This window comes from Kosakonia sp. H02 (genome assembly GCA_030704225.1).
Lineage (GTDB): Bacteria > Pseudomonadota > Gammaproteobacteria > Enterobacterales > Enterobacteriaceae > Kosakonia.
Window position 1 is genome coordinate 918337 of the sequence record CP131915.1, and the last position, 115343, is coordinate 1033679.

General features: G+C 55.5%; 102 protein-coding genes and 1 pseudogene (2 of these 103 only partly in view). 28 read left to right on the plus strand and 75 right to left on the minus strand.

Translation table 11 applies throughout. The annotated features are described in order from the left end of the window. The 4 genes from alkB to Q5705_04430 all read right to left on the minus strand — a co-directional run. Positions 1 to 432: the 5' portion of a DNA oxidative demethylase AlkB gene (gene alkB, locus Q5705_04415; GenBank protein ID WLI77808.1), read on the minus strand. It extends 225 nt beyond the left edge of the window; 432 of the gene's 657 nt are visible here — the first part of the coding sequence; the start codon lies at positions 430 to 432; its stop codon lies off the left edge, out of view. After that, on the minus strand, positions 432 to 1496 hold the full coding sequence (gene ada / locus Q5705_04420) for a bifunctional DNA-binding transcriptional regulator/O6-methylguanine-DNA methyltransferase Ada (protein ID WLI77809.1): 1065 nt from the start codon (positions 1494 to 1496) through the stop codon (positions 432 to 434). Before ada ends, alkB begins: the two co-directional genes overlap by 1 nt. Before the next feature lie 72 nt (positions 1497 to 1568). Beyond that, a complete protein-coding gene (gene apbE / locus Q5705_04425) occupies positions 1569 to 2606 on the minus strand; it encodes an FAD:protein FMN transferase ApbE (GenBank protein ID WLI77810.1) in 1038 nt (345 codons plus the stop codon). Between the two features lie 92 nt (positions 2607 to 2698). After that, complete coding sequence (locus Q5705_04430) at positions 2699 to 3835, minus strand: porin OmpC (GenBank protein ID WLI77811.1); 1137 nt, start codon at positions 3833 to 3835, stop codon at positions 2699 to 2701. Between the two features lie 842 nt (positions 3836 to 4677). Here Q5705_04430 and rcsD point away from each other — a divergent pair. Continuing rightward, positions 4678 to 7347 carry a phosphotransferase RcsD gene (gene rcsD, locus Q5705_04435; GenBank protein ID WLI77812.1) on the plus strand — a complete coding sequence of 890 codons (2670 nt, stop codon included), beginning with the start codon at positions 4678 to 4680 and terminating at the stop codon, positions 7345 to 7347. Between the two features lie 16 nt (positions 7348 to 7363). After that, positions 7364 to 8014, plus strand: coding sequence for a response regulator transcription factor RcsB (rcsB, locus tag Q5705_04440; GenBank protein ID WLI77813.1), 651 nt, complete (start codon positions 7364 to 7366; stop codon positions 8012 to 8014). Positions 8015 to 8056: 42 nt separating this feature from the next. Here rcsB and rcsC read toward each other — a convergent pair whose 3' ends face one another. Both rcsC and gyrA read right to left on the minus strand, forming a co-directional pair. Next, positions 8057 to 10903, minus strand: a complete 2847-nt coding sequence (rcsC, locus tag Q5705_04445) for a two-component system sensor histidine kinase RcsC (GenBank protein WLI77814.1) — start codon at positions 10901 to 10903, stop codon at positions 8057 to 8059. A 114-nt stretch (positions 10904 to 11017) separates the two neighbouring features. Beyond that, complete coding sequence (gene gyrA, locus Q5705_04450) at positions 11018 to 13654, minus strand: DNA topoisomerase (ATP-hydrolyzing) subunit A (GenBank protein WLI77815.1); 2637 nt, start codon at positions 13652 to 13654, stop codon at positions 11018 to 11020. Between the two features lie 158 nt (positions 13655 to 13812). Between gyrA and ubiG the strand changes: the two genes are divergently transcribed. From ubiG to yfaE, 4 genes are all read left to right on the plus strand, one after another. Then, a complete protein-coding gene (gene ubiG / locus Q5705_04455; GenBank protein ID WLI77816.1) occupies positions 13813 to 14541 on the plus strand; it encodes a bifunctional 2-polyprenyl-6-hydroxyphenol methylase/3-demethylubiquinol 3-O-methyltransferase UbiG in 729 nt (242 codons plus the stop codon). Positions 14542 to 14883: 342 nt separating this feature from the next. Further along, positions 14884 to 17169 (plus strand): class 1a ribonucleoside-diphosphate reductase subunit alpha, encoded by a 2286-nt coding sequence (gene nrdA, locus Q5705_04460; protein ID WLI77817.1) that lies wholly within the window; start codon positions 14884 to 14886, stop codon positions 17167 to 17169. A gap of 51 nt (positions 17170 to 17220) precedes the next feature. Further along, entirely contained in the window at positions 17221 to 18351 is a 1131-nt protein-coding gene (gene nrdB, locus Q5705_04465; protein ID WLI77818.1) for a class Ia ribonucleoside-diphosphate reductase subunit beta, read from the plus strand. After that, complete coding sequence (gene yfaE / locus Q5705_04470) at positions 18351 to 18605, plus strand: class I ribonucleotide reductase maintenance protein YfaE (GenBank protein WLI77819.1); 255 nt, start codon at positions 18351 to 18353, stop codon at positions 18603 to 18605. Before nrdB ends, yfaE begins: the two co-directional genes overlap by 1 nt. Before the next feature lie 67 nt (positions 18606 to 18672). On the opposite strand, the gene glpT is transcribed toward yfaE, so the two are convergent. Then, positions 18673 to 20025: a glycerol-3-phosphate transporter gene (gene glpT / locus Q5705_04475; protein WLI77820.1), complete on the minus strand. Its 1353-nt coding sequence runs from the start codon at positions 20023 to 20025 to the stop codon at positions 18673 to 18675. A gap of 275 nt (positions 20026 to 20300) precedes the next feature. Here glpT and glpA point away from each other — a divergent pair, with 275 nt between their 5' ends. Genes glpA through glpC form a run of 3 tightly spaced genes read left to right on the plus strand, consistent with a single transcriptional unit; the run spans position 20301 to position 24356 of the window. Beyond that, positions 20301 to 21923, plus strand: coding sequence for an anaerobic glycerol-3-phosphate dehydrogenase subunit A (gene glpA / locus Q5705_04480; protein WLI78968.1), 1623 nt, complete (start codon positions 20301 to 20303; stop codon positions 21921 to 21923). Continuing rightward, positions 21913 to 23169, plus strand: a complete 1257-nt coding sequence (glpB, locus tag Q5705_04485) for a glycerol-3-phosphate dehydrogenase subunit GlpB (protein ID WLI77821.1) — start codon at positions 21913 to 21915, stop codon at positions 23167 to 23169. The genes glpA and glpB overlap by 11 nt, the downstream gene beginning before the upstream one ends. Next, positions 23166 to 24356, plus strand: coding sequence for an anaerobic glycerol-3-phosphate dehydrogenase subunit GlpC (glpC, locus tag Q5705_04490; protein ID WLI77822.1), 1191 nt, complete (start codon positions 23166 to 23168; stop codon positions 24354 to 24356). Before glpB ends, glpC begins: the two co-directional genes overlap by 4 nt. A gap of 7 nt (positions 24357 to 24363) precedes the next feature. Here glpC and Q5705_04495 read toward each other — a convergent pair whose 3' ends face one another. Together Q5705_04495 and Q5705_04500 are read right to left on the minus strand one after the other, a co-directional pair. Beyond that, a complete protein-coding gene (locus Q5705_04495) occupies positions 24364 to 25563 on the minus strand; it encodes a nicotinamide mononucleotide deamidase-related protein YfaY (protein ID WLI77823.1) in 1200 nt (399 codons plus the stop codon). A gap of 80 nt (positions 25564 to 25643) precedes the next feature. Further along, positions 25644 to 26186 carry a YfaZ family outer membrane protein gene (locus tag Q5705_04500; GenBank protein ID WLI77824.1) on the minus strand — a complete coding sequence of 181 codons (543 nt, stop codon included), beginning with the start codon at positions 26184 to 26186 and terminating at the stop codon, positions 25644 to 25646. 172 nt (positions 26187 to 26358) lie between these two features. Here Q5705_04500 and nudI point away from each other — a divergent pair, with 172 nt between their 5' ends. Further along, entirely contained in the window at positions 26359 to 26784 is a 426-nt protein-coding gene (gene nudI, locus Q5705_04505; protein ID WLI77825.1) for a nucleoside triphosphatase NudI, read from the plus strand. Positions 26785 to 26814: 30 nt separating this feature from the next. On the opposite strand, the gene menE is transcribed toward nudI, so the two are convergent. The 8 genes from menE to Q5705_04545 form a co-directional block, all read right to left on the minus strand. Continuing rightward, on the minus strand, positions 26815 to 28179 hold the full coding sequence (gene menE, locus Q5705_04510; protein WLI77826.1) for an o-succinylbenzoate--CoA ligase: 1365 nt from the start codon (positions 28177 to 28179) through the stop codon (positions 26815 to 26817). After that, positions 28176 to 29141, minus strand: coding sequence for an o-succinylbenzoate synthase (gene menC, locus Q5705_04515; protein WLI77827.1), 966 nt, complete (start codon positions 29139 to 29141; stop codon positions 28176 to 28178). Before menC ends, menE begins: the two co-directional genes overlap by 4 nt. Next, positions 29141 to 29998 carry a 1,4-dihydroxy-2-naphthoyl-CoA synthase gene (menB, locus tag Q5705_04520; GenBank protein WLI77828.1) on the minus strand — a complete coding sequence of 286 codons (858 nt, stop codon included), beginning with the start codon at positions 29996 to 29998 and terminating at the stop codon, positions 29141 to 29143. Before menB ends, menC begins: the two co-directional genes overlap by 1 nt. Continuing rightward, the gene (gene menH / locus Q5705_04525) at positions 29995 to 30771 is read right to left on the minus strand and encodes a 2-succinyl-6-hydroxy-2,4-cyclohexadiene-1-carboxylate synthase (protein ID WLI77829.1); all 777 of its coding nucleotides are present in this window, start codon (positions 30769 to 30771) and stop codon (positions 29995 to 29997) included. Before menH ends, menB begins: the two co-directional genes overlap by 4 nt. Continuing rightward, complete coding sequence (gene menD / locus Q5705_04530) at positions 30768 to 32438, minus strand: 2-succinyl-5-enolpyruvyl-6-hydroxy-3-cyclohexene-1-carboxylic-acid synthase (protein WLI77830.1); 1671 nt, start codon at positions 32436 to 32438, stop codon at positions 30768 to 30770. The genes menH and menD overlap by 4 nt, the downstream gene beginning before the upstream one ends. A gap of 71 nt (positions 32439 to 32509) precedes the next feature. After that, positions 32510 to 33805 (minus strand): isochorismate synthase MenF, encoded by a 1296-nt coding sequence (gene menF / locus Q5705_04535; GenBank protein WLI77831.1) that lies wholly within the window; start codon positions 33803 to 33805, stop codon positions 32510 to 32512. A 103-nt stretch (positions 33806 to 33908) separates the two neighbouring features. Further along, positions 33909 to 34211 (minus strand): stress response protein ElaB, encoded by a 303-nt coding sequence (gene elaB / locus Q5705_04540; GenBank protein ID WLI77832.1) that lies wholly within the window; start codon positions 34209 to 34211, stop codon positions 33909 to 33911. A gap of 53 nt (positions 34212 to 34264) precedes the next feature. After that, entirely contained in the window at positions 34265 to 34726 is a 462-nt protein-coding gene (locus tag Q5705_04545) for a GNAT family N-acetyltransferase (protein ID WLI77833.1), read from the minus strand. A gap of 62 nt (positions 34727 to 34788) precedes the next feature. Here Q5705_04545 and rnz point away from each other — a divergent pair, with 62 nt between their 5' ends. Both rnz and Q5705_04555 read left to right on the plus strand, forming a co-directional pair. Continuing rightward, a complete protein-coding gene (gene rnz, locus Q5705_04550) occupies positions 34789 to 35706 on the plus strand; it encodes a ribonuclease Z (protein WLI77834.1) in 918 nt (305 codons plus the stop codon). 78 nt (positions 35707 to 35784) lie between these two features. Next, on the plus strand, positions 35785 to 36810 hold the full coding sequence (locus tag Q5705_04555; GenBank protein ID WLI78969.1) for a chemotaxis protein: 1026 nt from the start codon (positions 35785 to 35787) through the stop codon (positions 36808 to 36810). 627 nt (positions 36811 to 37437) lie between these two features. Here Q5705_04555 and nuoN read toward each other — a convergent pair. From nuoN to lrhA, 14 genes are all read right to left on the minus strand, one after another. Then, positions 37438 to 38895 (minus strand): NADH-quinone oxidoreductase subunit NuoN, encoded by a 1458-nt coding sequence (gene nuoN, locus Q5705_04560; protein WLI77835.1) that lies wholly within the window; start codon positions 38893 to 38895, stop codon positions 37438 to 37440. A 6-nt stretch (positions 38896 to 38901) separates the two neighbouring features. After that, on the minus strand, positions 38902 to 40431 hold the full coding sequence (gene nuoM, locus Q5705_04565) for an NADH-quinone oxidoreductase subunit M (GenBank protein ID WLI77836.1): 1530 nt from the start codon (positions 40429 to 40431) through the stop codon (positions 38902 to 38904). A gap of 127 nt (positions 40432 to 40558) precedes the next feature. Next, positions 40559 to 42400, minus strand: a complete 1842-nt coding sequence (gene nuoL, locus Q5705_04570) for an NADH-quinone oxidoreductase subunit L (protein ID WLI77837.1) — start codon at positions 42398 to 42400, stop codon at positions 40559 to 40561. Next, positions 42397 to 42699: an NADH-quinone oxidoreductase subunit NuoK gene (nuoK, locus tag Q5705_04575; GenBank protein ID WLI77838.1), complete on the minus strand. Its 303-nt coding sequence runs from the start codon at positions 42697 to 42699 to the stop codon at positions 42397 to 42399. Before nuoK ends, nuoL begins: the two co-directional genes overlap by 4 nt. Next, positions 42696 to 43250 (minus strand): NADH-quinone oxidoreductase subunit J, encoded by a 555-nt coding sequence (gene nuoJ, locus Q5705_04580; protein WLI77839.1) that lies wholly within the window; start codon positions 43248 to 43250, stop codon positions 42696 to 42698. Before nuoJ ends, nuoK begins: the two co-directional genes overlap by 4 nt. Before the next feature lie 11 nt (positions 43251 to 43261). Beyond that, on the minus strand, positions 43262 to 43804 hold the full coding sequence (nuoI, locus tag Q5705_04585; GenBank protein ID WLI77840.1) for an NADH-quinone oxidoreductase subunit NuoI: 543 nt from the start codon (positions 43802 to 43804) through the stop codon (positions 43262 to 43264). A 14-nt stretch (positions 43805 to 43818) separates the two neighbouring features. Then, positions 43819 to 44796 (minus strand): NADH-quinone oxidoreductase subunit NuoH, encoded by a 978-nt coding sequence (nuoH, locus tag Q5705_04590; protein ID WLI77841.1) that lies wholly within the window; start codon positions 44794 to 44796, stop codon positions 43819 to 43821. Continuing rightward, the gene (nuoG, locus tag Q5705_04595) at positions 44793 to 47519 is read right to left on the minus strand and encodes an NADH-quinone oxidoreductase subunit NuoG (protein ID WLI77842.1); all 2727 of its coding nucleotides are present in this window, start codon (positions 47517 to 47519) and stop codon (positions 44793 to 44795) included. Before nuoG ends, nuoH begins: the two co-directional genes overlap by 4 nt. A gap of 31 nt (positions 47520 to 47550) precedes the next feature. After that, entirely contained in the window at positions 47551 to 48888 is a 1338-nt protein-coding gene (gene nuoF, locus Q5705_04600) for an NADH-quinone oxidoreductase subunit NuoF (GenBank protein ID WLI77843.1), read from the minus strand. Further along, positions 48885 to 49385 (minus strand): NADH-quinone oxidoreductase subunit NuoE, encoded by a 501-nt coding sequence (nuoE, locus tag Q5705_04605; protein ID WLI77844.1) that lies wholly within the window; start codon positions 49383 to 49385, stop codon positions 48885 to 48887. The genes nuoF and nuoE overlap by 4 nt, the downstream gene beginning before the upstream one ends. A 2-nt stretch (positions 49386 to 49387) precedes the next feature. After that, a complete protein-coding gene (nuoC, locus tag Q5705_04610) occupies positions 49388 to 51190 on the minus strand; it encodes an NADH-quinone oxidoreductase subunit C/D (protein WLI77845.1) in 1803 nt (600 codons plus the stop codon). An 89-nt stretch (positions 51191 to 51279) separates the two neighbouring features. Then, positions 51280 to 51954 (minus strand): NADH-quinone oxidoreductase subunit NuoB, encoded by a 675-nt coding sequence (nuoB, locus tag Q5705_04615; protein ID WLI77846.1) that lies wholly within the window; start codon positions 51952 to 51954, stop codon positions 51280 to 51282. A 15-nt stretch (positions 51955 to 51969) separates the two neighbouring features. Then, positions 51970 to 52413 (minus strand): NADH-quinone oxidoreductase subunit NuoA, encoded by a 444-nt coding sequence (gene nuoA, locus Q5705_04620; GenBank protein WLI77847.1) that lies wholly within the window; start codon positions 52411 to 52413, stop codon positions 51970 to 51972. Between the two features lie 625 nt (positions 52414 to 53038). Next, the gene (gene lrhA, locus Q5705_04625; GenBank protein ID WLI77848.1) at positions 53039 to 53977 is read right to left on the minus strand and encodes a transcriptional regulator LrhA; all 939 of its coding nucleotides are present in this window, start codon (positions 53975 to 53977) and stop codon (positions 53039 to 53041) included. 949 nt (positions 53978 to 54926) lie between these two features. Here lrhA and Q5705_04630 point away from each other — a divergent pair. Together Q5705_04630 and yfbR are read left to right on the plus strand one after the other, a co-directional pair. Then, positions 54927 to 56141: a pyridoxal phosphate-dependent aminotransferase gene (locus Q5705_04630; GenBank protein ID WLI77849.1), complete on the plus strand. Its 1215-nt coding sequence runs from the start codon at positions 54927 to 54929 to the stop codon at positions 56139 to 56141. Between the two features lie 80 nt (positions 56142 to 56221). Beyond that, on the plus strand, positions 56222 to 56821 hold the full coding sequence (gene yfbR, locus Q5705_04635; protein WLI77850.1) for a 5'-deoxynucleotidase: 600 nt from the start codon (positions 56222 to 56224) through the stop codon (positions 56819 to 56821). A gap of 29 nt (positions 56822 to 56850) precedes the next feature. On the opposite strand, the gene Q5705_04640 is transcribed toward yfbR, so the two are convergent. The 4 genes from Q5705_04640 to yfbV all read right to left on the minus strand — a co-directional run bounded on the left by Q5705_04640 (position 56851) and on the right by yfbV (position 60537). Next, on the minus strand, positions 56851 to 58683 hold the full coding sequence (locus Q5705_04640; protein WLI77851.1) for an SLC13 family permease: 1833 nt from the start codon (positions 58681 to 58683) through the stop codon (positions 56851 to 56853). A 75-nt stretch (positions 58684 to 58758) separates the two neighbouring features. Next, positions 58759 to 59436, minus strand: coding sequence for a sugar phosphatase (locus Q5705_04645; GenBank protein ID WLI77852.1), 678 nt, complete (start codon positions 59434 to 59436; stop codon positions 58759 to 58761). After that, the gene (locus Q5705_04650) at positions 59429 to 59923 is read right to left on the minus strand and encodes a YfbU family protein (protein WLI77853.1); all 495 of its coding nucleotides are present in this window, start codon (positions 59921 to 59923) and stop codon (positions 59429 to 59431) included. The genes Q5705_04645 and Q5705_04650 overlap by 8 nt, the downstream gene beginning before the upstream one ends. Positions 59924 to 60081: 158 nt before the next feature. Beyond that, entirely contained in the window at positions 60082 to 60537 is a 456-nt protein-coding gene (gene yfbV, locus Q5705_04655) for a terminus macrodomain insulation protein YfbV (GenBank protein ID WLI77854.1), read from the minus strand. Positions 60538 to 60876: 339 nt separating this feature from the next. Between yfbV and ackA the strand changes: the two genes are divergently transcribed. Next, positions 60877 to 62079, plus strand: a complete 1203-nt coding sequence (gene ackA / locus Q5705_04660; GenBank protein ID WLI77855.1) for an acetate kinase — start codon at positions 60877 to 60879, stop codon at positions 62077 to 62079. Positions 62080 to 62157: 78 nt separating this feature from the next. Next, complete coding sequence (gene pta / locus Q5705_04665) at positions 62158 to 64299, plus strand: phosphate acetyltransferase (GenBank protein ID WLI77856.1); 2142 nt, start codon at positions 62158 to 62160, stop codon at positions 64297 to 64299. Positions 64300 to 64350: 51 nt separating this feature from the next. Here the strand turns inward: pta and Q5705_04670 are convergent, their stop codons facing one another. The 5 genes from Q5705_04670 to Q5705_04690 all read right to left on the minus strand — a co-directional run bounded on the left by Q5705_04670 (position 64351) and on the right by Q5705_04690 (position 68362). After that, entirely contained in the window at positions 64351 to 65304 is a 954-nt protein-coding gene (locus Q5705_04670) for a transketolase family protein (GenBank protein WLI77857.1), read from the minus strand. Beyond that, the gene (locus tag Q5705_04675) at positions 65297 to 66130 is read right to left on the minus strand and encodes a transketolase (GenBank protein ID WLI77858.1); all 834 of its coding nucleotides are present in this window, start codon (positions 66128 to 66130) and stop codon (positions 65297 to 65299) included. The genes Q5705_04670 and Q5705_04675 overlap by 8 nt, the downstream gene beginning before the upstream one ends. Further along, the gene (locus Q5705_04680; GenBank protein WLI77859.1) at positions 66130 to 67518 is read right to left on the minus strand and encodes a PTS ascorbate transporter subunit IIC; all 1389 of its coding nucleotides are present in this window, start codon (positions 67516 to 67518) and stop codon (positions 66130 to 66132) included. The genes Q5705_04675 and Q5705_04680 overlap by 1 nt, the downstream gene beginning before the upstream one ends. Before the next feature lie 47 nt (positions 67519 to 67565). Beyond that, entirely contained in the window at positions 67566 to 67838 is a 273-nt protein-coding gene (locus Q5705_04685; GenBank protein WLI77860.1) for a PTS sugar transporter subunit IIB, read from the minus strand. 80 nt (positions 67839 to 67918) lie between these two features. Next, positions 67919 to 68362: a PTS sugar transporter subunit IIA gene (locus Q5705_04690; GenBank protein WLI77861.1), complete on the minus strand. Its 444-nt coding sequence runs from the start codon at positions 68360 to 68362 to the stop codon at positions 67919 to 67921. A gap of 236 nt (positions 68363 to 68598) precedes the next feature. Between Q5705_04690 and Q5705_04695 the strand changes: the two genes are divergently transcribed. Beyond that, the gene (locus tag Q5705_04695) at positions 68599 to 69618 is read left to right on the plus strand and encodes a LacI family DNA-binding transcriptional regulator (protein WLI77862.1); all 1020 of its coding nucleotides are present in this window, start codon (positions 68599 to 68601) and stop codon (positions 69616 to 69618) included. Here Q5705_04695 and yfcD read toward each other — a convergent pair whose 3' ends face one another. From yfcD to yfcF, 3 genes are read right to left on the minus strand one after another with little or no spacing between them, the layout of a single operon-like run. Further along, positions 69619 to 70164 (minus strand): NUDIX hydrolase YfcD, encoded by a 546-nt coding sequence (gene yfcD / locus Q5705_04700; protein WLI77863.1) that lies wholly within the window; start codon positions 70162 to 70164, stop codon positions 69619 to 69621. Positions 70165 to 70218: 54 nt separating this feature from the next. Beyond that, entirely contained in the window at positions 70219 to 70770 is a 552-nt protein-coding gene (yfcE, locus tag Q5705_04705) for a phosphodiesterase (GenBank protein WLI77864.1), read from the minus strand. Positions 70771 to 70823: 53 nt separating this feature from the next. Then, a complete protein-coding gene (gene yfcF, locus Q5705_04710) occupies positions 70824 to 71468 on the minus strand; it encodes a glutathione transferase (protein WLI77865.1) in 645 nt (214 codons plus the stop codon). 135 nt (positions 71469 to 71603) lie between these two features. Between yfcF and yfcG the strand changes: the two genes are divergently transcribed. From yfcG to Q5705_04725, 3 genes are all read left to right on the plus strand, one after another. After that, complete coding sequence (yfcG, locus tag Q5705_04715; GenBank protein WLI77866.1) at positions 71604 to 72233, plus strand: GSH-dependent disulfide bond oxidoreductase; 630 nt, start codon at positions 71604 to 71606, stop codon at positions 72231 to 72233. A gap of 37 nt (positions 72234 to 72270) precedes the next feature. Then, the gene (locus tag Q5705_04720) at positions 72271 to 73167 is read left to right on the plus strand and encodes a TIGR01777 family oxidoreductase (protein WLI77867.1); all 897 of its coding nucleotides are present in this window, start codon (positions 72271 to 72273) and stop codon (positions 73165 to 73167) included. 90 nt (positions 73168 to 73257) lie between these two features. After that, positions 73258 to 73755: a GNAT family N-acetyltransferase gene (locus Q5705_04725; protein WLI77868.1), complete on the plus strand. Its 498-nt coding sequence runs from the start codon at positions 73258 to 73260 to the stop codon at positions 73753 to 73755. A gap of 50 nt (positions 73756 to 73805) precedes the next feature. Here the strand turns inward: Q5705_04725 and Q5705_04730 are convergent, their stop codons facing one another. The 3 genes from Q5705_04730 to Q5705_04740 all read right to left on the minus strand — a co-directional run bounded on the left by Q5705_04730 (position 73806) and on the right by Q5705_04740 (position 78023). Beyond that, the gene (locus Q5705_04730; protein WLI77869.1) at positions 73806 to 75086 is read right to left on the minus strand and encodes an MFS transporter; all 1281 of its coding nucleotides are present in this window, start codon (positions 75084 to 75086) and stop codon (positions 73806 to 73808) included. 68 nt (positions 75087 to 75154) lie between these two features. Continuing rightward, positions 75155 to 76615 carry a xylulokinase gene (xylB, locus tag Q5705_04735; protein ID WLI77870.1) on the minus strand — a complete coding sequence of 487 codons (1461 nt, stop codon included), beginning with the start codon at positions 76613 to 76615 and terminating at the stop codon, positions 75155 to 75157. A 10-nt stretch (positions 76616 to 76625) separates the two neighbouring features. Continuing rightward, positions 76626 to 78023 carry a mannitol dehydrogenase family protein gene (locus Q5705_04740; protein ID WLI77871.1) on the minus strand — a complete coding sequence of 466 codons (1398 nt, stop codon included), beginning with the start codon at positions 78021 to 78023 and terminating at the stop codon, positions 76626 to 76628. A gap of 200 nt (positions 78024 to 78223) precedes the next feature. On the opposite strand from Q5705_04740, the gene Q5705_04745 reads away from it, so the two are divergent. Continuing rightward, positions 78224 to 79174, plus strand: coding sequence for a sugar-binding transcriptional regulator (locus Q5705_04745; protein ID WLI77872.1), 951 nt, complete (start codon positions 78224 to 78226; stop codon positions 79172 to 79174). A 50-nt stretch (positions 79175 to 79224) separates the two neighbouring features. Here the strand turns inward: Q5705_04745 and hisP are convergent, their stop codons facing one another. From hisP to pdxB, 15 genes are all read right to left on the minus strand, one after another. Then, on the minus strand, positions 79225 to 79998 hold the full coding sequence (gene hisP, locus Q5705_04750; GenBank protein WLI77873.1) for a histidine ABC transporter ATP-binding protein HisP: 774 nt from the start codon (positions 79996 to 79998) through the stop codon (positions 79225 to 79227). 7 nt (positions 79999 to 80005) lie between these two features. Continuing rightward, positions 80006 to 80722, minus strand: a complete 717-nt coding sequence (locus Q5705_04755; protein WLI77874.1) for an ABC transporter permease — start codon at positions 80720 to 80722, stop codon at positions 80006 to 80008. Then, positions 80719 to 81405, minus strand: coding sequence for a histidine ABC transporter permease HisQ (locus Q5705_04760; protein ID WLI77875.1), 687 nt, complete (start codon positions 81403 to 81405; stop codon positions 80719 to 80721). The genes Q5705_04755 and Q5705_04760 overlap by 4 nt, the downstream gene beginning before the upstream one ends. A gap of 84 nt (positions 81406 to 81489) precedes the next feature. After that, the gene (gene hisJ / locus Q5705_04765; GenBank protein ID WLI77876.1) at positions 81490 to 82272 is read right to left on the minus strand and encodes a histidine ABC transporter substrate-binding protein HisJ; all 783 of its coding nucleotides are present in this window, start codon (positions 82270 to 82272) and stop codon (positions 81490 to 81492) included. A gap of 258 nt (positions 82273 to 82530) precedes the next feature. Beyond that, positions 82531 to 83313, minus strand: coding sequence for a lysine/arginine/ornithine ABC transporter substrate-binding protein ArgT (gene argT, locus Q5705_04770; GenBank protein ID WLI77877.1), 783 nt, complete (start codon positions 83311 to 83313; stop codon positions 82531 to 82533). A 273-nt stretch (positions 83314 to 83586) separates the two neighbouring features. Beyond that, on the minus strand, positions 83587 to 84168 hold the full coding sequence (locus tag Q5705_04775; protein ID WLI77878.1) for a UbiX family flavin prenyltransferase: 582 nt from the start codon (positions 84166 to 84168) through the stop codon (positions 83587 to 83589). 95 nt (positions 84169 to 84263) lie between these two features. Further along, a complete protein-coding gene (gene purF / locus Q5705_04780; GenBank protein WLI77879.1) occupies positions 84264 to 85781 on the minus strand; it encodes an amidophosphoribosyltransferase in 1518 nt (505 codons plus the stop codon). A 181-nt stretch (positions 85782 to 85962) separates the two neighbouring features. After that, positions 85963 to 86451 (minus strand): colicin V production protein, encoded by a 489-nt coding sequence (gene cvpA / locus Q5705_04785; protein WLI77880.1) that lies wholly within the window; start codon positions 86449 to 86451, stop codon positions 85963 to 85965. A 221-nt stretch (positions 86452 to 86672) separates the two neighbouring features. Next, on the minus strand, positions 86673 to 87350 hold the full coding sequence (dedD, locus tag Q5705_04790; GenBank protein ID WLI77881.1) for a cell division protein DedD: 678 nt from the start codon (positions 87348 to 87350) through the stop codon (positions 86673 to 86675). Next, complete coding sequence (gene folC, locus Q5705_04795) at positions 87340 to 88608, minus strand: bifunctional tetrahydrofolate synthase/dihydrofolate synthase (protein WLI77882.1); 1269 nt, start codon at positions 88606 to 88608, stop codon at positions 87340 to 87342. Before folC ends, dedD begins: the two co-directional genes overlap by 11 nt. A 194-nt stretch (positions 88609 to 88802) precedes the next feature. Further along, entirely contained in the window at positions 88803 to 89717 is a 915-nt protein-coding gene (accD, locus tag Q5705_04800) for an acetyl-CoA carboxylase, carboxyltransferase subunit beta (protein ID WLI77883.1), read from the minus strand. A 103-nt stretch (positions 89718 to 89820) separates the two neighbouring features. Further along, positions 89821 to 90480, minus strand: coding sequence for a DedA family protein (locus Q5705_04805; protein WLI77884.1), 660 nt, complete (start codon positions 90478 to 90480; stop codon positions 89821 to 89823). A gap of 25 nt (positions 90481 to 90505) precedes the next feature. After that, on the minus strand, positions 90506 to 91318 hold the full coding sequence (truA, locus tag Q5705_04810; protein ID WLI77885.1) for a tRNA pseudouridine(38-40) synthase TruA: 813 nt from the start codon (positions 91316 to 91318) through the stop codon (positions 90506 to 90508). After that, positions 91318 to 92331 (minus strand): aspartate-semialdehyde dehydrogenase, encoded by a 1014-nt coding sequence (locus Q5705_04815; GenBank protein ID WLI77886.1) that lies wholly within the window; start codon positions 92329 to 92331, stop codon positions 91318 to 91320. Before Q5705_04815 ends, truA begins: the two co-directional genes overlap by 1 nt. 58 nt (positions 92332 to 92389) lie before the next feature. Beyond that, positions 92390 to 93526, minus strand: a complete 1137-nt coding sequence (gene pdxB, locus Q5705_04820) for a 4-phosphoerythronate dehydrogenase PdxB (GenBank protein ID WLI77887.1) — start codon at positions 93524 to 93526, stop codon at positions 92390 to 92392. Positions 93527 to 93639: 113 nt separating this feature from the next. Between pdxB and flk the strand changes: the two genes are divergently transcribed. Continuing rightward, positions 93640 to 94647 carry a flagella biosynthesis regulator Flk gene (flk, locus tag Q5705_04825; GenBank protein ID WLI78970.1) on the plus strand — a complete coding sequence of 336 codons (1008 nt, stop codon included), beginning with the start codon at positions 93640 to 93642 and terminating at the stop codon, positions 94645 to 94647. 60 nt (positions 94648 to 94707) lie between these two features. On the opposite strand, the gene Q5705_04830 is transcribed toward flk, so the two are convergent. From Q5705_04830 to fabB, 3 genes are all read right to left on the minus strand, one after another. Continuing rightward, on the minus strand, positions 94708 to 96141 hold the full coding sequence (locus Q5705_04830) for a 6-phospho-beta-glucosidase (GenBank protein ID WLI77888.1): 1434 nt from the start codon (positions 96139 to 96141) through the stop codon (positions 94708 to 94710). A gap of 111 nt (positions 96142 to 96252) precedes the next feature. Beyond that, positions 96253 to 97422: an MFS transporter gene (locus Q5705_04835; GenBank protein WLI77889.1), complete on the minus strand. Its 1170-nt coding sequence runs from the start codon at positions 97420 to 97422 to the stop codon at positions 96253 to 96255. Positions 97423 to 97630: 208 nt separating this feature from the next. Next, positions 97631 to 98845: a beta-ketoacyl-ACP synthase I gene (fabB, locus tag Q5705_04840; GenBank protein ID WLI77890.1), complete on the minus strand. Its 1215-nt coding sequence runs from the start codon at positions 98843 to 98845 to the stop codon at positions 97631 to 97633. Positions 98846 to 99000: 155 nt separating this feature from the next. Here fabB and mnmC point away from each other — a divergent pair, with 155 nt between their 5' ends. Continuing rightward, a complete protein-coding gene (gene mnmC, locus Q5705_04845) occupies positions 99001 to 101001 on the plus strand; it encodes a bifunctional tRNA (5-methylaminomethyl-2-thiouridine)(34)-methyltransferase MnmD/FAD-dependent 5-carboxymethylaminomethyl-2-thiouridine(34) oxidoreductase MnmC (protein WLI77891.1) in 2001 nt (666 codons plus the stop codon). Positions 101002 to 101063: 62 nt separating this feature from the next. Here mnmC and Q5705_04850 read toward each other — a convergent pair whose 3' ends face one another. Genes Q5705_04850 through prmB form a run of 6 tightly spaced genes read right to left on the minus strand, consistent with a single transcriptional unit; the run spans position 101064 to position 105603 of the window. Continuing rightward, positions 101064 to 101342: a YfcL family protein gene (locus Q5705_04850; protein ID WLI77892.1), complete on the minus strand. Its 279-nt coding sequence runs from the start codon at positions 101340 to 101342 to the stop codon at positions 101064 to 101066. Positions 101343 to 101369: 27 nt separating this feature from the next. Next, a complete protein-coding gene (locus Q5705_04855; GenBank protein WLI77893.1) occupies positions 101370 to 101909 on the minus strand; it encodes an elongation factor P hydroxylase in 540 nt (179 codons plus the stop codon). Further along, positions 101906 to 102718 (minus strand): sulfite exporter TauE/SafE family protein, encoded by an 813-nt coding sequence (locus Q5705_04860; GenBank protein ID WLI77894.1) that lies wholly within the window; start codon positions 102716 to 102718, stop codon positions 101906 to 101908. The genes Q5705_04855 and Q5705_04860 overlap by 4 nt, the downstream gene beginning before the upstream one ends. Continuing rightward, a complete protein-coding gene (gene mepA / locus Q5705_04865; protein ID WLI77895.1) occupies positions 102718 to 103542 on the minus strand; it encodes a penicillin-insensitive murein endopeptidase in 825 nt (274 codons plus the stop codon). Before mepA ends, Q5705_04860 begins: the two co-directional genes overlap by 1 nt. A 3-nt stretch (positions 103543 to 103545) precedes the next feature. Further along, positions 103546 to 104631 carry a chorismate synthase gene (gene aroC, locus Q5705_04870; GenBank protein ID WLI77896.1) on the minus strand — a complete coding sequence of 362 codons (1086 nt, stop codon included), beginning with the start codon at positions 104629 to 104631 and terminating at the stop codon, positions 103546 to 103548. Between the two features lie 39 nt (positions 104632 to 104670). Continuing rightward, positions 104671 to 105603, minus strand: coding sequence for a 50S ribosomal protein L3 N(5)-glutamine methyltransferase (gene prmB, locus Q5705_04875; protein WLI77897.1), 933 nt, complete (start codon positions 105601 to 105603; stop codon positions 104671 to 104673). A 165-nt stretch (positions 105604 to 105768) separates the two neighbouring features. Here prmB and smrB point away from each other — a divergent pair, with 165 nt between their 5' ends. Further along, positions 105769 to 106320, plus strand: coding sequence for an endonuclease SmrB (gene smrB, locus Q5705_04880; protein WLI77898.1), 552 nt, complete (start codon positions 105769 to 105771; stop codon positions 106318 to 106320). Between the two features lie 55 nt (positions 106321 to 106375). Here the strand turns inward: smrB and sixA are convergent, their stop codons facing one another. The 4 genes from sixA to Q5705_04900 form a co-directional block, all read right to left on the minus strand. After that, complete coding sequence (gene sixA, locus Q5705_04885; protein WLI77899.1) at positions 106376 to 106861, minus strand: phosphohistidine phosphatase SixA; 486 nt, start codon at positions 106859 to 106861, stop codon at positions 106376 to 106378. Positions 106862 to 107070: 209 nt separating this feature from the next. Beyond that, positions 107071 to 109215: a fatty acid oxidation complex subunit alpha FadJ gene (gene fadJ, locus Q5705_04890; protein WLI78971.1), complete on the minus strand. Its 2145-nt coding sequence runs from the start codon at positions 109213 to 109215 to the stop codon at positions 107071 to 107073. Then, on the minus strand, positions 109212 to 110522 hold the full coding sequence (gene fadI / locus Q5705_04895; protein ID WLI77900.1) for an acetyl-CoA C-acyltransferase FadI: 1311 nt from the start codon (positions 110520 to 110522) through the stop codon (positions 109212 to 109214). Before fadI ends, fadJ begins: the two co-directional genes overlap by 4 nt. Positions 110523 to 110686: 164 nt before the next feature. Continuing rightward, positions 110687 to 110971, minus strand: coding sequence for a YfcZ/YiiS family protein (locus Q5705_04900; GenBank protein ID WLI77901.1), 285 nt, complete (start codon positions 110969 to 110971; stop codon positions 110687 to 110689). 377 nt (positions 110972 to 111348) lie between these two features. Between Q5705_04900 and fadL the strand changes: the two genes are divergently transcribed. Beyond that, on the plus strand, positions 111349 to 112710 hold the full coding sequence (gene fadL, locus Q5705_04905) for a long-chain fatty acid transporter FadL (protein WLI77902.1): 1362 nt from the start codon (positions 111349 to 111351) through the stop codon (positions 112708 to 112710). Positions 112711 to 112765: 55 nt separating this feature from the next. On the opposite strand, the gene mlaA is transcribed toward fadL, so the two are convergent. After that, the gene (gene mlaA, locus Q5705_04910; GenBank protein ID WLI77903.1) at positions 112766 to 113518 is read right to left on the minus strand and encodes a phospholipid-binding lipoprotein MlaA; all 753 of its coding nucleotides are present in this window, start codon (positions 113516 to 113518) and stop codon (positions 112766 to 112768) included. Positions 113519 to 113836: 318 nt separating this feature from the next. Between mlaA and Q5705_04915 the strand changes: the two genes are divergently transcribed. The 3 genes and pseudogenes from Q5705_04915 to Q5705_04925 form a co-directional block, all read left to right on the plus strand. Beyond that, positions 113837 to 114769, plus strand: a complete 933-nt coding sequence (locus tag Q5705_04915; GenBank protein WLI78972.1) for a formate/nitrite transporter family protein — start codon at positions 113837 to 113839, stop codon at positions 114767 to 114769. Positions 114770 to 114877: 108 nt separating this feature from the next. Beyond that, the gene (locus Q5705_04920) at positions 114878 to 115240 is read left to right on the plus strand and encodes a GtrA family protein (GenBank protein WLI77904.1); all 363 of its coding nucleotides are present in this window, start codon (positions 114878 to 114880) and stop codon (positions 115238 to 115240) included. Next, positions 115237 to 115343, plus strand: a pseudogene (locus Q5705_04925) (glycosyltransferase family 2 protein); it runs 454 nt beyond the window's last position. Before Q5705_04920 ends, Q5705_04925 begins: the two are co-directional and overlap by 4 nt.

Here is a 115343-nt window from a genome sequence, read left to right on the forward strand (position 1 = left end):
GACAATGGGCGCGCGCAGATCCGGCTCGTCTTTATCCTGATGCAAAGAGAGCTTCGCGCCCGGCGCATAGCGGTTGATAAGGCAGGCATCCGGGCGAAAATCAGGATACCCGGCCGCCGTACTCGCCGCGCGACATAGCGCCACAAACGCTTGCGGCATGGCAGGCCACGGGCGCTGGGTTTGCGGATCCTGCGGGGCATACAGGTAACCACGCTGATCGGTGGTCCAGCCAAGCTGGCCGCAATTGGTCATAGCGACCGACATGGTATAACCGCCGGGCGTGACCATATGGCGCAGCGGTGATTCGCTGACCACCTGCGCGATGCCGCGCAGCAGCGCATCCACATGCGGGAGCGCAAAACGGCGCAATACAACAGCGCCGGGCGCCAGCGGCTCCTGCCAGGGTTGTTCTTCAGCAAACAGATCGAGCATCAGGTCTCCTCTTTATTATGGGCTTCGCGCGAAAGCAACTGCGCTTTGCGCGCGGTTCCCCAGCGATAACCGGACAGCGCACCGTCCTGGCGCACCACGCGGTGGCAAGGGATAATAATTGCCAGCTTATTGGCAGCGCAGGCACCGGCCACAGCTCTGACCGCGCCGGGCTTGCCCATTTTCTGTGCCAGCGTCTGGTAACTGACGGTTTCTCCCACCGGGATCTCACGCAGCGCCTGCCACACCTGCAACTGAAACGCGGTGCCGCGTAAATCTAACGGCAAGGTAAAGGGTGAATCGGCACCATCAAGACGCTGGATCACCTGCGCAACGCGTTCGCTGAACGCCGCGCTGCCCTCCGCCCGCCGGGCATGGGGAAATAAGGTATGCAACTCTGCAAGCAATTGTTCGTCATTATCTGCCAGTAAAATCGCGCAAATGCCGCGATCGCTTTCCGCCACCAGGCAACGTCCCAGCGCGCACTGGCCGCAGGTAAACCAGACATCGGACGCCTCGCCGCCACGGCGAAACTGGCGGGCGGTCATGCCCAGCGCGGCATCTGCCTGGCGATAATAGCTGCTGCTATCAGGAAACCCCGCCGCCAGCACCGCATCGGTAATGGTGCTGTTTTCGCCGAGCGCGGCGCGCAAACGCCGGGCGCGAAATGCCAGTTGCCAGGCTTTCGGCGTCATACCGGTAACGGATTTGAAGAGACGGTGAAAATGATACGGGCTCATCGCTACTGTGGCGGCCAGTTGTTCCAGCGTCACCGGCGAGTCCTGCTCCAGCAGGCGACACGCTTTGGCGACTTTATCCAGCCGCTGCTGCTGCGGGTGCGCTTTATCCGGCTGGCAGCGTTTGCACGGGCGAAAGCCAGCAGCGATGGCGCTCTGCACATCCGGGTAGAAGCGGACATTCTGACGCAGGGCGTGGCGCGCCGTGCAGGAGGGGCGGCAAAAAATACCGGTGGTCAGCACGGCAAACACGAACTGGCCGTCGGCTTGCGGATTGCGCGCCAGCACCGACTGCCAGCGTTGGTCATCTAATATAGTGGCATCGTTCATGTCAGGCTCCTCAGTTAAGCTTAGCCCCACTGTGCCGGGAAGCACGCTTTCAGACACCCGCAATCTTGCGGTTTAATTTTTTTCGCTCAGCAAAAACGCAGCAAACTGCGGTGACATCCAGGTGGTAAAGCCCTCGCCCTGTTTGATTATCATAAATACCGCCAGCCCTTCCCTTTTCACCACGTCTTTCGCGTGATCGGCACCCAGCACCATCAAGCCAGTATCCCAGGCATCGGCTTCCAGCGCCGTCGGCGCGATAACGGTGACCGACACCAGCGCGTGTTCAATCGGGCGTCCCGTGCGCGGATCGATAACGTGGGAGATGCGTTTGCCGTCCAGCTCGTAATAGTTGCGATAACTGCCGGAGGTGCTGATGCCGTGGCCGTTAATGTCCACCACCGCTTGCGCCGCGTTTTCCTGGTCGGTTGGTTTCTGGATTGCCACGCGCCACGGTTGCCCCTGCGCATTCATGCCCCGGCTGGCGAGCGCACCGCCAACGGAGACCAGATAACGGCCGATGCCTTCACGCTCCATCAATTGCGCCAGATGATCCGCTGCATAACCTTCGCCCACGGTGGAGAGATCGACAAACAGATCGGGCAGATCTTTTTGCAGGAACTGCTCCCCGGCGCGGTTAATCACCGTTAAATGTTGCAGACCCGTGCGGGCTTTTGCCGCGTCGATTTGCGCCTGATCCGGCGTTTTTACCGGCTGCTTATCCGGCCCGAATCCCCATAAGTTCACCAGTGGGCCGACGGTGATATCCATTGCGCCAGCGGTTTTCTCCCCCACGCGCAGCGAGGTCGTGACAATATCCGCCATTGCGGCGCTGACCGGCCACGGCGCGGTACTGGCGGCGTGGTTAAAACGCATCAACGCAGAGTCATTTTTCCACGTCGACAGTAAGCGGTCGTCGGCATCAAGCTGTGTTTGAATTTTTTGCTGTAGCGCCTGCGCTTGCTGCGGCGCGATATTGACCAGGCTGACGCGCCAGAAGGTGCCCATGGTTTTGCCTTCCAGTACGGTCGGCTTTGCCTGATTACCGGAATCGCACCCGGTTAAAACGAATAACGCCGCTAACACGCCGGCGCGAAGAAAAGTCATCGCCATGTTTGTTATCTCCTTGCTGGCGGCAAGCGTACACCAGGAATCGGGCAATAAAAAAGGGGCCTTTCGGCCCCTGTATACGTTTCGTTGTGAATTTAGAACTGGTAAACCAGACCCAGTGCAACGATGTCGTCGGTGCTGATGCCAGCCTGACGAGTGAAGGTATTGTCGTCCAGCAGGTTGATTTTGTAATCAACATAGGTGGACATGTTTTTGTTGAAGTAGTAAGTCGCGCCAACATCAACATATTTCAGGATATCCTGATCACCGAAGTTAGCCGTGCCGGTGTTGTTGGTGATGTCCTTACCTTTAGATTGCAGGTAAGCGATGGACGGACGCAGACCGAAATCGAACTGGTACTGCGCAACCACTTCGAAGTTCTGTGCTTTGTTAGCAAAACCGTAGATGTCGCTGGTGCTCTGGGAGTTACCAAAACGGGTGGCGTTATAGGTCTGAGAGTACTGCGCCGCCAGGTAGATATTGTTGGCGTCGTATTTCAGGCCGCCGCTGTAAACTTCAGCGCGATCGCCCTCACCATACAGTGCGTCATTGCCAAGCGCGTTCTGATCAGCAGTACGTTTAGACGAGGAAAGCGCACCACCGATGCTGAAGCCTTCGCCCAGATCGTAAGTCAGAGACGCGCCGTAACCGTCGCCATTCTGACGCAGCGTGCTGCGGCCCGTGTCGTTTTCGCCGCTGGCGCTGCCGTTTTTGCCCTGGTATTGCAGCGCAAAGTTCAGGCCATCAACCAGACCGAAGAAGTCAGTGTTGCGGTAGGTAGCAACGCCGTTAGCACGGGATTGCATGAAGTTGTCTGCGCCGTAGGTGTCGCCGCCGAATTCCGGCAGAACGTCGGTCCAGGAGGTAACGTCGTAAATAACGCCGTAGTTACGACCGTAGTCGAAAGAGCCAGCGTCGGCAACGCGGATACCGGCGAATGCCAGACGGGTCCATGCCTGGTCGCTGGCAGCTTCAGAGTCGTTCGCCTGAACGTTGTATTCCCACTGACCGTAACCTGTTACCTGGTCGTTAACCTGAGTTTCGCCTTTGAAGCCGAAACGAACGTAAGTCTGATCGCCATCGGAGCCGTCGTCGTCAGAAAAATAGTGCAGACCATCAACTTTGCCGTACAGATCTAATTTGTTGCCATCTTTGTTATAAACTTCAGCCGCATTTGCTGCGCCCGCTACCAGCAGAGCCGGTACCAGGAGGGACAGTGCTTTAACTTTCATTTTATTAACCCTCTGTTATATGCATTTTTTATTGCCACTGCTTGCTGATTAACCCTCAAATCAGCTGGCGAATTCATTGTGCTTAAAAAAATAAAATAATCCAACAGGAATATGATACGAAAACTTTGAAGATGTTTCATATTTAATGATAGATGTTTCATTTTGTAATTATAAGGGAACTTTTTTTAGCACGTATCGCTAAAAAATAACGCACGAATAATCAAATAAATATATAATCACCAATAAATACAACTAGTTAACTATAAGAATATTCACAGCACTGATTGCAAAGCCCAATGAGAATTTCCCCACTAAAATACCCAACGCTATCATCATTAACTTTATTTATTACCGTCATTCGAATCTGAATGTCTGTTTACCCCTCTTAGGACCGGATGCTTCGCATTCGGTTTTTTTTTACCTTTCTTTACCTAAGCTGAATCTCAATAAACATATAATCACTATTTGTAATGATTATTAATTAATCAACTTCCGTGCCAGCTTTTTTCTCATTGCATAATAACGTGATTAATATCTTGTTATTGCCTGCGTTCTTTCTTAATCGAAACGGTAAATATTTGTACAAATTTATTTGATATGTACATTTTTAACGTACACAGAGGCATAAATGCATACTCATGCACTTTCCAGGCATTTACTGAAAAGAGAGTCTGGAAATTCACTCATTTACCGATATACTGCCTGCTGTACATTCTTCTGAGGCACACAACATCTTGAAGCTCGCCGCGCAGTTAACGCGGTGCTTACGGCATGGCAGCAATATTGTCTTAGCGCATGCTGAGGTTTATCAGCAGTGTTGTCATAACGGGTTACACACACGAATGAGTCAATCTGACACAATGATCCCTGGCAAATTTTCCCTTATACCGGGCAACATAACCCGTTACTTTCTGTTGTTGATTATTGTCCTGCTGGTAACCATGGGGGTGATGATCCAAAGTGCGGTCAATGCCTGGTTGAAGGACAAAAGCTATCAAATCGTCGATACCACCCACGCCATTCATAAGCGTATCGATATCTGGCGTTATGCCACCTGGCAAATCTATGACAATATCGCCGCCGCATCTTCCTCTACGCCTGGCGAGGGGTTGCAGGAGACACGTTTAAAGCAGGATGTTTACTACCTGGAGAAACCGCGGCGTAAAACCGAAGCGCTAATTTTCGGCTCCCATGACAGCTCCACGCTGGAGATGACCCAACGCATTTCGGCCTACCTGGATACGCTGTGGGGCGCGGAAACCGTGCCGTGGTCGATGTATTACCTTAACGGCCAGGATAACAGCATGATTCTGGTATCGACGCTGCCGCTCAAAGATCTTACCTCCGGGTTTAAAGATTCAATGATTGGCAATATTGTTGATTCCCGCCGCGCAGAGATGCTCCAGCAGGCTAACGCCCTTGATGAGCGCGAAAGTTTCTCTTCCTTGCGCCGCCTTGCCTGGCAAAACGGTCGCTACTTTACGCTGCGCACCACGTTCAACCAGCCGGGTCATCTGGCGACCGTCGTCGCGTTTGACCTGCCGATTAACGATCTGATCCCGCCGGGTATGTCGCTGGACAGCTTCCGCCTCGATCCCGATACCATGCAAACCAGTGCGCGGGGGCAAGATAAAGAGACCACAGACAGCGCGTCCGTTAACTTCAACAGTTCACGCATTGAGATCTCGTCTTCTCTGAGCGGCACCGGTCTGCGTCTGGTGTGGCAAGTGCCCTTTGGCACGCTGCTGCTTGATACGCTGCAAAACATTCTGTTGCCGCTATTGTTGAATATCGGCCTGCTGGCGCTGGCGCTGTTTGGTTACACCACGTTTCGCCAGCAGCCTGGACGTAAAACTGATAGCCTGGCTGCGCCCGGCGCGAATAATGAGCTACGCGTGCTGCGCGCGTTTAATGAAGAGATTGTCTCACTGCTGCCACTGGGGCTGCTGGTGCACGATCAGGAAGCCAACCGCACGGTATTGAGTAATAAGATTGCCGACCATTTACTGCCGCATCTTAATTTGCAAAACATCACTGCGATGGCCGATCAGCACCAGGGCGTGATTCAGGCAACCATCAATAATGAGTTGTATGAAATCCGCCAGTTCCGCAGCCAGGTTGCTTCACGTACGCAGATTTTTATTATTCGCGATCAGGATCGCGAAGTGCTGGTCAATAAAAAGCTCAAACAAGCCCAGCGTTTGTATGAGAAAAACCAGCAGGGCCGCGCCACCTTTATGAGCAACCTCGCAGACTCGCTGAAACAACCGGTGAAAGCGCTGGCCAGCGAAGCAGCGGCATTGCAAAGTGAAGAAGCGAATCGCCTGGCTGACCATGCTGACAGGCTGGTGCAGCTGGTGGATGAGATCCAACTGGCGAATATGCTGGAGAGCGACAGCTGGAAAGGTTCGCCTTCGCTGTTCTCCATTCAGGATTTGATTGATGAAGTGGTGCCGGAAGTGCTGCCGGTTATCAAGCGTAAGGGCTTGCAGTTACTGATTAATAACCATCTGCCAGCGAATGAAGAGCGGCATGGCGATCGCGATGCGCTATGTCGCATCCTGTTGCTGCTGATTCAATACGCAGTCACCACCACGCAAATGGGCAAAATCACCCTTGAGGTGAATATGGACGAGTCGGCGGAAGACCGCCTGACATTCCGTATTCTGGATACCGGCGTGGGCGTCAATGCCAGCGAGATCGATAACCTGCACTTCCCGTTCCTTAATGAAACGCAGGGCGATCAGTACGGAAAAGCGAACGCCCTCACCTTTTGGCTGTGCGATCAGCTGGCACGCAAACTGGGCGGCCATCTGAATATCAAAGCGCGTGAAGATCTGGGTACCCGTTATTCCCTGCATGTGAAAATGGCAGCGCGTTCACAGCAGGCAGAGAGTGAAGAAAAATTACTCGATGACGTGGTAGCGATGATCGATATTACCTCGAATGAGATCCGTAATATCGTGGTTCGCCAGTTGGAAAACTGGGGAGCGAGCTGCATTTCGCCGGATGAAAGATTATCGAGTCAAGAATATGATCTGTTTTTGACAGATAATCCGTCTAATCTTACTGCCTCAGGCTTGCTTTTAAGCGATGATGAGGTCGGCGTGCGGAAAATTGGCCCAGGACAATTCCGCGTTAACTTTAATATGAGCAATGCAATGCAAGGAGCAATATTGCAGCTTATCGAAGAGCAACTGGCGCAGGGGGAAGTACCGGAGTCGCCTTTGGGAGGCGATGAAAACGCCGAGCTCCACGCCAGCGGCTATTACGCGCTGTTTGTTGACACAGTACCCGATGATGTTAAGAGGTTGTATACTGAATCGGCATCGCGCGATTTCGCTGCGCTGGCACAGACGGCACACCGCCTGAAAGGGGTGTTCGCCATGCTTAATCTGGTACCTGGTAAGCAGTTGTGTGAAACGCTGGAGCAATTAATTCGTGAGAGTGATGCTCCAGGCATAGAAAATTACATCAGCGACATTGACGCTTACGTCAAGAGCTTGCTGTAGCAAGGTAGCCTAATACATGAACAATATGAACGTAATTATTGCCGATGACCATCCGATTGTACTGTTCGGTATTCGCAAGTCACTCGAACAAATCGAATGGGTAAATGTAGTCGGTGAATTTGAAGACTCTACAGCGCTCATTAACAACCTGCCGAAACTTGAGGCCAATGTATTGATAACCGACCTGTCAATGCCGGGCGACAAATACGGCGATGGCATTACGCTTATCAAATACATTAAGCGCCACTTCCCGGCGCTGTCGATTATTGTGCTTACCATGAACAATAACCCGGCTATCCTGAGTGCCGTGCTGGATCTCGATATTGAAGGGATTGTGCTTAAACAAGGCGCACCGACGGATCTGCCGAAAGCGCTGGCGGCACTGCAAAAAGGGAAGAAATTTACCCCGGAAAGCGTTTCCCGTCTGCTGGAGAAAATCAGCGCCGGTGGTTACGGCGACAAGCGTTTGTCGCCAAAAGAGAGCGAAGTATTGCGCCTGTTCGCAGAAGGTTTCCTGGTCACCGAAATTGCCAAGAAGCTGAACCGCAGTATTAAGACCATCAGCAGCCAGAAGAAATCAGCCATGATGAAACTGGGTGTGGATAACGATATTGCCCTGCTGAACTACCTCTCTTCCGTTACGCTAACCCAGACGGAAAAAGAGTAATCCTCGCAACCCCGGCCGCCGCCGGGGTTCTTTTTTTCACCGTTATTTCCTGCTGTATCTTACCCGCGCGGCATACACAGCCAGCGTTTGCTTAAGCACGTCCAGCGTCACCGGTTTCGACAGGCAGCTATCCATGCCCGACTCCAGACAGCGCTGCTTCTCTTCCGCCAGCGCGTTGGCCGTCACGCCGATCACCGGCAACGTCAGCCCTAACTGGCGAATGCGTTGTGTCAGGCGATAACCGTCCATATTCGGCATGTTAACGTCGCTGAGCACAATATCGATCGGGTTCTTGCTCAACACGTTCAGCGCATCAACGCCGTCGTTGGCGGTTTTACATTGATACCCCAGCGACCCCAGCTGATCGGCCAGCAAACGCCGGTTGATAGGATGATCGTCCACCACCAGAATCATCATATCGTCGTTGTGCGAGACATCATTCGACTCTGCCGGTAATGCACTGGCCGCCTGCGGTTCAGCCACCTGCACCCGATAAATCCGCCCCAGCAACGCCAGCAGATCGTGAGGAGAAGCCACGCTGTGCAGCCATTCGCCTGGCGCGCGCTCCAGCGGGATACCAATATGGCGACGGCAGAAAATAATCACTGCACGGCCGGTCCATGGCTGCACAACTTCATCATCAGTAATCAGCGTGTCCTGATTGCCCAGTTCGCGCCCGTCATACTGTTTCACCTGGATACCGTTCCAGCTCAGGAATGTTTGCAGATACTGCGACAGCGACGCGTTACGCACCGCCAGCCAGCAACAGGTGTCCGCCAGGCCATCCACGTCTGCACGCACCGACGGCACAACGTTGTAAAGCGGAATACGGATGGTGAACTGGCTGCCCATACCCGGTTCGGTATCGACCGAGATATCGCCGTCCATCATATTGACAAGCTTCTCGCAAATCGCCAGCCCCAGCCCGGTGCCCTGGAAGTTACGCTGCACGCCCGTCCCTACCTGGAAGAAGGGATCGAACAAGCGCACCACTTCTTTGCCTGGGATCCCGACACCGGTATCGCGCACGCGAATGCTGAGGTAATCCTCGTCACGCTGAACATGCAGGACAATGCAGCCAATATCGGTAAATTTGATCGCGTTGCTTAACAGGTTGGAGATCACCTGTTGCAAACGCATCGGGTCGCCATTCAGCGACACCGGCACATCTGGCTCAATAAAGCAGTACAGTCCAAGTTGCTTGCGCACCACCAGCGGTAAATAGTTGGCGGTGATATGGCTCATGACTTCACGCGGCGAAAACTCGCGTGGCTCAATTTTCAACTGCTCGGACTCAATTTTCGAGAAGTCGAGAATATCGCTGATGATTTTCAGCAACAGACTGGAGGAGTTATTCATCGCCGTTACCAGCCTGTCGACCCCTTTCGGCAACTCTTTGGTTTGCAATAAATCAAGGTTACCGATAATGCCGTACAGCGGCGTACGCAGTTCATGGCTGACGGTCGCCAGGAACATCGATTTCGACTGGCTCGCCTGCTCCGCCGCCTGCGCCATCTCCTGCAATGACTCTTCCATTTTGACGCGGGCAGAAACATCCACCAGCACGCAAATGGCGACGTTTTCATTGCGATAGCGCGAATGCACGAAGCTGATTTGCAGGTTGGTATTGTTACTGGTCAGCACATCGACAAAATTAACCTGCTGACCACAAATGATCTGCGTCAGCCGCTGCCTGTCTTCATGGGTCAGCATATTCAGGTAGTTATGCGCCAGTTCGTTACTCAGAATATTGGTGCCGTCCTGGGTGCGCAAAATACAGATGCCGACCGGCGCCGAAGCGACAATTTTACGGTTGAACTGCTCATGCTCTTCGAGCCGCTGAGCGTCATTTTCTGCCGGAATAAAGATGCGCCGCTCATACATTCGCGCCAGGGTAAATAGCGCCACGCCAACCAGCACATTGAGCAACACGGCGTTGAGGATCAGCATGCGAATGCGTTCCAGCACCATATCCACCGGCACGGAATACACCACACTGAGCGACGACGGCGGCAGGCTCTTTTTCAGGATCAGCTCACGGAAACCCGAGGTATAGCCAAACCACGAACGCTCCTGCAACCAGCGCGGATCGGCGGTAATGGCGTTCTCCTGCCCGGTCAGGGAGATCAGAGTATGCCCATTGTCATCCAGAATGGTCACGCCCATCGGTAAGCTGCCCGGCGTGAAAAAGTTTTCCATGCGGATCGACTGTTCAGTGCCCAGCAGCGCTTGCAGGCGGTTACCCAGATAGACCGGCGTCAGGGCATAAAAATACCCGATACCCGGGCGTGGGCCCAGGCTCATCCAGTAGACGTTGTTGCTGCGCTCGTCCTGCGGCGCATTGCGGTATTTAACAATACGTTCATGCAGGCTTTTCAGTGTGTCATCCCGTTCTACCGGCATATCGCGCAGGCCAAAATCGGCCATACAGAGATTATCGCTGCCAATCAGAAACACACGGTTGAGATCGTAGGCGGCGGAGAAATTATCGCGCCAGTAGCGCATAAACCACGCCAGCGACTCCAGCGAGCCGCGCCAGGAGCTGCCCATTGCCGAGCAGTCTGAATCCGGGAACAGCGGCAAAAACGCCGGTACGTCGGTTTTATCACCGAGATTGCGCGACGTAAGGATGCCGTTTTCCGCCGTCAGACGGTTTTCAGCAATGTACTTCAGCTCCTTCATGACATCAGAGGTACGCTGTATATAGCGCTGGGCCTGATCGGAGCTGAGGTTGAATTCCTGGCGAATTTCCGACTCTTTGTCATGCAGGGCATTGACGATGTAAAAGACCGAGAAAAAGGCAATCAACAGCCAAAGCAATAGCGCCAGCGCCCTGAACAAATAGCGGGATACTTTCAGGGTACTGCGAAAAGAGACGAGGTATTTCAACCTGGGGAAACTCCGCCACAAGGAAGTTAAAAAAGAGTGTGCTTAAAGTAGCGATAAATCGCAAAGGTCGCAATGGCAATGAAAAAGGGCCGGAAACCGGCCCTTTGTAACGCGTTATTCGGCGTCGTCGTCCACCGCGTCGTCGTCTGTATCGACTTCCGGCGCGATGTCATCATCGCCTTCCGCCACGCTGCCATCGATGGAATCAAGCTCTTCGTCATCCACCGGTTCAGCCACTCGTTGCAGGCCCACGACGTTTTCATCTTCCGCTGTACGGATAAGGATCACGCCCTGGGTGTTACGGCCCACTACGCTGATTTCCGACACGCGCGTACGCACCAGCGTACCGGCATCGGTGATCATCATGATCTGGTCGCTGTCAGCCACCTGCACCGCACCGACCACGGAGCCGTTACGCTCGGTGACCTTGATAGAGATAACGCCCTGAGTACCACGCGATTTGGTCGGGTACTCAGTTTCCGCGGTACGTTTACCGTAACCGTTCTGCGTCACCGTCAGGATTGCACCTTCGCCACGCGGCACGATCAGCGACACAACACTGTCGTTGCCTGCAAGACGAATGCCGCGTACGCCGGTCGCGGTACGACCCATTGCGCGAACGGCACTCTCTTTAAAGCGCACCACTTTACCGGCAGAAGAGAAGAGCATCACTTCGTCGCTACCGGACGTCAGGTCAACGCCAATCAGCTCATCGCCTTCGTTCAGGTTGACGGCAATAATACCGGCAGAGCGCGGACGGCTGAATTCGGTAAGCGCGGTTTTCTTCACGGTACCGCTGGCGGTCGCCATAAAGACGTTAACGCCCTCTTCGTATTCACGTACCGGCAGAATGGCAGTGATACGCTCGTTCGCCTCCAGCGGCAGCAGGTTGACGATCGGACGACCACGTGCGCCACGACTCGCTTCCGGCAACTGGTAGACTTTCATCCAGTACAGACGACCACGGCTGGAGAAGCAGAGGATCGTGTCATGGGTGTTGGCCACCAGCAGGCGGTCGATAAAGTCTTCTTCTTTAATACGCGCAGCCGATTTACCTTTACCCCCGCGACGCTGGGCTTCGTAATCGGTCAGCGGCTGATATTTCACATAGCCCTGATGCGACAGCGTAACAACCACATCTTCCTGGTTGATCAGGTCTTCGATGTTGATATCTGCCGTGTTGGCCGTAATTTCAGTGCGACGCTCGTCGCCAAACTGCTCGCGAACCAGCTCAAGCTCTTCGCGAATCACTTCCATCAGGCGCTCTGCGCTACCGAGGATGTGCAGCAATTCGGCAATCTGCCCCAGCAGCTCTTTGTACTCTTCGAGCAGTTTTTCATGCTCAAGGCCGGTCAGTTTCTGCAAACGCAGATCCAGAATCGCCTGCGCCTGCTGTTCGGTCAGCCAGTATTTACCATCGCGAATACCGAACTCTGGCTCCAGCCACTCCGGACGCGCCGCGTCATCACCCGCGCGTTCCAGCATGGAAGAAACGTTGCCCAGATCCCACGGCTGTGCGACCAGGCCGGCTTTCGCTTCTGCCGGCGTCGGCGCACGACGGATCAGTTCAATGATCGGATCGATGTTCGCCAGTGCCACCGCTAACGCTTCAAGGATATGCGCACGGTCGCGAGCTTTACGCAGTTCGAAAATCGTGCGGCGGGTCACCACTTCACGACGGTGACGAACAAACGCGGCAAGAATGTCTTTCAGCGGCATGATCTTCGGTTGACCATGATGCAGAGCCACCATGTTGATACCGAAGGAAACCTGTAGTTGCGTCTGGGAGTAGAGGTTGTTCAGCACCACTTCGCCCACGGCGTCGCGCTTCACTTCAATCACGATGCGCATACCGTCTTTATCAGACTCGTCGCGCAGTGCGCTGATGCCTTCAACGCGTTTATCTTTCACCAGCTCGGCGATTTTCTCGATCAGGCGCGCTTTGTTCACCTGGTACGGAATTTCATGCACGATGATGGTTTCGCGGCCGCTTTTCGCGTCGGTTTCCACTTCTGCGCGGGCGCGGATATAGATTTTGCCGCGACCGGTGCGATAGGCTTCTTCAATCCCACGACGACCGTTGATGATCGCCGCAGTCGGGAAGTCCGGCCCCGGAATGTGTTCCATCAGCCCTTCAACGCTGATGTCTTCATCATCGATATAGGCCAGGCAGCCGTTGATCACTTCCGTCAGGTTGTGTGGCGGAATGTTGGTTGCCATACCGACCGCGATCCCGGAAGAACCGTTTACCAGCAGGTTCGGGATCTTGGTGGGCATTACATCTGGGATTCGCTCAGTACCGTCATAGTTATCAACGTAATCGACGGTCTCTTTTTCCAGATCGGCCATTAGCTCATGGGCAATTTTCGCCAGACGGATTTCCGTATAACGCATTGCCGCCGCGGAGTCGCCATCGATGGAACCGAAGTTACCCTGACCATCAACCAGCATGTAACGCAGCGAAAACGGCTGCGCCATACGGACAATGGTGTCATACACTGCGGAATCACCATGGGGATGGTACTTACCGATTACGTCACCAACGACACGGGCAGATTTTTTGTAGGCTTTATTCCAGTCGTTGCCCAATACGTTCATGGCGTAAAGTACGCGACGGTGAACCGGTTTCAGGCCATCTCGGACGTCCGGAAGCGCACGGCCAACAATGACCGACATCGCATAGTCCAGATAGGAGCTTTTCAGCTCTTCCTCGATGTTAACCGGTGTAATTTCTCTCGCAAGGTCGCTCATCTAACCGCTATCCCTCTACTGTATCCCGGATTCAAAGGTCGCAAATTATAACACAACCGCCTTGATACAGGTAAACCTATAACACCCGTGCAAAGGTTTATTCATCCCACTGGCCTGATATACTCACGGGTCTTATTGAGAGAGGAGTAAATGCGCCCATGAATGCCGAAAAACCGTCGGTCGCTCAGAACGTTGATCATGCTGAAATCGCCAAGTTTGAAGCGGTCGCTTCACGCTGGTGGGATAAAGAAGGCGAATTTAAACCCCTGCATCGCATTAACCCGCTGCGCCTGGGTTACATCAGCGAACACGCGGGCGGCCTGTTCGGTAAGAAAGTGCTGGATGTCGGCTGTGGCGGCGGCATTCTCGCCGAGAGCATGGCGCAAGAAGGCGCGAATGTCACCGGCCTGGATATGGGCTTTGAACCCCTTCAGGTTGCGCGCCTGCACGCGCTGGAGTCTGGCGTACAGGTAGATTACGTACAAGAAACCGTTGAAGAACACGCGGCAAAACACGCGCAACAGTACGACGTGGTGACCTGCATGGAGATGCTGGAACATGTTCCCGATCCGCAATCGGTGGTCAAAGCCTGCGCGCAGTTGGTCAAACCCGGCGGTCACGTCTTTTTCTCTACCCTTAACCGCAATGGCAAATCCTGGCTGATGGCGGTGGTTGGCGCGGAATATGTGCTGCGCATGGTGCCAAAGGGCACGCACGACGTGAAGAAGTTCATTAAGCCAGCCGAGTTGTTGGCCTGGGTAGACGAAACTGTGTTACAGGAACGTCATATCACTGGGCTGCATTATAATCCGCTGCTGAATCAATTTAAGCTCGGGCCAGGTGTTGATGTTAATTATATGTTACATACAACAGCAAAAATCAGCTAACGTCATCTCTTAATCTTATAAAGATTGCGCAGGCGTCAACTGCGCAATCCCCCTCTGCGACGAAGAAATCAGCACTCGATCAAATTTTCATTTTTTTTTTAAGATTATTGACATCCTCTGCAAGCCTTACGCGACGAGGACTTAGCGATTATTACCCTTTCGCAACCTCAATTTAACCTCAAAATCAACTCTTGTACTGAAAAGAATCCTTACTAGAATACTCACCATATAGCGTTTTTCTTATCGCAAACCCCCTATATATAGTATTTATCCACAGAGTTAGTCACAGCCGTAATTTGTGGATAAACGGGGGATACTTTTATTTCACGGACAGGTAAGCACATGAATCAAAGTCTGCTGGTAACAAAGCGTGATGGTGGGACTGAGCGCATCAATCTCGACAAAATTCATCGGGTACTGGATTGGGCGGCAGAGGGGCTGAGCAATGTTTCCATCTCCCAGGTGGAGCTGCGTTCGCACATTCAATTCTACGACGGCATCAAAACGTCTGATATTCACGAGACAATTATTAAAGCCGCTGCGGATCTTATCTCCCGCGACGCGCCGGACTACCAGTACCTGGCCGCGCGCCTGGCGATTTTCCACCTGCGTAAAAAAGCCTACGGTCAGTTCGAGCCGCCTGCGCTGTTTGATCATGTGAAGAAAATGATTGCGCTTGGCAAATACGATCATCATCTGCTGGAGGACTACAGCGAAGAAGAGTTCCAGCAGATGGACGGCTTTATTGATCACTGGCGTGATATGAACTTCTCCTACGCGGCCGTGAAGCAGCTGGAAGGGAAATATCTGGTCCAGAACCGCGTCACCGGCGAGATCTACGAAAGCGCGCAGTTCCTTTATATGCTGGTTGCTGCCTGCCTGTTCTCCAACTACCCGCGTGAAACCCGTCTGGACTACGTGAAGCGTTTCTATGATGCGGTTTCGACGTTCAAGATTTCGCTGCCGACGCCCATCATGTCCGGTGTGCGTACCCCGACGCGCCAGTTCAGCTCATGTGTACTGATCGAGTGCGGCGACAGCCTGGATTCCATCAACGCCACCTCCAGCGCGATTGTGAAATACGTTTCCCAGCGCGCCGGTATCGGCATCAACGCCGGTCGCATTCGTGCGCTGGGTAGCCCGATCCGCGGTGGCGAAGCGTTCCACACCGGCTGTATCCCGTTCTACAAACACTTCCAGACCGCGGTGAAATCCTGCTCGCAGGGCGGCGTGCGCGGTGGCGCGGCAACGCTGTTCTACCCGATGTGGCACCTCGAAGTGGAAAGCCTGCTGGTGCTGAAAAACAACCGTGGCGTGGAAGGCAACCGCGTGCGTCACATGGACTACGGCGTACAGATCAACAAACTGATGTACACCCGCCTGCTGAAAGGTGAAGAGATCACCCTGTTCAGCCCGTCCGACGTGCCTGGCCTGTACGATGCGTTCTTCGCCGATCAGGACGAGTTCGAGCGTCTGTACACGCAATACGAGAAAGACGACAGCATTCGCAAACAGCGCATCAAAGCGGTTGAACTGTTCTCACTGATGATGCAGGAACGCGCCTCCACTGGCCGTATCTACATTCAGAACGTTGACCACTGCAACACCCACAGCCCGTTTGACCCGCAGGTCGCCCCGGTGCGCCAGTCCAACCTGTGCCTGGAAATCGCCCTGCCAACCAGGCCGCTGGATGATGTCAACGACGAAAACGGTGAGATTGCCCTCTGTACGCTCTCCGCTTTTAACCTCGGCGCGATTAAAAACCTCGACGAGCTGGAAGAGCTGGCAACGCTGGCAGTTCGCGCACTCGACGCCCTGCTCGATTACCAGGATTACCCGATCCTCGCTGCAAAACGCGGTGCAATGGGTCGCCGTACGCTGGGTATTGGCGTTATCAACTTTGCTTACTGGCTGGCGAAAAACGGCAAACGCTACTCCGATGGCAGCGCCAACAACCTGACTCATCAGACCTTCGAAGCGATTCAGTACTGGTTGCTGAAAGCCTCTAACGAGCTGGCGAAAGAGCAAGGCGCATGCCCGTGGTTCAACGAAACCACCTACTCGCAGGGTATTTTACCGATCGATACCTACAAAAAAGATCTCGACGGCATTACCAGTGAGCCGCTGCATTACGACTGGGAAGCGCTTCGTGAGTCAATCAAAACCCACGGTCTGCGTAACTCCACGCTCTCTGCGCTGATGCCGTCAGAAACCTCGTCGCAGATCTCCAATGCCACCAACGGTATTGAGCCGCCGCGCGGTCATGTGAGTATTAAAGCGTCGAAAGATGGCATCCTGCGCCAGGTCGTGCCGGATTACGAGCAACTGAAAAACGCTTACGAGTTACTGTGGGAAATGCCGAATAACGACGGCTACCTGCAACTGGTCGGCATTATGCAGAAGTTTATCGACCAGTCGATTTCGGCTAACACCAACTACGACCCCACTCGTTTCCCGTCGGGTAAAGTGCCGATGCAGCAGTTGTTGAAAGACCTGCTCACCGCCTACAAATTTGGTGTGAAGACGCTGTACTATCAAAACACCCGCGATGGCGCGGAAGATGCACAGGATGACCTGGTCCCTTCCATCCAGGACGATGGCTGCGAAAGCGGCGCATGTAAGATCTAACTAAGGGGCGGGGAAACCCGCCCTTTTTTTCGCAAGACAGGACTCACATTCATGGCATACACCACCTTTTCACAGAAGAAAAACGATCAACTGCTGGAGCCGATGTTCTTCGGCCAGCCGGTTAACGTGGCGCGCTACGATCAGCAAAAATATGACATCTTCGAAAAGCTGATTGAAAAGCAACTCTCCTTCTTCTGGCGTCCGGAAGAAGTTGATGTTTCTCGCGACCGCATCGATTTCCAGGCACTGCCGGAACACGAAAAACATATTTTTATCAGCAACCTGAAATACCAGACGCTGCTGGATTCCATTCAGGGTCGTAGCCCGAACGTCGCGCTGCTGCCGCTGATCTCCATTCCGGAACTGGAAACCTGGGTGGAAACCTGGGCGTTTTCAGAAACCATTCACTCGCGTTCGTACACGCACATCATCCGCAATATCGTCAACGATCCGGCGGTGGTGTTTGACGATATCGTCACGAATGAGCAGATCCTCAAACGCGCAGAAGGCATTTCGCACTTCTATGACGAGCTGATCGAGATGACCAGCTACTGGCATCTGCTCGGTGAAGGTACGCACACGGTGAATGGCAAAACCATCACCGTCAGCCTGCGCGAGCTGAAAAAGAAACTCTACCTGTGCCTGATGAGCGTCAACGCGCTGGAAGCGATTCGCTTCTATGTCAGCTTCGCCTGCTCCTTCGCTTTCGCCGAGCGCGAGTTAATGGAAGGCAACGCCAAAATCATTCGCCTGATTGCCCGCGACGAAGCGCTGCACCTGACCGGCACTCAGCATATGCTGAACCTGCTGCGTTCCGGTGTCGACGACCCGGAAATGGCGCAAATCGCTGAAGAGTGCAAACAGGAGTGTTATGACCTGTTCGTACAGGCGGCGGTGCAGGAAAAAGAGTGGGCGGAATACCTGTTCCAGGGCGGTTCAATGATTGGCCTGAACAAAGATATTCTCTGCCAGTACGTTGAGTACATCACCAACATCCGTATGCAGGCGGTCGGCCTTGATTTGCCGTTCCAGACCCGCTCCAACCCGATCCCGTGGATCAACACCTGGCTGGTGTCCGATAACGTGCAGGTTGCGCCGCAGGAAGTGGAAGTGAGCTCCTATCTGGTCGGCCAGATTGACTCCGAAGTCAATACGGATGACCTGAGTGACTTCCAGCTCTGATGAGCCGCGTAACGCTACGCCTTTCCGGCACGCAGGTGCAGTGCCGGGATGAGCACCCTTCTCTGCTGGTGGCGCTGGAGTCTCATCAGGTAGAAGTTGAATACCAGTGCCGTGCAGGCTACTGCGGCTCCTGCCGCTGCCGCCTGGTGGCAGGCCAGGTTGACTGGATTGCCGAGCCGCTGGCTTTTGTCAATGAAGGGGAAATTTTGCCCTGCTGCTGCCGGGCAAAAGGCGATATTGAGATTGAGATGTAAACCTGTCGGATGATGGGACTGGTTTTGTAGGCCGGGTAAGGCAAAGCCGCTACCCGGCATTTTTGTATTAATTACGACGTGCAAGCATCTCTGCATGGTGACGTTTTTCGCCGATCATCACGACGATTAACAACAATACCGCCAGAATGCTACCGCCAATCATCACCATAAAGCCGCCGTCCCAGCCAAAGAAATCAACGGTATAACCAACAATGGCGCTGGCCGCGACAGACCCGCCAAGATAACCGAACAAACCGGTAAAGCCCGCTGCGGTACCTGCCGCTTTTTTCGGTGCCAGCTCCAGCGCGTGCAGACCAATCAGCATTACCGGGCCGTAAATCAAAAAGCCGATGACGATCATGCAAGCCATATCCACCGCCGGGTTGCCTGCCGGGTTGAGCCAGTAAACGATGGTGGCAATTGTCACCAGCGTCATAAAGAACACCCCGGTCGCACCGCGATTGCCCCTGAACACTTTGTCTGACATCCAGCCGCAGATCAGCGTTCCGGGAATGCCCGCGTATTCATAGAGAAAATAGGCCCACGAGGATTTATCCAGCGCGAAGTGTTTCACCTCTTTCAGGTAAGTCGGTGACCAGTCGAGAATGCCGTAACGCAGCAGGTAAACGAAGACGTTGGCCACCGCGATGTACCACAGCAACTTGTTCGGCAGAATGTACTGCATAAAAATCTGCTTCGCCGACAGCTCCTCTTCATGCTTGTCGCTGTAATCATCCGGGTAGTCGTTTTTGTACTCTTCAATCGGCGGCAGACCGCAGGATTGCGGGGTATCGCGCATCAGCGCAAAGGCAATAATCGCCACCAGAATCGCACCAAACGCCGGCATATAGAGCGCCGCGTGCCAGTCGTTAAACCACGCCATCCCCAGCAGGAACAGCAACGGCGGGATGCCGCCGCCAACGTTATGGGCGCAGTTCCACACCGACACAATGCCGCCGCGCTCTTTCTGCGACCACCAGTGCACCATCGTGCGCCCGCACGGCGGCCAGCCCATGCCCTGGAACCAGCCGCAGAGAAACAGCAGCACAAACATAACCGCGATGCTGGAGGTCGCCCACGGCACAAAGCCCATAAACAGCATCACCGCTGCCGCCAGAATCAGCCCGGCAGGCAGAAAAACGCGCGGGTTCGAGCGATCCGACACCGAGCCCATAATGAATTTTGAAAAACCATAGGCAATCGAAATACCAGAGAGCGCAAAGCCGAGATCGCCACGGGAAAAACCCTGCTCTACCAGGTATGGCATCGCCAGTGCGAAGTTTTTACGCACCAGGTAGTAAGCGGCGTAGCCAAAGAAGATGCCAAGAAAGATTTGCCAGCGTAAGCGGCGGTATAGCGGATCAACCTGCGCGTCCGGCAGACGCGATTGATGGGGGGCTGGTTTGAAAATGCTCAACATAAAAAGCTCCGAGGCACGATAAGACTCATGATAAGTATCGCCATGAGTGAAAACGAACATGATTAAAGTTATTCGCGGCGGATTGTAGAGAAAGTTTTAACCAGAGAGAACGGGTTATCGCAGATAATGTTACAGAAATATGACAAAGCTCTAACTTTGTACCAAAAAGTGCATTTCACTTTCGTTTTTTGTTCGTATATGCGCGATATCAAACAAACCCCAATGATAATGTGGCTAAATGAGTGCAAACAACGTCGACCAGCCAGGACACGACCATGCCTCACTCCAGCGACTACGATGTGATCATTATCGGCGGCGGCGCAACGGGCGCAGGTATCGCCCGCGATTGCGCCCTGCGCGGCCTGCGCGCGGTGCTGCTTGAGCGCCACGATATCGCCACCGGCGCGACCGGGCGCAACCACGGTTTGCTGCACAGCGGCGCGCGTTATGCGGTCACCGATAACGAATCTGCGCGGGAATGCATTGCGGAAAACCAGATCCTCAAACGCATTGCCCGCCACTGTATTGAACCGACCGATGGCCTGTTTATCACCCTGCCGGAAGATGACCTCGCTTATCAGCGCCAGTTTATTGACGCCTGTCGCAACGCGGGCATTCCGGCGCAGGCGATTTCACCGCAGGAAGCGCTGCGCATGGAGCCGAGCGTTAACCCGGCACTGACTGGCGCGGTGCGCGTGCCGGACGGCACCGTGGATCCCTTCCGCCTCACCGCCAGTAATATGCTTGATGCCCGCGAGCACGGGGCGAAAATCCTGACCGGCCATGAAGTGTGCGGGCTGATTCGCGAGCGTAATACAGTACGCGGCGTCCGTCTGCTGCATGCCGCCAGCGGTGAAACAGCCGAAATTTATGCCCCCGTGGTAATCAATGCCGCCGGGATCTGGGGCCAACACATCGCCGAATATGCCGACCTGCGCATTCGCATGTTCCCGGCCAAAGGCGCACTGCTTATCCTCGATCACCGCATTAATCAGCATGTGATCAACCGCTGCCGCAAACCGGCTGATGCCGATATTCTGGTGCCCGGCGACACCATCTCCCTGATTGGCACCACCTCAACGCATATTGATTATGCCGATATCGATAACCTGCGCGTGACGCCCGACGAGGTCGATATTTTGTTGCGCGAAGGGGAAAAGTTGGCTCCCATCATGGCGCAAACGCGTATTTTACGTGCTTACGCCGGGGTGCGCCCTTTGGTTGCCAGCGACGACGATCCGAGCGGGCGTAACGTTAGCCGCGGTATTGTGCTGCTGGATCACGCCGACCGTGACGGGCTGGAAGGTTTTATCACCATTACCGGCGGCAAGCTGATGACCTACCGCCTGATGGCGGAATGGGCAACCGATGCGGTCTGCCGCAAACTTAACCACCGCGCGGCCTGCACCACGGCCACCACGCCGCTTCCGGGATCGCAGGCATCAACCGAACAGACGCTGAAAAAAATCATCTCCCTGCCCTCGCCGCTGCGCGGTTCGGCTGTCTATCGCCACGGCGATCGCACCCCGACCTGGCTCGGCAGCGACCGCCATAACCGCAGCCTGGTGTGTGAATGCGAAGCGGTCACTGCGGGCGAAGTGCAGTACGCTGTTGAAAACCTCAATGTCCACTCGCTGCTTGACCTGCGCCGCCGCACACGCGTTGGCATGGGCACCTGCCAGGGTGAATTGTGCGCCTGTCGCGCTGCCGGGCTACTGAACCGGCTGCATGTGACCAGTGAAAATGAGTCTCTCGAACAACTGGCGAATTTTCTGAACGAGCGCTGGAAAGGCATTAAACCGGTCGCCTGGGGCGATGCGCTGCGCGAAAGCGAGTTTACGCGCTGGGTCTACCAGGGATTATGCGGGCTGGAGAAGGAGACAGAAGATGAGATTTGATACGGTGATCATCGGCGGCGGGCTGGCGGGTCTGTTGTGTGGTATTCGCCTGAGCGAAAGCGGCCAGCGCTGTGCCATTGTCAGCCGGGGTCAGAGCGCGTTGAGTTTCTCCTCCGGATCGCTCGATTTACTCTCGCATCTGCCCGACGGCCAGCCCGTCGATAATCTCGACAGCGCGATTGCCCACCTTCAGCAACAGCACAGTGAACATCCTTATGCCCGCCCTGGCGCAGAACGCGTGCGCCAGTATGCACAACAGACGCAAACGCTGCTCGCGGATTGTGGTCTGGCGTTGCAGGGCGATGTGGATACGCCGCACCTGCGCGTGACCCCGCTCGGCACATTCCGCCAGGCGTGGCTCAGCCCGCAGGAAGTACCGCTCAAACCGTCTGCCGGTTTGCACACTGGCGTGGTCGGTATCAGCGGTTTTCTTGATTTCCAGCCGCAGCTTGCCGCCGGCGCGCTGCATAAACGCGGCATTAACGCTCAGGCCGAAGAGATAGAGTTGCCGTTGCTGGACCGCCTGCGCGACAACCCCAGCGAATTTCGCGCGGTAAATATTGCCCGGCAACTCGATATGCCAGAGCACTACAGTGCGCTGTATGAGGCCCTGCGCCCGGTAAGCGAGCGCTATGAGATGCTGTATCTGCCCGCCTGTTTTGGCCTGACGGACAGCGCCGTGTTTGAGCGCCTTAATCAGCAACTCGCCTGCCCGCTGCGCCTGCTGCCCACGCTGCCGCCTTCAGTGCCCGGCATGCGTATGCAGCTTTTGCTCCAGAAGCGCTTTATCCACAGCGGCGGCAGTTGGATGCCCGGCGATGAAGTTCTGCGCGCCAACATCCATCAACACCGCGTGGCTGAGTTATGGACGCGCAAACATGAGGATATTCCCCTACGCGCAAATCATGTGGTGCTCGCCAGCGGCAGCTTTTTCAGTAATGGTTTGATTGCCGGGCGCGATCGCGTGCGCGAAGCGGTATTTGATCTCGATGTATTGCAAAACGCTGAACGCCGCGACTGGTATCGTGACGACGTATTTGATACGCAGCCGTGGCAACAATTTGGCGTCCAAACCGATGCGCAACTGCGCGGCCTGCGCCAGGGCCAGCCGCTGGAAAATCTTTATGTGATTGGCTCTGTACTGGGCGGGTATGATGCCATCGCACAAGGTTGTGGCGGCGGCGTTTGCGCGGTCACCGCCCTGCATGCGGCACAACAGATTAGCGCTCAGGGAGGCAAACAATGACCAGCACGCAATTTGAAAGCTGTATCAAATGCACGGTTTGCACCACCGCCTGCCCGGTGAGCCGGGTTAATCCAGCTTATCCTGGCCCGAAACAGGCCGGCCCGGACGGTGAACGCCTGCGCCTGAAAGATGCCGCGCTGTATGACGATGCGCTGAAATATTGCACCAACTGTAAACGTTGCGAAACCGCCTGCCCTTCAGGCGTGAAAATTGGCGATATCATCCAGCGCGCCCGCGCGCAGTACGCGCCAAAACCTCTCTCGGTGCGTAACGCTATTCTCAGCCATACGGATTTGATGGGCACACTGTCGACGCCAGTCGCGCCGTTAGTTAACGCCGCAACATCACTGAAACCGGTGCGTCAGTTGCTGGATAAAGCCTTAAAAATCGATCATCACCGCACTTTGCCGAAATATTCCCACGGCACGTTTCGCCGCTGGTATCGCAGCGTTGCCGCCGAACAACAAGCTTTCCCGCAACAGGTGGCCTTCTTTCACGGCTGTTATGTCAATTATAACCATCCGCAGTTGGGCAAAGATCTTATTCGTGTGCTCAATCAGATGGGCATCGGCGTGCAGTTATTGCAGCGGGAAAAATGCTGTGGCGTACCGCTGATTGCCAACGGCTTTTTCGATAAAGCGAAAAAACAGGCGCAGTTCAATGTGCAGTCGCTGGAGCAGGCGATTGGCATAAATGGCCTGCCGGTGATTGCCACCTCGTCTACCTGTGCCTTTACCCTGCGTGACGAATACCCGCACCTGCTGGAGGTGGATAACAGCCATCTGCGTTCGCACATCGATTTAGCTACCCGCTGGATCTGGCGTATGCTCGACGAAGGCCACACGCTACGGCTTCGTGAAACACCGCTGAAAGTGGTCTATCACACACCTTGTCATATGGAGAAAATGGGCTGGACGCACTACACGCTGGAACTGTTACGGCGAATTCCTGGGCTGGAGCTGACGGTGCTGGATTCAAACTGCTGCGGGATAGCGGGAACCTACGGCTTTAAACGTGAAAACTACTCTACATCGCAAGCGATTGGCGCGCCGCTGTTTGCGCAAATTGAAGCCAGCGGCGCGGATGTCGTGGTGACCGATTGCGAAACCTGTAAATGGCAGATTGAGATGTCCACCAGCAAGCGCTGTGAACATCCCATCCAGCTACTGGCGCGTGCACTGGCGTAACGAGACCTTACTCCACCGACAGGGTTTCGATGACGTTAATCCAGCCGTGATCGCTGGCGATATCTTTACCTGCCAGCCAGCGGCGCAGGATATTCAGCGCCATCATGGCACACACTTCCTGGCGCACCGCCAGCCCGTGACGATTGGTGTTGAATCGCACCCGTAAGGCGCGCGTGCCTTGCGGCGTTGCCAGCGCAAAGTTAAGGCACTCTTCTTCGAGACCGGTCACCGTTAACGCCAGCCCGGCGAGATGCCGGTTACGCAGTTCTGTGGTCCAGCGAGCCGTTTGCGCCAGCGCTTCCGCCTGCGGGGGCAGCACTTCACTGGCGAGCAATGGCGCACCGGCGCGAGAGAGTTGCAGCGCCACCAGCCCGCTGGTGAACTGTTCGCTCAGGGTCAGGCTTAGCTGGCGCTCGCGCAGGGTGGCGGCAAGGGCTGCCGGTAAACCTTCCGTTCCTTCGAAAATAAGGCTTTCACCCGCGACGCGTTTTACTTCCGGCCATAGCGCTTCCATCGCCGCGCGATGTTCCGCCGGGCCGGTCAGTTTCAGTTCAATAATCGGCATCGATGAGCGATAGCCCATCACCACGCCAGGCGGCAATTCAAGGTGTTGCAGGCTCTGGGCCAGATCGCTTTCCGAGCGGCCAAAGGTGGTCAGACGCAGGCACACAGGCGGTTGCGGCAAGGTGAAACGTGCGCGCAGGCGCGGCACAATTTCATGCTCGACCATCACTTTGAATTCCGACGGTACGCCGGGCGTGAAGAACATCAGGCAGCGGTTCAGTTGCATGGCAAAACCGCAAGCGGTGCCGACCGGGTTATCGACCAGTTCGGCGCTGGCGGGGATTTCCGCCTGTTTGCGGTTGCTCGGTGCCATGACGCGGCCGCGCTCGGTGAAAAAACGTTCCATTTGCGCCAGCCAGGCTTCGTGCAGCACCAGCCCTTCACCTTTTGCCGTGGCCGCCGCCAGCGCACTCAGATCATCACTGGTTGGCCCGAGGCCGCCGTTGACGATCAGCACATCGGCGTGTTCACTGCGTTCGCGCAAAATGGCAATCAGGTCGTCGAGATTGTCGCCGACGGTATTACGACGCGTTAACGGCAGCCCCTGGTTAAAGAAAAAGTCGGCCAGCCAGGCCGCATTGGTATCAATAATCTGACCATGCAGTACTTCATCGCCGGTCGATAACATCTCCACATTTAACATCGTTAGCTCCTGCAATCGGGGTTGAAACACTATAGCGCATGCGCAGATAAACTGGCGCGGCCGGACGCCGCGCCGGGGGATCAGAAGCTGGCGCTGGCGCCGATATACGGGCCGTCGGCCACAACGTTGTCGCGGCGGCCATCTTTACCGGCCATATCGATATAACGATAACCGGCTTCAACGGTGAACGGACGCATAATGGTGTAACGCACACCGGCATTGGCTTCCTGGTACTCTTTAATCCCGCTGGAGAGTGAATCAGGCGAGTAGTAGTACTCACCGAAAATGCTAAAGCTGCTGGCGATATGCCACTGCAAACCGCCGCCAACGGCCACGGCGTACCCTTCGCTGCCTTCGTCGGGATTCAGATAAATCCCTTTACCGCCGACGGTAGCGAGGAACGGGCCGAGCGGCAGGTTGTAACCCAGCCCCAGGCTCGCGGTATCACCATCATCTTCGCTGTGCGCCCAGTTACCGCTCACTGCGATACCGCTGGTTTCGGTTCCCAGACCGAAACCGAGGTTGGTGTAGTCTTTGCCAATCTGGCCGTTCAGGCTGACAGCCTGTGCCCCGGTGGAGGCCAGCAACACGCTGGCTAATCCTAATAACGCCACTTTTTTCATTTTTAATTTCCGCACATAACGGGCCAATGCCCAAAAGCCTCTGATTGTACGCCTATTTTTCTGCCAGAAGAATGAATAAAAAAAGGGTTCAATTATTGTCAGGGTCAATATTTCAGCGCTGCTGCATGGTATAAGATGGCACATTCTGTGCGTCTGCTTTAAGGAGAAAATAATGCGACAACGGACAATTGTTTGCCCACTGATTGAAAATAACGGCGCGTACTTGCTGTGTAAAATGGCCGATGACCGCGGCGTCTTTCCCGGCCAGTGGGCATTATCAGGCGGTGGCGTGGAGCCAGGAGAGCGGATTGAAGAGGCGCTGCGCCGCGAGATCCGCGAAGAGCTGGGTGACAAGCTTGAACTGCGCCAAATAACGCCCTGGACCTTTCGTGATGATATGCGGATAAAAACCTACGCCGACGGCAGCAAAGAAGAAATCTATATGATTTACCTGATCTTTGACTGCGTCAGCGCCAATCGCGACGTCGTCATCAATGAGGAATTTCAGGACTACGCCTGGGTTGCCCCTGCGGATCTGCACCGCTATGACTTAAACGAGGCGACCCGCTACACGTTAACGCTGAAAGGATTGCTTTGAGCCTCCCAGGCTCGCAAAAAAAGCCAGACGCTATTTTTCCGCGCGGTTAACCCATTGTTGCACCGCACGGCGGGAGATTTTGATCCCACCATTTTTGAGATCGGCGGGTAGCGCCAGCCAACGTACCGGTTGCTGAAAACGCGCCAGTTTATTCGCCACCCATGCGCTCAGCGCGGCGGTATTCACTTCGCCTTCACATTCAACAACTGCGACGGGCCGCTGGCCGAATTCCGCATCATCGACCGGTACCACAAGGACTTGCAGCACCTGTGGATGGCGGGCGATTATGCGCTCCACCTCTTCGGGCTGAATGCCTTCACCGCCGCTAAAAAAGAGGTTATCCAGCCTACCGTGAATAGTCAGGCAGCCATCGTTCAGCACCCCGCGATCGCGGGTGGGAAACCAGCCGTCAGCATTGACCATCGGCAACAGTTCACCGTCGCGCCAGTAGCCGGATGCCTGGCTACTGGCGCGCAGCCACACCTCTTCGTCGACAATTTTGACCTCGCGGCCCGGCAGGGCGTAGCCCACATCCGGTGCGCCATCGGCCTCTTTCGCGCAAACCGTTGAGGCAAACTCAGTCAACCCGTAACCACACCAGCTACGAATACCGTGCGCGCGCGCCTGTAACGTGAGTTCAACCGGGATAGCCGCCCCGCCGAGCAAAACAGCCTTTAGTGAGAGGGGGTGATTATCGTTGAGTAAACGCCAGAGCTGCGTGGGTACCAGCGATGCATGGCTACAGTCGGACAGCGCCTGCTCCAGCGGTAAAGTGTGATGCACCGTGATGCGCGCACCGGCGAACAGCCAGCGCCATAAAATGCCCTGCCCGGAAACATGAAACAGCGGCAGCGAGAGGAGCCAGTCATCTTGCGGCGCAAACGGGATCAACGCGAGTACGCCTTCGGCGCTGGCAAGATGCGCCGCACAGGTATGCACCGCCGCTTTTGGTAAACCGGTGGAGCCGGACGTTAATGTCATTGACGCCAGCCGCTGCGCCTGCCAGCCCACAGCGTAAGTCCCCTCGACCTCGGTCATTTCCAGGGCAGTCAACCCGCCGTGTAGCGGCACTGGCTCAAAATCGAGGGCGAAACGCAGCGTCAATGGCGGCAGGAGCGCATCCAGCAACAGTGCGGGCAATTGCGGGTTAACGGGTAATATCCGCGCCCCGCATTGCAGCAGTGCCAGCCAGGTGAGAACGGTTTCCGGCTGGTTGCGGGCGCGCAACATCACGCCATCACCCTCGCGCACACCCTGGCGGGCAAAACCGGTTGCCAGATGGTCAACGCGTACGCAGAGTTGCTGCCAGTTCAGGGTTTGCTGCCCGAGGCGAATCGCCGCCTGTTCCCCGCGCATCTGACGCCAGTAACGCCAGGGCCAGTCGGAAAACATCATAGTAAAGGTTCCAGTGCATCAACCGGCAAGCAGGGTAAATCACTCTCTGGCCAGCGGCGGATCAACTGGCACTGCATCAGTTGTAAGGTATCCAGCCCCGGCACGGTGCCCGGCGTCAGCCAGGCGGCAATGCGTGCCAGTTGCGTTAAGCCAAGGCTCGACTCGACAGATGAACTGATGACCACCGTCAGGCCGAGCGCTTGCGCTTGCGCAACCTGCTGCTGCACTTTTTGCAGGCTACCGGTGAGTGTCGGTTTGATAACCACAGCGCTCACACCTTGCTTGTGCTCAAACGAAAAATCCTCGTCGCGCAGGCTCTCATCCCAGGCGATGGCAATCCCGCTTTCCTGCGCGAACGCCAGCGACTCTTCACGCCGCTGACAAGGCTCTTCAAGAAATACGATGCGCGCACGATATTCCGGGTTCACATATTTAGCGAATTGTTGCGCTTTCAGCGGCGTCCAGGCGCGGTTTGCATCCAGGCGCAGGTGCAGATCGGGAATCGATTCCAGCAGCAGGTTGACCACCATGCCGTCGCGCACGGCTTCATACAGCCCGACTTTCACTTTTGCCAGCTTCTCGCCGGGCAAGGCGGCCAGGGTGGCGAACAACTCGTCCGGATCGCCAGTACAGAGCATCGCCGCGCGGTAATCGGCAGGTTGCGGCAGTGCATCATGCAGCTCCGCCAGCGCGCAACTGAGGCCGAACGCCGCAGAAGGCGGCGCAGGCAATGGCGAAGATGCGCCGTCCAGCCAGCCACGCACCCAGTCAATAACGACCGGCTGAACCTCATCAAGCGTTTCCCGGCTGAAGCCCGGCAGCGGCGCTATTTCCCCCCAGCCTTCATGCCCATTCTCTTGCAGATGGACGAACAGCCCGTCGCGGGTCTTCAGACGGCGTTCACGCAGCACTACGCCTGCATCAAGCGGGATTTGCCAGCGGTAAACCTGCGCCTGTCGCATTACGGGTTCCGTTTAAATTTGCTGAAGTCAGGCTGGCGTTTCTGGTTAAAGGCGTTGCGCCCTTCCTGCCCTTCTTCGGTCATATAGAACAGCATCGTGGCGTTGCCCGCCAGCTCCTGCAAACCGGCCTGACCATCGCAATCGGCGTTGAGCGCAGCTTTCAGGCAGCGCAGCGCCATTGGGCTGTTTTGCAGCATTTCACGACACCAGCGCACGGTCTCTTTTTCCAGCTCTGCAACCGGCACAACGGTATTGACCAGCCCCATGTCCAGCGCCTGCTGCGCATCGTACTGACGGCAGAGGAACCAGATTTCGCGGGCTTTTTTCTGCCCGACAATACGCGCCATATAGGAAGCGCCCCAGCCGCCGTCGAAGGAGCCGACTTTCGGGCCGGTCTGGCCGAAAATGGCATTTTCCGCCGCGATGGTCAGATCGCACATCATATGCAGGACGTGGCCGCCGCCAATAGAATAACCGGCAACCATTGCCACCACCGGTTTCGGACAGGTGCGGATCTGGCGCTGGAAGTCGAGAACGTTAAGGTGATGGACACCGGAATCATCCTGATAGCCGCCGTAATCGCCGCGCACTTTCTGATCACCACCGGCACAGAAGGCTTTTTCCCCTTCACCAGTCAAAATGATCACCCCGATGTTGTCGTCATAACGTGCGTCGGACATCGCATCGATCATCTCTTTTACCGTCAGCGGGCGAAAGGCGTTGCGCACTTCTGGGCGGTTAATGGTGATTTTGGCGATGCCGTCGGCGGATTTCTGATAACGGATGTCGGTGTAACCTTCGGAACAGTCACGCCATTCAACCGGCGCGTAGAGCATGCTTTCATCGGGGTAGATCATAGTGTGTCCTTTATCTCAAGACGCAGAATTCGCGCCAGGGCAGAAGCAACGGCAGCGGGATTGTCCCGGTGCGCGTTGTGCCCGGCGGCAGGAATGGCGTGACAGTGGCGCGAGACGTCGCTCGCCAGCGCCTGAAACTTACTGTCATGTTCACCGTATAGATAATGAATCGGGAAAGATACTGCCCGCAACGGGCGGCGCAAATCCGGCTGATGCGCCAGGGATGTGGCCTCCAGCATGGCGGCTAAATTCGCGCCGTGGTTCTGGCTGCGTAGCGCCACCAGCGCCGCACGCTGCGGCTCAGTCAGCGCAGCAAATACCGGCTGGCGATACCAGGCGTCAAATACCTGCGTCAGCGGCTGATGGCGCAGGCGATCGCACCACTGCCGATCGGAGGCCAGCCGCGCAGCGCGGGCATTATCATCCACCAGACCGGGATGACTGCCTTCGACAATAAGGCCTTTTAAACCCACCGGTTGCTGGCTGGCATGATACAGCGCAATGCGCCCGCCAAGTGAATAGCCCACCAGCCAGTAGGTAAGGATGTTGTAACGAACAAGGGTTGCGCGCAGTAACGCATCCATCTCGTCAAAGGAGGCAACAGACAACGCTGCCGAACCGCCATGCCCGGGCAGATCCAGATATAAACGCGGGAAATTATCCAGCGCTGAACCCACCTCTTGCCACTCGCGGTTATCGCCGGAAAAACCGTGCAGAAACACCAGCCACGGCAGCGGCTGCCGACCAGCAATGGCGTCGACGTGCAGGCTCATAGCTGGCTCACCTGCGCCAGCAGGCTTTGCAGAGTTTGCGCGCCGTCCGTGTCGTTGACCACCAGTTCAATTACCGTGGCTCCCGGTTTGTGCCAGGCCCCGGTCAATGCTTGTTCCAGCTCATCCCAATTTTCCGGGCGGTGATAGGCAAGGTCGAACATGGCAGCGGCGTGGTCAAAATGGACATTCTGTGGCATCAGGTAAAACTGCTCGCGCTCGGCAGGCGGCGTAGGTAAGAGCGAGAAAATCTGCCCGCCGTTGTTATTGACCACCAGCAGCACAAACGGCGCGGAAGCCTGGCGCAGCAGCGCCAGCGCGTTCAGATCGTAAAGGGCCGAGAGATCGCCGACAATCGCCAGCGTCGGGCGCGCCGTTGCCCGTTGCACGCCCGCAGCGGTGGAAAGCAGACCATCAATGCCGCTCGCGCCGCGATTACTGTAAACCGGGTAACCCACCGGTAATTGCGCCAGTGCATCCACCAGCCGCACCACCAGGCTATTGCCCAAAAACAGTTGTCCCTGTTCGGGTAAATACTCCGTAATGCGGTGCGCCAGTTGCGCCTCGCCGAAGATGTCGCGCTGCATACGCACTTTTTCCCACGCCTGGGCGGAAAGCGCGGGGATAGCGCCATACCAGGGCGCGCGCGGCTCGGCCGGATGCTGCGCCAGCCAGTCGGCAACGCTTGAGACCAGCCGACGCCCGCGATGCTGGGCGGGATCGAGCCTGCCGGTCAGGTTATCAATCAACCAGTACTCTTGCGGTGCACAAGTCGCCTGCCACTGTAACAGGCGTTTGCCGGTGAGGCTGCTGCCAAATTGCAACACGATATGCGCCTGGTTCAGCTCCTCCACCGCCTGGCTATTTCCAAGCCAGAGATCGGCACACGGCAGCGGCTGACCCGTTTGCGATAACGCATCGCCGATAAGCGGCCAGCCCAGCATTTTTGCCCACTCGGCGAGCTTCTGGCCTTCGGCAGCACTCATGCGCCCCGCCACGACCACGCCGCGTTTTTGCCGCCAGAAAAACCAGTCGCGCTGCTTTTCACCGTTTAACGGCGTCGGGACATGCAGCCAGGGTTTGTCATCCTGCCACCAGTCGCCCAGCGCTTGTTGCCAGGCAAGCCCGGTATCGTCCATCTCGCCATACAGCGGCTCGGCGAACGGGCAGTTGATATGCACTGCCCCGCCGCGTAACGCGCCGAGCAGGTTATCAATGGTCGAGACCAGCCAGCGCGCCGGAATATCCTGCGAAGGCCGCGGTAAAGCGATGGATTCGGTCGGGTGTGAGGCGAACATACCCGGCTGGCGAATGGCCTGGTTGGCACCGCAGTCGATCAGTTCTGGCGGGCGGTCGGCGGTGAGTAGCACCAGCTTTTCACCGGTCAGCCCCGCTTCAATCAGCGCGGGATAAAGATTTGCTACCGCCGTACCGGATGTCACAATCACTGCCACCGGTTCATTACTGGCTTTCGCCAGCCCCAGCGCAAGGTGACCTAACCCGCGTTCATCAAAATGGGTGTGATGAATAAACGCGCGGTTTTCCGCAGCGGCCAGGGTTAAAGGGGTGGAACGGGATCCCGGAGCAATGCACACATGCCTGACACCGTGGCGGGTTAAGGCTTCGAGGATCACCGCCGCCCAGCGTCGGTTAAATGAACTTATTGACATGAATTTGTCCGGTATCAACATTGCTGGTTAGTATAATTATTCGCGAATGATGTGTTTTTGATATAGGTCGTTTATACGTGCGTCCGGAACAATAATGATCGCAGCCCCGCCGCTTTATTATCGATTTCCTGCCACTCTTGTTGCGCATCCGATCCGGGTACAATCCCCGCCCCGGCGTAGAGGCGTACCGTATCGCCGCTGAGTTTCGCCGAGCGCAGCGCCACGCAAAACTCACTCTGCTCGCGCGACAAATAGCCCGCCGAGCCTGCGTACCATTCACGTTCAAAAGGTTCGTGACGCGCGATAAATGCCCGCGCTTCGCGCCGGGGGAGACCGGCTACCGCCGCCGTAGGCTGAAGTAACTGTAAGCACAGGGCGTCATCCGGCGTGTGTAAATCGCTCCAGATGCAGCGGCGCAAATGCTGCACTTTGCGCAACCGAACCACCTGCGGCGGCAGAACCTCCAGCGCGCCGGTCTGGTGCTGTAAACGCTGGCAGATATCTTCCACTACCAGCATATTTTCGCGCTGGTTTTTATCATCACTCATCAGCCAGTCGGCAAGGCGCTGTGCCTGCGGGTCGTCATCATGGTTGGCGACCGTCCCGGCTAATGCTTCAGTACGCAGCGCCACACCGCGCCGCCGCCAGAGCCGCTCTGGCGTGGAGCCTAAAAAAGCATGCTGTGCGTCGAAGGCGTACATAAAGTGAAAGCAGTGATGATTAAGCCGACGGCTGGCAGCCATTAACGATGCGGCGTTGACGGCGCTGGCAAAACGGTAATCCGTGGCGCGGGCGAGGACAACTTTATCCAGCTCGCCACTTTTTAGCGTATCCAGCGCCCGGGAAATCAGCGTTTCCCACTCTTCCCACTCCGGGAAATGGCGCTGCCCCAGGCAGGGTTGCTGAACATTTCCCAGCGGTTTCGACTCGACCAGGGCCGCCAGGAAATCCGCCGCGCGTTGAGCATCGTCATGCAGCGAACTGTCGCTATAAAGGTACAAGCGCAGCACTGCCCGCCCGCCCTCACGCCGCCATTCAAGACGCGGCAAAAACAGCGCCCCCTGCGTGGGATCAAACGCGTTCACTCCCCAGACACGAACATCTTCAGGATGTTGCTGCAAAAACTGCTGGGCGAGCGGTAAGGCAGAGAAAGGGATCAGTGCGCCGAGGGCGGCCGCTTCATCCTCACCGCTGCGTTGCTGCCAGTAAAATTGCGGATAAACAGGTTGGCTGGCCAGCCATGTCAGGGGATCAAAAGCATCATTTAACGGGAAAGGGGCATCAAAAAAGCAGAAACCGGGTGTGCGAGGAAAGACGTCAGCCAGGCGGCTATGCAAATAGCCCAGCGCAGAGGAAATGGAAAACACGCGAACCCCTCCCGGATAAAACCACATGGTTTTAAAAACCATACAGTATACGGGGTACTTAACCGAATAGCAGTACCCCCTTCCAGGGAGGGGAAATAAAACGTTAGCGACGGGCTAACAGCAGACCGAGTACCAGGCCAACGGCAGCACCAGCACCAATGCCTTGCCACGGTTTTTCATGCACATAGTCATCGGCACGGTAAACCGCTTTTTTCGCACGGTAATAGTAGGTATCCGATGCACTGCTGACGCGGTTTTTCACGTCATGCAACGCCTGTTCGGCGCGGGCTTTCAGTTCAATATACTTCTGGTCAGCGGGGTCGCCTGAGGAGCGGAGTACTTCTTCCAGCGTTTCGCTCAGCAGGGTCAGGTCGTCGTCAATATGTGAATCGAATTGATTAGACATCTCTTTTCTCCATGTTATGAACCTGTTCGCTAACTATAGACAATGACTCCCGGTTACGCCTGGCGAACCTCGAGGGCCATCCCCACGTGAGGAATGCCGTCTTCGTCATAAATATCAGTCACCGGCTGGAAACCAAAATGATGATAAAAAGATTGCAGATGCGCCTGTGCGCCCAGATACAGCGCGTGCTGCGGCCAATGTTGCTGGCAGGAAGCGACCGCGCGTTCCATCAATTGATAACCCAGTTTTTCCCCGCGAACCTGAGCGCTGACAATCACCCGGCCAATGACAACCGGCGACAAATCATCGTTACTTTTCAGAATCCTCGCATACGCGACCAGCTCATCACCCTGCCAACCCAGCAGATGGCGGTTCTCGCCAATCAGGTCATCGCCATCAATATCGAGATAGGGGCAGGTTTGTTCGACGACAAATACTTCACAGCGCAATTTGAGTAGCGCATACAGCGCGGGAACAGTGAGTTCAGAGTGGTGCAGGTCTTGCCAGCGGATCATGGTGTGCTCCTTATGAGTCATCCTGTGGTTATACTAGATTCTTTTACTTTCAGGCAAAGCGTGTGGAACTGATTTTCTTAGGTACTTCGGCTGGCGTCCCGACCCGGGCGCGTAATGTCAGCGCAATATTGCTCAATTTACAGCATCCAACTCGCGCGGGGTTATGGCTGTTCGATTGCGGTGAAGGCTCGCAACACCAGATGCTGCGCACCGCATTTCATCCCGGCAAGCTGGACAAAATTTTTATTACCCACCTGCATGGCGATCATCTGTTTGGCCTGCCGGGGCTGCTGTGCAGCCGTTCCATGGCAGGCAACATGCATCCCTTGCAGATTTATGGCCCGAAAGGCATTGGTGAATTTGTTGAAACCGCGCTGCGCCTGAGTGGTTCATGGACCGATTATCCGTTAACCATACAAGAAGTGACGCCAGGTCTGGTGGTGAATGACGGGCTACGCAAAGTGACGGCATTCCCGCTGGCGCACCCGGTGGAGTGTTACGGCTATCGTATTGAAGAGCATGATAAGCCCGGCGCATTAAACGCCGCCGCGCTTGCCGCAGACGGCGTACCCGCCGGGCCGCTATTCCAGACGCTGAAAGCGGGCGGCACGGTGACGCTGGACGACGGGCGCATCATTAATGGCGCGGACTATCTCTCACCCGCTGAGCCAGGGAAAAAACTGGCAATTTTTGGTGACACGTCGCCCTGCCCGGCCTCGCTGGAGCTGGCGCGAAATGTTGACCTTATGGTGCACGAAGCGACGCTGGAAACGGCAATGGAAGAGAAAGCCAATAGCCGCGGACACAGCTCAGCACGCCAGGCCGCGCAACTGGCGGTGGACGCCGGTGCCGGTCGGCTGGTGATCACCCATATCAGTTCGCGCTATGACGAACGCGGCAGCCTCGCGTTGTTAGCCGAATGCCGCGCGCTCTTTTCGCAAACGGCACTGGCAACAGATTTTGACGTTGTTCGTGTCTGATTTTAATTTAGGCACTCTATTTTTTTCCCGTCATGCCGATAATAAGTTATACGCAGGCATTTCTTCTTTGAGGGCATGATGGATACTTTCCAGAAAGACATCGATGACAGGGCGAATCTTACTCTGTCGAACCGGTTTGAGCTGTTACTGTTTCGCCTTGGCACATCGTTAGATGCGACAAAATCAGAGCTGTTTGGCATCAATGTGTTTAAGTTGCGCGAAATCGTTCCGATGCCCACGTTTACACGCCCTGCGGGAATGAAACCGCCGTTGATGGGAATGGTCAATATTCGCGATCAGGTGATCCCGGTGATTGACCTTGCCGCCGTCGCCGGGTGCAAGCCTGCTACTGGCCTCAACATTTTACTGATTACCGAGTATGCCCGCAGCGTACAAGCCTTTGCCGTCGAGTCCGTGGAAAACATTACGCGCCTGGACTGGAAACAGGTGCACACGGCGGAGAAAGCGATCAATGGCCGCTACATCACCAGTATCGCCTGCCTGGATGACGATAAGGACACCAACAACCTGGCGATGGTGCTGGACGTTGAGCAGATCCTGTATGACATCGTTCCGGCGGATCACGAGGTACATGGCGATCATATCCCGGACAAAAAATTCAACCTGAAAGCGGGTTCCGTGGCGATTGTGGCTGAAGATTCCAAAGTGGCGCGCGCCATGCTGGAAAAAGGTCTCAACGCGATGGAGATCCCGAACGCGATGCACATCACCGGTAAAGATGCCTGGGAAAAAATTCAACTACTGGCGCAGCAGGCTGAAAAAGAGGGTGTTCCGGTAAGCGATAAGATTTCGATGGTGTTGACCGATCTTGAGATGCCGGAAATGGACGGTTTTACCTTAACCCGTTTAGTCAAAACCGATCCGCGTCTGAAAAATATTCCGGTGGTGATCCACTCGTCGCTCTCCGGGAGCGCCAACGAAGATCACGTGCGTAAAGTTCAGGCCGATGGTTACGTGGCGAAGTTCGAAATTAACGAGCTTTCTGCGGTGATTCAGGAAGTGCTCGACCGCGCAGCGCGCAATGTGCGTGGCCCGCTGATTAGCCATCATCAGGTGACTCCTGCGCCGCTGCTGGCGAAGTAATCTGCCCCGCAAATGTTAAAGGCGCTATCGCCGGTAAGCGGTAGCGCCTTAAGTACGTTTCAAGCCGTTACAGGAACGACAAGATCAGCTGCAACACAGCAATGATGATTGTGAGTACGCGTTTGGCGAATTCACGTTTCAACATCATCCGTTTTCCTCAAAGGAGGAAGGAGCCGCCCGGACTGGTTCTAAAGTTCCCCCGAATCAGAGCGAGCAAGGTTGTGATTTGCAAGTACCCCTTCCAGGCCTGAACCCTGTCACCACCACGTGTTACAACGGGGGAAATCCTTTTGCCCAGCCTGAAAGCAAGGTGCAATAATCTCAACGGGCGGTATTTTACACTTCGCATAAGCTGATGAAACAACTCAAAAAGAGATCAGGAAAAACGGACGCATTCCAGGCCTTTTTCTTAAACCTGGGATAACTAAAGTTCCGGGACTTGAAATAACTCAAGTTATAGCGGAAGCTTGAACACGTTGTGATTTGCATGTGCTCACATCCCCCCAAACGGGCCGGGATGAGTAAACAAACCGGTCATAACGAATTCCTTACCAGCTTTCGCTTATGTCCTATAAAAAAACCGCCGGGCTACAAACCCGGCGGTTTTTATTTGCGCGTTATACGCAATTACATCATCGGCATGGCCAACTGCACGATGCTGATAAGCGGCTGCGGATAGATACCGAGCAGCAGCACCAGCAGGGCAGAAATCAGCACTACAATCCCGCCTGCGCTGTATGCCCAGTTGGACGGCGCATCGCGGTTCAGTTGCTGCGGCGCATTCAGATAGAGGCTCACCGCCACGCGCAGGTAGTAATACAAACCGATTGCCGACCCGAGCACCACTGCGCCAGTCAACCACCACAGGTGCGCCTGCACACCCACGGCCAGAATGTAGAACTTACCGATAAAGCCTAAGGTCATCGGAATACCCGCCAGCGACAGCATCATCACCGTCATCACCGCCGACAGAATCGGGCGGTGCCAGAACAGACCACGGTAGGAGTAGAGCGACTCGGCATCCGGGCCGCGATACGGGCTGGACATCAGGCTGACGACGCCAAAAGCACCCAGGCTGCTGAAGAGATAACCGGCCAGGTAAACCCCGACGGTTTCCATCGACATCTGCCCGCTTTGCAGCGCAATCAACGCCACCAGTAAATAACCCAGATGCGCGATAGAGGAGAAACCGAGCAGACGTTTAATGTTGGTCTGGCTCAGCGCCATCAGGTTACCGAAGATGATGGAGGCAAAGGCAATCACGCCCAGCACCACACGAACGGCTTCACTGTCGCCCACCGGCGCATAAAGGAACAGACGCATCAGCACGCCAAAAATAGCGATTTTGCTGGCGGTCGCCAGGAAGGTGGAAACCGGCGCAGGCGCGCCCTGATAAACGTCTGGCGTCCACAGATGGAACGGCACCAGAGAGAGTTTAAAGCCAAGGCCAACAATCATCAGGCCGAGACCCGCCAGCAGCAGCGGTTCATGCAACATGCCTTCACCGAGGCTCTTACCAATCGCCATAAACGACAGATTACCGGTCTGGGCATACACCAGCGCAATACCGAACAGCAGGAATGATGACGCCGCGGCAGAGAGAATGGTGTATTTGATGCTGGCTTCCAGCGAGTGTTTCTGGCGAAAGGCGTAGCCAATCAGCCCGAACAGCGGCAAAGAAATCAGTTCAATACCGAGGAACAGCGCCGCCATATGATTAGCGTTCGCCAGCAAAATCCCACCGAGCGCGGCAATCAGTACCAGCAGGTAGAACTCTTCTTTGTTATCGGTATAGCCTTCGAGCCACGGGTAAGCAAACGTACAGGTGGCGAGGCTCGCCAGCAGTACCAGCCCGGTATAGAGCATGGCATAGCCGTCAACGCGCATCAGCGGCGTGACATCCATGGCCCCGGCCTGACCGACGAACCACAGGGAAAGCAGCGCGACGTTAAGACCAATGACCGACAGCGTGGCATTGAAAAAATGGTTGCGTCGCCACGCAATGGAGAGCATTACAACCACCACCGTCAATCCGACGATCAGCAGCGGTAGCAGCGCAATCAGGTGTTGTGGAGTTATTGTCATGGCGATTTACGGCCTTGTAGTAGTAACGGAATTAACAAACCACTGCTGGATGTTGCTCATCGCGCCATGCGATGTATCCAGAATCGGCTGCGGATAGAAGCCAAGCAGTACCAGAAGTACAACCAGGACAAGGATCATAAACAGCTCGCGCAGTGACAGCCCTGGCAGCGTTTGGCTGGCAAGTTCGCTTTTCGCCTTGCCGAAGTATGCACGGTGCAGCATCGCCAGCGAATAAACCGAGGCGAAGACCAGCCCGAAGGTCGAAATCACGGTGATGACCGGCACAACCTGGTAGCTGCCGAACAGGATCATGAATTCACCGACGAAGTTACCGGTACCCGGCATCCCGAGCGTCGCCACGGCGAAGAACATCGACAGCGCTGGCAGCCATTTAATTTTGCTCCACAGACCGCCCATCATACGCATATCACGGGTATGCAGGCGTTCATACAGCTGACCACAGAGAATGAACAGACCGGCCGCAGAGAGACCGTGCGCAATCATCTGGATAACCGCGCCCTGGAAGGCCAGTTGGCTACCGGTGTAGATAGCAATCAGCACAAAGCCCATATGGGAAACGGAGGTGTAAGCGATCAAACGTTTGATATCGGTCTGGGTGAAGGCCATCCATGCACCGTAGAAAATCCCGATAACGCCAAGCCACATGGCGATAGGCGCGAACTCTGCCGACGCGTTCGGAAACAGCGGCAGCGAGAAGCGCAGCAGACCGTAAGCGGCGGTTTTCAGCAAGATCCCCGCAAGGTCAACAGAACCGGCGGTCGGTGCCTGCGAGTGCGCGTCCGGCAGCCAGCCGTGCAGCGGCACTACCGGCATTTTCACCGCGAAGGCGATGAAGAAACCGAGCATCAGCAGATATTCAACGTTGTGGGACATCGGCGTTTTCAGCAGATCTTCATAGTTGAAGGTCCATACGCCAGTCGCGTTGTAGTGCACCAGCACCAGCGCCAGAATGGCAATCAACATTACCAGGCCGCTCGCCTGGGTATAGATGAAGAACTTCGTCGCCGCCGTGATACGCGTTTTCCCGTCGGAGGCTTTATGGCCCCACAGCGCAATCAGGAAGTACATCGGCACCAGCATCATTTCCCAGAAGAAGAAGAACAGGAACATGTCGATGGCAAGGAACACGCCGATAACACCGCCCAGGATCCACATCAGGTTCAGGTGAAAGAAGCCCTGGTATTTTTCGATTTCACGCCAGGAGCAGAGCACCGCCAGCACGCCGAGGAAACCGGTCAGGGTGACCATCAGCAGCGACAGGCCATCCATACCGAGATGGATGCTGATACCAAAGCGCGGGATCCAGTCCAGCCTGAACTCTTCCTGCCACTGCGGTAAACCGGTAGCCTGGGTCAGAGAATAGCCACCCTGCAACCACAGTTGCAGAGAAAGCGCCAGTGTCAGTCCCATCGTGATCAGCGCAATCCAGCGCGGCACCTTCACGCCAAAGCGTTCGGTTTGCCAGCAGAGGAAGCCACCAATAAAGGGGATGAGTATTAGCCAGGGTAATAACATGGCGGTTTATGTCCCTTATATTAATCCTGCTCAGGCTACCTTGCTCGCCAGCCTGAATCTCAGGAATACTTACCTAAATAATGTTTTCACCGGAGACGAATATTCTCGCCCCACAAATCGCACAAACTCAGCGCAATACCATCAACAGCGCCAGCACCACAACGGCACCGATGCTCATCGACGCCACATACCAGCGCAGATAACCGTTCTCGCTAAACAGCAGACCTTTGCCTGCAAAGCGCGAGAGGATCGCCGGGATGTTCATCAGCGCATTCAGCGGATCGCTCTTCAGCAGCCATGCAACACCGAGGTAAGGTTTCACAAACACGCGGTCGTAAAGCCAGTCGAAGCCCCAGGCATTGAACCACCAGGTGCCGAAGAAACGGCCCGCCGCGCTGTTGGCAATCGAGGTCACCAGCGTGCGTTTACCCAGCCACAACCAGGCTGCCAGCAGAATACCGATCACCGCCACCGCACCGGAGGCCACTTCCAGCATTACTACGCTACCGTGCGCAAGTTCGCTGGTTTCCGGCAGTACGCCACGCAGCGGCGGCACGATCATCGCGCCGACAAACGTAGAGAGCACCAGCAGCACAATCAGCGGCAGATGATGGGTGATCCCCTTCCCTGCATGGGCGTGAATTTGCTCTTTGCCGTGGAACACAATGAAAATCAGGCGGAAGGTGTAGAGCGAGGTCATAAACGCGCCAACCAGACCCGCAATCATCAGATTGACATGACCATTCGCCACCGCACCGGCAAGGATTTCGTCCTTACTGAAGAAGCCCGCAGTAATAAGCGGTAGCGCAGAGAGCGCCGCGCCGCCGACCAGGAAGCAGGCATACACCAGCGGAATCGACTTACGCAGGCCGCCCATCTTGAAGATGTTCTGCTCGTGGTGGCAGGCGAGGATAACCGAACCGGACGACAGGAACAGCAGCGCTTTAAAGAACGCGTGAGTCATCAGGTGGAAAATCGCCGCGTCCCATGCCTGTACGCCGAGCGCCAGGAACATGTAACCAATCTGGCTCATCGTCGAGTAAGCAAGGACGCGTTTGATATCCGTCTGCACAAGTGCAGCGAAACCGGCCATCAACAGCGTCACAGCACCGACGATACCAACCAGATGCAGCACTTCCGGCGTCATCAGGAACAGACCATGAGTACGGGCAATCAGGTAAACACCGGCGGTCACCATGGTAGCGGCGTGGATCAGCGCCGAAACCGGGGTCGGACCTGCCATCGCGTCCGCAAGCCAGGTTTGCAACGGCAACTGAGCCGATTTGCCGACCGCGCCGCCCAGCAGCATCAATGTCGCCCACATCAGCATGTTATTGCCGTCGGCGAAGTGCTGCGGTGCCAGTTCAACCATTTCGCGGAAGTTCAGCGTGCCCAGCTCGTTGTAGAGAATGAACAGCGCGAACGCGAGGAACACATCGCCCACGCGGGTGACGACAAACGCTTTCATCGCCGCTGCGCCATTCTTCGGATCGGTGTAGTAGAAGCCGATCAGCAGATAGGAGCACAGGCCCACGCCTTCCCAGCCGAGATACATCAGCAGCAGGTTATCGGCCAGCACCAGAACCACCATGCTGGCGATAAACAGGTTGGTATAGGCGAAGAAGCGGGAGTAACCCTCTTCACCGCGCATGTACCAGGAGGCGAACATGTGGATCAGGAAGCCAACGCCGGTCACCACCGACAGCATGGTCAGCGACAGGCCGTCCAGCACCAGGTTAAAACCGATGTTGAAATCGCCAACCGCCATCCAGGTCCACAGCGGTTGCACAAACGGCTGCTGACCATTGTTGAAAAAATCAACACCGACCAGCGCGGTGACTGCCGCGGCCAGACCAATCGAACCCATACCGACGGTGGCAGAGACGTTCTCTGACCAGCGCCCGCGGGAAAAGGCCAGCAATACAAAGCCAATAAAAGGAAAAATAATGGTTAAGGCGAGCATGTTCATCCACGCATCTCACTTACTGAATCGATATTCAGATTCTGGCGGCGACGATGGAGTTGCAGCAGCAACGCCAGGCCAATACTCGCTTCCGCAGCCGCGAGGCTAATGGCGAGGATATACATCACCTGTCCGTCGGTCTGGCCCCAGTAACTGCCGGCGACCACGAAGGCCAGCGCGGCGGCGTTAATCATGATTTCCAGCCCAATCAGCATGAAAAGCAGATTGCGGCGGATAACCAGACCGGTTAAACCCAAAACAAACAAAATCGCCGCGAGGATCAGTCCATGTTGTAAGGGGATCATGCGTGCTCCTCCGTTTTTCTTTTCGCGCGGTCATCCGTGCGGTTGCTCAGCACTTCGCCAGCTCTGTCTTCACGTCCCAGATGGAACGCGACAACCAGACCTGCCAGCAGCAGCATCGACGCCAGTTCAACCGCCAGTACGTAAGGGCCAAACAGTGTGATACCGACCGCTTTCGCGCTAATTGCCGCGCCGTCGATACCCTGATCGTTAACCCCCAGAATGGCGTAAATCATCACCACCAGCAGCACCGCAGAGAGCAGCGCCGGGCCAATCCAGATTTGCGGCGAGAGCCAGTTGCGCTCCTGCTCGACCACGGAATTGCCGAGGTTCAGCATCATCACCACGAACACGAACAGCACCATAATCGCCCCGGCGTAGACGATGATCTCCAGCGCCCCGGCGAAGTACGCGCCGAGGGAAAAGAAGACCCCGGCAATCGCCAACAGGGAGATAATCAAATACAACAAGGCGTGTACCGGGTTGGTATGCGTTATTACGCGTACCGTCGTCAGGACGGCGACCAGGCCACAGATATAAAAAGCGAACTCCATTGCCCCTCTCCTTACGGTAACAGGCCCTTGACGTCGATAGGCTTAGCTTCATTCTCTGCTTCGCCCTTATCTTTGCCGTCGATTGCCATACCTGCCATCCGGTAGAAGTTATATTCCGGGTATTTGCCCGGACCGGAGATCAGCAGATCCTCTTTTTCATACACCAGATCCTGGCGCTTAAACTCGCCCAGTTCGAAATCTGGCGTCAGCTGAATAGCCGTGGTCGGGCACGCTTCTTCACACATGCCGCAGAAGATGCAGCGGGAGAAGTTGATACGGAAAAATTCCGGGTACCAGCGGCCATCAACGGTTTCCGCTTTTTGCAGCGAGATACAGCCGACAGGACAGGCTACCGCGCACAGGTTACAGGCAACGCAGCGCTCTGCGCCGTCCGGATCGCGCGTCAGCACAATACGGCCACGGTAGCGCGGCGCCAGATAAACTGGCTCTTCCGGGTACATACGCGTTTCGCGTTTGGCGAACGCATGCAGGCCAATCATCCAGATACTGCGAACCTGGGTGCCAAAGCCCACGAGTAATTCTTTTAAAGTCATGGTCTCATCACCCCTTATTGCGCCTGCCAGAGAATGACAGCCGCCGTGCCCAGCAAGTTAAGCAGGGTCAGCGGCAGGCAAATTTTCCAGCCAAACGACATCACCTGATCATAACGAGGACGCGGCAGTGCAGCGCGAATCAAAATGAACATCATCATAAAGAACGCGGTTTTAATCGCGAACCAGATGAACGGCGGTAGCAACGGCCCCTGCCAGCCACCGAAGAACAGCGTGACCATCAGCGCGGAAATGGTGACGATACCGATATACTCACCGACGAAGAACAGACCGAACTTCATACCGGAGTATTCGATGTGGTAACCGTCCGCCAGTTCCTGCTCCGCTTCCGGCTGGTCAAACGGGTGACGGTGACACACCGCCACGCCCGCGATAGCGAAAGTGATAAAGCCGAAGAACTGCGGGATAACGTTCCACAAACCCGCCTGGTTGTTGACGATGTCGGTCATATTGAATGAACCGGCCTGCGCCACCACCCCCATCAGAGAGAGGCCAAGAAACACTTCGTAGCTCAGGGTTTGCGCAGAGGCACGCATCGCACCGAGCAGCGAGTATTTGTTGTTACTGGACCAGCCTGCGAACAGCACCGCGTAAACCGCCAGACCCGCCATCATCAGGAAGAACAAAATCCCGATGTTGAGATCGGCCACTACCCAGGTCGGGCTGACCGGCACAATGGCGAAAGCTAACAGCAACGAGGTAAAGGCAATCATCGGCGCGAGGGTGAAAATCACGCGATCCGAGAAACGCGGGATCCAGTCCTCTTTAAAGAACATTTTGATCATGTCCGCGACCAGCTGGAGTGAACCACCCCAGCCCACGCGGTTCGGCCCGTAACGATTCTGGAACAGGCCGAGCAGGCGACGTTCGCCAAAGCTCATGAACGCACCGCAGGTGACTACCACCAGCAGGATGACAACCGCTTTCAGGATGCTTAACAGAATGTCGATAACATCCGGTGTTAACCAGCTCATGCTTGCGCCTCCCGCAGATTTTCAAGACGTGCCCCGGCCAGCACCGGCGCAATGCCCGGCATGCCCATCGGCAGACCGACCTGCCCTGCCGCCAGACCTTCCGAGACCTGCAACGGCAGGCTGATGGTCTGACCTTCGTAAGTGAAGGAGACGCGCGCGCCCGCATTCACACCAAGCTTCGCGGCATCTGCCGGGTTCAGCTTGATATACGGTTGCGGCATACGGCTCTGGAATACCGGCGAACGCTGCGACATTTCATCGCTGCCAAACAGGTGATAGTAAGGCGCGATACGCCATTTACCGTCTTCGGCCATAAACGCACCCGGTACGGTGGTGAAATAATCCAGACCACGTTCAGACGCTTCAATCAGACGCACGCCCGGATCGCCATGGCGCAGGTGACCGCCCACTTCGTCCTGGAATTTGTTCCAGGCCTGCGGGGAGTTCCAGCCCGGAGCCCAGGCAAACGGGATTTGCGAACGCGGCGCGGACGGCTGGTTGTTCCCTTCCATCGAGAAGGCGAACATGGTGTCTTTGTCCTGCGGCTGACGCGGCTCATGCACGTTGATGTTGGCGCGCATGGCGGTGCGTCCGCTGTAACGGTGCGGTTCACGCGCCAGTTTCTGCCCGCGAATACGGAAGCTTGCATCCGGCGCGGCATCTTTAATACCTGCCAGCTGTGGCAGCGCGACAATTGCCGCGTCAATCACATGGTCAAGCTGCGTCCAGTCCACTTCACGGTTCAGTACCGTGCTGTGCAGGGAGTGCAGCCAGCGCCAGCTCTCCAGCATAATCGCTTTGCTGTCGTAGTAGCTCGGGTCGTAAACCTGGAAGAAGCGCTGCGCGCGGCCTTCGTTATTGATAACCGTCCCGTCGCTTTCCGCGAAGCTTGCCGCAGAGAGCACCAGATGCGCGTTATCCATGATCGCCGTGCGCTGGTGATCGATAACCAGAACCAGCGGCGCTTTTGCCAGCGCAGCATCAACGCGCGCGGCAGAAGCATGACGGTGCAGATCGTTTTCCAGCACCACCACCGCGTCCGCGCTGCCGCTCTCCAGCTCAGCCAGCGCTTCATCGAGGCTACCGCCGCCGATAAGACCCAGACCCATGCTGTTGACCGAGCGGGCAATCATGGTGATGCCGACATCCGCACCGCGCCCTTTCAGGGCTTTCGCCACGTTGGCGGCGGCGTGGATCACTTCTGCGCTGCCCGCGTTGGTGCCAGAGATAATCAGCGGTTTCTTCGCCCCGGCCAGCGCCTGGACAATCACATCGATTTTGCTCTTCAGATCACTGCTCAGACCGTCAACCGCCGGGGCAGACTCATCCAGCGCATGGGCGATGGCGAAACCTAAACGCGCCTGATCTTCAACCGGTGCGCGGTAGGTCCACGCGGCGATATCGTCCAGACGGGTGTTGTCGACGTTGGTGACAAACAGTGGATGTTTGGCGCGCTGACCAATGTTCATGATTGCCGCAATCTGCCAGTCGGCCACTTTCTGCGCCGCCGCCATTTCACGGGCTTTACCTTTCACTGCCTGGCGCACCGCCAGCGCAACACGCGCGCCGGTCTGGGTAATGTCTTCGCCGAGGACCAGCACCGCATCGTACGTTTCGATTTCGCGCAGCGCCGGAGTGCGAACACCGCCTTCGCGCAGCACTTTCAGCGCTAACTCAAGACGTTGCTGCTCACCTTTGGCAATACCGGTGTAGAAATTTTCCGCGCCGACCAGTTCACGCAGCGCGAAGTTGCTCTCTACGCTGGCGCGCGGGGAACCGATACCAATCACTTTCTTCGACTGACGCAGAATATCCGCTGCGCCCTGCATCGCTTGTTCAGCGTTGAGGGTGATGAGATCGTCGCCGCGGCGTTGTACCGGCTGGCGCGGGCGGTCTTTCAGGTTGACGTAGCCATAACCGAAGCGGCCACGGTCGCAGAGGAAGTAGTGGTTTACGCTACCGTTGTAGCGGTTTTCGATACGACGCAGTTCACCGTAGCGTTCACCAGGGCTGGTGTTGCACCCCAGCGAGCACTGCTGGCAGATACTCGGTGCAAACTGCATGTCCCACTTACGGTTATACCGCTCGGAGTGGGTTTTATCGGTGAAGACGCCGGTCGGGCAGATTTCGACCAGGTTACCGGAGAACTCGCTTTCCAGCACACCGTCTTCCGGGCGACCGAAGTAGACGTTGTCATGCGCGCCGTAAACGCCCAGATCCGTGCCGTCGGCATAATCTTTGTAGTAACGCACACAGCGGTAGCAGGCAATGCAGCGGTTCATCTCGTGAGAAATGAACGGGCCGAGATCCTGATTACGGTGCGTACGTTTGGTGAAACGATAGCGACGGAAGTTGTGACCGGTCATAACGGTCATATCTTGCAGGTGGCAGTTGCCGCCCTCTTCGCAGACCGGGCAGTCGTGCGGGTGGTTGGTCATCAACCACTCCACCACGCTTTCACGGAACTGCTTCGCTTCGTGGTCATCAATCGAAATAAACGTACCATCGGATGCCGGGGTCATGCAGGACATGACCAGGCGGCCACGCGTGTCTTCCGCGTTTTGATATTGCTTCACCGCACACTGGCGGCACGCACCCACGCTCCCCAGCGCCGGATGCCAGCAAAAATAAGGAATATCAAGGCCTAAAGAGAGACACGCCTCCAGAAGGTTGTCCGCTCCGTTTACCTCGTATTCTTTGCCGTCTACGTGAATAGTAGCCATTAGCATGCTTCCAAATTAAAAAATTCTTTGATTACCAGCGCGCCTTGAGCAAGTTTGGCTGGATCCCGCCAATCGCATGGGTATTGCTGAACTGCTGTTTAATACCCGCTTCAAACTCTTCGCGGAAATATTTAATCGCGCTCTGCAACGGCTCAACCGCACCTGGCGCATGGGCGCAGAAGGTTTTGCCCGGCCCGAGCTGCCGACACAGTTGCTCAAGGGTCTCAATGTCACCAGGCTGGCCTTCGCCACGCTCCAGCGCACGCAGGATCTTCACACTCCACGGCAGGCCGTCGCGGCATGGCGTACACCAGCCACAGGACTCGCGGGCGAAGAACTCTTCCAGGTTACGCACCAGCGGCACCATGCCAATTTCATGGTCAACGGCCATTGCCAGCGCGGTACCCAGACGGCTGCCTGCTTTACCAATGCTTTCAAATTCCATCGGCAAATCGAGATGCGCTTCGGTCAGGAAGTCGGTGCCCGCGCCGCCCGGCTGCCAGGCTTTGAATTTCAGGCCATCGCGCATGCCGCCAGCGTAATCTTCGAGGATTTCACGCGCGGTGGTGCCAAACGGCAGTTCCCACACGCCCGGGTTTTTTACGCGCCCGGAGAAGCCCATCAGCTTGGTACCGGCATCTTTGCTGGTCGAAATGTTCTGATACCACTCGACGCCGTTTTCCAGGATAGCCGGCACGTTACACAGGGTTTCGACGTTGTTGACACAGGTCGGTTTACCCCACGCGCCGGAGCTGGCCGGGAATGGCGGTTTGGAACGCGGGTTGGCACGACGGCCTTCCAGCGAGTTAATCAGCGCGGTCTCTTCCCCGCAGATATAACGACCGGCCCCGGTATGAACGATAAGTTCGAAATCGAACCCGCTGCCGAGAATGTTTTTGCCAAGGAAGCCAGCTTCGGTGGCTTCGGCAATCGCCCGACGCAGGCGCTCTGCCGCTTCAATGTATTCGCCGCGCAGGAAGATGTAGCCGCGGTACGCTTTCAGCGCAAACGCGGAGATCAACATGCCTTCCACCAGCAGGTGCGGCAGTTGCTCCATCAGCAGGCGATCTTTATAGGTGCCCGGCTCCATTTCATCGGCGTTACATAGCAGGTAACGGATGTTCATGGATTCGTCTTTCGGCATCAGGCTCCACTTAAGACCCGTGGAGAAGCCCGCGCCGCCGCGTCCTTTCAGACCGGCGTCTTTGACCTGGTTGACAATTTCATCCGGTGCCAGCCCGGTCAGGGCCTTACGCGCACCGACATAGCCGTTTTTACTCTGGTACTCTTCGAGCCAGACCGGCTGTTGGTCATCGCGCAGACGCCAGGTCAGCGGATGGGTTTCGGGAGTACGGATAATGTTTTTCATTTATACCGCTCCAGCAAGTCCGGGATCGTTTCCGGCGTCAGGGAACTGTGGGTATCTTCATCGATCATCATGGTCGGGCCTTTATCACAGTTGCCCAGACAGCAGGTTGGCAGCAGCGTAAAACGACCATCGAACGTGGTCTGGCCCGGTTTGATTTTCAGATGGCTTTCAATCGCCGACTGAATACCCTGATAACCGGTGATATGGCACACCACGCTGTCGCAGTAGCGAATTACGTGACGCCCCACCGGCTGGCGGAAGATCTGGCTGTAGAATGTCGCCACGCCTTCGACGTCGCTCGCCGGGATGCCCAGAACCTCAGCAATGGCATAAATCGCACCGTCCGGCACCCAGCCACGCTGTTTCTGAACGATCTTCAGCGCTTCAATGGACGCCGCACGCGGATCTTCGTAGTGGTGCTTCTCGTGCTCAATGGCCTCACGCTCTGCCGCACTCAGCTCAAAAGCCTCGGTTTGTGGTTGTTGATTCTCGTGCATAATTAGCGGTCCACATCTGACATAACAAAATCGATACTACCCAGGTAGACAATCAAGTCGGATACCAGGCTGCCACGGATCGCTGCCGGAATTTGCTGCAAATGCGGGAAACTCGGCGTACGAATGCGGGTGCGGTAGCTCATGGTGCTGCCGTCGCTGGTCAGGTAGTAACTGTTGATACCCTTGGTTGCCTCGATCATCTGGAAGGATTCGTTAGCCGGCATGACCGGGCCCCACGAGACTTGCAGGAAGTGAGTAATCAGGGTTTCGATATGTTGCAGCGTGCGCTCTTTCGGCGGCGGCGTCGTCAGCGGGTGATCCGCTTTGAACGGGCCTTCCGGCATATTGTTGAGGCACTGCTCAAGAATGCGCAGGCTCTGGCGCAGCTCTTCAACTTTCAGCATCACGCGGGTGTAGCAGTCGCTGACGCCACCGCCGACCGGGATTTCAAAGTCGAAGTTCTCATAACCAGAGTACGGGCGCGCTTTACGGATGTCGAAGTTGATGCCCGTCGCGCGCAGGCCAGCACCGGTGGTGCCCCACTCCAGCGCCTCTTTCGCGCCGTAAGCGGCAACGCCCTGGGCGCGGCCTTTCAGAATGGTGTTGCGCAGCGCGGCTTTCTCGTAAGAGGCCAGACGTTTCGGCATCCAGTCGAGGAACTCACGCAGCAGACGATCCCAACCGCGCGGCAGATCGTGCGCCACGCCGCCAATGCGGAACCAGGCCGGGTGCATACGGAAACCGGTGATCGCTTCCACCAGATCGTAGATTTTCTGCCGATCGGTAAAGGCGAAGAACACCGGCGTCATCGCGCCCACGTCCTGAATAAAGGTTGAGATATAGAGCAGATGGCTGTTGATGCGGAACAGTTCCGAGAGCATCACGCGGATAACGTCGACGCGCTCCGGCACCGTAATGCCCGCCAGTTTTTCCACCGCCAGCACATAAGGCATTTCGTTAACGCAACCGCCGAGGTACTCGACACGGTCGGTATACGGAATGTAGCTGTGCCAGGACTGGCGCTCGCCCATTTTCTCTGCACCACGGTGGTGGTAACCGATATCTGGCACGCAGTCGACGATCTCTTCGCCATCGAGTTGCAGGATGATACGGAACGCACCATGCGCAGACGGGTGGTTCGGGCCGAGGTTGAGGAACATGAAGTCCTCGTTGTCGGTGCCGCGTTTCATGCCCCAGTCTTCCGGCTTAAAGGTCAACGCTTCCATTTCCAGATCCTGCTTGGCTTTGGTCAGCTCAAACGGGTCGAATTCGGTGGCGCGCGCCGGGTAGTCTTTACGCAGCGGGTGTCCCGTCCAGGTCTGCGGCATCATGATGCGCGTCAGATGCGGGTGACCATCAAAAGTGATGCCAAACATCTCCCAGGTTTCACGCTCGTACCAGTTGGCGTTAGGGAAAAGTTTGGTCAGCGTCGGCACATGCAAATCGTTTTCAGACAGCGCCACTTTCAGCATGATGTCGCTGTTGCGATCGATCGAAATGAAGTGGTAGAAAACGGAAAAATCCGCGGCGGGCAAACCGGCGCGGTGGGTGCGTAGACGCTCGTCCATGCCGTGGAGATCGAACAGCATGACGTAAGGTTTCGGCAATTTCTTTAAGAAATCGACCGCTTCCAGTAATTGCTCACGCTTCACCCAAACGACGGGTACCCCGGTGCGGGTCGCCTGAACGGTAAAGGCATCCGGCCCAAAACGGTTGCGCAATTCGCCAATGACGGGATCGTTCAGATGATCCCTGGTCTGCCATGGGGCTTCTTGCGCAGTTAAATCGGTCATAGTTTTCACCATTGCAAAGGGTCCGTGGTGACTGTGGGGCAATGCTTCGCGTTATAGGATTATTGAAATGCGAAGTTTTCGTCTTTGCCCACAGGCGCAAATTAAATCTCGTCCGGCGTACGCAGATTGGTGACGGCAATGCGTTCACCGCGTTTACGTTCGCGTTCTGACTGCATGTTGGCGCGATATACGCCCTGATCGCCAACCACCCAGGAGAGCGGACGACGTTCTTTGCCAATCGATTCCTGCAACAGCATCAGCGCCTGCATATAGGCTTCTGGACGTGGCGGACAGCCTGGGATGTAGACATCCACCGGGATAAATTTGTCGACGCCCTGCACAACCGAATAGATGTCGTACATACCGCCAGAGTTAGCGCAGGCCCCCATTGAGATAACCCATTTCGGTTCCAGCATCTGGTCGTAAAGGCGCTGAATGACCGGTGCCATTTTGGTAAACGGCGTGCCCGCGACCACCATCAGATCCGCCTGACGTGGCGAGGCGCGCAGGACTTCCGCACCAAAACGCGCAACGTCGTGCACGGCCGTAAAGGATGTCACCATCTCTACATAGCAGCACGACAGGCCGAAGTTATACGGCCAAATTGAGTTCTTACGGCCCCAGTTCACCATATCGTGCAGGACATTTTCGAGCTTGCCCATGTAGACGCTACGGTTGATTTCTTGTTCCAGGGGGTCGGTTACGATCTCCTGTTTTTGCAGGGGGTAACGGTCGTTCTCACCGTTAGGATCTATGCGGGTGAGCGTATAATCCATCTTATTGCCTCGCGGTTAGCGTTGACTGTCAGTGTAGCTGTTGGTCTCTGGGTTGATTTGTGCACGGCGCGAACGCACCGGTGTCCAATCCAGCGCGCCAATACGCACCAGATAAACCAGACCAGCCAGCAGCACTAATATAAAAATAGCGGCTTCGACAAATCCGACCCAACCACTCTCGCGAATGGAGGTTGACCATGCATAAAGGTAAAGCGCTTCCACGTCGAAGATGACGAAGAACATGGCCACCAGGTAGAACTTGGCGGAAAGACGTAAGCGAGCGGAACCGACGGAGTCGATACCTGATTCGAAAGGAACGTTTTTGTGCCTTGCGCGCGCGCGACCGCCCAAAAACCGACCGCCAATCAGCATGAAGCAGCACAGGCCAATGGCGACAATAAGAAAGATAGCGAATGCCCAGTGATGAGCGATGATTTCAGTGGATGTTGACATACGCATTGCTTAACTCAAAAGGTAGCGTTAATACCTCTGCTCTTGCTGGCAGATGACGCCACATCGATTCACGGGGAGGAATAAAAAACCACATACTTACTGTGCAAAAGCTGAAAACAGCTAAATGATGTGGGTTTTTACTCCTTTCTATAACCTTTTGTCAACTTTAACAAAAGTTTCATCACATTAGTTTACATCGGCAGCAACTCATTAACATTTAGTGCCGTTTTATTGACCGGCTCCAAACTTTCCTGCGGCAAGATCAGGTGTTGAATCGTGTCCGTTGTGAAGAATTACAAAAATTACCCTCTTATTTTGACAGGATTTTGACCGGATTCCTCCCCCTCTACGGGAGTATTTTCTTGATCTGCGACACGCTTTTGTTAATTCATACAATGAAACGGCAACAATCTTGCTTGATTTTTAACATGAGCAGAGGGCATGAAAGACTATAGATGATAAAGGGTGAGTTTGCTGTGACGATGGTTAACTTGCTGAAAGAAATAATTATTTCAACTACTGATAATTTACTTGCTCATTGTTTGTGCGAAAAATGAACCGATAACCGCGTTTTTACCGTCAGCGGTTCATTTTTGCACTTACATTTTGTTACCAGTTTTAGTGCGGAATGTTAGCTAAAATCCCCTTCGACGATGAGTGAATCGCCTCCTCCTTCAGAGGTACTGCCATTGTATTGCCAGGGATTTTGATAATGCTCCATCGCCTGGAAAATCACCTGTGCCAACTCATTCGGGCTGTCCGGGTTGCAACAGAGCAGATACTCCGTCTCCGGTAGTAGCGGCAAGCCCTCGGCTCGCCCGAGCACGCGCAGATCGGGGCTCATCATTTCTACCGGTCGCGCGGTGACACCCAACCCCGCTTTAACCGCCGCCTTTACCGCAGAAAGCGTGGACGCCACATAAGCCATGCGCCAGGGAATATCGGCTTCATTCAGGGCGGCAATCACCATATCGCGGAAGGTGCTTGGTTCATCCATTAGCACCAGCGGGATCGGCTCACCTTTTTGCAACACATATTCCGCCGCACAATACCAGTGCGTCGGCGAGGTGCGCAGCGTCAAATAGTCAAAGTGTGTTGAACGATGGGTGGTCACGACCAGATCAACATCCTGATCCTGTAGGCGATCGCCGGAGAAAGGATTGCGTTTAACCCGCACATCGAGCGCAAGTTTCGGGTAGACCGAGCTAATACGATTAAGCAAGAACGGCAATATAGTATCGGCAGATTCATCTGAAGCGCCGATAGTTAATACGCCCTGAAGATTACTAAACATCAGCGAAGTACATGCTTCATCATTGAAACGTAAGATCTTTCGTGCATAGCCCAATAATTGAATGCCATGCTCCGTCAGCAGTTTATTACGACCATGACGGGCAAAAAGTTCTTTTCCCACTAATTGTTCCAGCCGCTGCATTTGCTGACTGACAGCAGACTGTGTGCGACAAACCGCAGCAGCGGCCGCAGCAAAGGTGTTCAAATCAGCGACCGCAACGAAGGTTCTCAGCAGATCGAGGTCGAGATTCAGTATCGGACGATTTGCATTTATCATAATTTTTCACTTACGGGTTGCTCGCGCGCAGATACCCGGGTTTATGCTGTGCTCGTAAGATTAAGTAAGTCCTTTTATAAAGCGCATCCTGCATTGCCAGGACGATAGAAGCCTGACAGTAAGTTCTGGAGTTTTTAGTTCGCTGTCTGATGCGCGCTGAACTCTATTGCTTTATTTGGCACACTCCCATCCTTTTGGATATATAAACCATGCCAAACTGTGTTAATCCTTTTAAGAAAAAACATATATGCGCAACAAACACCGGCCTGACATAGCTTTGCTGGTATATAGCCAAAACCCAAATAACGGGTTGGAAGTAAACATGAGTAATAACAATCGACTAAAATTAAGAAATGCCCCTTACAGCAGTATGGTCTTACCAGTAAGCGTCATTTCTTGACGTCAGAGTTTAACCTAAAACCTTTTTATTTATAAGCGTTAATACGAATTATCTTAAGCTAAAGAATTGCCGACTGGCAAAACCCGCTCTTAATAATATCGGAGAGAGTGATAGTTACCATTCTCAATATTAAATAGCGAACCTTTGTTTATAAGCTTCCTATTAATAACAGTTAACATTGCGTTTACAGCACCAGCTTACCGTCGCCAATGTAAACAGGGAGACTTCTGTCCCATCCCACAGATTTTGCGCAAGAATCTTCTAATATCGTATGACGACATGTCTAAACTCGCACTAAGCAAGCGGTTTTATTTGGTGAAAAATTACAACATTTAATCTTTTATTGGCAGTAATTACTGAAAATTTGCGTAAACGAAGCGTAAGCAAGAAACATAAAGCGAGAAACATAGTTAAAAGATCGTTAACGAAAGAGTCAGATCGGGCAAAATCTTCTTCTGTTAACCTTCAAAACTGACGGGCGTGGGAGTACATTGTTCCGTGCTCACTTCCACGGCAGGCAGTGGCTATTCTCGCAAAAGGCAAAGGTTCATGTCCTCCATCGAAAAATCCAGCAAATTAGATAACGTCTGTTATGACATTCGTGGCCCGGTTCTTAAAGAAGCAAAGCGTCTGGAAGAAGAAGGCAACAAAGTTCTCAAACTCAACATTGGCAACCCTGCCCCTTTCGGCTTCGAAGCACCGGATGAAATCCTGGTTGATGTGATTCGTAACCTGCCTGGCGCACAAGGTTATTGCGACTCCAAAGGACTTTACTCCGCCCGCAAAGCCATCATGCAGCACTACCAGGCGCGCGGCATGCGCGAAGTCACCGTCGAAGATATCTATATCGGCAACGGTGTTTCTGAACTGATTGTGCAATCAATGCAGGCACTGCTGAATAGCGGCGATGAAATGCTGGTTCCTGCGCCCGACTACCCGCTATGGACCGCGGCGGTGTCGCTCTCCGGCGGGAAAGCCGTGCACTATCTGTGCGATGAATCCGCCGGATGGTTCCCTGATCTCGACGACATCCGCGCCAAAATTACTCCACGCACGCGCGGTATCGTGATTATCAACCCCAACAACCCGACGGGCGCGGTCTATTCAAAAGAGCTGCTGCTGGAGATTGTTGAGCTTGCACGTCAGCACAACCTGATTATTTTCGCCGATGAGATCTACGACAAAATTCTCTACGACGACGCGCAACACCACTCTATTGCCGCGCTGGCACCGGATCTGTTCACCATTACCTTTAACGGCTTGTCGAAAACCTACCGCGTCGCCGGTTTCCGTCAGGGCTGGATGGTATTGAGCGGGCCGAAAAAGCACGCCAAAGGCTATATTGAAGGGCTGGAGATGCTGGCATCGATGCGCCTGTGTGCCAACGTTCCAGCGCAGCACGCCATTCAGACCGCGCTGGGCGGTTACCAGAGCATCAGCGAATTTATTGTGCCAGGCGGTCGCCTGTATGAGCAGCGCAATCGCGCGTGGGAATTGATTAACGATATTCCCGGTGTGTCATGTGTGAAGCCGAGCGGCGCGCTCTATATGTTCCCGAAAATTGACGCTAAGCGCTTCAACATCTTTGATGACCAGAAAATGGTGCTCGATTTCCTGTTGCAGGAAAAAGTGCTGCTGGTTCAGGGCTCCGCCTTTAACTGGCCGTGGCCGGATCATGTGCGCATTGTGACCCTGCCGCGTGAAGACGATCTGGAAATGGCGATCACCCGTTTCGGCCGTTTCCTTTCCGGTTATCACCAGTAATCTGTACCGGGGGAGGATTTGCATCTTCCCCCACACTCTGCGCAAAATGGCTCAGGTCGCAGTCACAGACAAGGTTAACTATGAGTCAGAGTCACTTCTTCGCGCATCTCTCCCGCCTTAAACTCATCAATCGCTGGCCGCTGATGCGTAACGTACGCACAGAAAATGTGTCCGAGCACAGCCTGCAAGTCGCGATGGTCGCCCACGCGCTGGCGGCTATCAAAAACCGCAAATTCGCGGGCCAGGTGAATGCCGAGCGTATCGCACTCCTGGCGATGTACCATGACGCATCGGAAGTATTAACCGGGGATTTACCCACGCCGGTGAAATACTTCAACTCGCAGATTGCCCATGAATACAAAGCCATTGAAAAGATCGCCCAGCAAAAACTGGTCGAAATGGTGCCGGAAGAGTTGCAGGATATTTTTGCCCCGCTGATCGATGAACATCAATACAGCGAGGAAGAGAAATCGATTGTTAAACAGGCCGATGCCCTGTGCGCCTATTTGAAATGCCTGGAAGAATTATCTGCCGGCAACAATGAGTTCCTGCTGGCGAAATCGCGCCTGGAGAAAACGCTTGATGCCCGCCGTAGCCCGGAAATGGATTATTTCATGCAGGTCTTTGTGCCAAGTTTTCATTTATCGCTGGATGAGATAAGCCAGGACTCACCGCTGTAATTCAGGCCGGGTCGCCGCCCGGCCTGTTATCAAAACGGAAACAGCACCGGGATCATCACCACACAAACAACCATCACCAGCAGCGTAAACGGCACGCCAAGCTTCACGAAGTCGCTAAATTGATAATTCCCGGGCCCTAATACCAGCGTGTTTACCGGCGATGAAACCGGCGTCATAAAGGCGGCAGAGGCCGCCATAGCAACCATCATGGCAAACGGATAAGGCGAAACGCCCATTGATTTTGCCGCCGCCAGCGCGATGGGTGCCATTAATACTGCCGTGGCGGTATTCGAGATAAAAAGCCCGATGGTGGCGCACATCACAAACAGGCAGATCAGCATCAGATGTGGCCCGTAGCCGCCGCCCAGTTCCATCAACCCTTTGACCACCAGATCGACACCGCCAGTTTTTTGCAGCGCCAGCGCAAACGGCATCATCCCGACAATAAGAATAATGCTCGGCCAGTGAACCGCTTTGTAGGCACTCTCGGCATCAATGCAGCGGAATTTCCCCATCAACATGCAAGCGATAATAGCGGCAATCGGGTTGGGAATTTCATCGGTCAGCATCAACGCCACCATTAATACCAGGCAGAAAATCGCATGCGGTGCCTGGCTGTGTGCCGGGGAAGCTGCGCTTTCTTCAACAGGCAGATTCAGCACTACAAAGTCGCGGGCATCGGCGGCCAGCTGGCTGATTAATTTCCAGTTACCCACCACCAGGAAAATATCGCCCAGTTGCAGCGCTTCGTCCGTTACCGCCCCTTCCAGCGCTTCACCGTTGCGCTTTAAGCCAACAACATTTAACCCATAACGGGTGCGAAAACCGATTTCCCGCACCGTCTTACCGAGCAGTTCCGAATCGGGGATCAGCGAAACTTCTGCCATGCCGACATCCAGCGCTTGATCGGAGAAATACTCCCCGCGCAGGATCAGCGGCTCCAGCAACTGTTCAGCACAAAACTCACGTAGATCGACCTCGGCCGCAGACATATCAATCAGCAGCACGTCGCGGGCGCGAAATTCCGAAACCCCGTTGACGTTCACGATCACGCGGCGAAAGCGCCGCCAGCGCTCAACGCCGATAACATTCGCGCCGTAGCGTTCACGCAACCGTAAATCATCAAGACGCTGGCCAATCATCGGCGAGCCGGGGCGGATCGCCAACCGACGCGCGCGCCCGGTAAGGCGATACTCTTTGATCAGATCGCGAAAAGAGCGGCGCTTCCAGCTCTCGCGCTGGGCTTCACTTCCTTCGCCGTTGAGCATAAAGCGCATCAGCAGCATATAAAGGATGCCGATGAGCAGAACAACCAGGCCTATCGGCGTGACGCTGAAAAAACCGAAACCTTGCAGCCCTTCACGCAACAGTTCACTGTTGATCACCAGGTTTGGCGGCGTGGCCACCAGCGTCATCATGCCGCTGATAAGCCCGGCGAAACTGAGCGGCATCATCAGGCGCGACGGTGCAACCTGCATGCGCATTGATACGCTCAACACCACGGGAATGAAAATCGCCACCACGCCGGTGGAACTCATAAACGCGCCCAGCCCGGCGACGGTGACCATCAGCAGCACCAGCATTTTGATTTCACTGCTGCCCGCCATCTTTACCAGCCAGGCGCCCATATTGGTCGCTACACCGGTGCGCACCAGCCCATCGCCAATAATAAACAGGGCGGCAATCAGGATAACGTTGGGATCGCTAAAACCAGAAAAGGCTTCGGAGAGCGTCAGGGTGCCGCTCAGAACAAAGGCAACAATCACAAACAGCGCGACTGCATCCATGCGCACTTTCCCCGTTGCGAATAACACAACGGCAATGCCCAGCAGACACAGAACCCAAATCAATTCACCGTTCACAACCTGTCCTTGTCAGTTGAGAGTGGGAAAATAGTGCCATAAAAAAACCCCACAAAGGTGGGGTTAAGTCATTGATCAGCCTTTCAGGTTAACCAGTACCGTACCGTCGGGCTGTTTTGTGATGTCTATCGCCTCAAGGCTTTTCAGCGAGAAGTCCACTTCATCAAGCCGGGGCGTATCCGCCGGAACATTCACCGCAATCACATGGCAACCGGCAGCCAGGCCGGACAGCACGCCTGCGGCGGCATCTTCCACCACCACGCATTCCTGCGGGGGCAAACCTAATTGCTGTGCGCCAAGGAGGTAAGCGTCCGGTTCCGGTTTGCCGTGCTTAACCTGTTCGGCAGTGATAAACACCTCCGGCGTCGGCAGCCCCGTCGCGCGATGGCGCGCATGAGCAACCGGCACCGAGCCAGAGGTAACAATTGCCCATGGAATGCCGGATTCATCAAGATGCCGGAGCAGTTCGATAGCGCCAGGCAATGGGGTAATGCCGCCAGTGTCCGATGCTTCAATCTCTTCCAGACGGGTGAATTCCGCCGCGATTTGCTCGTCCGTTGCTCCCGCCATAAAGTGGCGCAGCGAGGTAATAGCCTGTTTGCCGTGGATAAAATTCAGCACCTCGTCATGCGCGATACCGAAACGATCGGCCCAGTTACACCATGCGCGCTCAACGGCGGGCAGCGAGTTTACCAGGGTTCCATCCAGATCAAACAGAAATCCTTTGCACTGCACATCCACCTCCTCAGGCATTAATAATTTGATTAATTTCGTTGCTGCTCAGGTGATACTGGCGTGGGCACGCGTGCCAGACGCTCAGCATACGCTGATATTTTTCCCACATTGGGGTTTGCGCATTGAAGCCGTGCGTGCCGGCATCAAAATGGGTATAACGGCCTTCAATATTGACCATAAAGCGGACATAACCGAGATAGCGGGCTTCGGTGGCGGCGTCAAAGCCGAGAAACGTAACGCGGCGTTCATCAATGGTGCTGCTGTCTTTCAGATTGGTCCAGGAGACATGGAGTGCGTGGTACATCTCCATGATATCGATAACAGTGCGACAGGTTTCTTCTGTCAGCTCGCCAAATTCACGATCCAGCTCACGCATTTGCAGGCCATATCCACGCTCAACAATGGTTTGCAAACGGCGATAACGTTCCGCATTCGCCGGGTCCATCATGGTCATCATTTTATATTGGTTGGATAAGATCAGACGTTGGGCATTGGTCATTTCCATCTTTCAACTCCTGTGGCACGTCGGCGCATTAAAAAAGATGACTCGAGTGTACATGCTGAAAATACGACTTTTCTTGATTTGCCGGGGGTGTTACACGGATCAAATAAAAAAAGAAAGCACCGTGAGATGCCTTCTTCTTATCGTGAGGCGCGGCCTCATCACAAATCATCAAGAAAGGTTTTATCCAGTTGCTTAAACGCGCGCTTAAGCGTGTCAGCCAGCGCCTGGTAATCGGGCTTGCCTTCGACGGGTGCCAGCGCCTGCCCCGCTTCCTGCAACTTACCGCGCACTTCGTAAAACCAGTGCAGAATCGACGGCGGCAGCGGCGTGATGGAGCGTTTACCCAACCACCACAGCCCCTGCATCGGCAAACTTAAGGCAAACATCGCAGTCGCGACGGCGGGACCAAGCTGACCACCCAGCGCAATTTGCCAGCAGAGCGTAAACACCGCCAGCGGCGGCATAAAGCGAATGGCGTAACGCATGGCGCGAATCACGCGGTTTTCAACAAACATTGGAGCGAGGCGTTTTTCCATAGGCCAGGTCTTTGCATAATGCTGACCCCGGCGAAACAAACTGAAAAAATTGACGGGTCTATTTTCAGGAGTAGACATGGCTTTACCTCAACTTCACATATAAAAATTAAAAAAATTGTGCAAAACAACAACTGTGGATGACAACGTTAAAATTTTTTGTCAATCCCACCGGGTATCAGGTATCCTGTCGCAGCCTCAACCAGGGCCTTAGACGAATACGTTTCCGTCGTCAAATATCAAGCTCATTATGCCACTGTCTGAAATTTGCGCAAAATAGCTTAAAATCTTATGTATTCTTTCATCATGTCAGAAAATTCTCCGGGCATGATGTTAATCATAAATGTCAGCGTCAACCTGCGCTACGCTGTGCGACTCACTGACGTTTTTTTTAGCCACGTATCATAAATAGGTACTTCCATGTCGAGTAAGTTAGTACTGGTTCTGAACTGCGGTAGCTCCTCACTGAAATTCGCAATCATCGATGCTGTAAATGGTGACGAGTACCTGTCTGGTTTAGCCGAATGTTTCCACCTTCCTGAAGCACGCATCAAATGGAAAATTGATGGCGGTAAACAAGAAGCGGCTTTAGGTGCAGGTGCCGCTCACAGTGAAGCGCTGAACTTTATCGTTAACACTATTCTGGCACAAAAACCAGAACTGTCTGCTCAGCTGACCGCAATCGGACACCGCATCGTACACGGTGGCGAAAAATACACGAGTTCTGTGGTCATCGACGAATCCGTGATCCAGGGCATCAAAGATGCGGCCTCTTTTGCACCGCTGCACAACCCGGCCCACCTGATTGGTATCGCCGAAGCGCTGAAATCCTTCCCGAGCTTGAAAGAGAAGAACGTTGCCGTGTTCGACACCGCGTTCCACACCACCATGCCGGAAGAATCTTATCTCTATGCGCTGCCGTACAAACTGTACAAAGAGCACGGCGTTCGCCGCTACGGCGCACACGGCACCAGCCACTTCTATGTGACTCAGGAAGCGGCAAAAGTGCTGAACAAACCGGTTGAAGAACTGAATATCATCACTTGCCATCTGGGCAATGGTGGTTCTGTTTCCGCTATCCGTAACGGTAAATGTGTTGATACCTCCATGGGTCTGACCCCGCTGGAAGGCCTGGTTATGGGTACCCGTTCTGGTGATATCGACCCGGCTATCATTTTCCATCTGCATGACACCCTGGGCATGAGCGTTGAAGCCATCAACAAAATGCTGACCAAAGAGTCCGGCCTGCTGGGCCTGACCGAAGTCACCAGCGACTGCCGTTATGTAGAAGATAACTACAAAGATAAAGAAGACGCGAAACGCGCGATGGACGTGTACTGCCACCGCCTGGCAAAATATATCGGCTCTTACACTGCGCTGATGGAAGGTCGCCTGGACGCCGTAGTCTTCACCGGTGGTATCGGTGAAAACGCCGCGATGGTACGCGAACTGTCTCTCGGCAAACTGGGCGTTCTGGGCTTTGAAGTTGACCATGAACGTAACCTGGCTGCCCGTTTCGGCAACTCTGGCTTTATCAATAAAGAAGGCACCCGCCCGGCGGTCGTTATCCCGACCAACGAAGAGCTGGTTATTGCACAAGACGCAAGCTGCCTGACTGCCTGATTACCCACACCGCCAGCCATCGCTGGCGGTGCTGTTTTGTAACCCGTCCGTCACGACGGTAACGAAAGAGGATTAACCGTGTCCCGTATTATTATGCTGATCCCTACCGGAACCAGCGTCGGTCTGACCAGTGTCAGCCTTGGCGTTATCCGCGCTATGGAACGCAAAGGCGTTCGTCTGAGCGTCTTTAAACCGATTGCCCAGCCACGCGCGGGCGGCGATGCGCCAGACCAGACCACCACTATCGTGCGTGCCAACTCCGGTCTGCCAGCGGCTGAACCGCTGAAAATGAGCCACGTTGAATCGCTGCTCTCCAGCAACCAGAAAGACGTGCTGATGGAAGAGATCATCGCGCGCTACCACGAAAGCAGCAAAGACGCTGAAGTGGTGCTGGTTGAAGGCCTGGTGCCGACCCGTAAACACCAGTTCGCCCAGTCTCTGAACTTTGAAATCGCGAAAACGCTGAACGCGGAAATCGTGTTTGTCATGTCTCAGGGCACCGACACGCAGGAACAGCTGAAAGAGCGTATCGAACTGACGCGCAACAGCTTTGGCGGCGTGAAGAACACCAACATCACCGGCGTTATCGTTAACAAACTGAACGCACCGGTTGATGAGCAGGGTCGTACTCGCCCTGATCTGTCTGAAATCTTCGATGATTCGTCTAAAGCGAAAGTCGTTCATATCGACCCGACTAAACTGCAAGAAACCAGCTCGCTGCCCGTGCTGGGCGCTGTGCCGTGGAGCTTCGATCTGATCGCCACGCGCGCCATTGATATGGCTCGCCACCTGAATGCGACCATCGTTAACGAAGGCGACATCAAAACCCGCCGCGTGAAATCCGTGACCTTCTGTGCGCGTAGCATTCCGCATATGCTGGAACACTTCCGCCCGGGTTCACTGCTGGTAACTTCCGCCGATCGTCCTGACGTGCTGGTTGCGGCCTGCCTGGCGGCAATGAACGGCGTGGAAATTGGCGCGCTGCTGCTGACCGGTGGCTACGAAATGGACGCCAGCGTTCGCAAACTGTGTGAGCGCGCCTTCGCCACTGGCCTGCCGGTCTTTATGGTGAACACCAACACCTGGCAGACCTCCCTGAGCCTGCAAAGCTTCAACCTGGAAGTACCGGTTGACGACAACGAACGTATCGAAAACGTTCAGGAATATGTTGCCAGCTACATTAATGCGCAGTGGATTGACTCCCTGACCGCCACGTCCGAACGCAGCCGCCGCCTCTCTCCGCCAGCCTTCCGTTATCAGTTGACTGAACTGGCGCGTAAAGCGGGTAAACGAGTGGTTCTGCCGGAAGGTGACGAGCCGCGTACTGTGAAAGCGGCCGCTATCTGTGCGGAACGTGGTATCGCGACCTGTATCCTGCTGGGTAACCCGGATGAGATCAATCGCGTTGCTGCTGCACAAGGCGTTGAGCTGGGTACGGGCATCGAAATCGTTGATCCGGACGTGGTACGTGAAAGCTACGTTGCTCGCCTGGTTGAGCTGCGTAAGAGCAAGGGCATGACCGAAGCCGTTGCCCGCGAACAGCTGGAAGATAACGTGGTTCTCGGCACGCTGATGCTGGAGCAGGATGAAGTTGACGGTCTGGTTTCCGGTGCCGTTCACACCACTGCGAACACCATTCGTCCGCCGCTGCAACTGATCAAAACCGCACCGGGCAGTTCACTGGTCTCTTCCGTGTTCTTCATGCTGCTGCCGGAACAGGTTTATGTTTACGGTGACTGCGCCATCAACCCGGATCCGACCGCTGAGCAACTGGCTGAAATCGCGATCCAGTCTGCGGATTCCGCTATCGCATTCGGTATCGAACCGCGCGTGGCAATGCTCTCTTACTCCACTGGTAACTCCGGCGCGGGTAGCGATGTAGAAAAAGTGCGTGAAGCGACCCGCCTGGCACAGGAAAAACGTCCTGACCTGGTGATCGACGGTCCGTTGCAGTACGACGCCGCAGTAATGGCTGACGTCGCCAAATCCAAAGCGCCGAACTCTCCGGTTGCAGGTCGCGCTACCGTGTTCATCTTCCCGGATCTGAACACCGGTAACACCACCTACAAAGCGGTACAGCGTTCTGCCGACCTGATCTCCATCGGGCCGATGCTGCAAGGTATGCGTAAGCCGGTTAACGACCTGTCCCGTGGCGCACTGGTTGACGATATCGTCTATACCATCGCGCTGACCGCGATTCAGGCGTCCCAGCAGAAGTAAAAGCGCCATCCAGCAACAACATAAAGGCGACTCCCTGGTCGCCTTTATTGTTTACAGCAGCTCTCTTGCCGCCGACACAATATCGTGTGCCGTCAGGCCATACTCTTTTTGCAGAAAATCCTGCGTTCCCACCTGACCATACCGCTCTTTTACCCCGACGCGTCGCATCGGCACCGGACACGTCTCGACCAGCACTTCTGCCACCGCCGACCCCAGGCCGTTATGAATACTGTGATTTTCGCAGGTCACAATACGCCCGGTTTTCTCAGCATAGTTTTTCACTAACATGCGATCGATGGGCTTTAAGGTAAACATATCGATCACCGCTGCGCTGATCCCTTCGCGCTCCAGTTGCTGTGCGGCAGCGAGTGCTTCCGCCACCATAATCCCATTGGCAATTAAGGTGATATCACTGCCCTCGCGCAGCACGTTACCTTTGCCGATGGTAAAGCGCGAGCCGGGTTGATAAACCGTCGGCGCTTGTTTACGGATAGTGCGCACCCAGTAAAAACCCTCAAGATCCGCCAGTTGATGGAGGATATCGTCGAACATCACCGCATCGGTGACTTCCAGCACCACCGAATGCGCCAGCCCGCGCACAATCCCCATATCTTCAAACGACATATGCGTCCCACCGTTGTGGCACGCCGTCACGCCCGCATCGGAGGCGATAACTTTGACGTTATTGCGCTGGTAATCGAGAGACATAAATAGCTGGTCGAAGCAGCGACGGCTGGCGAAAGCGGTAAAGGTATGCACAAACGGCTTGCGCCCGGTCAGCGACAGACCCGCCGCGGTGCCGATCACATTCGCCTCCATGATCCCGCAGTTGATCACCTGCTGCGGGTACTTTTTATGCACGCCATCCATCGCCATCGAACTCATTAAATCCGCTTCCAACGCGATGATGTCACTGCCCGCTTCAATCTGTTCGCTGATAAAACCGGCGTAGACTTTGCGCATCTCGATACTGTCTTTTCCACCCACCTCGGCAACCTTAATCATGCGCGGCCTCCAGTTGTTCAATCGTCTCGTTAAGTGCCTGTTTCATCTCGTCCGTCAGACGCAGATGGTGTGAGTTACTCAGATTTTCGAGATACGGCACGCCCTGCCCTTTGATACTGTCGAGAATAACCAATCTTGGCCGTGCATCTGCCGCGGGCACCGGTTTGACGGCTTCCAGCAACCCGGCAATGTCATCCCCTTTCACGGTACAGACATCAAAGCCAAAGGCGCGGAATTTCCCTTCCAGATCGAAAGCGCAGATGATTTCGTCCAGCTCGCCGTCCAGTTGCTGCTTGTTCCAGTCAACAAACACGGTGAGATTATTCAGCCGGTGATGAGCGATAAACTGGAACGCTTCCCAGCACTGCCCTTCGTTCAGCTCACCGTCTCCGACGATACAAAAGACGCGGTTCTTCCGGCCCGCCAGCTTGTGCCCCAGCGCCATGCCGCCCGCAATAGAAATGCCCTGGCCCAGCGAGCCGGTAGTGGCATCGACACCCCGGGTTTTCAGGCGATCCGGGTGGCTCGGCAAACGCGTACCGTTGATATTGAGCGTCTGCAACTCCTCCTGCGGGAAGTAACCTTTCAGCGCCAGCGTGCTGTAGAGCGCCGGGCCAGCATGACCTTTCGACAGCACAAAATAGTCGCGCTCCGGCCAGTCCGGGTCGGCGGGGTCAATACGCATGATGTCGCCATACAGCACCGCAAGGGTTTCAACCACCGACATGCTGCCGCCATAGTGACCAAAGCCTAAATGGGTCAGTGATTTCAGCGTTGCCACGCGAATGTCTCGTGCAAATTGTTTCACTTCGTCAATATTGCTCATTATTTCGCTCCGCTATTTTCTTCAGTGCCGCTGGCACCCGGTTTACCTTTCGCCATCAGGTTCCAGACCACTAACACCGCAAACAACGCCACCATGACGCCGGTGATCGCCAGCGGTGAGAGATAACGCGCCAGGTTACCAAGCACGATGCCCACAAAGCCGAAGTCGGCGTCAGAGAAGGTAGTATTGGCAAAGCCCAGCGCGCCCAACACTGGCAGCAGTAATACGGGCAGGAAGGTGATCAACAAACCGTTGGCGAATGCGCCGAGCATCGCGCCGCGACGACCCCCGGTAGCGTTACCAAAAACGCCTGCCGTTGCGCCGGTAAAGAAGTGCGGAACGACACCCGGCAGGATCAATACCAGTTTCATCTGCCCGAGCAGGAATAATCCCACCAGCCCACCGAGGAAGCTGAACAGGAAGCCCACCAGCACGGCATTCGGCGCATAGGGGTAAACCACCGGGCAATCCAGCGCCGGGCGAGCATTTGGCACCAGTTTTTCCGAAAAGCCGGTAAAGGCCGGCACGATTTCTGCAAGGATTAAGCGCACACCTTGCAGGATGATGAACACGCCAGCCGCAAAGGTGATGGCCTGGATAATGGCGTAAACAAGGAAGTTCTGTCCGGCACTAAGCTGGCTTTCGACATACTCGCGCCCCGCGCAGACCGCGAGGATCATGTAGATAATGATCATCGTCAGCGAAATAGAGATAGAGCTGTCGCGCAGGAAGCTGAGGTTTTTCGGCAGGTTCATCTCTTCCGTTGAGCGCGATCCTTTCCCGCATTTGCTGCCAATCCAGCCTGCCAGCACATAACCAAGCGTGCCGAAATGGCCGAAGGCGATATCATCCGTGCCGGTAATGCGCTTCATATAGCGCTGGGCGATGGCCGGGAAAAAGGCCATCACCAGCCCGAGGATCAACGAACCGGTAAAGACCAGGCCGATGCCCTCAAACCCGGCGACGGTCAGGATCACGCCAATCATGCAGGCCATATAAAAGGTGTGATGACCGGTGAGGAAAATATATTTCAGGCGCGTAAAACGGGCGACAATAATATTCGCCACCATGCCGAAAGCCATAATTAAGGCCGTCGATGCACCGTATTTTTCCAGCGCAATAGAAACAATCGCCTCGTTATTAGGAATAATCCCCTGAATATTAAAAGCATGTTCAAACATGCCGCCAAGTGGATTCAGTGAACCAACTAATACCGTGGCACCACCGCCTAATACAATAAAACCAAGAATGGTTTTTACCGTACCTTTAACCACATCAGAAAAGGATTTCTTTTGCGCGACCAGGCCAATTAACGCAATTAACCCTACCAACACCGAGGGCACTTTTAATATATCAACCACAAAATTTAGCGTTTCAAGGATAAACATATCCACCTCGCTTGTGACACCGGCGCGGGCGCGGTATCACGTTGCTGTTAATGGTTGGCGAAGAAAGCGCTGATTTTCGCTTCCAGCTCGTTGATATCAATAATGTTATTCAGCACCACCAGTTGGTTTTCCGGTACGCTGGCGCTGGCGGCAATGTCTTTTGCCATCACAAACACATCGGCCGCACCTGGCGTGGCGGACGATAAATCAGAGTGCTCTACCTCAGCATCAATATTTAACTTCTTCAGTACTTTCTTAATGTTCATTTCGACCATAAAACTACTGCCGAGGCCGGAGCCACAAATTGCCATTATTTTCATGGTTATTACCTTTTTTATGTAGAGTACGTCCGCATCGCCTGAGAAAGGCAATGTGTAAGAAGGCTTATTAAATTAAAAACTCAGTAGCGTTGAATAATGTGGTTAATCTCCTCAAAGCTCTTTGCGCGATGTAATTGTTCCATATCATCGTCGCTGGAAAATAATTCTGCCAGCGCGGCAATCATATCGATATGGCTGTGTTTATCCGGTGCGGCCAGCATAATGACAAGATCGACCGGATCGAATTCGGCTGCGCCAAACGCCACGCCCTGGCGCAACTTTAATAACGATAAGCCCCCCCCTTTCGCTCCCTCTTCCGGGCGCGCATGGGGCATGGCAAGACCCGGCGCCAGCACATAATACGGACCCAGTTTTTGCTGCTGCGCCACAATAGCGGTCACGTAATCTGGCGTAATAGTGCCGGAAGCCAGCAAGGGTCTGCCGCAGATCTCCAGTGCCTGCGGCCAGTTTCCAACGTTATCAAGCAGTTGGATCGTCTTATCGTTAAGCCATTGGTTTAACACGTCACGCCCCTTCCCGGTGGTTAAGATGAGCAAACTTTATGCAAGTCAGTAAGGCTTAACCGTGATAATAGTCGCAAAGATAGCGCTACCAATAAGGAGATGTGAAAAGTGTGATAGCGCTATCAAATATGAAAACGCCGGGGAATTCGCAAAAAAAGCAGGGAGTTCCGGCGTATACTGCGCTGTAGATGAATCACTCAGCGCCTGAGATATGCTCGGGCCAGCCAGGAAACGGAATGTCTATTACCCGAAAACGGCGCAGTACCGGAAAAGTCACTCTGGCCGATGTCGCCCTGCTTGCCGGCGTTGGCACCATGACCGTCTCGCGCGCATTGCGCACCCCGGAGCAGGTCTCGGATAAATTACGCGAAAAAATAGAAGCGGCAGTGCAGGAGCTGGGTTATATGCCCAACCTGGCGGCGAGCGCGCTGGCCTCGGCGTCGTCGTGGACCATTGCGATGGTAGTGCCGAGCCTTGCTGAATCCGGCTGTTCGGAAATGTTCGCCGGTTTGCAGCACGTTTTACAGCCTGCGGGCTACCAAATCATGCTGGCAGAATCCCAACACCGGCTGGAGCAGGAAGAGAAACTGCTGGAAACGCTGCTCGCCTCTAACCTGGCGGCGGCGATTTTACTCAGCGTTGAGCACAGCGACAGAGTGCGCCACTGGCTGAAAAACGCCGATATTCCGGTGATGGAAATCGGCGCCGTACGCGCCGATCCTATCGATATGAATATTGGTATTGATAACGTCGCGGCAATGTTCGAACTGACGCAAATGCTGGTTCAGCGCGGTTATCAGAATATTGGTTTACTGTGCGCCAACCAGGAGCAGTGGATCTTTCAGCAGCATTTACAAGGCTGGTACAAAGCGATGCTGCGCCACCATATGTCGCCGAACCGGGTTATCAACGCCGCCGCGCCGCCGGTGTTTTCCACCGGAGCCGCGCAGTTGCCGGAGTTTTTGCTGGCGTGGCCGGAGCTGGATGCGCTGGTCTGCGTGTCTGATGAGCTGGCCTGCGGCGCGCTGTATGAGTGCCAGCGGCGACGCATTAAAGTGCCGGATGATTTAGCGATTGTCGGGTTTGGCGACAGTGATGTCAGCCGGGTTTGCCAGCCGCCATTAACGACGATTTCGGTGCCGCATCGCAAGATTGGCATTGAAGCAGGACGCGCGCTGCTGGCGCGTCTTAATGGTGAAACGTGGCAGAACAAGACGCCGATTACCCCGGCGTTTTGCCTGCGGGATAGCTGCTAGTTACTCAGCTTCCTGCACTTTTTCCACGTCATTGCTGGCGTTGCGGCTCATCCACAGCGCCAGCGCTTTGAGTGAATCATCGGTGAACTCATCGCAGCGGGCGGTGATCTCTTCTGGCGTCATCCAGAACACTTCACTCACCTCCTCTTCCTGCAAGGCGAATGGCCCGTGAGAAACGCAGCTAAACAGCCCGCCCCACACCCGACAATGCTCATCTTCAAAGTAGAACTGGCCATGCTCGGCAAACGGTACACCAGCGATACCTAACTCTTCTTCCGCTTCACGGCGCGCGGATTCAAGCAGGTTTTCCCCCGCCTGCACCACACCACCGGCGGTGGCGTCCAGCTTGCCGGGCATAAAATCTTTTATTTCCGTGCGACGCTGCACCAGAATTTTGCCCATCCCATCATGCACCACAATGTAGGTTGCGCGATGACGCAGACACTGCGCGCGCATTTGCTGCCGGCTGGCCTGTGCAATCACCTCATTGTCTTCGTTGACAATATCGACCCACTCCATGCCTGCAAAATGACTCTGTTCCACCATCGGGACATCTTCTCTTTATGGCGCTCTTACGGCGCGTTTCGGTTGACGGGTAAATTACGGATTAATCGCAACCTGTGCAATAACCCGCTGATCATTAAATGCGATAACGCGTAACCCATTTTCATCCAGCATGCCGTAGCTGGCGGCAAATCCGCCTTTCGGCATACTGACCGAGCCGGGATTGAAGTGCACAATCTCGCCCCGCTTTTCAGCAACGGGAATATGCGTATGACCGTATGCCAACACATCACCGGCTTCCAGCGGCGGCACATTCTCCGGGCCAAAAAGATGGCCGTGAGTCAGAAACAGACGGCGCTCCGCCAGTAAAACCTGCTGCCACGGGGCGGTGATCGGAAAATGCAGCAGCATCTGATCCACTTCGCTATCGCAGTTACCGCGCACGGCAATAATCCGTCTCGCCTGTTCATTCAGCCGCTCCGCCACTTGCGCGGGGGCGTAACCTTCCGGGAGCGCATTGCGCGGCCCGTGGTTGAGCACATCGCCAAGAATAATTAGCCAGCGGGCACCGCTCTGTGCAAACACTTCCAGCACACGTTCCGTCGCGGGCAACGACCCATGAATATCCGATGCAAACATCAGTTTCATCACTGCACCTCTATGGAAAAAACGCCCCATGATAACGGAAGTCAGCGGGCTTATCAGCCCGGGCGCTTAGCGGAAAGTGCAACATAGCGCTGGACCGATGAGCGCTGCCACTGGAAGGTCGCGTATTCCACCAGCCGCTCCGGCACGTCATCGCCCTGCATCACCAGCCGGTTGAGCATCAGGGCGAGATCGACATCGGCAATGCACCACTCACCAAACAGATTCGGTTTACCGTGCGCCAGCCACTCACCCGCAAGGGTAAACAGCTTTTCCGCGCTCTGCTGCCCGGCGGCGCTGAGCGGCGCTTTTTTCGCCCCGGCAAACACCACATCCGTGGAACGCTCTTCGCGAATCGGCTGCAAATCGCTACGCAACCAGGCCTGAATCTGCCGGGCGCGGGCGCGGTTTTGCATGTCGTGAGGGTAAAGCCGCTCCCACTCTGGCGGCGCGAAACGCTCGTCCAGATATTCGGCAATCGCTGAGGATTCGCTAAGGGTGAAGCCGTCGATGTCCAGCGACGGCACGCGCTGCGTCAGGTGAAAACCCGGCCAGTCCGCGTCATGTTGCGCCCCGTTATCGAGATCGACTGTTTTCAGGGTGAAGGGCAGCCCTTTTTCGTGCAGCGCAACATACGCCGAGAGCACATACGGGGAGAAATAATCTGCGTCAGACCACAACGTTATTGCCGGTTCGCTCATAACATCCTCGTTTCGCGGTTGGTTTTTTGTTCAAAATATAGCGTCTTGTGCGTCCTGTCACTTGATGAAAACTCAGGCAGCAGCGCTAACACCTATACTCATTGTGCGACGCTCATTCCGCTAACGGGAGTATTGATGATAGACCTCTATTTCGCACCGACGCCAAACGGACATAAGATAACGCTGTTTCTGGAGGAGGCCGGGCTGGCGTATCGTCTGATCCGCGTGGATATCAGCAAAGGCGATCAATTTCGCCCCGATTTTCTGCTTATCTCCCCGAACAACAAAATCCCGGCGATTGTCGACCATGAACCCGCTGACGGCGGCGCGCCACTCAGCCTGTTTGAATCTGGCGAGATCCTGCTCTATCTGGCAGAGAAATCGGGTCAATTACTCAGCGGTGAGCTGCGTGAACGCCATGTCACCCTGCAATGGTTATTCTGGCAGGTGGCCGGGCTTGGGCCGATGCTTGGGCAAAATCATCACTTTAACCACTTTGCCCCGCAGCCGGTGCCGTACGCCATTGAGCGCTACCAGGTAGAAACCCAGCGTCTGTATCAGGTGCTGAATAAACGCCTGGAGCAGGTGCCGTGGCTGGCGGGTGAACATTACAGCATTGCCGATATTGCCGCCTGGCCGTGGATTAATTCCCACCAGCGCCAGCGTATTACGCTTGAGGATTATCCGGCGGTGTTTAACTGGTTCGAGCGGATCAGCACCCGCCCGGCCACGGAAAGAGCGTTGCAAAAAGCGCAACTGCTCTGATTTGCGATAAAGGGAACCTGACGCACTGGAGGGAAGCATGAAGATACTGATTACCGGCGGTACTGGCCTGATTGGTCGTCATCTGATCCCCCGTTTGCTGGAGCTACGCCACAGCATAACGGTGGTCACCCGTAATCCGGCGAAAGCCCAGCACACCCTGGATGCCCGCGTCAGCCTGTTAAAAGGCTTAAATGACCTGACGCATCTGGACGATTTCGATGCGGTGATTAATCTGGCGGGCGAGCCTATCGCCGATAAGCGCTGGACGGAGGAGCAAAAGCAGCGCTTATGCAACAGCCGCTGGCAAATCACCCAGCGGCTGGTGGATCTGTTTAAAGCCAGTGAAAATCCGCCGCAGGTGCTAATCTCCGGTTCCGCATGCGGCTACTACGGCGATCTTGGCGAAGTGGTGGTTACGGAAGAGGAGCCGCCGCATAACGAATTCACCCATAAATTATGTTCGCGCTGGGAGCAAATCGCCTGCGAAGCACAAAGCGATCGCACCCGCGTCTGCCTGCTGCGCACCGGTGTGGTGCTGGCTCCGAAAGGCGGCATTCTCGGCAAGATGTTGCCGCTGTTTCGCCTGGGGCTCGGCGGCCCAATGGGCGATGGTCGGCAATATCTGGCGTGGATCCATATCGACGATATGGTCAATGGCATTCTCTGGCTGCTGGATAACGATCTTCGCGGGCCGTTTAATATGGTTTCGCCCTACCCGGTGCGCAATGTGCAGTTCGCCCACGCGCTCGGTCACGCGCTGCACCGCCCGGCAGTGATGCGCGCGCCCGCAGCGGCGATTCGCCTGATGATGGGGGAATCCTCGGTGCTGGTGCTCGGCGGCCAACGTGCATTGCCAAAACGCCTTGAAGCCGCCGGGTTTGCGTTTCGCTGGTATGACCTGGAAGAGGCGCTGGGGGATGTGGTTGCCTCTTAATGCAACAGCCGCTACCCCCTAATTTTCGTGGCATCCCTCGCGCTTTTGCGGTGCTAAGCTAAACCGCTTTATCACCACAAGGGCGCTTTAATGACGTTGCAGACACCCCGCTTTACCCTCACCCGGTTTCAGGATTCCGACTGGCCGTTTTTTCTGCATATACGCCAGGACGACAGCGTGATGCGCTTTATGAGTGAGATCGCTTCCGAGGCGCAAATCCGCACGTTATTTAGCGATCGCCTGAACAACAGCAACGCCTTTGTGGTCCGTGATGCGCAGAACAACGCCATCGGTGATATTGGCCTGCGTCCGAGTCAGCACAATCCGCAGGAAGCGGATGTCGGTTACTCGATCCTGCCTGTGGCGCAAGGCCAGGGGGTCGCATCCGAAGCGCTGCACGTGCTGTGCAATTTTGCTTTTGAACAGCGCGATATCCAGGCGCTGAACGCCTGGGTACTGGCGCAAAACCAGGGCTCGGTAAGGGTGCTGGAAAAAAGCGGTTTCACGCGGGTGCAGGTGCTGGAAAAAGCGTATTTGCTGCACGGTGAATATCACGACGACTGGATCTACCGGCGGGAAAAGCGCTAAAGAGACTGCGCCCTGCCCGGTAAGGCACGCTCACCGGGCAGGAGACAACATCATGCGCGTTGCTGCGCCTCTTCTTCACGGGTTTTCGCCTGCGCACTGGCGCGTTTTGGCTGCGGCACTTTAATGATAAAGGTCAGCACCCCGGCAAAAATATACAACCCGGTGTAGACCCACACCACGCCCACGATATCGAAGAACGGCAGGATGGCCGATGCAATAGCCGGTGCGACAAAGTTACTCATCCCGGCGGAGAGGTTATAAATCGACACCGCCGCGCCTTTATGCTGCGGCTCCAGCGTCGGGAACACCGCTGTCATCGGCACAAACGCGGCGACAAAAATCCCCAACATCACCGCCGGGATCATCGCCACCAGGAAGTTATGCCCGGCGTACACCGGCAGGTAGTAAAAAGTCAGGCTGGAAATAGCCATTCCGAGGCAGCCAAACCAGCGCACCTGGCGGATCCAGCCGATGTACTCGCCGGTTATCCCCCAGAAAATATTGGTGAAGATGGTGACAAAGAAGAACACCGCCCAGATTTGTAGCCATTCAGAAATGCTAAAGCCCAGCCGGTCGACAAACAGCAGCGGCATGACGATCGCAAAACCAAACAGCGACAACGTATTGATAATGCGGATCAGACAGGCGTAGAAAATATCGCGGTTGGTGAACAGAATGGTGACCGCGCGGGAGAGTTCGGTCATTTTCTCACGCATTGGCAGGTTCACCCGCGAGCGATCCACCGGCACATTGCGCAGGCTGAAGAACGCCAGAATCCCGCCGCTCGCCACCCAGGCAATGGCAAACCACAGTGTACCGGTTTCACCAAATGCCGGAATGGTCAGGCTCGGCAAATAGCTGCCCACCACACCAATGCCCACCGAGTACATCGCCCAGAACCAGCCGGTTGCTGCGGCCAGATGTTGACGGGGTAATACCTGCACCAGCATCAACATAAACGAGTAAATAAAGAGCGGATAGGCCAGCCCGCGAATGCCGTAAAACAGCAGCATTAACGGATAGTTACGCATCCCAAGACCGAGGGACATAAACAGTGCGTGCATGATGATCCACAGGATAAAACCAATGGTCATCGCTTTTTGCGGCGTGATAAGCTCCGCCACCACGCCGGAAGCCCAGGCCGCCAGCGCCGCCGCCAGGCCGTACATGGTAAACACCATCGCCGATTGCGCCGGGGTGAAGCCCATATCGGTAATGTGTTTTGACAGGAAAGCCATTTCAAAGCCATCGCCTGCCATAAAAATGGCGATAGCCACAAATCCCCACAGCAGATGTTTCGGCAAGCCAAACCAATATTCTTTAGATTGCATCACAATCTTCCTTATCTTATGGGAGCCACGCCCCGGCTGGGGTAGGTACAGAGGCCGGGGCTTGCGGGTTACGGCAGCAGCGTACGCGCCGCCTGCTGTTGTTGGTAAAGCAGCCGGAACAGCGCCAGGCGCTGCGACAGCCACTCACGGCGTTGTGCCTGCGGCGTGTAGCGGGCGACCACCGGCGGTTTCAGGCACACGTTGGCTTCCGTACCGCCATCCGCCAGCCAGCCCAGCCGTGCTGCGCCCAGTGCGCCTGACGAACTGGCAGGATGCGTCACCATCGGGATCGCCAGCACATCGGCTATCAATTGCGCCCAGACGGTGCTGCGCGCGCCGCCTCCCGTCAGGCTGCACTGGGAAATCTGCGCATTGCCAAGCACCTGCAAACCGTCCGCCAGGCCAAAGGTTACCCCTTCAATCACCGCGTAACCCAGCAACGAGCGGCTGGTTTCATGGCGTAAATTGAAGAAGCTGCCGGTGGCCTGCGGATCGTTATGCGGTGTCCGCTCGCCAGAGAGATAAGGCAAAAACAGCGGCGCACGGCGCAGGTCGTCATCGGTGAGTTGCGCGATTTCATCCATCAACTGGCTTTCCGTTACCGATAGCAGATTGCACACCCAGCGCAGACAGCTTGCCGCGCTGAGCATGACGCTCATCTGATGCCAGCGCCCCGGCAACGCGTGGCAAAACGCATGCACGCCGGAATCGGGGTCGGCTTGCAGCGCATCGTTGACCACGAAAATTACGCCGGACGTCCCAAGCGATATAAACGCATCGCCCGGTGCGACCGCGCCAACGCCGACGGCAGACGTGGCATTATCGCCGCCACCCCCGGCAACAATCACCGAGGAGCTAAGCCCCCATTCGGTAGCGAGCGCTGCGCGCAACGTGCCGCTGGATTCGCTGCCTTCTACCAGAGCTGGCATCTGCTCGCGGCGTAAATCAGTCATCGCCAGCAGTTCGTCAGACCAGTCACGTTTTGCCACATCCAGCCACAGCGTCCCTGCCGCATCAGACGGATCGCTGACGAACTCGCCCGTCAGCCGCCAGCGCAGGTAATCTTTCGGCAACAATACTTTTGCCACCTGGCTGAAAATTTCCGGCTCGTGACGCGCGACCCACACCAGTTTCGGTGCGGTGAAGCCCGGCATAATCATATTGCCGCTGAGCGCCATCATTTCCGGGTGGTGCTCGCGCAGCCAGTCGCACTCGTCGGCGCTGCGCGTGTCGTTCCATAAAATGCACGGGCGCAGCACATTACCGCCGCTGTCGAGCAGTACCGCGCCGTGCATCTGCCCCGACAAACCAATGGCGCGAATAGCCGCCCACTGCTGCGGGTGCTGCTGGCGCAGTTCGCTCACCACGCGCCCGCATGCCTGCCACCAGGCTTGCGGATCCTGCTCGGCCCAGTGCGGGTGCGGACGCTGTACTGTCAGCGCCGCATGAGCGGAGCCGACAATCTCGCCACGTGCATCCAGCAGCAGCGCTTTTAATTCCGAGGTGCCAATATCAATCCCCAGGTACATAGCGCCTCCCTCAGGCTGTCGCCAACTGAGCCTGCGGCTGTTTCACCCACTGCTCCAGCTCCGCCACGGTGCGGCGCAACAGGGCGAGGAACTCAGCCGAGTGGGCAAGCTCAGCGAACAGGGCTTCATCTTTTGCGAACGCAGCCAGCGGATCGTCCGAGGCAAACATCGCTTTGATGGCTTCCGGCTGCATCACGCCATCCTGGTAGGTGTACGGCAAGGTGCCGTCGGCCCAGCGGCGCAGGAACAGGAAGAACAGCCCCGGCAGTACGGCGGTCGCAGAGGGTTCTGCGCCGCGCTGGTAGCACTGAAGCAGGGTCGGCGTCACCATGCCGGGGATTTTCGACAAGCCATCGGCGGCGACGCGCTGGTTGGTGTCTTTGATATACGGGTTGCCAAAACGGGCCAGCACCACATCACGGTAATCAGCAAGATCGAGCGGGCTCGGCGTCAGGGAAGGAATCACATCGCGGGAGACATACTCCCAGGCCATCTGGCGAATGGCGCTCTGGTGGGTACTTTCATCGATATAGCTCAGGCCAATCAGCGTGCCGGCCCAGGCAATGCAGCTATGGGTAGCGTTGAGAATGCGGATTTTCGCCTCTTCCCACGGCAGAACGGATTTCACCAGCTCGACGCCGACATTTTCCAGCGCCGGGCGGCCGTTGATAAAGTCATCTTCAATGACCCACTGGATAAAGGATTCACCCATCACCGGCACGGCATCGTGAATGCCGGTTGCCGCCAGCACGCGTTCGGCAACATCTGGCGTCGGGCGCGGCGTAATGCGATCCACCATGGTATTGGGCGAGGTGGTGTTCTGTTTTACCCACTCATGCAGCGCCTTTTCACCTTTGGCTTGCAGGAAAGAGAGAAAACCGTGACGGAAGCGCTCGCCGTTATGGCGCAGGTTATCGCAGTTCAGCAGCGTTACCGGGCCAGCGTTATTGGCAATACGCTGTTTCAGGATGCGGGTCAGCGCGCCGTAGAGGGTGCGAATACCGCCGTTGAGATCCGCTTTGATATCCGCCTGGTGGGTATCCAGCTCATGTTCCGGCGTCAGGTAATAACCGCTTTCGGTGACGGTAAAGGCAATGACGCGGGTTTCAGCATCGGCTCCCTGGGCGACCAGCGCGCTGATTTCGCTGTCCCAGGCCAGCACTTTGCGAATGGATGTGATGGTTTCGTACTGGCGCTCCCCTTCCGGGGTCACGGTTTCCAGCACGTACTCGCCTTTTTGCGCGGCAAGTGCGCCGAGCAGCGCATTGGCATCGTCGCGAATATTTCCCAGCGCAATACTCCAGCTATCGTCGCCCTGCTGCATCAGAGTGTGCAGATACCACGCCTGATGAGCACGATGAAACGATCCTGCGCCAATATGCATCCATACCGCTTTTTGACCTGACATAATCTCACCTCGTAATTGAGCATTTGACATATTTACGGGCAGATGCCCGTTTGTTGGGAGTATGTTAGTAGCCAAAAGTGAAATTGTTCTGTGAAGTAACTCGCGAAAGTAACATTTGCCCGTAAAAATGACTTTTGCCCATTTCCGCTTTCGTCACGTTCAGCGGTACACTGTCGACAGGCTATTTCGGGAACGCGTGAATGAACAAAGAAGAGAAAAAGCAGGAACTCGCCGCCCGCGCCGCGTGGATGTATTACGTGGCGGGTTTAACACAGCAAGATATCGCCACGGCGCTCGGGTTATCGCGCCAGGTGGCTCAGCGGTTGATCTCCAGCGCGCGGGAAATGGGCATGGTGACGGTAAATATCAGCCACCCGGTGACGCGTTGCATGAAGCTCGCCCGCGAAGTAGAGGACAAATTTGGCCTCTCCCTGTGCCGGGTGGTGCCTTCGTCCGGGCTGGAGAACGAGGCCATTCAGCAAATGCTGGCGGTCGAAGGCGCAGAGGTGATGGCGCAATTTATCGCCGCAGAGACACCGCAGGTGTTTGGCATTGGTTCGGGGAAAACGCTGCGGGCGATTATTGACGCGCTGCCGTGGCTGGAGCGCCCCCAGCATCAATGTGTGTCGATGATTGGCGCGATTGCGCGCGATGATTCCGGTACGCGCTACGATGTGCCGCTGAAAATGGCCGAGAAGATGCAGGGTAAGTATTTCTTTATCCCCGCGCCGCTGTATGCCGACAGCGAGGAAGATAAAGCAATGTGGTGCCAGCACCAGGTTTATCAGCGCGTTGCCGAACGGGCGCTGAATGCCGATATTACGTTCCTCGGCATTGGCGAGGTCGGCCTCGGTTGCCCGCTCAATGCCGAAGGGTTTATTACCGATGAGCAAGTCCAGGCCCTGGAGCAACAGCATGTCGCCGGTGAAATGCTCGGGCATTTTTTTAACCACCAGGGCGAGCGGCTAAAAGGGGAACTGGATACGCTGCTGACCAGCGTGCCGCTGTGCAGCCACACGCCGCGCAAAGTCTACGCTTTCGCCGGTGGCGAGAAGAAGTATGCCGCGATCCATGCCGCGTTAACCGGCAAGTGGGTGAATGGTCTGGTGACGGATGAAGATACGGCGGTGAAATTATTGGCAGCCAGGTAACAACAGCGGATTCGCCCGGTGGCGCTGGCGCTTACCGGGCCTACAAAACCTTACTTCAACGAACCTTTAAGGAACTGCTGCAAGCGCTGGCTTTTCGGGTTGCCGAAAAGCTCATCCGGCGCGCCCTCTTCTTCGATTTTGCCCTGATGCAGGAAAATCACATGGCTGGACACATGGCGGGCAAAGCCCATTTCATGGGTGACCACCACCATCGTTTTCCCCTCTTCTGCCAGCTGCTGCATAATACGCAGCACTTCGCCGACCAGTTCAGGATCCAGCGCGGAAGTCGGTTCATCAAACAACAACACTTCCGGCTCCATCGCCAGCGCCCGGGCAATCGACACGCGTTGCTGCTGGCCGCCGGAAAGATGCACCGGGTATTTTTGCTGCTGCATCGCGTCGATACCGACTTTCGCCAGGTATTTCACCGCGCGGTCGCGGGCTTCCTGTTTGCTTAAACCGAGCACCTGGATCGGCGCTTCCATCACGTTCTCCAGCACCGTCATATGGCTCCACAAATTAAAGTGCTGGAACACCATCGTCAGGCGGGTACGCAACAGGCGCAGCTGGTGCTTGTCGGCCACCTTCAGTTGACCGTCTTTATCACGCACCAGGTTAATATTCTGCCCGCTGACCACGATTGAGCCTTCGCTCGGTTTTTCGAGAAAGTTAATGCAGCGCAGAAACGTACTTTTGCCGGAACCGGACGAGCCGATAATGCTAATCACATCACCCGCATTAGCCTGCAACGACACGCCTTTCAGCACTTCATGCTCGCCGTAGCGCTTGTGTAGATCGATAACGTTTAATTTATTCTCAGACATCGTGCTCTCAATGCGTCGAAGAAGGCTTCATATGCTGCAACCAGCGCTTTTCCGCTTTGCGGAACAGGCTGATCAACACATAAGAAATCATTAAATACAGCACCGCCGCGATACCGAACGCCGTGAACGGCTGGTAGGTGGCGGAGTTAATATCACGGGCAATTTTCAGCAGATCCGGCACCGTCGCGGTAAACGCCAGCGCCGTCGAATGCAGCATCAAAATCACCTCGTTACTGTACGCAGGCAGCGCAATACGCAACGCCGACGGCAGAATAATGCTGCGGTACATTTTGAAAGAGGAAAAACCATACGCCCGCGCCGCTTCAATCTCGCCGTGCGGTACGGAGCGAATCGCTCCGGCGAAAATCTCCGTGGTGTAGGCGCAAGTATTGAGCGTCAGCGCCAGCACAGTGCAATTCAGGCCGCTACGGAAAAAGGCATTCAGCAGTTCGGTGCCTTTGACAATCTCCAGCGTGTACATGCCGGAGTAGAACACCAGCAACTGCACATACAGCGGCGTGCCGCGAAACACGTAAGTGAATAACCAGATGGGAAAGCAGATAAATTTATTGCTCGAGACGCGCCCGATAGCGAGAAACACCGCCAGCACGCCGCCCATCACCACCGATGAAATCAGCAGCCATAAGGTGACAGCCACACCGGTCAGGCGATAGCCGTCACTCCAGAGCAGGGATTTCCAGTACTCCTGAACAATCTCGATCACAGGTCAGCCCTCTTCACACCTACCGAGTAGCGACGTTCGAGAAGAAGCAGTACGCCATTGGAAGCCGTGGTAAATACCAGATAAATCACGCCGCAGACAATGGCGAAGTAGAACGGCTCCCAGGTGCTTTTCCCGGCAAGCTGGGTGGCTTTCACCACATCTTCCAGCCCGAGCAGGGAGACCAGCGCGGTCGCTTTCAGAATAACCTGCCAGTTGTTGCCAATGCCCGGCAGCGCATAGCGCATCATCGCCGGAAAGAGAATACGGCGGAAAATCTGGCGACCGGTAAAACCAAACGCCGTCGCCGCTTCGATATGCCCTTTCGGCACCGCCATAAACGCGCCGCGAAAGGTTTCGGTGAAGTAGGCCCCGTAGATAAACCCAAGGGTGATTATCCCCGCCACCATCGGGTCGATATCCAGTTGATCCATGCCGATCGCATCAGTAATGCTGTTGAGCGCAATTTGCAGTCCATAAAAAATGAGCAGCATCAGCACCAGGTCCGGTACGCCGCGGATAAGCGTGGTGTAGCCTTCAAAAATCAGCGCCAGCGGCCGGTTTTTCGAGAGCTTCGCGCCCGCGCCCGCCAGGCCAATCAGCACCGCCAGCACCACGGAACTGAGCGCCAGCTCCAGGGTGACAAGGGCACCTTGTAATATCACGTGAGAAAACCCGTACAGCATGCAGCCTGTCCTGTCGTATGTGGTGTTTGCCGTGTCTTTTCCCCTCCCGTTTCAGGAGGGGCCGCACGTTAAGCACGGGTGGGATTAGCCACCGTAAACATCAAAATCAAAGTATTTTTTCGCGAGTTTTTCGTAAGTGCCGTCGGCGCGCATTTCGGCAAAGGCTTTGTTCAGCGCATCGCGCAGTTCGTTATCGCCTTTGCGCACGCCCATACCGGTACCGACGCCAAACAGCTTCTCGTCTTTAATGGACGGACCGCCGAATTTGTAGTCTTTACCCATTGGCGTTTTCAGGAAGCCTTCACTGGCGGCCACTTCGTCCTGGAACGCGGCGTCAATACGCCCGGCCGTCAGGTCAGCGTAAATAGTGTCCTGGCCCTGATAAGAGACGATTTCCACCCCTTTCGGTGCCCAGTGAACATTGCCGTAGGTTTCTTGCGTCGTGCCTTGCAGCACGCCAATGCGTTTGCCTTTCAGTTTGTCCAGCTCGGGCTGAACAGCAGAATCTTTTGCCACCACCAGACGGGAATCCGCGGCGTAGAGCTTGTCGGTGAAGTCAATTTCCTGCTGGCGTTTTTCAGTAATCGACAGCGAGGACATAATGGCGTCGATTTTTTTCGCTTTTAACGAAGGGATCAGTGCGTCCAGCGGGTTTTCAACAAACACACACTGCGTATTAATGCGTTTACAGAGTTCTTTCGCCAGATCGATATCAAAACCAACCAATTCACCCTGTGCATTCTTTGATTCAAAGGGGGCATAGGTCGGATCGGTACCAATACGTAATTTTTGGGGAAGCGCGGCGAATGCCGTAGAAACGCTGGAAACAGCGAGCACCAGAGAAAGCGATAACACCAGTTTTTTCATCATTATCCTCAACAGACTGTCTTTCCTAAGGGAATTCTCAGAACATTACGGTGCCGTTATCGTGCCATCATCTGCCCCGGCAAGGCAAAAGATAATCCCCGCACGATGGCTTTTTTTGCATTCTGGATGCGTAACTATGCATCCATGCACTTTTGTGGGGCATTGTGTGCACCACAACGGAACATTCACCGTATCAATGCACCACGACCACATGGCGCACTGTTTCCCTTCAGGCCCGGCGAACCGGGCCGTGCAGTCTTAATCGCCGTAGACGTTAAAGTCGAAGTATTTTTTGGCGAGTTTGTCGTAGGTGCCATCTTTACGCAGATCGGCAAAGGCTTTGTCGAACGCCGCTTTCAGCTCGGTATCGTCTTTGCGAAGACCAATACCGGTGCCGTCACCGAAATATTTTTTGTCTTTTACCGACGGGCCAGCAAACGCAAACTCTTTACCCGCAGGTTGTTTCAGGAAGCCTTCGCTGGCAGCGACTTCATCCTGGAATGCGGCGTCAAGACGACCGGCGGCGAGATCAGAATAGATCTGATCCTGGTTCTGGTAGGCCACCACATCAATGCCTTTGGTGCGCCAGTTATCGTTGGCATAGCCTTCCTGGGTGGAGCCTTGCAGCACGCCCACATGTTTGCCTTTCAGCGATTCCAGCGTCGGCTGGATCGGTGAACCTTTGGCGGCAATCAGGCGGGAATCCGCCGCGTAAAGCTTCTCGGAGAAGGCGATTTCCTGCTGACGTTTTTCCGTGATCGACAGAGAAGAGATGATGGCATCAATTTTCTTCGCTTTCAGCGACGGGATCAGGGCATCGAAATCGCTGCCGACCCAGGTACATTTCACCTGAATGCGTTTGCACATTTCATTGCCGAGGTCGATATCAAAACCCACGAAGTTCCCTTTCGCATCTTTCGATGAGAACGGTGCGTAAGTCGCATCGGTACCGATACGCACCGTCTGGGGAAGCGCGGCATAAACGCTGGCGGTCGCAGAGAGACCCAGCAGTAAAGACAGAGCGAGAACCGTCTTCTTCATACATTACCCTCAAGTGTTCTGTTTTTATTTTGTATTACGTTGTGTTGTGTGTTGCTGACGGTTACCTTGCACGTCTTATGCCAGTTTCCGCGAGGCGGCAAAACCCGGCGTTAAATTTGTTAATAAAACGTTGCATATTCACCTTAGTGATGAAAGATAGCAGGTCTGCCGAACGAACCGGAGTAGTAACCGCGGGAAAAGAGGATTAAATGTCGAGGATATGATCGCGCTTACAAAATTGCCCTAAAAAAGGGCATAGCGAGAAGCGGTGCACTATTTTGCGGCGTTTCCGCCCTGCCAGCGGGCAAAGAGATCTTCCGGCAGCGTGATATCGAACTGATCCAGCACGCGATTAACCGTCTGATCAACCACATCCTGCACGCTCTGCGGGCGGTGATAAAAGGCCGGAACCGGCGGCATAATCACCGCGCCTAACTCCGCAGCCTGGGTCATTAAACGCAGGTGCCCCAGATGCAGCGGCGTTTCACGTACGCATAACACCAGCGGTCGACGCTCTTTCAGCACCACATCCGCCGCGCGGGTCAGCAGGCTGTCGGTGTAACTGTGGACAATGCCGGAGAGGGTTTTGATGGAGCACGGCAGGATCACCATACCTGTGGTTTTAAAAGAACCGGAGGAGATACTGGCAGCGATATCGCGGGCGTCGTGCACTACATTTGCCAGAGACTGCACATCGCGCAGGGAAAAATCCGTTTCGAGAGAGAGGGTTTGCCGTCCGGCCTGGCTCATCACCAGATGGGTTTCAACGTTGACGACGTCGCGCAGCACCTGTAACAGGCGTACGCCGTAAATCGCGCCACTGGCTCCGGAGATGCCCACAATGAGTCGTTTCATTCGATAATCCACCCGCTAACGTAAGCGCAGACTTTGCCTGATTACAGAGGGCGTTGCAACAGATTGCGCCCCTCACGGCGAGGGGCGCGGCAGGATCAACCTTCGTTATGCATCTCTAAACTCTCCACTTCGTTCTGACGCTGTACCGCTTTGGCATCGTCATTACGCAGGGAGTCGAGATAATCGAGGTACTGCTGATCGACATCTTTGGTGACGTAAATACCGTTAAACACCGAGCATTCGAACTGCTGAATATCCGGGTTCTCAGCGCGTACCGCGTCAATCAGATCGTTGAGATCCTGGAAAATCAGACCATCAGCGCCGATAAGCTGGCGAATTTCGTCCACTTCACGCCCGTGAGCGATAAGCTCGTTCGCCGTTGGCATATCGATACCGTAGACATTCGGGAAGCGAATTTCCGGTGCGGCAGACGCGAGATAGACTTTCTTCGCCCCGGCTTCGCGCGCCATTTCGATAATCTGCTCTGATGTTGTACCGCGCACGATGGAGTCATCCACCAGCAGCACGTTTTTATCGCGAAACTCGGCGCGGTTGGCGTTTAGCTTGCGGCGCACCGATTTACGGCGCAGCTGCTGGCCAGGCATGATAAACGTGCGGCCAACATAGCGGTTTTTCACAAACCCCTGGCGGTACGGTTTGCCAAGAATGCGGGCGATCTCCAGCGCGATATCGCAGGAGGTTTCCGGGATAGGGATAACCACGTCGATATCCAGATCTTCCCACTCGCGGGCAATCTTCTCGCCAAGCTTGGTTCCCATGTTCACGCGGGCGCTATAGACGGAAATTTTGTCGATGAACGAGTCCGGACGCGCAAAGTAAACGTACTCGAACAGGCACGGATTGCTGACCGGGTTTTCGGCGCACTGGCGGCTGAACAACTGGCCTTTTTCGGTGATATACACCGCTTCGCCCGGCGCGATATCGCGCAGGAACTCAAAGCCCAGCGTATCAAGCGCCACGCTTTCAGAGGCCACCATATACTCGGTGCGGCCATCGCCGATATCGCGCTTGCCAAGCACCAGCGGGCGGATACCGTTCGGATCGCGGAAAGCGACCATGCCGTGGCCGATAATCATCGCCACGCAGGCGTACGCACCGCGGATCTGGCGGTTGGTCGCGGCAATGGCGGCAAAAATATTGTCGGCTTCCAGCGGGTAGTGGCGGAAGTTATCCAGCTCGCTGGCAAAGATATTGAGCAGGATTTCAGAATCAGAAGTGGTGTTAATGTGGCGGCGCTTCTCTTCGAACAGCTTTTTACGCAGCTCGTGCGCGTTGGTCAGATTGCCATTATGCGCAAGCGTGATGCCGTACGGGGAGTTAACGTAAAAAGGCTGCGCTTCTGAAGCGCTGGAACTGCCCGCGGTGGGATAACGTACGTGCCCAATTCCCATATTGCCCTGCATACGCTGCATATGGCGGGCTTCGAACACATCACTCACCATACCGTTCGCTTTACGCAGACGGAAACAGTTATTGGCATCAATAGTGATGATGCCCGCAGCATCCTGCCCCCGGTGCTGGAGCACCGACAACGCGTCATAAATCGACTGGTTTACCGGCATAAAACCGGCGATACCGACAATACCGCACATACGTCTTTTTCCTCGTTAAGAGTTTGGTTTACCAGGCGTAATTGACGAAGACAGTTTAAACACGGACAGCGCGCAACAACCGGAGCGTACATGTAGTACGCGAGGATTGTGAGCACTGCCCAGGTTCAAAATGGCGAGTAAAATAGCCTAATACACCAAACTCTAAGCCACATCTCAGGGCTTAGGCCCTGGGCAAGAAACTCGACGAGCTTTGCAGATAGTCAAAGAACCATCTGATGATGAAGCTGAATTGCGGGATAAGCTGCGACTTTTGCCAGTCTTCGCTTTTTGACAGGCCTGTAAAGGTATCAAGAAAGAACAGAATGGCGGCGACGATCAGCACACCGCGAAGCGCGCCAAAGCAGATCCCCAACACCCTGTCTGTACCCGACAGGCCGGTTTTCTCCACCAACGTACCGATAACATAGTTAACGATAGCGCCCACAATCAACGTCGCGATAAACAGTACCGCGATGGCAATTCCATTACGTACCAGTTCGTCGTCAAAGCCCGTGAACCAGACAGACAGGTAAGTGTAGTAATGACTGGCGACAAAGAAAGCACAACCCCATGTCACCAGCGATAACGCTTCACGAACAAAGCCGCGGATCAGGCTTACCAGACAAGAAAAACCAATCACCGCAATGATGGCGTAATCAATCCAGACCATATGTGTCCCACGATTTTACGCCCTGTCGTCCAGTTCGGGGCGCATTCTAACAGAAAAAGAAAACGTTTGCGTAGGGATTTCCTTCCCGCGCGGAAATAAAAATGGCGCTGAAAAAATATTCAACGCCATCGCAACTTTGGCCTCTTCGGGCGTCAGTCTTATCGGCTTGCTTTGCCCCGTTTCGCTGCATCAGGCCTGCAAAACGGCGCGAATTGGGCCTGTTAATTGGCGCTGTAGTTCATCACCACGCCGTTTAAACCCGACAGCTGTTTAAGCTCGCCAAGAGAATCTTTTAGCTTATCCCGTGACGCATCCGGCCCTACCAGAATGCGGGTGATTTTACCCTGAACGGGCGTCGTCGGCGACGTGTAAACGCGATATCCCGCGCCGCGCAACTTGCTCACTACTTCATTCACTTTGTCCGCATTTTTCAGCGCACCCAGTTGTACCACATACGCTTTGCCAGTCGGCGCGGGTTTCTCTTCCTGCGCTTTCGCTGGCGGGTTACTCGCCGCCGTTTGCTGCGGTTGCGGCTGTGGCTGGGGTTTCGGCTGCGGCTTCTCAACCGGTTTCGGCTTCGGCGGTTCAGCCGGCGCGCTGACTTCCGGGTCTGGATTGCTGTTTGCCGCGAGCCTTGAGGCATCCAGCGACGGGGCTGCCGCATCCCCGGCGCGAACCTCTTCCGCCGCCCCTTCCGGCGGCTGGGCCGGTAACGCCTGGGTTGCCGCTGGCATCATATCCGGCTCATCACGATCGCCTGGTTTTGGCACCAGCGGGATCGCCGCGAATTCATCCTGATAATGTTTTTTTTGCCCATCAAGCAGCCCGGGAAGAATAATCACCCCGAGCGCAACCAGCACAATAGTGCCCATTAAACGGTTTTGAAACTTACTTGCCACCGGTTCTCCCCGCATCCATCGCTTCCATGACATGCGCTACGGTGTGGAACGATCCACACACCAGCACGGTATCACAGGCGTCGGCACCCGCCATTGCCGCCTGCCAGGCCTGCGCCACATCCGGGTATGCCTGACCCGATTGCAGATGCGCCAGCAGTTGCTCTGCCGTTGCACCACGCGGCCCTTCCAGTGGGGCACAATACCAGCTATCGACCACCGGCTCCAGACAGGCAAGCGTTCCGCCAATGTCTTTATCGTGCAGCATGCCAACCACTGCCAGCACGCGCCCGGTTTTCGGCGACATTGCCAGCCGCCCGGCAAGATAGCCCGCCGCATGGGGATTATGCGCGACATCGAGGATGAGTCGCGGCGACTCGCTCACAATCTGAAAACGTCCTGGCAAAATCGCGTTGGCGATACCGTCGCGAATTGCCTGCTCGCTCACCTCCAGTTTGCTGGCACGTAGCGCGGCAAGCGCGGTAGCAGCATTCGGTTGCGGCACCTGCGGCAGCGGCAAATCGTTTAGCTCGCCCTGCGCATCGCTAAAGCGCCAGCCCTTCGCGCTGACCTCATAACGCCAGTCCACGCCGCGGCGCAACAGTTGCGCGCCCTTCTCCTGCGCCACATCAGCGATGGTGTGCGGCATATCCGGCTCGCCCACTATTGCGGGTTTGCCCGCACGGAAAATACCCGCTTTTTCGCGACCGATGCTTTCGCGATCCGGGCCCAGCCAGTCGGTATGATCAAGGGCGATACTGGTCACCACAGCGACATCAGCATCGACAATATTGGTTGCATCCAGACGACCGCCCAGCCCGACTTCGAGAATAACCACATCCAGCTGCGCCTGTTTAAACAGCCACAGCGCCGACAGGGTGCCGTATTCGAAATAGCTCAGTGAAATGTCACCGCGCACGGCTTCGATTTCGGCAAAAGAGTCGGTATGGGCGCTTTCCGCCAGCTCGCTGCCCTGCACACGCACGCGCTCGGTGTAGTGCACCAGGTGTGGAGAGCTATAAACGCCCACGCGGTAGCCCGCCGCCAGCAGAATAGATTCCAGCGTACGACAGGTGGTGCCTTTGCCATTGGTTCCGGCGACGGTGAAAACAAAAGGCGCAGGACGCAGCACATCAAGACGCGCCGCCACCTGGCTTACGCGCTCAAGACCCAGATCGATGGTTTTACTGTGCAGGTTTTCCAGATAAGAAAGCCACGCGGCCAGGGGCGACGTGGCTTGCGGAATACGTTTTGTGTCCATGATGCCCGTTGAAATATACAGAGTAAAAAACAAAAGGGCAGTGCCTGGTGGCCCTGCCCTCAAAAGTATACACAATATAATTTCAGTTGCAGGAAGGCGGCAACGCAGCGAATCCCCGGGAGCTTACAGCAGTAAGTGACCGGGGTGAGCGAGGAAAGCCAACGCACCTGCAACTGGAAGAATGAAGTGTATTATCAGGCTTCGCCTTCCTGATTTGGCTCTGCTGGAACCACCGTACCAATATGCGTATCGTCCGGATCCGGCGCGGGCAGATTCATCAGCTTCGCCAGGATACGCGCCAGTTTGAGACGCAGTTCCGGGCGGCGGATGATCATATCAATAGCACCCTTTTCAATCAGGAACTCACTGCGCTGGAAGCCAGCCGGCAGTTTTTCACGCACAGTCTGCTCAATTACACGCGGGCCAGCAAAACCAATCAGCGCTTTCGGCTCGGCGATGTTCAAATCACCCAGCATGGCGAAACTGGCGGAAACGCCGCCCATAGTCGGATCGGTCAGAACTGAAATGTACGGCAGACCGCGCTCCTGCATTTTCGCCAGGGCAGCGGAGGTCTTCGCCATCTGCATCAGCGACATCAGCGCTTCCTGCATACGCGCACCGCCGGAGGCAGAGAAGCAGATCAGCGGGCAGTTATCTTCCAGCGCCTGCTCAACCGCACGCACAAAGCGCGCGCCAACAACGGAACCCATTGAGCCGCCCATAAAGGCGAACTCAAAGGCCGCTGCGACAACCGGCATGCCGTGTAGCGTGCCTTTCATCACTACCAGCGCGTCTTTCTCGCCGGTCTCTTTCTGGGCTGTCGCCAGACGGTCTTTGTATTTTTTAGAATCACGGAACTTCAGCACATCTTTCGGCTCAAGCTCGCTTCCCAGTTCCACCAGTGAACCTTCATCCAGCAGGCTATGCAGGCGATTACGCGCTGACATCCGCATGTGGTGGTCACATTTCGGGCAGACTTCAAGGTTACGCTCCAGTTCGGCACGGTACAGCACCTGGCCGCAGCTATCGCATTTTGTCCACACGCCTTCAGGAATGCTCGCCTTACGGGTGGGGGTGATATTGCTCTTAATTCTTTCAATCCAGCTCATTGATGACCTTTCTACATGAACCTGGTAGCCCATAAATGGGGCACATTAAAACATAACGGTTCGCAACTTGGGATAAAAAACTGGTCGAACCGCCGATGAGTTCTTATTTTGCCTGCCTTGATGCTGCGCGGCGGTGGCGGATAATCTCAAACACTCCGGGAAGTATAGACACTACGATAATTCCGACAATCAGCAGCTTAAGATTCTCCTGGATCATCGGGATGGTGCCAAAGAAATACCCGGCGTAGGTGAACAGTAACACCCAAAGCAGCGCGCCAGCCACATTGAACAGCGCAAAATGGCGATAAGACATATGCCCCATCCCGGCGACAAAAGGCGCGAAAGTGCGCACGATCGGCACAAAACGCGCCAGGATGATGGTTTTACCGCCATGTTTCTCATAAAACTGATGGGTTTTATCGAGATAGCTGCGGCGGAAAATCTTTGAATGGGGGTTGCTGAAAAGCCGCTCGCCGAATAGCCGCCCAATAGTGTAATTCACCGCATCGCCCGCGATGGCAGCTATCAGCATCAACACAACCATCATATGCACGTTGAGATCGTTGGTGCCCAGCGATGCCAGCGCGCCGGCGACAAACAACAGTGAATCACCCGGCAGAAACGGAGTGACCACAAGCCCGGTTTCGCAAAACAGGATGATAAACAGGATCGCGTACACCCAGACGCCGTATTGCGCCACCAGCTCCGCCAGGTGAACGTCAATATGCAAAATGAAATCAATGAGGAAGCGTATTAAGTCCATGTACGTATGCCTTTTTAAATTGCGACTAGTCCGCCAGGAACAGCGGGCCCATTGGCGCAGCGGGAAGCTCGAAACGTGATGGATAATCCACCGACACCAGATAAAGCCCTTCCGCTTTCGCCGTTGCTGCCGCCAGCGTTCTGTCCTTAGCCGCCAGCAACTCTGCTATCCAGCTCTCCGGCTGGTTGTGGGCACCCACTTCCATCAGGCTGCCGACAATATTCCTGACCATATGATGTACAAAGGCATTGGCTTTGATATCGACCACAATATAAGCGCCATAGCGACTGACGTTGATGTGCATCAGGTTGCGCCAGGGCGTACGCGACTGACACTGTACCGCGCGAAACGAGGTAAAGTCGTTTTCGCCAATCAGACACTGCGCCGCGCGGTGCATCCGCTCTGCATCAAGCGGTTGATGATAGTGCGTAACGCCGTGGCCGAGCACAGCCGGGCGTAAGCGATGATTGTAGATGACGTAGCGGTAACGGCGGGCCGTTGCGCTAAAGCGGGCATGAAAATCATCGGCGACAGTTTTCACCCAACGCACCGCAATGTCTTTAGGCAAATTCGCATTTACACCCAGCGTCCAGGCCGCGTCTTTGCGCAGCGCAGTGGTTTCAAAATGCACCACTTGCCCGGTGGCGTGCACACCTGCGTCGGTGCGCCCGGCGCAGAACACTGCAATCGGTTCATTGGCCACCTGCGAGAGGGCTTGTTCCAGCTTCTCCTGCACGCTGCGCACTTCCTGCTGACGTTGCCAGCCGTAGTACTTGCTGCCGTCATACTCAATACCAAGCGCGATTTTGTAGACCGGCGCTTTTGCTTCGTCCTGCATCAGTACAGATACTCCTGCACCAATTTTTCAGCGGTTTTCACCGCCATCAGCGCGCCGCCAAAGCGGACGTTGTCGGCAACGGACCAGAACTGCACTTGCTCCGGCATACCGTAATCATTGCGTATGCAGCCGACGGAAAGATGCGCCTGGCCGGAAGCATCGCCCACCTGGGTTGGGAACTCATTCGCTTCAGACAGCGCGATATCGTCAAAACGGGCAAAGGCATCGCGAGCTTCTTCTGCCGCCAGCGGGCGCAGCGCTTCAAAACTCACCATCTGCGCATGGCCGTAAAACACCGGCGACTGTACGCAGTTAGCAGAGATCATTAAGCCGTCGTCCTGCAAGATTTTGCGCATCTGGTCGATAATCACGCGCTCTTCGCGCACGCTGCCTTCGCTGTCCGGCAGCAACGGCAGCATATTGAAGGCCAACTGGCGACCGAAGAAGTCATCTTCATCAATCGGAACGCCGTTGAGCAATTTGGCGCTCTGCCCTGCCAGCGCATCGACCGCCTGTTTACCACTGCGGGAAACCGAGAGCATGCTGGTGACGGTTATGCGCGACAGGCCGCCTTCGTCGATCAGCGGTTTCAGCGCCGCCAACAGTTGGCTGGTCTGACTGTCCGGTACGGCAATAAGGTTACGGTTGCGGTAATCCGCCAGCACGAATGGATTGACGTCCGGCATCACCAGCGGCACATCCGGCTCCAGCGCAAACAGACCGCTGGTATCGATAACCAGGCAACCGGCGTTGGTCGCTTCTTCAATATAGGTTGCCGAGGCCTGTGCACCGGCGACAAAAAACGCCAGTTGCGCCTGCGTCCAGTCGAACTCTGCGGCATCTTCGACGCGCACGGTTTTACCGGCAAAACGCAGGTTTTCGCCCGCGCTTTCGCTTCTCGCCAGCGCATACAGTTCGCCAACCGGGAACTGGCGTTCAGCCAGCGTTTCGAGCAAGGCTTCTCCGACAGCGCCAGTGGCACCGAGAACGGCAATATTCCAGCCTTCAGACATGGTGGTTTACTCCAGCAAAAAAGCGTCCCTGTCGGTGACAGGGAGCATTAAGGTGACATTAACGTACCGGGTTGTGTACGGCGTTGAAGCCCAGTTTTTGCAGTAACGCCGAGGCGCTCGCGTCATCGCACTGAATAAAGAGCGATGACCATTCGCGACGCTCAAGATAATGTTTACGCAATTTATCGAACTCGCCCGGTGTGCCCGCCGCCTTTCGCAGCAGAGCATCGTCGCGGCGCACATCATACACCAAATGCACCAGCCTTTTTAGCGTTGCCTGCGTAAGCGGGCCGTGCAGGGTAATGCGGCCAAACTCCGGCGCGGGCAGTAACGTATCGAGCGCAACTTGCTGACGCTTGCCAATAAATTCGCTATAGGCTTCAAACACCTGAGTAGTGCCGCGCGCTTTACCTTCCAGCGTGTAACCAGCGATATGCGCGGTTCCAATATCCACGCGCTTGAGCAGCTCAACGTTGAGGTCCGGCTCCGGCTCCCAGACATCAAGCACCACGCTCAGATCCTGCCCCGCCTGTAAGTGCTGCAACAGCGCAGCGTTATCGACCACCGGCCCGCGACAGGCGTTGATTAAAATGGTGCCCGGTTTCAGGCGGGAGAGCAGCGCGTCATCGGCGAGATGCAGGGTTTTATACGGCCCGTCTTTAAACAGCGGCGTATGGAACGTCAGCACATCCGCTTCGCGCACCAGTTCGTCCAGCGAGCGGAAATCACCTGCCTCACCGCGATCGGCACGCGGTGGATCGCACAGCAATGTGCGGATGCCCAGCGCTTCAAGACGCGCCTGTAAACGACCGCCAACGTTACCGACGCCGACGATACCAACCGTACGATCCTGCAAGATAAAGCCGTCGCGCTCTGCCAGCATCAGCAGCGAGGAGAAGACATATTCCACCACCGCAATGGCGTTACAGCCAGGTGCTGCCGAGAAAGCGATCCCCGCCTGTTTGAGAAATGCCTCATCCACATGGTCGGTGCCCGCTGTCGCGGTGCCGACAAATTTGATACCCGTACCTTGTAATAAATCGTTATTGACCTTCGTAACAGAGCGCACCATTAGCGCGTCCGCATCGGCCAGTTCCGCCACCGGAATCGGGCGTCCGGGAACCGCCTTAACGTCGCCCAGACGGCTAAAAAGATCGCGGGCGTAAGGCATATTTTCATCAACAAGGATTTTCACGCTACAGTACCTGTTTGAGAACGGGAGTTGAGCGCGCAAGTGTGCCATAATCTCGCCGCCAGGCATACCCGCAATGCCGATGACCGCCATGCGAGAGTAAGAGGAAACCCATGATCCAACCCATTCAGGGTGCGCCCGCGCGCCCTCCCGGGCAAGAGCCAACACAAGCCGCTAACCCTGTCGGTGAGCAGCCATTATCTACCCAGCAACGTACGGTGCTGGAGCGGCTTGTTATCCGTTTGATTGCCCTGACCCAGCAGCAGAGTGCTGAAGTGTGGGCGGGTGTGAAACATGATTTAGGGTTGAAGAACGATGCGCCGCTGCTCTCCCGCCATTTTCCGGCGGCTGAGCAAAATCTCAATCAGCGCATGGAAACGGCGACACAAAACCACACTTCCCGCCAGGCGATGACCCAACTGACAGAACTGTTAGGCCAGGGAAATAACCGCCAGGCAGTGAGCGATTTTATTCGCCAGCAGTTCGGCCAGACGGCGCTAAGCCAACTTACGCCGCAGCAGTTGAAAACCGTGCTGACGATGTTGCAGAACAACCAGATTACAATCCCACAGCCACAACAGCGCCCGGCAACCGAACGCCCGCTGCTGCCGGCGGAGCATAATTCCCTGAACCAGGTGGTGACAAAACTGGCCGCAGCGACGGGTGAATCCAGCAAGCTTATCTGGCAATCGATGATGGAGCTTTCCGGGGTGAAAACCGGCGAGCTGATCCCGGCGAAGCATTTTACGCCGCTGATGACCTGGCTTCAGGCGCGCCAGACGTTGAGTACGCACACCGCACCGACATTGCAAACGGTGCAGGCGGCGCTGAAACAGCCCCTGGATAGCGCGGAGTGGCGCGGGATCAGTGATTATGCTCAGCAAACCTGGCAAGCGACGCCGCAGACGGTGCTGACCACCGCCCAGGTGCAGGATATCCTCAACCAGGTCTTTTTACGCCGCACCGAGCGCGCGTCGGGCATGATTGAAGTCCGCGATATTCAGCCGATTTACAGCCCCTTCTTTGCACCGATTGTCGATAGCATGAAGGCCGTCTCTATGCGGCCGGGGCTGTTCTTTATTGCCCTGCTGGTGGTGATGTTTCTTTTTTGGCTGGTGAATTAGATTTTTTGTGAGCCCGTAGTCCTGATGGCGCTGCGCTTATCAGGACTACGGATTACCGTCTTATTTGATGTTGTCGCCGTTTTGTTTAATCACATCCTGATACCACCAGAACGATTTCTTGCGGCTACGCGCCAGCGTTCCGTTCCCTTCATTGTCTTTATCGACATAGATTAAACCGTAGCGTTTTTTCATCTCGCCCGTGCCTGCGGAGACCAGATCAATACAGCCCCACGGCGTATAGCCCATCAAATCGACGCCGTCTTCCACCACCGCTTTTTTCATTTCGCGGATGTGGTTTTGCATATATTCAATGCGGTACTGATCGTTGACCACGCCGTCACTTTCCGGCTGGTCGATGGCACCAAAGCCGTTTTCCACGACAAACAGTGGCAACTGGTAGTGATCGTAGAAATAGTTCAGAGAGTAGCGCAGACCAACCGGGTCGATTTGCCAGCCCCAGTCCGACGCTTTTACATACGGATTTTTCACCAGGCTTTTGGTTTCGTCATAATCCAGTTGCGGGTTATCTTCCGTTGCCTTCGTGACAAACGACATGTAATAGCTGAAGCCAATATAGTCGACACAGCCGCGCGTCAGGATCTGCAAATCTTCGTCGGTAATATCGAGTTTGAACTGCCGACGAGCGAAATAATTGAGCAGATGCTGCGGGTAATAACCGCGTACATGCACATCGGTAAACCAGTAGCGGCGATGCATGGCCACGACCGACATCATCATATCGTTCGGATCGCAGGTCAGCGGGTAGATTGGGCACATGGCTATCATGCAGCCAATTTTAAAATCCGGGTTGATCTTATGCCCGGCTTCTACCGCCAGCGCGCTCGCCACCAGTTCGTAATGAGCGGCCTGGTACATGATCACTTCCCGGTCTTCACCCAGCTGATATTTCACCCCGGAGTTAGTAAACGGCGCGAAATCTTCGTGATAGTTGGCCTGGTTATTGATTTCGTTGAAGGTCATCCAGTATTTCACCTTGCCGCGATAGCGGGTGAAAACGGCATTAGCAAAACGCACAAAGAAATCAATCAATTTACGGTTACGCCAGCCGCCATATTCGGTGACGAGGTGATAAGGCATTTCGAAATGGGAAAGCGTGATAACCGGTTCGATATTGTATTTCAGGCACTCATCAAACAGATCATCGTAAAACTGTAGCCCGGCTTCGTTAGGCTCCAGCTCGTCGCCTTTCGGGAAAATACGCGTCCAGGCAATTGAGGTACGGAAACATTTAAAACCGAGTTCGGCAAACAGTTTGATGTCGTCTTTGTAGCGGTGGTAAAAGTCGATGGCATCGTGGTTGGGGTAATTTTTACCCGGCAGCACGCCATCGGTGATTTCACGCGGTACACCATGCGCCCCGGCGGTCATCACATCTGCCACGCTCACACCTTTGCCGCCTTCCTGCCAGCCGCCTTCCAGTTGATGCGCAGCAACCGCCCCGCCCCACAGAAAATCCGCTTTAAATCCGGACATATCTCTCTCCTTTCGCTCATCAGTGCGAAAAGCATAAACGCGACCGCCGTGACATGACATCACCGCGGTCGCGTTTTGTGAAACCGGTTGCAAAGAGAGTTCCCGCAGTAATTATTTACGCGGGCGAAAGGCGATAAGCGTTACCAGAATGCCGGTTAGCGCGGAAATGGCCCCGGCAAGGAACACCGAAGGGTAACCCAGCGAGGTCGCCAGTAAACCCGTTAACGGGCCGCTGGCGGCATAGGCGATATCCTGAAATGCGGCGTAACCGCCAAGTGCCGTACCGCGCACCTGTGGCGGCACGCGTTTCACCACTTCGACACCGAGCGCCGGGAAGATAAGCGAACAGCCGCTGCCGGTTAATGCCGCGCCAAGCAGTGCGATCCACGCGCCATTGGCCTGCCACAGCAGCACCAGGCCGACGGTTTCAATCATCAGGGAGACAATCGCCACCCGCACGCCACCAAAGCGGTCCGGCATCCAGCCGAATAAAATGCGCATCAGCACGAATGCGCCGCCAAACGCCGTCAGAGTAAAACCGGCCATTGACCAGCCCTGGCTTGCGAAATAGAGCGAGACAAAGGTGCCGATCACCGCAAACCCGACGCCCTGTAATGCCAGCCCTAAGCCCGGTTGCCAGACAAGCCCGATGACGCTCCACAGCGACGGGCGCTCTCCGGCATGGGCCGGAACGTTACGGACGCTGCCGTTAAACGCCCAGGCGATCAGCGGTAACACCATGGTCACTATTGCCAGCGCGGCAAAACCCAAATGGCTATGGATGAGTAACCCCAGCGGCGCACCGACAGCCAGCGCGCCGTAGATAGCCATACCATTCCACGACATGACTTTGCCGGAACGCGCCGGGCCAACCAGTCCCATGCCCCAGGTGAGCGTGCCGGTAAGCATCAGGCTTTCGCCAAAACCAAGGATCAAGCGCCCAACAATCAGCAGAGCGAACTTCGCCCACGGCTCCACCGGCAGCGTTGCTGCCAGCAGCCAGGCGACGCCAGCCAGCGCACAGGCAAACATGCCCTGCAACGCGGAACGTTTCGCGCCAAATTGATCTGCCAGCCGCCCGGCATAGCCGCGCGTTAAGACTGTGGCAAGGAACTGAACACCGACGGCGATACCGACCATGGCGTTGCCATAGCCCAGTTCGTGATGTACAAACAGCGGGATCACCGGTAACGGTAGCCCAACGGTCATATACGCCAGAAACACCGCGAAAGCGATGCGAAATAGCGAGAGATTTGCTGAAGAGTGTGATTCTACGGACATGCATTACTCCATAACGCAGAGTAAGGCGGGATTTGAATTCACCACGCCCCCTCCACCTGAGTTTCAGGATTAAGGTGCGTTGGTTAACGTTGAACGCTTACGCATTATCGTGCTGATAATGTTGAAGCCGGAGTTTGCCTGTCGCCGCAGCAAATTGTCAACGCATAAAAAAGGGAGCCTGAGGCTCCCTTCTGACACGTTGTCGCGGTTACTTCAATTTGCGCATAACCAGCGTGGCGTTAGTGCCGCCAAAACCGAAGCTGTTAGACATTACTGTAGACAGCGTCTGCTCGGTCGGTTTGGTCACAATATTCATGCCCGCCGCCTGCTCGTCCAGCTCTTCGATGTTGATGCTCGGCGCGATAAAGCCGTGTTCCAGCATCAGCAGGGAGTAGATCGCTTCCTGCACACCAGCCGCACCGAGGGAGTGACCGGTCATGGCTTTGGTCGCAGAGATAGCCGGCGTATTGTTGCCAAACACTTCACGGATCGCACCCAATTCTTTCACGTCGCCTACCGGCGTAGAAGTCCCGTGGGAGTTCAGGTAGTCAACCGGCGTATCCAGGTCGGCCATTGCCATCTTCATGCAGCGCACCGCGCCTTCACCTGACGGTGCAACCATGTCGGCACCATCGGAGGTTGCGCCGTAGCCAACAATTTCTGCATAGATGTGCGCGCCGCGCGCCAGTGCGTGTTCCAGCTCTTCAACCACGACCATACCGCCGCCGCCTGCGATAACAAAACCGTCACGGCTTGTGTCATACGTACGGGAGGCTTTGTCTGGCGTTTCGTTGTATTTGGTGGACAGCGCGCCCATGGCGTCGAACTCACAGGCCATTTCCCAGCACAGCTCTTCGCCGCCGCCAGCAAAAACGATGTCCTGTTTGCCCAATTGAATTTGTTCTACCGCGTTACCTATGCAGTGTGCAGATGTCGCGCATGCAGAACTGATCGAGTAGTTAACGCCGTGGATTTTAAACGGAGTGGCGAGGCAAGCGGATACCGCAGACGCCATCGCTTTGGTTACTACATAAGGACCGACAGCTTTCAGACCACGCGGGCTGCGCATTGCGTCAGCGCCGAAAACCTGAGATTTAGACGAACCGCCAGACCCTGCAATCAGGCCCACGCGCGGATTGTTCTGATAAACCTCGTCTTTCAGGCCAGCATCTTCAATTGCTTGCTGCATGGAGAGATAGGCATAGATAGAGGCATCGTTCATGAAACGAACCACTTTACGGTCGATCAAACCCGTGGTGTCCAGTTTAACGTTACCCCACACGTGGCTGCGCATGCCGGAATCTTTGAATTCCTGAGAGAATGTGATCCCTGAGCGTCCTTCACGCAGAGATGCCAGGACTTCCTGCTGGTTATTACCAATGCTGGAAACGATGCCCAGGCCAGTAATCACTGCACGTTTCATTCAATACCCCTAAGTCGCACTAATTAAGTTTCGTGTCGCAAGATAGCGTACACTTGTACGCCGAACAAGTCCGATCAGACATTTCACAGGTAAATTTGCGCCTTTCTTTGACCCCCGTTAAGATCGACACACTGCCTGATGGACGAGTAACTTACGTGAAACACACCGCTATACAAACCGCCAACCTCGAATTCAACGCTGAGGGTACACCTGTTTCCCGAGATTTTGACGACGTCTACTTCTCTAATGATAACGGGCTCGAAGAAACACGTTACGTTTTTCTCGGCGGCAACCATCTCGAAGAGCGATTTCCGGAACATTCCCGAAACCTTTTTATTGTGGCTGAAAGCGGTTTTGGTACTGGCCTGAACTTCCTCACGCTGTGGCAAGCATTCGCCGCATTTCGCGTAGCCCATCCCGACGCTATCCTGGAAAGATTACATTTCATCAGTTTTGAAAAATTTCCCCTCACCCAGGACGATCTGCGAAAAGCGCACGCCCACTGGCCGGAACTGACTCCCTGGGCTGAGCAACTCCAGGTGCAGTGGCCGCTGGCTTTCGCCGGTTGCCATCGCCTGTTGCTCGACGAGGGGCGCGTGACGCTCGATTTATGGTTCGGGGATATTAATCAGCTTACCGATACACTGGATGATTCCTTAAACCAGCGCATTGATGCCTGGTTTCTTGACGGCTTTGCGCCGTCCAAAAACCCGGATATGTGGACACCACATCTCTTTCAGGCAATGGCGCGGCTTACTCGTCCAGGCGGTACGCTGGCGACATTTACCTCCGCCGGTTTTGTGCGCCGCGGCTTGCAGGACGCTGGCTTTACTATGCAGAAAAGCAAAGGCTTTGGCCGCAAACGCGAAATGCTCACCGGCGTCATGGAAAACCCGCTCGCCCCTGCGCCCCGCGCGCCGTGGTTTGCCCGCAGCGGCACGGCAAAGCGGGAAGTGGCGTTGATTGGCGGCGGCGTCGCAAGCGCGCTACTGTCGCTTGCTCTGTTGCGTCGCGGCTGGCAAGTGACGCTTTACTGTGCCGATGCTGCGCCAGCCGAAGGCGCATCCGGCAATCGCCAGGGAGCGCTCTACCCGCTACTGAGTGCGCACGATCCGGCGCTCGCCCGCTTCTTCTCTGCCGCCTTTACCTTTGCCCGCCGTCTGTACGATGCGTTGCCGGTGGCGTTTGACAAGCAGTGGTGCGGGGTGACGCAACTCGGCTGGGATGAAAAAAGCCAGCACAAGATTGATCAGATGCTGACGCTGGATCTGCCCGCCGCACTGGCTCACAGCGTGGATGCAGACGCCATTTTTGCACATAGCGGTGTTGAAACGGATTGCGGCGGTATTACCTATCCGCTCGGCGGCTGGTTATGCCCGGCGCAGTTGACCGCGGGCGCAATCGCACTTGCCTGCGAGCTGGGTTTGCAGGTGCATTATCGCCACGATGTACAGCGATTGAGCCGCGAGGGCGATGGGTGGCTGTTACACTTCGCGCACGGTGAAAAACAGCCACACGCCGCTGTCGTGCTGGCAAACGGGCATCGTATTCAACAATTTTCGCAAACGGAGAAACTGCCGGTTTACCCGGTTGCAGGCCAGGTCAGCCATATTCCCACCACCACCGCGCTCGCCAGCCTGCGCCAGGTGCTCTGTTATGACGGTTACCTGACACCGCAAAGCTCGCGCAATCAGCAGCACTGTATTGGCGCCAGCTACCATCGCGGGCAGCAGGAGGCAGCTTATAGTGAAGCGGATCAGCAGCAAAACCGCCAGCGGCTAATCGACTGCTTCCCGCAGGCTGAATGGGCGAAAACGGTGGATGTCAGCGCGGGCGAGGCGCGCGCTGGCGTACGTTGCGCGACGCGCGATCACCTGCCGATGGTCGGTAACGTTGCGGATTACGACGCCACGTTAACCGCCTACGCACACCTGATCGATAACCCGGAAACCGCGGTCAGCGCCCCGGTGTATGGCGGCTTATTTATGCTGGGCGCACTCGGCTCGCGCGGCTTATGCAGCGCCCCGCTGGCGGCGGAAATTCTGGCGTCGCAAATGAGCGATGAGCCACTGCCGCTGGACGGTGAAACGCTGGCGGCACTGAACCCGAACCGGTTGTGGGTCAGGAAGTTACTGAAGGGTAAAGCGGTGAAATGAAGGGTGGCCTGGTTGCCGGATAGCGCAGTTCACTGGCGCTAATCCGGCAATGATATGACGACTTAATGCGCTTTCGCCTGCTGGTATAAATTTTCCCACATGCTGAGCACCAGCGCCTGATCGCGCGGCGACAGTTCACCCGCCTGAATCGCGGTTTCCACGCTGGTGGTCACTTTCCCATACAGGGTTTCCGGTGAATGGTCATCGCCGCTCTCCAGGTCAGCCACCGCCAGCGTCAGGTGCCCGCGCAGATAACCGCCAGCAAACAGTTCATCATCACTGGCGTGCTCCACCATATTGTCAATTAACGCCAGAATGCGTGATTCAAACTCCGCGATCATCTCTCTTCCTCTTTTGCATACATGGCCTTACAAATCTTCCGGCCACGGAAACTGTGCTGCCGCTAAAGGCGGCGTCTGGTAATAATCCTGTAATGCTTTGATAAACCGCGCCGGACGCGGCGGAATGCCCTGCTCCAGATACGTCATCACCTGCGCGTGAACGCGGCGCTGAAAGACAATGCGATCCGGCTCGACATCCCCTTCCAGGTTGTCGCAACTGACGTTAAACGGGAAACCCGCCGCCACGCAAAATAACCAGTCAAACGCCTGCGGCTTCACTTCGACATCTTCAAACTGCCCCTGCGTTGCCGCATCGCGGCCGTCGGGGCAGTACCAGTAGCCAAAATCCACCTGCTTGCGCCGCTCGGCACCGGCAATACACCAGTGCGAAATCTCGTGTAACGCGCTGGCATAAAAACCATGAGCGAAGACAATGCGGTTATAAGGCACGTCTGTGTCAGCAGGAAGATAGATCGGTTCGTCGTCGCCTTTAATCAGACGGGTATTAAAATCACCGGCAAAGCAGCCGTCGAAAATATCAATTAATTGTTGGTAGTGATGCGTCATACATTCACCCCCAGAAACTGGAGGATCTCCTGGCCGTGACTGTCATAAAGAAGTTTTGCGCTCATCACCGCCGAGACAATGACTATCATCGGGCGAATGAGCTTTTGCCCTTTGCTGAGTACCAGCCGCGATCCCATTCGCGCGCCGAGAAACTGCCCGGCGAGCATCACGAAACCAGTACCCCAAACCACTTTGCCGCCAATAATAAACAGTAGCAGCCCGCCAATGTTGGAGGTGGCGTTCAGTACTTTGGCATGGGCGGTGGATTTCGCCAGGTTGTAACCGCAGAGGGTGACAAACGCCAGCGCATAAAATGACCCAGCTCCGGGGCCAAAAAAGCCGTCATAAAACCCGACGCAGCCGCCCGCCACCAGCGCAAAGGGGAAACCGTACAACCGGCGCTGGCGATCCTCTTCGCCGAGCCTCGGCATCAGCAGGAAGTAAAGACCAATGCAGATAACCAGAATCGGCAGGATCTGACGCAGTACATCCGACTGCACATATTGCACCAGCAGCGCACCGGTGGTGGAACCGATAAAGGTCATCAGAATATTGAGTTTCTGATCGCCAATACTCACCACTTTGCGACGAATAAAATAGAGCGATGACGAGAGTGAACCGCCGCAGGCCTGCAATTTGTTCGTCGCCAGCGCCTGCGCCGGAGACATTCCTGCCGCCATCAGCGCGGGAACGGTCAGCAGCCCGCCGCCGCCTGCCAGCGCGTCAATAAAACCGGCCAGCAGGGAGACGAAAAAAAGTGCCACCAGCAGCAGCGGCGACACCATAAACCAGTGTTGAAAGAGTTCCATTAGAGTGCGTGTTCATCCAGTAAAGCCTGACAGGACGGCGGCAACGGCGGCGGCGTCTTTTTCTCAGGAGTTGTGCTGCCGGGTTTCGCCGGTTCAAACCAACTTTGTAATTCCGCGCCGCAACCATCGCCTGGCGGCGGCAGGGGTTGATCCTGGCACTCCAGGCTGTCGACCGGGCAACGCAGGCGGACGTGCATATGGGCGCGATGCTGGAACCACGGGCGCACTTTGCGCAACCAGTCGCGATCGGTCCCGGCATCCAGACAGAGCTGCTGTTTAATCGCCGGGTTGACGAAAATGCGCGTCACATCGTTATCCTGCGCGGCCAGTTTGATCAGGCTGCTGATTTCCGGCTTCCACAGTGATGGCACCACATGTTTACCGTCGCGCGAGACCAGATCCAGCGCCTGCGGTTTCAGCAGTTGCGCCGCGCTCCAGCGCGCTTTCGGTAATTGCAGGAAGATATCGACATCAAGACCGGATTGATGGCTGGCGTGACCGCCATTAAAACGCCCACCCGCAGGCATCCCCATATCGCCAATCAGCACGGTGCCAAGCCCCAGATTATGCACCTGGGTGCTCAGGCGCTGAATAAACAGCACCAGATCCGGGTGGCCGAAATAACGGCGCTGATCGCTACGCATCACCTGATAGTGTTCCGACTGCAACGGCAGTTCATGGGCGCCAACGATGCAGCCATTGGCAAACGCGCCGATAGATTGCGGGCTACCGGGAACGGGATGAGTCAGTTTTTGCCACGGTGTCGCCGCCGTTGCGGCGGCGCTCAGCAGCAGCGCAAGCAGCGCGAGTGCCGTTTTCTTCATGGTTTACCAACGTGGAATAGTGGTTGTTACATCAGCATTTTGCGCGCGCTGACGCAGGAAATGATCCATCAGCACAATCGCCAGCATCGCTTCGGCAATGGGCACGGCGCGAATGCCCACACAGGGATCGTGACGGCCTTTGGTGATCATCTCGACTTCGTCGCCAAAGCGGGTGATCGTTTTGCCCGGCACGGTAATGCTGGAGGTCGGTTTCAGCGCGATATTGGCAACAATCTGCTGGCCGCTACTGATACCGCCAAGAATGCCGCCCGCGTGGTTGCTTTGAAAACCGTCGCGGGTGATTTCGTCACGGTTTTCACTGCCGCGCAGTTTTACCACCTCAAAACCATCGCCGATCTCCACGCCTTTCACGGCATTAATGCTCATCAGCGCGTGGGCAATGTCAGCATCAAGACGGTCGAACACTGGCTCACCAAGGCCTGCCGGAACATGGTCGGCCACCACCGTGACTTTCGCGCCGATGGAGTCGCCCTCTTTTTTCAGGCCGCGCATCAGTTCGTCCAGCGCCTCAATTTTGTCGGGATCGGGGCAGAAGAACGGATTCTGCTCAACCTGCGCCCAGTCTTTAATCTCCAGCGGAATATCACCCATCTGGCTCAGGCAGCCGCGAATCACGATGCCAAATTTCTGCGCCAGATATTTTTTGGCAATCGCCCCTGCCGCGACGCGCATCGCCGTTTCACGGGCGGAAGAACGTCCGCCGCCGCGATAATCGCGCACGCCATATTTTTGTTCGTAGGTGTAATCCGCATGTCCCGGACGGAACAGATCTTTGATAGCGCCGTAGTCCTGCGAGCGCTGGTCGGTATTTTCAATCAGCAGGCCGATGCTGGTGCCGGTGGTCACGCCATCAAACACGCCGGAGAGGATTTTTACCTGATCCGGCTCGCGGCGCTGGGTGGTGTAGCGCGAGGTGCCCGGACGGCGGCGGTCCAGATCGTGCTGTAAATCCGCTTCGCTCAGCGGAATGCCCGGCGGCACGCCATCGACGATACAGCCAAGCGCCACGCCGTGCGATTCGCCGAAAGTGGTGACGCGAAAGAGTTGTCCAATAGTGTTTCCTGCCATCACGGCTCCGTTGTCGTTGTTGTGTTGTTGAGCGTCGTTTTAGTCTTTGTAAATGCTGAAATATTCTTGTGCCGCAATCAATTGCGCTTTGGTCAGCATAAAGACGCCATCCCCGCCGTTATCGAACTCCAGCCAGGTGAACGGCACATCCGGGTATTGGTCAATCAGATGTACCATGCTGTTACCGACTTCACAAATCAGGATGCCGTTATCAGCGAGGTACTCCGGCGCGCAGGCCAGAATGCGGCGCGTCAATTTCAGACCATCGCTACCGGAGGCCAGCCCCAGTTCCGGTTCGTGACGATATTCGGAGGGCAAATCCGCCATATCCTCTTCGTCGACATACGGCGGGTTGGTGACAATCAGGTCGTACTGCACTTTTGGCAGGTCGCGGAACAGATCGGAACGGATCGGCGTAACGTGATGGATAAGACCGTGCTCGTCAATATTGTGTTCGGTTACCGCCAGCGCGTCAGCGGAGATATCCACGGCGTCAACTTCCGCGTCCGGGAAGGCATAAGCGCAGGCAATGGCGATGCAACCGCTGCCGGTACACATATCAAGGATGTGCTGCGGCTGATGGTCAACCAGCCCGGCAAAATGATTATTGATAAGCTCGCCAATCGGCGAACGCGGCACCAGCACGCGCTCATCGACATAAAATTCGTGGCCGCAGAACCAGGCTTTATTGGTGAGATAGGCCACCGGAATGCGCTCGTTAACGCGGCGGATCACGCGCTCAACGATGCGGTGACGTTCGCTGGAGGTGAGGCGCGCGGTGCGCATATCCTCCGGGATATCCAGCGGTAAATAGAGGGTTGGCAACACCAGTTGCACGGCTTCATCCCAGGGGTTATCGGTGCCGTGACCGTACCAGATGTTGGCGGCGCTAAATCGGCTGACCGACCAGCGCAACATGTCCTGAATGGTGTGCAGCTCGTTCACTGCTTCGTCGACAAAAATTTTATCCATAGTATCCCCCAGGCCATGCTCGCAATAAATTCGGCGGCTAGTTTGCCATGAAGACGGGGATAAATCAGCATCCACACGCTCCTGGGCGGCGTAAAAATGCATTTTGCTGCCCCGCAGCCGCCAGGAGTCGGGTACACTGGCGCAAAGTTAAAATGGGATGCGCAGATGAAAAAGAAACCATCGCTTAGCGAGGAGGAGCAGGCGCTGTTCCGGCAACTGATGACCGGCACACGCCAGATTAAGCAGGACACCGTGGTGCATCGCCCGGTGCGAAAAAAAGTCTCTGAAGTGCCGGTTAAGCGCCTGATGCAGGAGCAAGCGGACAACAGCCACTACTTTTCCGATGAGTTCCAGCCGCTGTTGAATACCGACGGCCCGGTAAAATATGTGCGCGACGATGTCAGCCATTTCGAGCTCAAAAAAATCCGCCGTGGCGATTATTCCCCGGAATTGTTTCTTGATCTGCATGGTTTAACCCAGATGCAGGCCAAGCAGGAGCTGGGCGCATTGATTGCCGCCTGTCGTCGCGAACATGTGTTTTGCGCCTGCGTGATGCACGGCCACGGGAAACATATTCTGAAGCAACAAACGCCGCTGTGGCTGGCGCAACATCCGCATGTAATGGCATTTCACCAGGCGCCGAAAGAGTACGGTGGAGATGCGGCGATTCTGGTGTTGATAGAAGTAGAAGAGTGGCAGCCGCCGGAATTACCCTGAGGGCAGAAACGATAAGAGCCGCATAGCGCGGCTCTTTTATTTCATGGTCCGGGAATCAGATAGCTTTTGGCATCTTCAGGTTGCAGGGACTCATTTGCCAGTTAAACACCCCGTTGCCGTCTTCGTTCAGCGTCACGCTGGCGATGGCGGAGGTGGTAAACATCGGCGGTGTTTCACCCGGGCAGAGCTCGGACACCAGGTAACCGACCAGCGGCAGGTGGGAAATCACCAGCACGGAGGAGGTTCCTTCATTCGCCAGCGCCTGGAGATAAGCGCTGACGAGGCCGACATCGCCACAGGGCATCAGTTCCGGCAGGACATCCACGTTGTCAGGCAGGTTCATGCACTCCCCTACCTTATCCAGCGTCTGTTCAGCGCGTAAAAAAGGGCTGACCAGAACACGTTCGATATCCACTTTTTGGCCTTTCAACCATGTTGCCATTTGACGGGATTCATCGCAGCCACAAGGGGTTAGCGGACGAACCGAGTCACTGGCTGCATCGAGGGCAGCGTCGCCGTGACGCATGATAAAAACTTGCATATTGCACCGCTTTTGTTAACCAGAATCATCACCATTTCCACTGCGAACTCATTTCACAACAACGGGAAATAATGATGGCCGGGCATTTTGCCTGATTCATTCGTTGAATGAAACGCTGTTTTTTACCTCAATGGCGTAAGTATAGTCAATCACTGTTTACGAAATAACCGCGAAGGCCATGAGGAATAACAAAATTACTTTTTTAGACCTTAACTTGCAGGCTCAGTTTCCGGCGTGGGCCAGAAAGTTCCCCCCTGTTCCGCCATGCGTACTAACGCCTCGCACGGCGCAAAATGCGCGCCGTATCGCGCGTGTAGTTGTTGCAGCGAGGCAACAATAGCCGCCGCGCCCAGCGTATCCATATAGTGGAACGGCCCCCCTAAAAAAGGGGGGAAACCGATGCCAAATACCGCACCGATATCGCCGTCACGCGGGCTGCGAATAACCTGTTCATCAAAACAGCGAGCCGCCTCGTTAAGCATCAACGAAACACAGCGTTCCGCTATCTGCTGCGCCGACAACTGACCACTTTCAGAAACGCCAATTAAGCGGTAAATCGACGGGTCAGGCAGCTTTTTGCTTTTACGCCCTTTCGTGGGGTAAAGATAGAAACCGCGCGCATTTTTTCTGCCTTTGCGATCATCATTCAAAATCGCAGAAACAACGCTTGCAGGGGCGCTAAACCGCTCACCATAGGCGGCTTCCAGCACCGGGATAATCTTCGTTCCGGTGTCGATCCCCACTTCATCCAGTAGCTGAATCGGGCCAACCGGGAAGCCGAATTTCACCAGCGCCTGATCAATGGTTTCGATAGGTTCGCCTTCGCTCAGCAAACGCATCGCCTCGCTGATATAGGGCGCAAGAATGCGGTTGACGTAAAAACCGGCTTTGTCCGCAACCACAATCGGCGTTTTGCCCTGCTTCTTCGCCAGTTTTACCGTTGTGGCAATGGTCTGCTCATCGGTTCCGGCGTGCGGGATCACTTCCACCAGCGGCATCTTCTCGACCGGGCTGAAAAAATGTAATCCGATAACCTTCTCCGGGCGCGCGGCGTTCGCGGCAATATCACCGATCGGCAATGACGACGTGTTAGAGGCAAAAATGGTATGCGGGGCGCAGTTCGCTTCCACTTCGCTAACCATTTTCTGTTTCAAAGCGAGATCTTCGAACACCGCTTCAATTACCAGGTCGCGATGGGCAAAACCCCGGTAATCCAGCGAACCAGAAATCTTCGCCATCTGGCTGTCGCGCTCGGCGGGTTTCATATAACGACGGCGCACCTTTTTATCCAGCTCTTGCAAACTGTGTTTCAGCGCGTGGTTGATCCCTTTCGCATTAATATCTTTGATGCGAACCGGCAACCCTGCTTTGCTGGCGGTGACAAAAGCAATACCGCCGCCCATCAATCCGCCCCCTAATACCCCAACGGTTTGTAACGGACCCGGGGCGACAGCGCTGCCGGGATCTTTTTTAATGTCGGTACTGGCAAAGAAAATATGTCGCAGCGCCTGAGATTGCGGCGTCATCGCCAGCTGCCCGAAGGCGCGCGCTTCCGCCTCAAGGCCGCTGCTGCGCCCCTGCGCCAGCCCGGTTTCAATCACCGAAAGAATGCGCGGCGCGGCAGGGTAATTGCCGTGAGTGTGTTGTTCGGTTTTCTTCGCCACCATACGAAACAGCAGCGTACGGCCAAGCGGCCCGGCAAGCACGCGTTCACGCACCGGTAACTGTCGGCTCGGGCGCTCTTGCTGCGCCAGTTTTGCCGCCGTCTCAAGCAGAATGGATTGCGGCACGACATCGTCCACCAACCCCGCTTTCAGCGCCTGGCGCGGGCGTAATTGTTTGCCGGTGAGGATCATATTCAGTGCCGTGCTGACACCAATCAGGCGCGGTAAGCGCTGCGTTCCGCCCGATCCGGGCAGTAAACCCAACTGCACTTCCGGCAGGCCAAGAATGGTTTTGCCATCATCGGTACAAATGCGGCGATGGCAGGCGAGCGCCAGTTCCAGCCCGCCGCCCAGGCAAGCGCCGTGGATCGCGGCCACCACCGGGATCGGCAGCGCATGGATTTCAGCCATTATTTTTTGCCCCTGGCGGGCAAGTTCTTCCGCCTCTTTGGCGGTCTGGCAACGGGCAATCATATTGATATCTGCCCCGGCAATAAAATTGTCCGGCTTCGCCGAGATAAACACCACGCCACGCAATGCTTTGTTTTCACGGATCTGTTTTAAGATAACGCGCACTTCCGCGCCAAATTCCGCTTTCAGGGTGTTCATCTTTTCATTCGGCACATCAATGGTCACCACCGCGACATTATCAGGGCGCACGCTCAGGGTAAATGCGGACAACGTCATTATTCAGCCTCCAGAACCATTGCGGCACCTAATCCACCCGCCGCGCAGGCAGTGACCAGACCAAACCCGCCGCCGCGACGACGTAGCTCGTGCAGCGTCTGGGTTATCATGCGCGCGCCAGTCGCGGCAAAGGGATGTCCGTAGGCGATAGACCCCCCGAGTACATTAAATTTGCTCTCATCCACTTCGCCTGTGGCCTGCGTACGGCCCAGCACCTCACGGGCGAATCGCTCGCTGGCCAACAGTTTCAGGTTGGTTAAGGTTTGCGATGCGAAGGCTTCATGCATATCGAATAACGTGAGATCCGCCATGGTCAGCCCGGCTCTGTCCAGCGCCAGTGGCGTCGCCCAGGCCGGGCCAAGCAGCATATCCTGACGCACATCGATGGCGGTAAAGGCGTAACTGCGCAGGTAACCCAGCGGCACCAGGCCTAACTCTCTGGCGCGCGATTCCGTCATCAGGACAACCGCTGCTGCCCCATCGGTTAGCGGCGTGCTGTTTGCAGCCGTGACGGTGCCGTGCTTGCGGTCAAAAGCCGGGCGCAGTTTGGCGTAATCGGCGAGGCTTGAGTTATGCCGCACATTGTTGTCCTGCTCGACGGGATCGCGAAACGGCGGCGCGTAAGCGGTCATCACCTCCTGGGCGAGCTTGCCGTCCGCCCAGGCCTGAGCGGCGAGTTGGTGCGAGCGATGCGCCAGTGCGTCCTGCTCTTCGCGGCTGATACCGTAGGTTTTCGCCATCTGTTCGGCAGTGTCGCCCATCCGCAGGCCGGTGGAATATTCAGCCACGGCAGGCGGAACGGGCAGCAGATCGCGAAGACGCAGGCGGGAGAAGAGTTTGAGTTTTTGCCCGACGCTACGCGCTTTATTGGCATCCACCAGCACACGCGCCAGTTTTTTGCTGACGCCTATCGGTAAAACGGAGGAGGAGTCGGCGCCACCGGCGATCCCGGCGCGGATAGTGCCTGCCAGCAGGCTTTCAGTGACGTTTGCAACCGCCTGGAAGCTGGTGGCGCAGGCGCGACTGACGCTGTAGGCATCCGTATGAACATTCATGCCGGTGCCGAGCACGATTTCGCGGGCGATATTGGGCGCTTCCGGCATCTGCACCACCTGGCCGAAGACCAGTTGTTCAATCACCTCAGGAGGAATTTCGCTGCGTGCCAGCATCTCTCCCACCACCATTTTGCCGAGATCGATCGCCGGAATGCCGTGAAAGACGGTGGCCTGGCGGGCAAATGGGGTTCGTAACCCACTGACAATGGCAATGCGGTCGCCCTGGCGGGTGACAAGCGGTAATGCCTGACTCATAACACTCCCCTGTTAACAGCGTAATGCATAAAGTGGTCTGACCTGATAACAGTCTTAACCAATCTTTTACATTTAGCCAATGGGAGCGACGAAAAAATGCGAGCTAAGCCACAGAGAAACTTAACTAAAACGCTCCCGCTGATGGGGAGCGTTGAAGGGGATGATTAACGCAGACCGAGCTGGAAAATCAGGGTTTCCGCTTCGCAGGCGAAAACAAAATCGATATCCAGTTGGACGCCGCCCGCCACTTCAGTGAATGTCGGGGTGATTTGGCAAGGTTCGGATTCAACGCTGCGAGCTTTGGCGCTCAGTGCCGCCAATGTTTCTTCTGCATCGGCGCGGTTAGTGAACACGCGGCTATAGGAGGCGGTGCAGTCGGTGTTGTCCATGATGGTGCCAACATCCATACAGCAGCAAACCGGGGTTTCATTAGCACTGCATTTACTCATAAAAGATTTCCTCTAAATTCGCACCCTGGGTGCCAGATAAACGTTGCGCACATTTTACGCCGCGCCGAGGGCTGTCTCCAGTCGTTAATTCCCTTCACCGGTATAAGTGACCGAAATCACGCTCAAAAATGATCTAAAACAAAAATCGGCTCGTCGTGTAATTCGGAATATCGCCATTTTTGCCAAGCAGATCCCGTTTCGAAGATCACAATTGAAAAAACTTAATTACATACTTGCAACATTCCTTCTGGTCAGACCTATACTCTCGCCACTGGTCTGATTTCTCTGTCGTACCTCAGACCCTACACTTCGCGCTCCTGTTACAACGCGTAACAATGTTTGTATAAAAATAAATCGATTTGAATGAGGTTATGGTCATGAGCCAGAAAACCCGGTTTACCAAGTCTGCTCTGGCAGTCGCAGTGGCAATCGTCTCCACCCAGGCCTGGTCAGCAGGCTTTCAACTCAACGAATTTTCCGCCTCGGGCCTTGGCCGTGCTTATTCCGGCGAAGGTGCAATTGCGGATGATGCGGGCAACGTGAGCCGTAACCCGGCGCTGATTACGATGTTCGATCGCCCTACCTTTTCCGGTGGTGCGGTGTTCGTTGATCCTGATGTCAACGTGACGGGTCGTTCTGCGATTGGCAATAATGCCAGCCAGGACAACATCGCGCCGACAGCGTGGGTGCCGAACCTGCACTTTGTTGCGCCTATCAATGACCAGTTTGGTTGGGGCGCATCCGTCACGTCGAACTATGGTCTGGCGACAGAGTTCAACAATAATTACGCGGCTGGCTCAATGGGCGGTAAAACCGACCTTGAAACACTGAACCTTAACCTCAGCGGCGCGTACCGCCTGGATAGCAACTGGAGCTTCGGCCTTGGTTTCGACGCTGTCTATGCGCGCGCGAAGATTGAACGTTATGCCGGCGATCTGCCACAAATCATCGGCGCTAACCTGCCTTCACTGGTGCAGTCTGGTCAGTTGACGGCGCAACAAGCCGCGGCGATTGGCGCGCAAGCAGGCGGCATCGGGCGTGATACCCAAATCGCACACCTGAAAGGTGATGAGTGGGGCTTCGGCTGGAACGCCGGTATCCTGTATGAGCTGGATAAAAACAACCGTTGGGGCCTGACCTACCGTTCCGAAGTTAAAATCGACTTTGATGGCGATTATAAGAGCAACTTGCCAGCAACGCTGAACCCGATTAATGCCGCGTTGGGGCTGGGCTTACCGTATGGCACCAACGGCGCGACGACCGATGGCTCGCTGACGCTGAACCTGCCAGAAATGTGGGAAATTTCCGGTTATAACCGTGTCGCTCCGCAGTGGGCAATCCACTACAGCCTGGCTTACACCAGCTGGAGCCAGTTCCAGCAGTTGAAAGCCACGGGCAACCAGGGCCAGCAACTGTTCTATAAAGATGAAGGCTTTAAAGACGCGTACCGTATCGCTTTAGGCACCACGTATTATATGGATGATAACTGGACCTTCCGCGGCGGTGTCGCCTTTGATGACAGCCCGGTTCCGGCGGATAAACGCTCTATCTCCATTCCGGACCAGGATCGTTTCTGGCTGAGCACCGGTGCGACTTACGCATTTAATAAAGACGCGTCGGTGGATGTGGGCGTCTCTTATATGCATGGTCAGAAAGTGAAATTCACCGAAGGCCCGTACACGTTCAAATCTGAAGGCCGCGCGTGGCTGTACGGCGCGAACTTTAACTACGCATTCTGATAAACGCGTGGTGATAAAAAAGGTGAGCTTACTGGCTCACCTTTTTATTTGGGGTCTATTCCGAGTCGATATCTTTTAAATCGCCCTCGATCGCCTGGGCGTTCGGGTTTTCCTGCGGCTTCAGCTTGCCGCCGTTGGCGATAAAGTCATGACGCTGGAAGTAGGCTTCGCGCACCAGAATGTACGGATCGGAAGACTGGCGCAGCAGACCATCGGAATCGAGCAGTTGCGCGCGGGATTCAATGCCTTCGACCGTCCATTTCCCGACGGAGAGCGGCCACGTCAGCCACGAAAGCACCGGATAGAGCGTATCCGCCATATCGCCACCATCTTCACGCAGGGTGAAGCTGCCATAGAACGGCAACTGCATATACGGGCCGTATCCCATGCCGTAATGACCCAGTGTGCTGCCGAAACGATGCGGTTCGACGCGCTGCAATTTCGGGTTCGACATGCCTGCCACATCCATCAAGCCGCCCATCCCAAGCAATGTATTAAGGAAGAAGCGGGTGAAATGCACCATCCCCTGGTAGGGATCGCCCTGGAGGAAGAAGTTCGCCATGATCGCCGGTTCTTCAAGGTTACTGGTGAAATTGCTCAAACCGTTACGCGCGGGTTGCGGCACATAATCACGCCATGCAACGGCCACCGGTCTGACAACGTAAGGATCCAGTACATTGAAGTTGAAGTTGTACATGGTCCGGTTAAACCCTTCTAAGGGGTCCGAACGTCCCTGCGAGTCATTAGAACTGGCGCAGCCGACCAGCACAGTGGTTGCCAGCGCAAGCGCCGACAGGCGATATTTCATAGGTGTCTCCCTGAAGAAAATGGCCATTGCACAAGGCCATCCATCGTAACGCACCCCGGAGGAGCCGGTTTGCGCAAGCAAACATGCAACGCATTGTAACAGCACGTCTTATGATGTCTATGTCGTAACGCGTGTGCCTCAGTTCAGCATAGCCGCAATTATTCCGTGGCTGGGTAATAATTCTATACAGTCTTTCCTGGCGGCAAAGCGCCATTTTTGCTCTTGCCAATACTTTCAGATGATGCCGCCACGGAAACGGGCAGAAAGCCGCTACGCTTAACGTCAAGTGAATAAAAAAGTGAGGCCATCGTGGACAAAATAGAAGAAGAGAAAATCGACCAGCACAGCGATGACATCAAAGTGGAGAGCGAAGAGAAGAAACGCGGGGAAAAAATCGAGCTTGACGAGGAACGCCTGCCCTCGCGGGCGATGGCTATCCATGAGCATATTCGCCAGGACGGAGAAAAAGAGCTGGAACGTGACGCGATGGCGCTGTTCTGGTCAGCCATTGCCGCAGGCCTATCAATGGGAGCATCACTGCTGGCGAAAGGTATTTTTCATGTCCAGCTTGCGGGCATTCCCGGCGGATTCCTGCTGGAGAACCTGGGTTACACCTTCGGCTTTATTATCGTCATCATGGCGCGCCAGCAGTTGTTTACGGAGAACACCGTCACGGCGGTATTGCCGGTAATGCAAAAACCGAGTTGGGTGAATTTCGGCTTAATGGCGCGGTTATGGGGCGTGGTATTGCTGGGTAACCTTGTCGGCACGGCGGTTGCGGCATGGGCGTTTGAATATATGCCGATATTCGATGAGGAGACCCGCGATGCCTTTGTCAAAATCGGCATGGATGTGATGAAGAATACGCCGCTGGAAATGTTCTCCAACGCCATTATTTCCGGCTGGATTATTGCCACCATGGTGTGGATGTTCCCGTCTGCGGGCGCGGCGAAAATCGTGGTGATTATTTTAATGACCTGGCTTATCGCACTGGCGAATACCACGCATATTGTGGTCGGCGCGGTCGAGATTTTTTACCTGGTATTTAACGGGACGTTGCACTGGAGCGAGTTTATCTGGCCGTTTGCCCTGCCCACCCTGGCCGGAAATATTTGCGGCGGCACCTTTATCTTCGCCCTGCTCAGCCATGCGCAGATCCGTAACGATATGATTAACGCCCGCAAAGCAGAGGCGAAAGCCAAAGCGCAAGAGCAGAAGCAACAACGCGCAGGGAAAGAAAAAGAGGCATAACACCTCATCCTGCACGCGCTGGCCAGGCGCGTGCAGGCGAATAGCCATAATGATCTCGTAAGAGTTGTCTGATAGACTTCGGGAACCGGCGACTCATTGACTTAAGTAATGTTAAAACGATTCACGACGTATACTTCCATTGGCCTGCTCAATACGGCTTTGCATTGGGTCATTTTCTCTCTCTGCGTTTATGGCTTACACACAAGCCAGGCGTTAGCGAACCTTGCGGGGTTCGTTGTCGCTGTCAGTTTCAGCTTCTTTGCAAATGCCAGATTCACCTTTAAAGCATCGGCCACAACCGGGCGTTACCTCATGTATGTCGTTTTTATGGGTGTGTTGAGCGCGTTAGTGGGCTGGTGTGCCGATAAGTCGGGAATGCAGCCTGTGGTAACGCTCGTGCTCTTCTCTGCCATCAGTCTGGTGTGCGGGTTTACCTATTCAAAGCTTATTGTATTCAGGGACGTTAAATGAAAATCTCTCTGGTCGTGCCCGTCTTCAATGAAGAGGAGGCAATACCTATTTTCTATAAAACTGTTCGCGAATTTGAAGCGTTAAAGAAATATACGATTGAGAT

What these genes read in the sequence shown, in the direction of transcription:
- ada (WLI77809.1), bottom strand. Translation starts at nt 1,496, where the DNA reads ATGAACGATGCCACTATATTAGATGACCAACGCTGGCAGTCGGTGCTG.
- apbE (WLI77810.1), bottom strand. Translation starts at nt 2,606, where the DNA reads ATGGCGATGACTTTTCTTCGCGCCGGCGTGTTAGCGGCGTTATTCGTT.
- Q5705_04430 (WLI77811.1), bottom strand. Translation starts at nt 3,835, where the DNA reads ATGAAAGTTAAAGCACTGTCCCTCCTGGTACCGGCTCTGCTGGTAGCG.
- rcsD (WLI77812.1), top strand. Translation starts at nt 4,678, where the DNA reads ATGAGTCAATCTGACACAATGATCCCTGGCAAATTTTCCCTTATACCG.
- rcsB (WLI77813.1), top strand. Translation starts at nt 7,364, where the DNA reads ATGAACAATATGAACGTAATTATTGCCGATGACCATCCGATTGTACTG.
- gyrA (WLI77815.1), bottom strand. Translation starts at nt 13,654, where the DNA reads ATGAGCGACCTTGCGAGAGAAATTACACCGGTTAACATCGAGGAAGAG.
- ubiG (WLI77816.1), top strand. Translation starts at nt 13,813, where the DNA reads ATGAATGCCGAAAAACCGTCGGTCGCTCAGAACGTTGATCATGCTGAA.
- nrdA (WLI77817.1), top strand. Translation starts at nt 14,884, where the DNA reads ATGAATCAAAGTCTGCTGGTAACAAAGCGTGATGGTGGGACTGAGCGC.
- nrdB (WLI77818.1), top strand. Translation starts at nt 17,221, where the DNA reads ATGGCATACACCACCTTTTCACAGAAGAAAAACGATCAACTGCTGGAG.
- yfaE (WLI77819.1), top strand. Translation starts at nt 18,351, where the DNA reads ATGAGCCGCGTAACGCTACGCCTTTCCGGCACGCAGGTGCAGTGCCGG.
- glpT (WLI77820.1), bottom strand. Translation starts at nt 20,025, where the DNA reads ATGTTGAGCATTTTCAAACCAGCCCCCCATCAATCGCGTCTGCCGGAC.
- glpA (WLI78968.1), top strand. Translation starts at nt 20,301, where the DNA reads ATGCCTCACTCCAGCGACTACGATGTGATCATTATCGGCGGCGGCGCA.
- glpB (WLI77821.1), top strand. Translation starts at nt 21,913, where the DNA reads ATGAGATTTGATACGGTGATCATCGGCGGCGGGCTGGCGGGTCTGTTG.
- glpC (WLI77822.1), top strand. Translation starts at nt 23,166, where the DNA reads ATGACCAGCACGCAATTTGAAAGCTGTATCAAATGCACGGTTTGCACC.
- Q5705_04495 (WLI77823.1), bottom strand. Translation starts at nt 25,563, where the DNA reads ATGTTAAATGTGGAGATGTTATCGACCGGCGATGAAGTACTGCATGGT.
- Q5705_04500 (WLI77824.1), bottom strand. Translation starts at nt 26,186, where the DNA reads ATGAAAAAAGTGGCGTTATTAGGATTAGCCAGCGTGTTGCTGGCCTCC.
- nudI (WLI77825.1), top strand. Translation starts at nt 26,359, where the DNA reads ATGCGACAACGGACAATTGTTTGCCCACTGATTGAAAATAACGGCGCG.
- menE (WLI77826.1), bottom strand. Translation starts at nt 28,179, where the DNA reads ATGATGTTTTCCGACTGGCCCTGGCGTTACTGGCGTCAGATGCGCGGG.
- menC (WLI77827.1), bottom strand. Translation starts at nt 29,141, where the DNA reads ATGCGACAGGCGCAGGTTTACCGCTGGCAAATCCCGCTTGATGCAGGC.
- menB (WLI77828.1), bottom strand. Translation starts at nt 29,998, where the DNA reads ATGATCTACCCCGATGAAAGCATGCTCTACGCGCCGGTTGAATGGCGT.
- menH (WLI77829.1), bottom strand. Translation starts at nt 30,771, where the DNA reads ATGAGCCTGCACGTCGACGCCATTGCTGGTCGGCAGCCGCTGCCGTGG.
- menD (WLI77830.1), bottom strand. Translation starts at nt 32,438, where the DNA reads ATGTCAATAAGTTCATTTAACCGACGCTGGGCGGCGGTGATCCTCGAA.
- elaB (WLI77832.1), bottom strand. Translation starts at nt 34,211, where the DNA reads ATGTCTAATCAATTCGATTCACATATTGACGACGACCTGACCCTGCTG.
- Q5705_04545 (WLI77833.1), bottom strand. Translation starts at nt 34,726, where the DNA reads ATGATCCGCTGGCAAGACCTGCACCACTCTGAACTCACTGTTCCCGCG.
- Q5705_04555 (WLI78969.1), top strand. Translation starts at nt 35,785, where the DNA reads ATGGATACTTTCCAGAAAGACATCGATGACAGGGCGAATCTTACTCTG.
- nuoN (WLI77835.1), bottom strand. Translation starts at nt 38,895, where the DNA reads ATGACAATAACTCCACAACACCTGATTGCGCTGCTACCGCTGCTGATC.
- nuoM (WLI77836.1), bottom strand. Translation starts at nt 40,431, where the DNA reads ATGTTATTACCCTGGCTAATACTCATCCCCTTTATTGGTGGCTTCCTC.
- nuoL (WLI77837.1), bottom strand. Translation starts at nt 42,400, where the DNA reads ATGAACATGCTCGCCTTAACCATTATTTTTCCTTTTATTGGCTTTGTA.
- nuoK (WLI77838.1), bottom strand. Translation starts at nt 42,699, where the DNA reads ATGATCCCCTTACAACATGGACTGATCCTCGCGGCGATTTTGTTTGTT.
- nuoJ (WLI77839.1), bottom strand. Translation starts at nt 43,250, where the DNA reads ATGGAGTTCGCTTTTTATATCTGTGGCCTGGTCGCCGTCCTGACGACG.
- nuoI (WLI77840.1), bottom strand. Translation starts at nt 43,804, where the DNA reads ATGACTTTAAAAGAATTACTCGTGGGCTTTGGCACCCAGGTTCGCAGT.
- nuoH (WLI77841.1), bottom strand. Translation starts at nt 44,796, where the DNA reads ATGAGCTGGTTAACACCGGATGTTATCGACATTCTGTTAAGCATCCTG.
- nuoG (WLI77842.1), bottom strand. Translation starts at nt 47,519, where the DNA reads ATGGCTACTATTCACGTAGACGGCAAAGAATACGAGGTAAACGGAGCG.
- nuoF (WLI77843.1), bottom strand. Translation starts at nt 48,888, where the DNA reads ATGAAAAACATTATCCGTACTCCCGAAACCCATCCGCTGACCTGGCGT.
- nuoE (WLI77844.1), bottom strand. Translation starts at nt 49,385, where the DNA reads ATGCACGAGAATCAACAACCACAAACCGAGGCTTTTGAGCTGAGTGCG.
- nuoC (WLI77845.1), bottom strand. Translation starts at nt 51,190, where the DNA reads ATGGTGAAAACTATGACCGATTTAACTGCGCAAGAAGCCCCATGGCAG.
- nuoB (WLI77846.1), bottom strand. Translation starts at nt 51,954, where the DNA reads ATGGATTATACGCTCACCCGCATAGATCCTAACGGTGAGAACGACCGT.
- nuoA (WLI77847.1), bottom strand. Translation starts at nt 52,413, where the DNA reads ATGCGTATGTCAACATCCACTGAAATCATCGCTCATCACTGGGCATTC.
- lrhA (WLI77848.1), bottom strand. Translation starts at nt 53,977, where the DNA reads ATGATAAATGCAAATCGTCCGATACTGAATCTCGACCTCGATCTGCTG.
- Q5705_04630 (WLI77849.1), top strand. Translation starts at nt 54,927, where the DNA reads ATGTCCTCCATCGAAAAATCCAGCAAATTAGATAACGTCTGTTATGAC.
- yfbR (WLI77850.1), top strand. Translation starts at nt 56,222, where the DNA reads ATGAGTCAGAGTCACTTCTTCGCGCATCTCTCCCGCCTTAAACTCATC.
- Q5705_04645 (WLI77852.1), bottom strand. Translation starts at nt 59,436, where the DNA reads ATGCCTGAGGAGGTGGATGTGCAGTGCAAAGGATTTCTGTTTGATCTG.
- Q5705_04650 (WLI77853.1), bottom strand. Translation starts at nt 59,923, where the DNA reads ATGGAAATGACCAATGCCCAACGTCTGATCTTATCCAACCAATATAAA.
- yfbV (WLI77854.1), bottom strand. Translation starts at nt 60,537, where the DNA reads ATGTCTACTCCTGAAAATAGACCCGTCAATTTTTTCAGTTTGTTTCGC.
- ackA (WLI77855.1), top strand. Translation starts at nt 60,877, where the DNA reads ATGTCGAGTAAGTTAGTACTGGTTCTGAACTGCGGTAGCTCCTCACTG.
- Q5705_04670 (WLI77857.1), bottom strand. Translation starts at nt 65,304, where the DNA reads ATGATTAAGGTTGCCGAGGTGGGTGGAAAAGACAGTATCGAGATGCGC.
- Q5705_04675 (WLI77858.1), bottom strand. Translation starts at nt 66,130, where the DNA reads ATGAGCAATATTGACGAAGTGAAACAATTTGCACGAGACATTCGCGTG.
- Q5705_04680 (WLI77859.1), bottom strand. Translation starts at nt 67,518, where the DNA reads ATGTTTATCCTTGAAACGCTAAATTTTGTGGTTGATATATTAAAAGTG.
- Q5705_04685 (WLI77860.1), bottom strand. Translation starts at nt 67,838, where the DNA reads ATGAAAATAATGGCAATTTGTGGCTCCGGCCTCGGCAGTAGTTTTATG.
- Q5705_04695 (WLI77862.1), top strand. Translation starts at nt 68,599, where the DNA reads ATGTCTATTACCCGAAAACGGCGCAGTACCGGAAAAGTCACTCTGGCC.
- yfcD (WLI77863.1), bottom strand. Translation starts at nt 70,164, where the DNA reads ATGGTGGAACAGAGTCATTTTGCAGGCATGGAGTGGGTCGATATTGTC.
- yfcE (WLI77864.1), bottom strand. Translation starts at nt 70,770, where the DNA reads ATGAAACTGATGTTTGCATCGGATATTCATGGGTCGTTGCCCGCGACG.
- yfcF (WLI77865.1), bottom strand. Translation starts at nt 71,468, where the DNA reads ATGAGCGAACCGGCAATAACGTTGTGGTCTGACGCAGATTATTTCTCC.
- yfcG (WLI77866.1), top strand. Translation starts at nt 71,604, where the DNA reads ATGATAGACCTCTATTTCGCACCGACGCCAAACGGACATAAGATAACG.
- Q5705_04720 (WLI77867.1), top strand. Translation starts at nt 72,271, where the DNA reads ATGAAGATACTGATTACCGGCGGTACTGGCCTGATTGGTCGTCATCTG.
- Q5705_04725 (WLI77868.1), top strand. Translation starts at nt 73,258, where the DNA reads ATGACGTTGCAGACACCCCGCTTTACCCTCACCCGGTTTCAGGATTCC.
- Q5705_04730 (WLI77869.1), bottom strand. Translation starts at nt 75,086, where the DNA reads ATGCAATCTAAAGAATATTGGTTTGGCTTGCCGAAACATCTGCTGTGG.
- xylB (WLI77870.1), bottom strand. Translation starts at nt 76,615, where the DNA reads ATGTACCTGGGGATTGATATTGGCACCTCGGAATTAAAAGCGCTGCTG.
- Q5705_04740 (WLI77871.1), bottom strand. Translation starts at nt 78,023, where the DNA reads ATGTCAGGTCAAAAAGCGGTATGGATGCATATTGGCGCAGGATCGTTT.
- Q5705_04745 (WLI77872.1), top strand. Translation starts at nt 78,224, where the DNA reads ATGAACAAAGAAGAGAAAAAGCAGGAACTCGCCGCCCGCGCCGCGTGG.
- hisP (WLI77873.1), bottom strand. Translation starts at nt 79,998, where the DNA reads ATGTCTGAGAATAAATTAAACGTTATCGATCTACACAAGCGCTACGGC.
- Q5705_04760 (WLI77875.1), bottom strand. Translation starts at nt 81,405, where the DNA reads ATGCTGTACGGGTTTTCTCACGTGATATTACAAGGTGCCCTTGTCACC.
- hisJ (WLI77876.1), bottom strand. Translation starts at nt 82,272, where the DNA reads ATGAAAAAACTGGTGTTATCGCTTTCTCTGGTGCTCGCTGTTTCCAGC.
- argT (WLI77877.1), bottom strand. Translation starts at nt 83,313, where the DNA reads ATGAAGAAGACGGTTCTCGCTCTGTCTTTACTGCTGGGTCTCTCTGCG.
- Q5705_04775 (WLI77878.1), bottom strand. Translation starts at nt 84,168, where the DNA reads ATGAAACGACTCATTGTGGGCATCTCCGGAGCCAGTGGCGCGATTTAC.
- purF (WLI77879.1), bottom strand. Translation starts at nt 85,781, where the DNA reads ATGTGCGGTATTGTCGGTATCGCCGGTTTTATGCCGGTAAACCAGTCG.
- cvpA (WLI77880.1), bottom strand. Translation starts at nt 86,451, where the DNA reads ATGGTCTGGATTGATTACGCCATCATTGCGGTGATTGGTTTTTCTTGT.
- folC (WLI77882.1), bottom strand. Translation starts at nt 88,608, where the DNA reads ATGGACACAAAACGTATTCCGCAAGCCACGTCGCCCCTGGCCGCGTGG.
- accD (WLI77883.1), bottom strand. Translation starts at nt 89,717, where the DNA reads ATGAGCTGGATTGAAAGAATTAAGAGCAATATCACCCCCACCCGTAAG.
- Q5705_04805 (WLI77884.1), bottom strand. Translation starts at nt 90,480, where the DNA reads ATGGACTTAATACGCTTCCTCATTGATTTCATTTTGCATATTGACGTT.
- truA (WLI77885.1), bottom strand. Translation starts at nt 91,318, where the DNA reads ATGCAGGACGAAGCAAAAGCGCCGGTCTACAAAATCGCGCTTGGTATT.
- Q5705_04815 (WLI77886.1), bottom strand. Translation starts at nt 92,331, where the DNA reads ATGTCTGAAGGCTGGAATATTGCCGTTCTCGGTGCCACTGGCGCTGTC.
- Q5705_04830 (WLI77888.1), bottom strand. Translation starts at nt 96,141, where the DNA reads ATGTCCGGATTTAAAGCGGATTTTCTGTGGGGCGGGGCGGTTGCTGCG.
- Q5705_04835 (WLI77889.1), bottom strand. Translation starts at nt 97,422, where the DNA reads ATGTCCGTAGAATCACACTCTTCAGCAAATCTCTCGCTATTTCGCATC.
- fabB (WLI77890.1), bottom strand. Translation starts at nt 98,845, where the DNA reads ATGAAACGTGCAGTGATTACTGGCCTGGGCATCGTTTCCAGCATTGGT.
- Q5705_04850 (WLI77892.1), bottom strand. Translation starts at nt 101,342, where the DNA reads ATGATCGCGGAGTTTGAATCACGCATTCTGGCGTTAATTGACAATATG.
- Q5705_04855 (WLI77893.1), bottom strand. Translation starts at nt 101,909, where the DNA reads ATGACGCATCACTACCAACAATTAATTGATATTTTCGACGGCTGCTTT.
- Q5705_04860 (WLI77894.1), bottom strand. Translation starts at nt 102,718, where the DNA reads ATGGAACTCTTTCAACACTGGTTTATGGTGTCGCCGCTGCTGCTGGTG.
- mepA (WLI77895.1), bottom strand. Translation starts at nt 103,542, where the DNA reads ATGAAGAAAACGGCACTCGCGCTGCTTGCGCTGCTGCTGAGCGCCGCC.
- aroC (WLI77896.1), bottom strand. Translation starts at nt 104,631, where the DNA reads ATGGCAGGAAACACTATTGGACAACTCTTTCGCGTCACCACTTTCGGC.
- prmB (WLI77897.1), bottom strand. Translation starts at nt 105,603, where the DNA reads ATGGATAAAATTTTTGTCGACGAAGCAGTGAACGAGCTGCACACCATT.
- smrB (WLI77898.1), top strand. Translation starts at nt 105,769, where the DNA reads ATGAAAAAGAAACCATCGCTTAGCGAGGAGGAGCAGGCGCTGTTCCGG.
- sixA (WLI77899.1), bottom strand. Translation starts at nt 106,861, where the DNA reads ATGCAAGTTTTTATCATGCGTCACGGCGACGCTGCCCTCGATGCAGCC.
- fadI (WLI77900.1), bottom strand. Translation starts at nt 110,522, where the DNA reads ATGAGTCAGGCATTACCGCTTGTCACCCGCCAGGGCGACCGCATTGCC.
- Q5705_04900 (WLI77901.1), bottom strand. Translation starts at nt 110,971, where the DNA reads ATGAGTAAATGCAGTGCTAATGAAACCCCGGTTTGCTGCTGTATGGAT.
- fadL (WLI77902.1), top strand. Translation starts at nt 111,349, where the DNA reads ATGAGCCAGAAAACCCGGTTTACCAAGTCTGCTCTGGCAGTCGCAGTG.
- mlaA (WLI77903.1), bottom strand. Translation starts at nt 113,518, where the DNA reads ATGAAATATCGCCTGTCGGCGCTTGCGCTGGCAACCACTGTGCTGGTC.
- Q5705_04920 (WLI77904.1), top strand. Translation starts at nt 114,878, where the DNA reads ATGTTAAAACGATTCACGACGTATACTTCCATTGGCCTGCTCAATACG.